At 69.0% G+C, this 112,778-nt stretch carries 103 protein-coding genes and 6 tRNA genes (2 of these 109 only partly in view); 53 read left to right on the top strand and 56 right to left on the bottom strand.

All coding sequences use genetic code 11. From position 1 onward, the window contains the following. The 6 genes from AC07OZ_RS02355 to nusB form a co-directional block, all read left to right on the top strand. Positions 1-236: the end of a hypothetical protein gene (locus tag AC07OZ_RS02355; protein ID WP_495465552.1), read on the top strand. Its footprint begins 859 nt before the window's first position; the window shows 236 of its 1,095 coding nt (coding positions 860-1,095); its start codon lies beyond the left edge, outside the window; it ends in the stop codon at positions 234-236. Beyond that, positions 233-802: a type IV pilus modification PilV family protein gene (locus tag AC07OZ_RS02350; RefSeq protein ID WP_495465551.1), complete on the top strand. Its 570-nt coding sequence runs from the start codon at positions 233-235 to the stop codon at positions 800-802. The genes AC07OZ_RS02355 and AC07OZ_RS02350 overlap by 4 nt, the downstream gene beginning before the upstream one ends. Positions 803-812: 10 nt before the next feature. Next, complete coding sequence (ribD, locus tag AC07OZ_RS02345) at positions 813-2,057, top strand: bifunctional diaminohydroxyphosphoribosylaminopyrimidine deaminase/5-amino-6-(5-phosphoribosylamino)uracil reductase RibD (RefSeq protein ID WP_495465550.1); 1,245 nt, start codon at positions 813-815, stop codon at positions 2,055-2,057. A gap of 139 nt (positions 2,058-2,196) precedes the next feature. Further along, positions 2,197-3,318 (top strand): bifunctional 3,4-dihydroxy-2-butanone-4-phosphate synthase/GTP cyclohydrolase II, encoded by a 1,122-nt coding sequence (ribBA, locus tag AC07OZ_RS02340; RefSeq protein WP_495465549.1) that lies wholly within the window; start codon positions 2,197-2,199, stop codon positions 3,316-3,318. Positions 3,319-3,340: 22 nt separating this feature from the next. Then, positions 3,341-3,805: a 6,7-dimethyl-8-ribityllumazine synthase gene (gene ribH, locus AC07OZ_RS02335; protein ID WP_495465548.1), complete on the top strand. Its 465-nt coding sequence runs from the start codon at positions 3,341-3,343 to the stop codon at positions 3,803-3,805. After that, positions 3,802-4,326, top strand: coding sequence for a transcription antitermination factor NusB (gene nusB / locus AC07OZ_RS02330; protein WP_495465547.1), 525 nt, complete (start codon positions 3,802-3,804; stop codon positions 4,324-4,326). Before ribH ends, nusB begins: the two co-directional genes overlap by 4 nt. A 126-nt stretch (positions 4,327-4,452) precedes the next feature. Here the strand turns inward: nusB and AC07OZ_RS02325 are convergent, their stop codons facing one another. Then, positions 4,453-5,805, bottom strand: coding sequence for an MFS transporter (locus AC07OZ_RS02325; RefSeq protein WP_495465546.1), 1,353 nt, complete (start codon positions 5,803-5,805; stop codon positions 4,453-4,455). Positions 5,806-6,004: 199 nt separating this feature from the next. Between AC07OZ_RS02325 and AC07OZ_RS02320 the strand changes: the two genes are divergently transcribed. From AC07OZ_RS02320 to tolA, 8 genes are all read left to right on the top strand, one after another. Next, positions 6,005-6,919 (top strand): LysR family transcriptional regulator, encoded by a 915-nt coding sequence (locus AC07OZ_RS02320; protein ID WP_495465545.1) that lies wholly within the window; start codon positions 6,005-6,007, stop codon positions 6,917-6,919. 78 nt (positions 6,920-6,997) lie between these two features. After that, complete coding sequence (locus AC07OZ_RS02315) at positions 6,998-8,035, top strand: homoserine dehydrogenase (RefSeq protein WP_495465544.1); 1,038 nt, start codon at positions 6,998-7,000, stop codon at positions 8,033-8,035. A 261-nt stretch (positions 8,036-8,296) separates the two neighbouring features. Beyond that, positions 8,297-9,379: an ABC transporter substrate-binding protein gene (locus AC07OZ_RS02310; protein WP_495465543.1), complete on the top strand. Its 1,083-nt coding sequence runs from the start codon at positions 8,297-8,299 to the stop codon at positions 9,377-9,379. 101 nt (positions 9,380-9,480) lie between these two features. Beyond that, positions 9,481-10,683: a pyridoxal phosphate-dependent aminotransferase gene (locus AC07OZ_RS02305; RefSeq protein ID WP_495465542.1), complete on the top strand. Its 1,203-nt coding sequence runs from the start codon at positions 9,481-9,483 to the stop codon at positions 10,681-10,683. Further along, positions 10,680-11,213, top strand: a complete 534-nt coding sequence (gene ybgC, locus AC07OZ_RS02300; RefSeq protein WP_495465541.1) for a tol-pal system-associated acyl-CoA thioesterase — start codon at positions 10,680-10,682, stop codon at positions 11,211-11,213. The genes AC07OZ_RS02305 and ybgC overlap by 4 nt, the downstream gene beginning before the upstream one ends. 127 nt (positions 11,214-11,340) lie before the next feature. Further along, positions 11,341-12,033: a protein TolQ gene (gene tolQ / locus AC07OZ_RS02295; protein WP_495465540.1), complete on the top strand. Its 693-nt coding sequence runs from the start codon at positions 11,341-11,343 to the stop codon at positions 12,031-12,033. A 15-nt stretch (positions 12,034-12,048) separates the two neighbouring features. Next, positions 12,049-12,489: a protein TolR gene (gene tolR / locus AC07OZ_RS02290; protein ID WP_431257738.1), complete on the top strand. Its 441-nt coding sequence runs from the start codon at positions 12,049-12,051 to the stop codon at positions 12,487-12,489. A 22-nt stretch (positions 12,490-12,511) separates the two neighbouring features. Next, positions 12,512-13,420: a cell envelope integrity protein TolA gene (tolA, locus tag AC07OZ_RS02285; protein ID WP_495465539.1), complete on the top strand. Its 909-nt coding sequence runs from the start codon at positions 12,512-12,514 to the stop codon at positions 13,418-13,420. Here the strand turns inward: tolA and AC07OZ_RS02280 are convergent. The 3 genes from AC07OZ_RS02280 to pcp all read right to left on the bottom strand — a co-directional run bounded on the left by AC07OZ_RS02280 (position 13,398) and on the right by pcp (position 16,264). Then, positions 13,398-15,254, bottom strand: a complete 1,857-nt coding sequence (locus tag AC07OZ_RS02280) for an MbnB/TglH/ChrH family RiPP precursor modification enzyme (RefSeq protein ID WP_495465538.1) — start codon at positions 15,252-15,254, stop codon at positions 13,398-13,400. The genes tolA and AC07OZ_RS02280 overlap by 23 nt on opposite strands. Beyond that, the gene (gene bufA1, locus AC07OZ_RS02275) at positions 15,251-15,448 is read right to left on the bottom strand and encodes a BufA1 family periplasmic bufferin-type metallophore (RefSeq protein ID WP_495465537.1); all 198 of its coding nucleotides are present in this window, start codon (positions 15,446-15,448) and stop codon (positions 15,251-15,253) included. The genes AC07OZ_RS02280 and bufA1 overlap by 4 nt, the downstream gene beginning before the upstream one ends. 177 nt (positions 15,449-15,625) lie before the next feature. After that, positions 15,626-16,264 carry a pyroglutamyl-peptidase I gene (gene pcp, locus AC07OZ_RS02270; protein WP_495465536.1) on the bottom strand — a complete coding sequence of 213 codons (639 nt, stop codon included), beginning with the start codon at positions 16,262-16,264 and terminating at the stop codon, positions 15,626-15,628. A gap of 168 nt (positions 16,265-16,432) precedes the next feature. On the opposite strand from pcp, the gene AC07OZ_RS02265 reads away from it, so the two are divergent. Continuing rightward, positions 16,433-18,970 carry a GspE/PulE family protein gene (locus AC07OZ_RS02265; RefSeq protein WP_495465535.1) on the top strand — a complete coding sequence of 846 codons (2,538 nt, stop codon included), beginning with the start codon at positions 16,433-16,435 and terminating at the stop codon, positions 18,968-18,970. Between the two features lie 7 nt (positions 18,971-18,977). Here the strand turns inward: AC07OZ_RS02265 and AC07OZ_RS02260 are convergent, their stop codons facing one another. The 3 genes from AC07OZ_RS02260 to AC07OZ_RS02250 all read right to left on the bottom strand — a co-directional run bounded on the left by AC07OZ_RS02260 (position 18,978) and on the right by AC07OZ_RS02250 (position 22,069). After that, entirely contained in the window at positions 18,978-19,232 is a 255-nt protein-coding gene (locus tag AC07OZ_RS02260) for a DUF1488 family protein (protein ID WP_495465534.1), read from the bottom strand. A 127-nt stretch (positions 19,233-19,359) separates the two neighbouring features. Then, the gene (locus AC07OZ_RS02255; protein WP_495465533.1) at positions 19,360-20,673 is read right to left on the bottom strand and encodes a 3-deoxy-D-manno-octulosonic acid transferase; all 1,314 of its coding nucleotides are present in this window, start codon (positions 20,671-20,673) and stop codon (positions 19,360-19,362) included. A 7-nt stretch (positions 20,674-20,680) separates the two neighbouring features. Further along, the gene (locus AC07OZ_RS02250) at positions 20,681-22,069 is read right to left on the bottom strand and encodes a phosphomannomutase/phosphoglucomutase (RefSeq protein ID WP_495465532.1); all 1,389 of its coding nucleotides are present in this window, start codon (positions 22,067-22,069) and stop codon (positions 20,681-20,683) included. A 370-nt stretch (positions 22,070-22,439) separates the two neighbouring features. On the opposite strand from AC07OZ_RS02250, the gene AC07OZ_RS02245 reads away from it, so the two are divergent. From AC07OZ_RS02245 to AC07OZ_RS02235, 3 genes are read left to right on the top strand one after another with little or no spacing between them, the layout of a single operon-like run. Beyond that, positions 22,440-24,011, top strand: a complete 1,572-nt coding sequence (locus AC07OZ_RS02245; protein WP_495465531.1) for a DNA-3-methyladenine glycosylase 2 family protein — start codon at positions 22,440-22,442, stop codon at positions 24,009-24,011. After that, positions 24,008-24,589 carry a methylated-DNA--[protein]-cysteine S-methyltransferase gene (locus AC07OZ_RS02240; RefSeq protein ID WP_495465530.1) on the top strand — a complete coding sequence of 194 codons (582 nt, stop codon included), beginning with the start codon at positions 24,008-24,010 and terminating at the stop codon, positions 24,587-24,589. The genes AC07OZ_RS02245 and AC07OZ_RS02240 overlap by 4 nt, the downstream gene beginning before the upstream one ends. Next, the gene (locus AC07OZ_RS02235) at positions 24,586-25,476 is read left to right on the top strand and encodes a DMT family transporter (RefSeq protein ID WP_495465529.1); all 891 of its coding nucleotides are present in this window, start codon (positions 24,586-24,588) and stop codon (positions 25,474-25,476) included. The genes AC07OZ_RS02240 and AC07OZ_RS02235 overlap by 4 nt, the downstream gene beginning before the upstream one ends. On the opposite strand, the gene AC07OZ_RS02230 is transcribed toward AC07OZ_RS02235, so the two are convergent. Next, a complete protein-coding gene (locus AC07OZ_RS02230) occupies positions 25,439-26,029 on the bottom strand; it encodes a TetR/AcrR family transcriptional regulator (RefSeq protein ID WP_495465528.1) in 591 nt (196 codons plus the stop codon). The genes AC07OZ_RS02235 and AC07OZ_RS02230 overlap by 38 nt on opposite strands. A gap of 156 nt (positions 26,030-26,185) precedes the next feature. Between AC07OZ_RS02230 and AC07OZ_RS02225 the strand changes: the two genes are divergently transcribed. Then, on the top strand, positions 26,186-27,466 hold the full coding sequence (locus AC07OZ_RS02225; RefSeq protein WP_495465527.1) for an MFS transporter: 1,281 nt from the start codon (positions 26,186-26,188) through the stop codon (positions 27,464-27,466). 72 nt (positions 27,467-27,538) lie between these two features. Here the strand turns inward: AC07OZ_RS02225 and ligA are convergent, their stop codons facing one another. Next, a complete protein-coding gene (gene ligA, locus AC07OZ_RS02220; RefSeq protein ID WP_495465526.1) occupies positions 27,539-29,638 on the bottom strand; it encodes an NAD-dependent DNA ligase LigA in 2,100 nt (699 codons plus the stop codon). Between the two features lie 91 nt (positions 29,639-29,729). Between ligA and AC07OZ_RS02215 the strand changes: the two genes are divergently transcribed. From AC07OZ_RS02215 to AC07OZ_RS02180, 8 genes are all read left to right on the top strand, one after another. Beyond that, a complete protein-coding gene (locus tag AC07OZ_RS02215; protein WP_495465525.1) occupies positions 29,730-30,380 on the top strand; it encodes a hypothetical protein in 651 nt (216 codons plus the stop codon). 12 nt (positions 30,381-30,392) lie between these two features. Continuing rightward, a complete protein-coding gene (locus tag AC07OZ_RS02210) occupies positions 30,393-30,854 on the top strand; it encodes a toxin co-regulated pilus biosynthesis Q family protein (RefSeq protein ID WP_495465524.1) in 462 nt (153 codons plus the stop codon). Positions 30,855-31,066: 212 nt separating this feature from the next. Beyond that, positions 31,067-32,644, top strand: a complete 1,578-nt coding sequence (locus tag AC07OZ_RS02205) for a hypothetical protein (protein ID WP_495465523.1) — start codon at positions 31,067-31,069, stop codon at positions 32,642-32,644. After that, positions 32,644-34,128, top strand: coding sequence for a type IV pilus inner membrane component PilO (locus AC07OZ_RS02200; RefSeq protein WP_495465522.1), 1,485 nt, complete (start codon positions 32,644-32,646; stop codon positions 34,126-34,128). The genes AC07OZ_RS02205 and AC07OZ_RS02200 overlap by 1 nt, the downstream gene beginning before the upstream one ends. After that, positions 34,112-34,906, top strand: coding sequence for a hypothetical protein (locus AC07OZ_RS02195; RefSeq protein WP_495465521.1), 795 nt, complete (start codon positions 34,112-34,114; stop codon positions 34,904-34,906). The genes AC07OZ_RS02200 and AC07OZ_RS02195 overlap by 17 nt, the downstream gene beginning before the upstream one ends. An 8-nt stretch (positions 34,907-34,914) precedes the next feature. Further along, the gene (locus AC07OZ_RS02190) at positions 34,915-36,798 is read left to right on the top strand and encodes a GspE/PulE family protein (protein ID WP_495465520.1); all 1,884 of its coding nucleotides are present in this window, start codon (positions 34,915-34,917) and stop codon (positions 36,796-36,798) included. Between the two features lie 69 nt (positions 36,799-36,867). After that, on the top strand, positions 36,868-37,947 hold the full coding sequence (locus tag AC07OZ_RS02185; RefSeq protein ID WP_495465519.1) for a type II secretion system F family protein: 1,080 nt from the start codon (positions 36,868-36,870) through the stop codon (positions 37,945-37,947). A gap of 182 nt (positions 37,948-38,129) precedes the next feature. After that, positions 38,130-38,651: a lytic transglycosylase domain-containing protein gene (locus tag AC07OZ_RS02180; protein WP_495465518.1), complete on the top strand. Its 522-nt coding sequence runs from the start codon at positions 38,130-38,132 to the stop codon at positions 38,649-38,651. Here AC07OZ_RS02180 and paeA read toward each other — a convergent pair. Beyond that, the gene (gene paeA, locus AC07OZ_RS02175) at positions 38,578-39,915 is read right to left on the bottom strand and encodes a polyamine export protein PaeA (protein ID WP_495465517.1); all 1,338 of its coding nucleotides are present in this window, start codon (positions 39,913-39,915) and stop codon (positions 38,578-38,580) included. The two genes, AC07OZ_RS02180 and paeA, sit on opposite strands and share 74 nt — an antisense overlap. Positions 39,916-40,107: 192 nt before the next feature. Here paeA and AC07OZ_RS02170 point away from each other — a divergent pair, with 192 nt between their 5' ends. Continuing rightward, positions 40,108-43,821, top strand: a complete 3,714-nt coding sequence (locus tag AC07OZ_RS02170; protein ID WP_495465516.1) for an ATP-binding protein — start codon at positions 40,108-40,110, stop codon at positions 43,819-43,821. Here the strand turns inward: AC07OZ_RS02170 and ligD are convergent. Together ligD and ku are read right to left on the bottom strand one after the other, a co-directional pair. Then, complete coding sequence (ligD, locus tag AC07OZ_RS02165) at positions 43,799-46,489, bottom strand: DNA ligase D (protein ID WP_495465515.1); 2,691 nt, start codon at positions 46,487-46,489, stop codon at positions 43,799-43,801. The two genes, AC07OZ_RS02170 and ligD, sit on opposite strands and share 23 nt — an antisense overlap. A 28-nt stretch (positions 46,490-46,517) precedes the next feature. Then, positions 46,518-47,525 carry a non-homologous end joining protein Ku gene (ku, locus tag AC07OZ_RS02160; protein WP_495465514.1) on the bottom strand — a complete coding sequence of 336 codons (1,008 nt, stop codon included), beginning with the start codon at positions 47,523-47,525 and terminating at the stop codon, positions 46,518-46,520. Between the two features lie 215 nt (positions 47,526-47,740). Between ku and AC07OZ_RS02155 the strand changes: the two genes are divergently transcribed. Next, positions 47,741-48,412, top strand: coding sequence for a phosphoribosyltransferase (locus AC07OZ_RS02155; protein WP_495466474.1), 672 nt, complete (start codon positions 47,741-47,743; stop codon positions 48,410-48,412). Here AC07OZ_RS02155 and AC07OZ_RS02150 read toward each other — a convergent pair. From AC07OZ_RS02150 to smc, 4 genes are all read right to left on the bottom strand, one after another. Continuing rightward, positions 48,409-49,092, bottom strand: coding sequence for an RES domain-containing protein (locus AC07OZ_RS02150; RefSeq protein ID WP_495465513.1), 684 nt, complete (start codon positions 49,090-49,092; stop codon positions 48,409-48,411). The two genes, AC07OZ_RS02155 and AC07OZ_RS02150, sit on opposite strands and share 4 nt — an antisense overlap. Next, positions 49,089-49,535 (bottom strand): hypothetical protein, encoded by a 447-nt coding sequence (locus tag AC07OZ_RS02145; protein WP_495465512.1) that lies wholly within the window; start codon positions 49,533-49,535, stop codon positions 49,089-49,091. Before AC07OZ_RS02145 ends, AC07OZ_RS02150 begins: the two co-directional genes overlap by 4 nt. Positions 49,536-49,902: 367 nt before the next feature. Further along, positions 49,903-51,018, bottom strand: a complete 1,116-nt coding sequence (locus AC07OZ_RS02140; RefSeq protein ID WP_495465511.1) for a cell division protein FtsZ — start codon at positions 51,016-51,018, stop codon at positions 49,903-49,905. A gap of 58 nt (positions 51,019-51,076) precedes the next feature. Next, on the bottom strand, positions 51,077-54,589 hold the full coding sequence (gene smc / locus AC07OZ_RS02135) for a chromosome segregation protein SMC (protein ID WP_495465510.1): 3,513 nt from the start codon (positions 54,587-54,589) through the stop codon (positions 51,077-51,079). A gap of 338 nt (positions 54,590-54,927) precedes the next feature. Here smc and queF point away from each other — a divergent pair, with 338 nt between their 5' ends. From queF to AC07OZ_RS02085, 10 genes are all read left to right on the top strand, one after another. After that, complete coding sequence (queF, locus tag AC07OZ_RS02130) at positions 54,928-55,359, top strand: preQ(1) synthase (RefSeq protein ID WP_067281975.1); 432 nt, start codon at positions 54,928-54,930, stop codon at positions 55,357-55,359. Positions 55,360-55,383: 24 nt separating this feature from the next. After that, the gene (locus tag AC07OZ_RS02125) at positions 55,384-55,809 is read left to right on the top strand and encodes an SET domain-containing protein (protein ID WP_495465509.1); all 426 of its coding nucleotides are present in this window, start codon (positions 55,384-55,386) and stop codon (positions 55,807-55,809) included. A 65-nt stretch (positions 55,810-55,874) separates the two neighbouring features. Continuing rightward, positions 55,875-57,125 carry a succinyldiaminopimelate transaminase gene (gene dapC / locus AC07OZ_RS02120; RefSeq protein WP_495465508.1) on the top strand — a complete coding sequence of 417 codons (1,251 nt, stop codon included), beginning with the start codon at positions 55,875-55,877 and terminating at the stop codon, positions 57,123-57,125. Between the two features lie 92 nt (positions 57,126-57,217). Next, entirely contained in the window at positions 57,218-58,036 is an 819-nt protein-coding gene (gene dapD, locus AC07OZ_RS02115; RefSeq protein ID WP_331613953.1) for a 2,3,4,5-tetrahydropyridine-2,6-dicarboxylate N-succinyltransferase, read from the top strand. Positions 58,037-58,092: 56 nt separating this feature from the next. Further along, positions 58,093-59,259 (top strand): PilT/PilU family type 4a pilus ATPase, encoded by a 1,167-nt coding sequence (locus AC07OZ_RS02110; RefSeq protein WP_495465507.1) that lies wholly within the window; start codon positions 58,093-58,095, stop codon positions 59,257-59,259. 41 nt (positions 59,260-59,300) lie between these two features. Further along, positions 59,301-60,452 (top strand): succinyl-diaminopimelate desuccinylase, encoded by a 1,152-nt coding sequence (dapE, locus tag AC07OZ_RS02105; protein WP_495465506.1) that lies wholly within the window; start codon positions 59,301-59,303, stop codon positions 60,450-60,452. Next, positions 60,449-61,351, top strand: a complete 903-nt coding sequence (gene prmB, locus AC07OZ_RS02100) for a 50S ribosomal protein L3 N(5)-glutamine methyltransferase (RefSeq protein ID WP_495465505.1) — start codon at positions 60,449-60,451, stop codon at positions 61,349-61,351. The genes dapE and prmB overlap by 4 nt, the downstream gene beginning before the upstream one ends. Then, positions 61,348-63,354 (top strand): ATP-binding cassette domain-containing protein, encoded by a 2,007-nt coding sequence (locus AC07OZ_RS02095; RefSeq protein WP_495465504.1) that lies wholly within the window; start codon positions 61,348-61,350, stop codon positions 63,352-63,354. The genes prmB and AC07OZ_RS02095 overlap by 4 nt, the downstream gene beginning before the upstream one ends. Positions 63,355-63,526: 172 nt before the next feature. Beyond that, positions 63,527-64,075 (top strand): MarR family winged helix-turn-helix transcriptional regulator, encoded by a 549-nt coding sequence (locus AC07OZ_RS02090; protein WP_495465503.1) that lies wholly within the window; start codon positions 63,527-63,529, stop codon positions 64,073-64,075. A 50-nt stretch (positions 64,076-64,125) separates the two neighbouring features. Next, positions 64,126-64,560 (top strand): organic hydroperoxide resistance protein, encoded by a 435-nt coding sequence (locus tag AC07OZ_RS02085; protein ID WP_495465502.1) that lies wholly within the window; start codon positions 64,126-64,128, stop codon positions 64,558-64,560. 95 nt (positions 64,561-64,655) lie between these two features. Here AC07OZ_RS02085 and AC07OZ_RS02080 read toward each other — a convergent pair whose 3' ends face one another. Next, positions 64,656-65,591 (bottom strand): asparaginase, encoded by a 936-nt coding sequence (locus AC07OZ_RS02080; protein WP_495465501.1) that lies wholly within the window; start codon positions 65,589-65,591, stop codon positions 64,656-64,658. A gap of 114 nt (positions 65,592-65,705) precedes the next feature. Here AC07OZ_RS02080 and lexA point away from each other — a divergent pair, with 114 nt between their 5' ends. Continuing rightward, positions 65,706-66,383, top strand: a complete 678-nt coding sequence (lexA, locus tag AC07OZ_RS02075) for a transcriptional repressor LexA (protein WP_495465500.1) — start codon at positions 65,706-65,708, stop codon at positions 66,381-66,383. A 17-nt stretch (positions 66,384-66,400) separates the two neighbouring features. Then, entirely contained in the window at positions 66,401-66,706 is a 306-nt protein-coding gene (locus AC07OZ_RS02070; protein ID WP_495465499.1) for a helix-hairpin-helix domain-containing protein, read from the top strand. A gap of 66 nt (positions 66,707-66,772) precedes the next feature. Here AC07OZ_RS02070 and AC07OZ_RS02065 read toward each other — a convergent pair. The 23 genes from AC07OZ_RS02065 to AC07OZ_RS01955 form a co-directional block, all read right to left on the bottom strand. Then, positions 66,773-66,849, bottom strand: a tRNA-Asp gene (locus tag AC07OZ_RS02065). 102 nt (positions 66,850-66,951) lie between these two features. Next, positions 66,952-67,027 (bottom strand) — tRNA-Glu (locus AC07OZ_RS02060). Between the two features lie 61 nt (positions 67,028-67,088). Next, positions 67,089-67,164 (bottom strand) — tRNA-Ala (locus AC07OZ_RS02055). Positions 67,165-67,211: 47 nt separating this feature from the next. Next, positions 67,212-67,288 (bottom strand) — tRNA-Asp (locus AC07OZ_RS02050). Between the two features lie 182 nt (positions 67,289-67,470). After that, positions 67,471-67,546 (bottom strand) — tRNA-Glu (locus AC07OZ_RS02045). A 43-nt stretch (positions 67,547-67,589) separates the two neighbouring features. Further along, a tRNA-Ala gene (locus tag AC07OZ_RS02040) sits at positions 67,590-67,665 on the bottom strand. A gap of 142 nt (positions 67,666-67,807) precedes the next feature. After that, positions 67,808-69,208 (bottom strand): glutamate--tRNA ligase, encoded by a 1,401-nt coding sequence (gene gltX, locus AC07OZ_RS02035; protein ID WP_495465498.1) that lies wholly within the window; start codon positions 69,206-69,208, stop codon positions 67,808-67,810. Beyond that, complete coding sequence (locus tag AC07OZ_RS02030) at positions 69,205-70,440, bottom strand: O-succinylhomoserine sulfhydrylase (RefSeq protein ID WP_495465497.1); 1,236 nt, start codon at positions 70,438-70,440, stop codon at positions 69,205-69,207. Before AC07OZ_RS02030 ends, gltX begins: the two co-directional genes overlap by 4 nt. Further along, positions 70,440-71,951: an amidophosphoribosyltransferase gene (gene purF / locus AC07OZ_RS02025; RefSeq protein ID WP_088407344.1), complete on the bottom strand. Its 1,512-nt coding sequence runs from the start codon at positions 71,949-71,951 to the stop codon at positions 70,440-70,442. Before purF ends, AC07OZ_RS02030 begins: the two co-directional genes overlap by 1 nt. A 72-nt stretch (positions 71,952-72,023) precedes the next feature. Next, positions 72,024-72,512 carry a CvpA family protein gene (locus tag AC07OZ_RS02020; protein ID WP_495465496.1) on the bottom strand — a complete coding sequence of 163 codons (489 nt, stop codon included), beginning with the start codon at positions 72,510-72,512 and terminating at the stop codon, positions 72,024-72,026. Positions 72,513-72,580: 68 nt separating this feature from the next. Continuing rightward, positions 72,581-73,552, bottom strand: a complete 972-nt coding sequence (locus AC07OZ_RS02015) for an SPOR domain-containing protein (RefSeq protein ID WP_495465495.1) — start codon at positions 73,550-73,552, stop codon at positions 72,581-72,583. Between the two features lie 164 nt (positions 73,553-73,716). Continuing rightward, positions 73,717-75,114, bottom strand: coding sequence for a bifunctional tetrahydrofolate synthase/dihydrofolate synthase (folC, locus tag AC07OZ_RS02010; protein WP_495465494.1), 1,398 nt, complete (start codon positions 75,112-75,114; stop codon positions 73,717-73,719). Between the two features lie 98 nt (positions 75,115-75,212). Beyond that, on the bottom strand, positions 75,213-76,085 hold the full coding sequence (gene accD, locus AC07OZ_RS02005; protein WP_297530625.1) for an acetyl-CoA carboxylase, carboxyltransferase subunit beta: 873 nt from the start codon (positions 76,083-76,085) through the stop codon (positions 75,213-75,215). Positions 76,086-76,145: 60 nt separating this feature from the next. Continuing rightward, positions 76,146-76,943, bottom strand: coding sequence for a tryptophan synthase subunit alpha (gene trpA / locus AC07OZ_RS02000; RefSeq protein ID WP_495465493.1), 798 nt, complete (start codon positions 76,941-76,943; stop codon positions 76,146-76,148). Further along, positions 76,940-78,262, bottom strand: coding sequence for a tryptophan synthase subunit beta (gene trpB / locus AC07OZ_RS01995; RefSeq protein WP_495465492.1), 1,323 nt, complete (start codon positions 78,260-78,262; stop codon positions 76,940-76,942). The genes trpA and trpB overlap by 4 nt, the downstream gene beginning before the upstream one ends. 57 nt (positions 78,263-78,319) lie before the next feature. Beyond that, positions 78,320-78,955 (bottom strand): phosphoribosylanthranilate isomerase, encoded by a 636-nt coding sequence (locus AC07OZ_RS01990; protein ID WP_495465491.1) that lies wholly within the window; start codon positions 78,953-78,955, stop codon positions 78,320-78,322. Between the two features lie 7 nt (positions 78,956-78,962). Then, positions 78,963-79,745: a tRNA pseudouridine(38-40) synthase TruA gene (gene truA, locus AC07OZ_RS01985; protein WP_495465490.1), complete on the bottom strand. Its 783-nt coding sequence runs from the start codon at positions 79,743-79,745 to the stop codon at positions 78,963-78,965. Positions 79,746-79,834: 89 nt separating this feature from the next. Then, a complete protein-coding gene (locus tag AC07OZ_RS01980; protein ID WP_495465489.1) occupies positions 79,835-82,501 on the bottom strand; it encodes a motility hub landmark protein FimV in 2,667 nt (888 codons plus the stop codon). A gap of 382 nt (positions 82,502-82,883) precedes the next feature. Beyond that, complete coding sequence (gene asd, locus AC07OZ_RS01975) at positions 82,884-84,014, bottom strand: aspartate-semialdehyde dehydrogenase (RefSeq protein WP_495465488.1); 1,131 nt, start codon at positions 84,012-84,014, stop codon at positions 82,884-82,886. Between the two features lie 132 nt (positions 84,015-84,146). Further along, positions 84,147-85,256, bottom strand: a complete 1,110-nt coding sequence (gene leuB, locus AC07OZ_RS01970) for a 3-isopropylmalate dehydrogenase (RefSeq protein WP_495465487.1) — start codon at positions 85,254-85,256, stop codon at positions 84,147-84,149. A 7-nt stretch (positions 85,257-85,263) separates the two neighbouring features. Then, positions 85,264-85,914, bottom strand: a complete 651-nt coding sequence (leuD, locus tag AC07OZ_RS01965; RefSeq protein WP_495465486.1) for a 3-isopropylmalate dehydratase small subunit — start codon at positions 85,912-85,914, stop codon at positions 85,264-85,266. Between the two features lie 36 nt (positions 85,915-85,950). Beyond that, positions 85,951-87,387 (bottom strand): 3-isopropylmalate dehydratase large subunit, encoded by a 1,437-nt coding sequence (gene leuC / locus AC07OZ_RS01960; protein ID WP_495465485.1) that lies wholly within the window; start codon positions 87,385-87,387, stop codon positions 85,951-85,953. Between the two features lie 46 nt (positions 87,388-87,433). Beyond that, complete coding sequence (locus tag AC07OZ_RS01955; protein ID WP_495465484.1) at positions 87,434-88,405, bottom strand: LysR family transcriptional regulator; 972 nt, start codon at positions 88,403-88,405, stop codon at positions 87,434-87,436. A 229-nt stretch (positions 88,406-88,634) separates the two neighbouring features. On the opposite strand from AC07OZ_RS01955, the gene AC07OZ_RS01950 reads away from it, so the two are divergent. Continuing rightward, on the top strand, positions 88,635-89,792 hold the full coding sequence (locus AC07OZ_RS01950; RefSeq protein ID WP_495465483.1) for a lytic polysaccharide monooxygenase: 1,158 nt from the start codon (positions 88,635-88,637) through the stop codon (positions 89,790-89,792). A gap of 171 nt (positions 89,793-89,963) precedes the next feature. Here the strand turns inward: AC07OZ_RS01950 and AC07OZ_RS01945 are convergent, their stop codons facing one another. After that, the gene (locus tag AC07OZ_RS01945) at positions 89,964-91,682 is read right to left on the bottom strand and encodes an NAD(P)/FAD-dependent oxidoreductase (RefSeq protein ID WP_495465482.1); all 1,719 of its coding nucleotides are present in this window, start codon (positions 91,680-91,682) and stop codon (positions 89,964-89,966) included. 131 nt (positions 91,683-91,813) lie between these two features. Further along, positions 91,814-91,978 (bottom strand): hypothetical protein, encoded by a 165-nt coding sequence (locus AC07OZ_RS01940; protein ID WP_297530647.1) that lies wholly within the window; start codon positions 91,976-91,978, stop codon positions 91,814-91,816. A 287-nt stretch (positions 91,979-92,265) separates the two neighbouring features. Between AC07OZ_RS01940 and AC07OZ_RS01935 the strand changes: the two genes are divergently transcribed. Beyond that, complete coding sequence (locus tag AC07OZ_RS01935; protein ID WP_495465481.1) at positions 92,266-94,026, top strand: vWA domain-containing protein; 1,761 nt, start codon at positions 92,266-92,268, stop codon at positions 94,024-94,026. Between the two features lie 3 nt (positions 94,027-94,029). Here AC07OZ_RS01935 and AC07OZ_RS01930 read toward each other — a convergent pair whose 3' ends face one another. From AC07OZ_RS01930 to AC07OZ_RS01920, 3 genes are all read right to left on the bottom strand, one after another. Further along, positions 94,030-94,248: a hypothetical protein gene (locus tag AC07OZ_RS01930; RefSeq protein WP_495465480.1), complete on the bottom strand. Its 219-nt coding sequence runs from the start codon at positions 94,246-94,248 to the stop codon at positions 94,030-94,032. Between the two features lie 60 nt (positions 94,249-94,308). Next, a complete protein-coding gene (locus AC07OZ_RS01925) occupies positions 94,309-94,863 on the bottom strand; it encodes a 2OG-Fe(II) oxygenase (RefSeq protein ID WP_495465479.1) in 555 nt (184 codons plus the stop codon). 120 nt (positions 94,864-94,983) lie between these two features. Beyond that, a complete protein-coding gene (locus tag AC07OZ_RS01920; protein ID WP_495465478.1) occupies positions 94,984-95,232 on the bottom strand; it encodes a hypothetical protein in 249 nt (82 codons plus the stop codon). A 169-nt stretch (positions 95,233-95,401) separates the two neighbouring features. Here AC07OZ_RS01920 and AC07OZ_RS01915 point away from each other — a divergent pair, with 169 nt between their 5' ends. Further along, complete coding sequence (locus AC07OZ_RS01915) at positions 95,402-95,842, top strand: hypothetical protein (protein ID WP_495466473.1); 441 nt, start codon at positions 95,402-95,404, stop codon at positions 95,840-95,842. Positions 95,843-95,983: 141 nt separating this feature from the next. On the opposite strand, the gene AC07OZ_RS01910 is transcribed toward AC07OZ_RS01915, so the two are convergent. The 5 genes from AC07OZ_RS01910 to AC07OZ_RS01890 all read right to left on the bottom strand — a co-directional run bounded on the left by AC07OZ_RS01910 (position 95,984) and on the right by AC07OZ_RS01890 (position 101,306). Continuing rightward, complete coding sequence (locus AC07OZ_RS01910; protein WP_495465477.1) at positions 95,984-96,619, bottom strand: DVUA0089 family protein; 636 nt, start codon at positions 96,617-96,619, stop codon at positions 95,984-95,986. A gap of 249 nt (positions 96,620-96,868) precedes the next feature. Next, entirely contained in the window at positions 96,869-97,411 is a 543-nt protein-coding gene (locus AC07OZ_RS01905; RefSeq protein ID WP_495465476.1) for a GAF domain-containing protein, read from the bottom strand. A gap of 121 nt (positions 97,412-97,532) precedes the next feature. Then, a complete protein-coding gene (locus AC07OZ_RS01900; protein WP_495465475.1) occupies positions 97,533-98,900 on the bottom strand; it encodes a class I SAM-dependent methyltransferase in 1,368 nt (455 codons plus the stop codon). Continuing rightward, on the bottom strand, positions 98,893-99,915 hold the full coding sequence (locus AC07OZ_RS01895) for a DUF1365 domain-containing protein (protein WP_495465474.1): 1,023 nt from the start codon (positions 99,913-99,915) through the stop codon (positions 98,893-98,895). The genes AC07OZ_RS01900 and AC07OZ_RS01895 overlap by 8 nt, the downstream gene beginning before the upstream one ends. Then, the gene (locus AC07OZ_RS01890; protein ID WP_495465473.1) at positions 99,912-101,306 is read right to left on the bottom strand and encodes an NAD(P)/FAD-dependent oxidoreductase; all 1,395 of its coding nucleotides are present in this window, start codon (positions 101,304-101,306) and stop codon (positions 99,912-99,914) included. The genes AC07OZ_RS01895 and AC07OZ_RS01890 overlap by 4 nt, the downstream gene beginning before the upstream one ends. Before the next feature lie 293 nt (positions 101,307-101,599). On the opposite strand from AC07OZ_RS01890, the gene AC07OZ_RS01885 reads away from it, so the two are divergent. Continuing rightward, positions 101,600-102,217, top strand: coding sequence for a sigma-70 family RNA polymerase sigma factor (locus tag AC07OZ_RS01885; RefSeq protein ID WP_495465472.1), 618 nt, complete (start codon positions 101,600-101,602; stop codon positions 102,215-102,217). Continuing rightward, positions 102,217-102,942: a ChrR family anti-sigma-E factor gene (locus AC07OZ_RS01880; protein WP_495465471.1), complete on the top strand. Its 726-nt coding sequence runs from the start codon at positions 102,217-102,219 to the stop codon at positions 102,940-102,942. The genes AC07OZ_RS01885 and AC07OZ_RS01880 overlap by 1 nt, the downstream gene beginning before the upstream one ends. Here AC07OZ_RS01880 and AC07OZ_RS01875 read toward each other — a convergent pair. Genes AC07OZ_RS01875 through AC07OZ_RS01860 form a run of 4 tightly spaced genes read right to left on the bottom strand, consistent with a single transcriptional unit; the run spans position 102,905 to position 105,998 of the window. Beyond that, a complete protein-coding gene (locus AC07OZ_RS01875) occupies positions 102,905-103,372 on the bottom strand; it encodes a DUF2177 family protein (RefSeq protein ID WP_495465470.1) in 468 nt (155 codons plus the stop codon). The two genes, AC07OZ_RS01880 and AC07OZ_RS01875, sit on opposite strands and share 38 nt — an antisense overlap. Positions 103,373-103,385: 13 nt before the next feature. Then, the gene (locus tag AC07OZ_RS01870) at positions 103,386-104,129 is read right to left on the bottom strand and encodes a DUF6134 family protein (RefSeq protein ID WP_495465469.1); all 744 of its coding nucleotides are present in this window, start codon (positions 104,127-104,129) and stop codon (positions 103,386-103,388) included. Next, a complete protein-coding gene (locus tag AC07OZ_RS01865; RefSeq protein ID WP_495465468.1) occupies positions 104,099-104,926 on the bottom strand; it encodes a DUF1295 domain-containing protein in 828 nt (275 codons plus the stop codon). Before AC07OZ_RS01865 ends, AC07OZ_RS01870 begins: the two co-directional genes overlap by 31 nt. A gap of 10 nt (positions 104,927-104,936) precedes the next feature. Next, complete coding sequence (locus AC07OZ_RS01860) at positions 104,937-105,998, bottom strand: cyclopropane-fatty-acyl-phospholipid synthase family protein (protein WP_495465467.1); 1,062 nt, start codon at positions 105,996-105,998, stop codon at positions 104,937-104,939. Between the two features lie 211 nt (positions 105,999-106,209). Between AC07OZ_RS01860 and AC07OZ_RS01855 the strand changes: the two genes are divergently transcribed. The 4 genes from AC07OZ_RS01855 (at position 106,210) to AC07OZ_RS01840 (ending at position 109,392) form a co-directional block, all read left to right on the top strand. Beyond that, the gene (locus tag AC07OZ_RS01855) at positions 106,210-107,010 is read left to right on the top strand and encodes a hypothetical protein (RefSeq protein WP_495465466.1); all 801 of its coding nucleotides are present in this window, start codon (positions 106,210-106,212) and stop codon (positions 107,008-107,010) included. Positions 107,011-107,215: 205 nt separating this feature from the next. Continuing rightward, a complete protein-coding gene (locus AC07OZ_RS01850; protein WP_495465465.1) occupies positions 107,216-107,614 on the top strand; it encodes a RidA family protein in 399 nt (132 codons plus the stop codon). Between the two features lie 49 nt (positions 107,615-107,663). Then, the gene (locus AC07OZ_RS01845; RefSeq protein ID WP_495465464.1) at positions 107,664-108,158 is read left to right on the top strand and encodes a GNAT family N-acetyltransferase; all 495 of its coding nucleotides are present in this window, start codon (positions 107,664-107,666) and stop codon (positions 108,156-108,158) included. Between the two features lie 52 nt (positions 108,159-108,210). Beyond that, positions 108,211-109,392 carry a serine hydrolase domain-containing protein gene (locus tag AC07OZ_RS01840; protein ID WP_495465463.1) on the top strand — a complete coding sequence of 394 codons (1,182 nt, stop codon included), beginning with the start codon at positions 108,211-108,213 and terminating at the stop codon, positions 109,390-109,392. Positions 109,393-109,407: 15 nt separating this feature from the next. Here the strand turns inward: AC07OZ_RS01840 and AC07OZ_RS01835 are convergent, their stop codons facing one another. Next, entirely contained in the window at positions 109,408-109,770 is a 363-nt protein-coding gene (locus AC07OZ_RS01835) for a 5-carboxymethyl-2-hydroxymuconate Delta-isomerase (RefSeq protein WP_495465462.1), read from the bottom strand. A 326-nt stretch (positions 109,771-110,096) separates the two neighbouring features. Between AC07OZ_RS01835 and AC07OZ_RS01830 the strand changes: the two genes are divergently transcribed. The 3 genes from AC07OZ_RS01830 to AC07OZ_RS01820 all read left to right on the top strand — a co-directional run bounded on the left by AC07OZ_RS01830 (position 110,097) and on the right by AC07OZ_RS01820 (position 111,940). Beyond that, a complete protein-coding gene (locus AC07OZ_RS01830) occupies positions 110,097-110,762 on the top strand; it encodes a PEP-CTERM sorting domain-containing protein (protein ID WP_495465461.1) in 666 nt (221 codons plus the stop codon). A gap of 123 nt (positions 110,763-110,885) precedes the next feature. Continuing rightward, positions 110,886-111,557 (top strand): PAQR family membrane homeostasis protein TrhA, encoded by a 672-nt coding sequence (gene trhA, locus AC07OZ_RS01825; RefSeq protein WP_495465460.1) that lies wholly within the window; start codon positions 110,886-110,888, stop codon positions 111,555-111,557. Continuing rightward, positions 111,554-111,940 (top strand): hypothetical protein, encoded by a 387-nt coding sequence (locus AC07OZ_RS01820; RefSeq protein ID WP_495465459.1) that lies wholly within the window; start codon positions 111,554-111,556, stop codon positions 111,938-111,940. Before trhA ends, AC07OZ_RS01820 begins: the two co-directional genes overlap by 4 nt. Before the next feature lie 2 nt (positions 111,941-111,942). On the opposite strand, the gene AC07OZ_RS01815 is transcribed toward AC07OZ_RS01820, so the two are convergent. Beyond that, positions 111,943-112,778, bottom strand: the 3' portion of a protein-coding gene (locus tag AC07OZ_RS01815; protein WP_495465458.1) for a CapA family protein. Its footprint extends 454 nt past the window's final position; the window shows 836 of its 1,290 coding nt (coding positions 455-1,290); its start codon lies beyond the right edge, outside the window; its stop codon occupies positions 111,943-111,945.

The raw sequence follows: 112,778 nt of genomic DNA, 5'->3' as shown, positions 1-112,778 counted from the left end.
GGCTGGACCTGGCCGCCCCCGGCCAACCGCAAGGGCTGCTCTATGCACGGGACGGCGTCGACTGGCATCCGCCTGCCGGCATGCCGACCTCGCTGCGCGGGGCCGTGGTCAGCGATGCCCGCGTCGACAAGGCCGCTTCGGTCGAACTGATCCATGACGCCGCCGTCCTCTACCGCATCCATCGACAGATGGGCAGCTTCGTGCCGGTCCCTGGCGGCTGGACGCCGACACGATGAAACGCCTGCCCCCACCCCGTCGGGATCTCCGATCCGACCACGCCCGACGCCATACCCTGAGCCATACCCGGCGCCAGCTCCACGGCCTCGTCCGCCGCCCCACCCGCCGCTGGGTCGGCAGCGGATTCACGATCGTCGAGGCCCTGGTGGTGCTGGTGCTGCTGTCCATCGGCGCCATCGCCCTCATGACGCTGCAGGTGAAGCTGCGCGTGGTCGCGGACGAGGTTCGCCACCACGATCAGGCCCTGCGTCTTGCCCACAATGAACTCGAGCGCTGGCGCTGGCAGCCGGACGGTCCCACCCCCTCGCTGTCATGGGAGGGACCGGACATCGAATACGCCGTCGCGGGCAGCGCGGTGCTCGCGTCCGACGCCTTGGGTCGCGGTGCCGACGAAAGCGTGCCCGAGGCAGGAGCCACCGTGCCGCCGCTGCGCCCGGTGCAGGTGCGCGTGCAGTGGACGGATCGCACCGGACGGCCCCAGACCGTCACCCTCGAGAGTCTGCTTCCCCTCACCGACCCGGCCTTCTCCGGCCTGCTGCAGCTCCCGCCGGGATCGCGCCGCTAGACTCCGCGCCATGCAAGACGTCCCATCGCCCGCCCAGCCGCCTGCCCTGCCGTCGGAATCTCCTGGCGGCCTGCCGTCGGCCACGGTCTCCGGCGCCGCCAGTGCCCCCAGTTCCTCTGTGCCGACCCGCGACGACCGCTGGATGGCCCTGGCCGTGCGCCTGGCCAACGACGCCGTCGGCCTCACCGATCCGAACCCCCGTGTGGGCTGCGTCATCGTCGGCAGCGACGACCGCGTGCTCGGCCAGGGACACACGCAGGCCGCCGGTCAGGCGCATGCCGAGGTCATGGCCCTGCGCGACGCCCAGGCCCGGGGTCAGGACGTGCGCGGCGCGACCGTCTACGTGACCCTCGAACCCTGCGCCCACCATGGCCGCACGCCCCCCTGCTGCGACGCGCTGATCGCGGCCGGCGTCGGACGGGTCGTGGTCGCGCTCGGCGATCCCAATCCGCAGGTCGCCGGCCAGGGACTCGCCCGGATGCGCGCCGCCGGCATCACGATCGAGGTCCTGCCGATCGAGCATCCGTCGGCCGTGGAGGCCCGCGAGCTCAACATCGGTTTCCTGACCCGGATGCAGCACGGGCGCCCGTTCGTGCGGATGAAGATCGCTGCGTCCCTCGACGGGCGGACTGCGCTCTCGAACGGTGTCAGCCAATGGATCACCGGCCCCGAAGCGCGCCGCGACGGCCACTCCTGGCGCCGTCGTGCGGGCGCGGTGCTGACCGGCATCGGCACCGCGCGCGAGGACGATCCGCGCCTGGATGTGCGGGACGTCGACACCGTGCTGCAACCGCAGCGTGTGCTGATCGACTCGCGCCTGGAGCTGTCCCCGGCCGCGCGCCTCCTGGCGCCGCCCGGGCAACTGCTGATCTACCACGCACTGGCTGAGCCGGGCGAGCGCGGCGCGGCGCTGGCGGCTCACGGCGCGGAACTGGTGTCCGTCGCCGACCCGGCCAGAGGCAAGGTCGACCTGGGCGCGGCGATCCGCGACCTGGGCCGACGCCAGGTCAACGAACTCCACATCGAGGCCGGCTACAAGCTCAATGGCTCGCTGCTGCGCGCCGGACTCATCGACGAACTGCTGATCTACGTCGCACCGATGCTGCTGGGCGAGGGCCGCGGCATGGTCGACCTGGGCGGACTGACGGCGCTGGCCGGAGCGCCGCGTTTCCGGATGGTCGACTGCCAGAGCGTCGGGGGCGATCTGCGACTCCGTTTGCGGCCAGTCGCCGCGCCGGACTCGCCCACGGCGTAGAGCCCGTCACGAAAAGCTCATCGCATGAAGCCCGCGCCGCAGGGCCCGCCACGCTGAGCTCGGGTCGCCCCAGCTTCCCGAGCCTTCCGACGAACCCCACGACCCGGACCACCGGGCCGCGCCGCCTACAATCGCACCCATGCCTATTTCACCGATTCCCGAGCTGGTCGCCGAGCTGGCGGCCGGCCGCATGGTCATCCTCGTCGACGAAGAGGACCGCGAGAACGAGGGTGACCTCGTCCTCGCCGCCGACCACGTCACGCCGGAGGCGATCAACTTCATGGCCAAGCATGGCCGCGGGCTGATCTGCCTGACCTTGACCCGCGAGCGCTGCGAGCAGCTCCAGCTCCCGCCGATGGCCACCCGCAACGGCACCAAGCACGGCACGGCCTTCACCGTGTCGATCGAGGCGGCCACCGGCGTCACCACCGGCATCTCCGCCGCCGACCGCGCGCGCACCGTGCAGGCGGCGGTCGCCAAGGGCGCGGTCGCGTCGGACCTGGTGCAGCCGGGCCACATCTTCCCGCTGCAGGCGCAGGATGGCGGCGTGCTCATGCGCGCCGGCCACACGGAGGCCGGTTGCGACCTGTCGCGCATGGCCGGCTTGACGCCCGCCGGCGTGATCTGCGAGATCATGAACGACGACGGCACGATGGCCCGACTGCCGGACCTGGAGATCTTCGCCAAGGAACACGGCCTGAAGATCGGTACCATCGCCGACCTGATCGAGTACCGCAGCCGCAACGAGTCCATCGTGCAGCGCATCGCGCAGCGTCCGCTGGACACGCGTGAAGGCCGCTTCGACTGCCACGTCTTCCGCGACCGCTCGAACAACGTCCACATGGCGCTGGCGCTGGGCCAATGGCAGCCCGACCAGGAGGTCCTGGTGCGGGTGCATGAACCGTTCTCGGCGATGGACCTGCTCGACGCTGGCCGTTGCGGCCACAGCTGGCCGCTGCCGCAGGCACTGGCCGCGATCCAGCGCGAAGGCGCCGGCGTCGCGGTGCTGCTGAACTGCGGCGAGGACGCGGACGCGCTGCTGGCGCGCCTGCAGCCGACCGCATCGGAAGACACCCGCCAGACCATGGACCTGCGCACCTACGGCGTCGGCGCGCAGATCCTGCGCGAACTCGGCGTGCAGCGGATGAAGCTGCTGGGCAGCCCGCGCCGCATGCCGAGCATGACCGGCTACGGGCTGGAGGTGACCGGCTTCCAGGCCGCCCAGGAAGGTGCCGCTGGCGCCGCCGACAAGAACTGCTGAAGAACTGTGAGCTGAGGACCGCATGCAAGGATCTGACAAGGGTCAATCGACCCGACTGGACGGACGTGGCCTGCGCATCGGCATCGTCCAGGCGCGCTTCAACGACGAACTGACGACCGCGCTGGCCAAGGCCTGCCTGGGTGAACTGGCCCGGCTGGGTGTCCAGGACGCCGACATCCGTCACGTGACCGTGCCCGGCGCGCTGGAAGTGCCGCTGGCGCTGCAGGCGATGGCCGTCAGCGGGAAGTTCGACGCGCTCGTCGCGCTGGGCTGCATCATCCGCGGCGAGACCTACCACTTCGAACTGGTCGCCAACGAGAGCGGCGCCGGCGTGACGCGCCTGACGCTCGACCACCGCCTGCCGATCGCCAACGCGATCCTGACGGTCGAGAACGAGGAACAGGCCTGGGCGCGGGCCGAAGACAAGGGCCGCGATGCCGGGACCGTGGCCGTCGAAATGGCACAGCTGCTGAAAGAACTCAAGTGAACACGAACGACAACTCCCCCGCCGGCAAGCCTGCCCCCAAGAACGGCGGCAACGCGGGCGGCAAGCCGGCCGCGAAGAAGGCCCCGGCCAAGTCGGCCCGCCGCCGCTCGCGCGAGCACGCGCTGCAAGGCATCTACCAGTGGCTGGTGACCGGCGACGACCTGGGCGTGATCGATGCGCACACGCGTGAGCAGGAAGGCTTCGAGAAGGCCGACCGCGGCCACTACGACAAGCTGTTCAACGGCGCGATCGAGGAAGCGGCCGATCTGGACGCGGTGCTGGCCCGTCACGCGGACCGCAAGACGACCGAACTCTCGCCGATCGAGCACGCGATCCTGATGATCGGCGCGTACGAGCTGAAGAACTGCATCGACATCCCGTACAAGGTCGCGATCAACGAGGCCGTCGAACTGGCCAAGTCCTTCGGCGGCACTGACGGCCACAAGTACGTCAACGGCGTGCTGGACCGCGCCGCGATCGATCTGCGTCCCGTCGAGGTCAAGTCCGTTCGCGGCAACTGATCTCCACCCGCCTCGAGGCCGGCGCCACCCCTTGCAGGGAGGCGCCGGCTTTTTTCATGGGTTCGAGCGCCACTCCGGGCCGGGGGGCAGCCTGATCCGAATCGATCCGGAGAAGGACACGCCCCGTCAGGTGGCCCGCCCTCGCCACACGCTCACCAAGCCGGCGACCAGCGCAAATCCCGCCGCCATGCCCAGCCCCGCATGCGAAGCCCGTGACGCCGGCAGCCACGTGAAGAGCAGCCCCATCAGCAGGCTGCCCAGCGTCTGACCGGTCAGGCGTGCCACGCCTTGCGCGCCGCCGGCCGCGCCGCTGCGCTCCTTCGGCGCGGACAGCAGCATGTTGCGGTTGTTGGGCGTCTGGAAGAAGCCGAAACCCAGTCCCGCCAGCGCGGTGAAGACCACCAGCGTGGGCCGTGGGTCGGCCTGCACCGGCCATACCGCGCAGAGCGCGAGCCCCGCGGCGAGACCGCCCGCACCCGCCGCGCAAAGCCAGGCCGTCGGCAAGCGGTCGGCCAGCCGACCGGACAATGGCGCGGCCAGCATCACCGCCAACGGCCAGGGCGTCATCAACAGGCCGGTCTCGAGCACGCTCAGCCCCAGCACGTGATGCATGTAGAACGGCAGCGCGACGTAGCTCGCCATCTGCCCGGTGAAGCAGCACACCGACGCGATGATCGACATCCGGAATGACGGGGACCGCAGCAGATCGAGCGGGATCAGCGGCGCCGCCCGCGGCAATTCGCGACGGACCAGCAGCGTGCCGCAGACGACCGCCGCGGCGAGCAGCGCGCCCCCTTCCAGCGGATTCGCCAGCACCTGGTCGCCGCCGAGCACGAAGGTCGCGAACATCGCCGCGTTGAGGGCGACGCTCACGAGGTCGAGCGGCCGCCGCGTGCCCGGTGTGTCCGGCAATCCACGGGCGGCGATCAGCACCAGCAGCCCGACCGGCAGGTTCACCGCGAACAGCCATGGCCAGCCGGCCACGGACAAGATCGCCGCGCCGATGGCGGGTCCGGCCGCCGATGCGCCCGCGACGGCCAGCGCGTTGTACGCGATGGCCTGTCCGAGCAGCCGCTTCGGATAAGTGAAGCGCAGCAGCGCCAGGCCCAACGGCATGACCGCCGCGCTGCCCAGCCCCTGCAGGCAGCGTCCCGCTACGAGCCATCCGAGCGAGGGCGCCAGCGCGCACAGCGCCGACGCCGCGGTGAACAACGAGACACCAGCGAAGAAGACACGCCGATAGCCGAGCCGCTCACCGAGCGCCGACGCCGGCAGCAGGAACATCACCACGGCCAATTGATAGGCCGTCGCCACCCAGATGGCATCGGCCGGTGAGCTGTTCAAGGTCTGCGCGATGTTGGGCAGCGCGACGTTGGCGATCGCGCCGTCCAGCACGACCAGCGCGATCGCGCCGAGCAACGCGGCCACGGCGGCGTGACGGCGCGGCGGCGGCACGCCGTCGGTATCGGTTTCAGGCACGCCGGACGCAGTTCCAGTTGAGGCGGAGGAAGCGGAGGACACAGGCGAAGCGGACGGCGTGGCGGACATCGGGACGGCAGCTCGAAAGGAGGTGCGTCCAGCATAGGAGCCGACCGGCGACGCGACCAGAGCGCCGGGCGCAGGGAGTCCCTGCATGCGACGCCATCCGCACTGCTCGCGCGCATGCTAGCGTGCCGCGATGGCCGACGACATCGATCTCAACCTGCTCACCGCCCTGGACGCGCTGCTCGCCGAGGGCAGCGTGGCGCGCGCGGCCGAGCGCCTGCGGCTCAGCGAATCCGCGATGAGCCGCACGCTCGCGCGGCTGCGCGAGGCCACCGGCGATCCGCTGCTCGTGCGCGCGGGTCGCACCATGGTGCCGACACCGCACGCGCTGGCCCTGCGCGACCAGGTCCGCGAGCTCGCCCAAGGCGCGCGCGCCGTGCTGCAGCCTGCTGGCGCGGGCTGGGACCTGCGCGCGCTTCAGCGGACCTTCACGCTGCGCGCGAATGACGGCTTCATCGAGGCCTTCGCACCGGCGCTGGTCGCGCGCGCGGCGGAGGAAGCGCCGGGCGTTTGCCTGCGTTTCGCGCCCAAGCCGGACAAGGACGTCCGCCCCTTGCGCGAGGGCCTGATCGACCTCGACATCGGCGTTCTGGGTGAGTCAGGCCCCGAAGTCCGGATCCAGGCGCTCTATCGCGACCATTTCGTCGCCGCGGTGCGCGTCGGCCACGCGCTGCTGGACGAGCGTGAACTCGATGCCGCGCGTTATGCGGCCTGCGCCCACGTGGTCACCTCGCGGCGAGGCCGTCGCGCCGGCCCGGTGGACGAGGCACTGGCCGCGCGCGGGTTGACGCGCCGCATCGCCGTGGTGGTGCCGAGCTTCCGCGCGGCACTGTCGATCGCGGCCGCGACGGACCTCGTGGCGCTGGTGCCGTCGAGCTTCTTCCGTCCCGACCTCGCCCAGGGCACGCTGCGCGCCATCCCCTTGCCGGTGCCGACCGAGCCCATCACCGTCTCCCAGATGTGGCACCCGCGCCTGGACAAGGATCCGGCGCATCAGTGGCTGCGCGGGATGGTGTTCGAGCTGTGCAGATCGATGGCCGGGCCTTGAGCCCCGTCCAGCCCATCACAAGCATCACGCAGAATCCACGCGTTCCTCTCACCCTCCCTCCCGCGCAGCGCATCCCTCATGTCCCGACTCAACATCGCGATCTCCGGTTTCGGCGGCATCGGCCGCAAGGTGGCTGAACTGCTTTGGGCCCGCTCGGCTCGCTACCAGCAGCAATACGATCGCGACGTCCGGATCGTCGGCGTCTGCGGCGCCTCGGCGGGGCTCATTGACGAGGGCGGCCTCAGCCTGGAGTCCCTGGCGGACCGCGCCGGCTACACGCCGGGCCTGACCGGCGAGGCCTTCATCGAGCACGTCCCCGCCGACATCCTGATCGAGGCGAGCCCGACGGACTTCCGCACCGGCGGCGCGGCGCTCGGCTACATCCGGACGGCCTTCCGCCGGCGGATGCATGTGATCGCGATCTCCAAGGGCGCGCTGGTCCACGACTTCCCCGGCCTGCACGCGGAGGCCTCCCGGCAAGGCCTGGCCCTCAAGGTCAGCGGCGCGGCGGGCTCGGCGATGCCGACGGTCGACCTCGTCCAGTACAACCTCGCGGGCTGCGAGGTGAAGTCCCTCTCCGCCATCGTGACCGGCACGACCAACATCATCCTGTCCGAGATGATGGACAGGGAATGCGACTTCGCCGACGCGCTCGCCGAGGCGCAGCGCCTGGGCATCGCGGAATCCGATCCGACCCTCGACACCCACGGCTGGGACACCGCCTGCAAGATCGCGATCCTGTGCAGCGCGGCCTTCGGTGACGTCATCGATGTGCAGACCATGAAGCGCCAGGGCATCGATCACGTGACGCTGGCCGACGTGCGCCGCTGGAAGGCGCAAGGCGTCGTGCCACGCCTCGTGGGCCGCGTCGACCGCGCCACCGGGGTCTGCGAGGCGTCCGTCGGCATCGAACTCTGCGGTCCGGATCATCCCTTCGCAAAGGCCCACGGCCGGATGAAGGCGGTGCACGTTGTCACGGACCTGATGGGAGACCTGACCCTCGTGGGCGGCGGCTCCAGTCCGTACGGCACGGCGGCCGCCGCGCTGAAGGACCTCGAGCACATCCTCCGGGACCTGCAGCGCCCATCCCAGCCCCGGCAACCCCTGACCCCGTGACGGAACACCATTTCGGGGTAACTCATGCAACGCCTGGTGTCCAAACCAGGGAAGGCCCTGCAATCGCCGCTCTTGTGCCGCCGTACATTCCGCAGCTTGAAGCACCTTGATGCGGCGCTTCGCACCTCGTGACAGCGCTTCGCACCGGTGATCGCCCTCGCGCACCGGCGTGGCGCGCCGACGACGGTCCCCTCCGCAATGCGCCCGATCATGGCGCCCTAACTTTTTGCCGGGAATGCTGTGAGAACTCTCTGCGGGCTGATGCTCTCCCTCCTGTTCGCGACGACCTGCCAGGCCGACGTGCTCATCGGCCAGACCTCCGGGTTCAGCGGATCCGTCGCCGCCAGCGTCAAGGAAACGACCGACGGCGCCAAGCTCTACCTCGACGCCGTGAACAAGGCCGGCGGCGTGCACGGCGAAAAGATCAAGCTGATCTCGCTGGACGACAAGTTCGACCCCAAGCTGGCCGCGGAGAACGCGCGCACGCTGATCGTCGACAACAACGTGCTGGCGCTGTTCCTCACGCGCGGCACGCCGCACAACCAGGCCATCATGCCGCTGCTCACCGAGCACCGCGTGCCCCTGATCGCCCCGTCCACCGGCGCGATGGCGCTGCACAAGCCGGTCCATCCGTGGCTCTTCAACGTGCGGGCGACCTACCAGCGCGAAGCGGAACGCGCCGTCAAACACCTGAGCCTGATCGGCATCGAGAAGATCGGCGTGGTCCAGGTCGACGACTCGTTCGGCGCGGACGCGGTGGTCGGCGTCATGGCGGGATTCGCCGCGGTCGGCAAGACCGCCGCCTTCCTGGAGAAGTTCGACCGCGCCCATCCGGACTTCAAGGCCTCGGTCGCGAAGGCCCAGTCGACGTCGGCGCAGGCCGTCATCTTCCTGGGCTCGGGACAGGCCGTGGTCGACGGCGTGGCGGCGCTGCGCGACGGCGGCTCGCGCGTGCAGATCGTGACCCTGTCCAACAACGCCTCGTCGGGCTTCGTCGCCTCGCTCGGCAAGAACGCGCGCGGCATCATCGTCGGGCAGGTGTTCCCTTATGAGCGCTCCCGCAACGCCGCCATCGTGACCGAGGCGCAAGGCCTCGCGACCGCCCAGGGTCTCGGCGACATCACGCCGGCCATGATCGAAGGCTTCGCCGGCGCCAAGGTGCTGGTGGAAGGCCTGCGCCGCGCGGGCCCGCACCCGACGCGCCAGAAGCTCCGCGACACGCTGGAGGCCATGCAGAAGGTCAACATCGGCGGGCTGGAGATCAGCTACAGCCCGAGCGACCACTCCGGCCTGGACTTCGCGGATCTCTCCATCGTGGGCGAGGGCAACCGCTTCGTCCGCTGACTCGCGAATGTGGCCGACCCGGGAGACCGCGCGCCGGTCCCCTGGGCGTTTTCGTGCGAGCCCTATGATCGGCGGCAGAGCCATCATGGAATGCCGCCGGAATGAGACTTTCGAATCGCGTCGGGAACATCGACCCGTTCTACGTCATGGAATGCGCCAAGCGGGCCGACGAGATCGCCCGCTCGGCGATCTGCGATCCGGCCCGGGGCGGCCGGCGCATGATCTACCTGAACATCGGCGAACCTGACTTCGGCGCCAGCCCGGCCGTCCGCGACGCCGCCGCGCGTTTCACCGCCGAGGGCCGCATTCCCTACACGCAGGCCAACGGCCTGCGCGCGCTGCGCCAGCGCGTCGCCGACTGGTACGGCCAGACGCAACAGCTGACCCTGGATCCCGATCGCATCGTCATCACCGCGGGCGCGTCCGCCGCGCTGCAGCTGGCCTGCCTCGCGCTGTTCCAGGCCGGCGACGAGGTGCTGATGCCGGACCCGAGCTATCCCTGCAACCGGCACTTCGTCGCCGCCGTCGACGCGACGCCGGTGCTGATCCCGTCGACCGCCGAAGAGCGCTTCCAGCTCAGCCTGGCCCGGCTGCGCGCGCACTGGAACGAGCGCAGCCGCGGCGTGCTGCTCGCGTCGCCGAGCAACCCCACGGGCACCTCGATCCCACCCGAGGAACTCGCCGCCATCCACGCCTTCGTGCGCGAGCGCGGCGGCGTCACCATCGTCGACGAAATCTACCAGCCGCTCGGTTATGACGACCGCTATGCGCGCAGCGCGCTGACGCTGGGCGACGACGTCGTCTCGATCAACAGCTTCTCGAAGTACTTCGGCATGACCGGCTGGCGGCTCGGCTGGCTGGTGCTGCCGCCAGCGATGGTGGGCGCGGTCGAGAAGCTCGCCCAGAACCTCTACATCTGCCCGTCGACCATCGCGCAGCACGCCGCGCTGGCCTGCTTCGAGCCCGGATCGATCACCGAGTACGAACGCCGCCGCGAAGAACTGCGCCGCCGCCGCGACGCGGTCGTGCCCGCGCTCGAGGCCATGGGCCTGCCGGTGCCCGTCGTGCCCGACGGCGCCTTCTACGCCTGGGCCGATGCCTCCGGCACGGGCCTGTCCAGCTGGGACCTGTGCATGGACCTGATGGAACACGCGCAGGTCGCACTGACGCCGGGCCGGGACTTCGGCCCGGCCTTCGGCGAGCGGTTCCTGCGCCTGTCCTTCGCCAGCAGCATGGACGATCTCCACGAGGCGCTCGCCCGCGTCCGCGTCCGCCTCGACCAACTGAAAGCCCGCGCCGCATGACCGCGCCTGAATCCTCCGGCGCCACGTCTGGCCCCGCTACCGTCCCCGCGCTGCTCGGCGGTCCGCTGGCCGTCGCCGGCGCCTCGCCCGCCCTGCCCGTCCACCAGCATGAACTGCGCGTGTACTGGGAGGACACCGATGCCGGCGGCGTCGTCTTCTACGCCAACTACCTGAAGTTCATGGAACGCGCCCGCACCGAATGGCTGCGCGGCCTGGGTTTCGAGCAGGAGACGATGCGCCGCGACGAGGGCCTGATGTTCGTCGTCAGCGACACCGCGCTGCGCTACCTCGCGCCGGCGCGGCTGGACGACTGGCTGCGCGTCAGCGTCGTGCCGGCCGAAGTCGGGCGTGCCAGCCTGGTCATCGACCAGCAGGTCTGGCGCGGCGAGCAACTCCTGACCCAGGGCCGCATCCGCATCGGTTGCGTCGACGCAATCAGCTTGAAACCCGCGCGAATCCCGGCACGCATCCTGCAGGCGCTGCAGCCGTCGCCGGGCACCGTCTCGCCGGCATCGCCCGCGCCGCGCTGACGCCCCGGCGCCCGCCGACACGCTTCTTTGCATGTGGCTGGTCCGCCGATTGCCGAAGAGCCCGCCAGTCTTGTCACAATTCCGTCCTTGATCCGCCCCTGATCCGCGACCACCGCCCGCCGACCCCATGAACCAAGACCTCTCCATCGTTTCCCTGATCGCCCATGCCAGCTTCACGGTGCAACTGGTGATCGCCGCGCTGCTGCTGGTCTCGCTGGCCAGTTGGAGCGTGATCTTCAGCAAGCTCATCTCGCTGGGCCGCATCCGCACCCGCAACGAGGGCTTCGAGCAGGAGTTCTGGTCGGGCAAGAACCTCAACGACCTCTACAACAGCGTTTCCAACCGCCCGGACGGCGCCCCGCTGGAGCGCATCTTCGCGTCCGGCATGCGCGAGTTCCTGAAGCTGCGCGAGAAGCGCGTGGTCGACTCCGGCCAACTGCTGGACGGCGCCCGCCGCGCCATGCGCGCGAGCTTCCAGCGCGAACTCGACGCGATGGAATCGCACCTCTCCTTCCTCGCGTCGGTGGGTTCGGTGTCGCCGTACGTGGGCCTGTTCGGCACCATCTGGGGGATCATGCATGCCTTCGTCGGCCTGTCCAACCTGACCCAGGTGACGCTGGCCACCGTCGCGCCCGGCATCGCCGAGGCCCTGGTGGCAACCGCGATCGGGCTGTTCGCCGCGATCCCGGCGGTGCTGGCCTTCAACCGCTTCGCGCGCCAGATCGACCGCAACGCCATCACGCTGGAGACCTTCATCGAGGAGTTCTCCAACATCCTGCAGCGCAACGCCGGCCAGCCCGCGCCGGCCGCGCAGCGCTGATCCGGAGCGTCGGTCATGCCCGGAATGTCCTCCCGCAGCGGTTCGCGCCGCCGCACGATGAACGAGATCAACATGGTCCCGTTCATCGACGTCATGCTGGTGCTGCTGATCATCTTCATGGTCAGCGCGCCCCTCATCACCACCGGCGTCGTCGACCTGCCCAGCGTCGGCTCCAGCCGCACGCAGCCGCAGCATGTGATCCAGGTCATCGTCGGCACCGACGAGCAGCTCAAGATCAAGCTCGACGGCGACCAGGACCCGTCGCCCGTGCCGCTCAAGGCATTGGCCGCGCGCGTCAAGGACGCGCAGAAGGGCGACGCGGCCACGCCGGTCGTGATCTCCGCCGACCGCAACGTCAAGTACGAGGCGGTCGTCAAGACGATGGACGTGCTGCAGCGCGCGGGCATCCAGCGCGTGGGCCTGTCCGTGAAGAACGGCGCCGCGGCGGACCGCTGAGACCGGGAAACGATCGCACGCGATGAGCACCCTGGTCTCCCGATTCCACCCGGACCGCGATCCCCTGCGGCCGCCGCCCGCGCCCGGACTGGGCCGCGGCTTCAGTTTCGCGATCGTCGCGCACATCCTGCTGGTGGCGGCCTTGAGCTTCGGCGTGAGCTGGCGTTCGGCGCCGGTGCCGGCGATGGATGCGGAGCTGTGGTCCGCCATCCCGCAGGCCGCCGCGCCCAAGGAGCAGTTGCCGACCGAGCAGCAGCCCGAACCGCCGAAACCCCAGCCCGAGCCCCCGAAGCCGCAACAACCGACCCCGCAGGAAGTCCAGGCGCAGCGCGACGCGGACATCGCGATCGCGAAGGCCAAGGAGCGCAAGCTCAAGGAAGAGCAGGAACAGCGCGAGGCCGAGGACAAGCGCAAGCAGGAGCAGCGCAAGAAGGACGAGGCGGACCAGAAGGAACGCGACCGCAAGGCCAAGGAAGAGCAGGCGAAGAAGGACGAGGCCAAGGACAAGGCCGCCGACAAGGCGAAGGCCGAGAAGGCCCGCAAGGACGCCGAAGCGAAGGCCGAGGCGCAGCGCCAGGAGAACCTGCGCCGCATCCAGGGCATGGCCGGTGGCACGGGCGCGCCGACCTCGACCGGCACGGCGGCGAGGAGCTCCGGGCCGTCGGCGAACTATGCGGGCCGGATCAAGGCGCGCGTGCGTCCGAACATCATCTACAACGATCCGGGCGGCGCCGCCAATCCCGAGGCGGAAGTCGAGGTGCGCGCCGGTCCGGACGGCACGATCATCGCGCGCAAGATCGTCCAGTCCAGCGGCCTGCCGGACTTCGACGCCGCCGTGCTGCGCGCGCTCGACAAGACGGAGAAGCTGCCGACCGACACGGACGGCACCGTGCCGCGGGTGATGATCATCACCTTCCGCCCCAGGGAGTGAGGGCCGTCTCGAAGGTATCGGCGGGCTCGACGCGTGCCAGCCAGCCGCGCCTGACGGCCGTCGACAGCCAGTCGCTGAAGTCGAAGGCCGCGCCGGCCTCCAGCAAGGCCCGCTCCAGGTCGAGCCCGGCGCGCAGCGATTCGAACCAGCGCGCGGTCACGCCGTCCAGCGCGACCCACTGACCGCCCCAGCCGTCCCGCCACACCATCAGCGCGGTGCGCGGTCCCTGGCCGAAGGATTCGCTCGCGAGGTCGAGCAAGGCCTTCGCGCCGGGTCCGTCGCAACCGTGCAGCGCGACATGGTCCGCGAGCACGAGCCGCACCGCGCCAGCCGGCAGACGCCCCAGCAGCGCGAGCGAGTCCAGGTCGACCTGCGGATCCGCGAGGCGTTCGATGCCGTGCAGTTCCCATTCGATCCGGGCCAACGCCGTCCAGAGCGGCGGCAGGCCGTCGGACTCGGCGCCGGCCAGCAGGCCGATGAGCGCATCTCCCCAGTCGCCCAGATCGCCCTGCACGGGCGGATGGCGGCGCCAGCAGGCCCAGGCCAGCGAGGCGAAGCTCCCGGGCCGATCGGCCTCCATGTGCTCGCGCAGACGCGGATAGACCACCGCCAGGGCGCGCTCCGCCTGGGTGCTGACCTGCGCCTGGCACGCGCGCAGCGCCCGGGGCAAGCCGCCTGAGATGCCCGCCAGCACGCGCAATCCGGCGGGCGCCAGGAGCGCCATGTCGGCGCCCGGCGCGGCCAGCAGCGCCGCCGCCAGGGCGGCCTGCTGGCCTGGCAGGTCCTGCTGGCCCGGCAGCAAGGGCGGCAGAGCCTGCTGGGGCTGCCGGCCCTGCCCCTCGCGGGGCGGCGACTGCGACGCCTCCGCCAGCGGCGCCGGCCCCGTGCCGTGATCTGCAGTGCGCGAGGTCGGCCGCGAACGCTCCTGACGCGAGGACGGCCGCGGCGGCGGCGGCGCGATCAGTTCCCTATCCAGCGCGGCCTGCACGCGGCGGGCCTGGGCCACCTGCCCGCACAGCGCGGGCAGCGGCGGCAACGCGTGGTCCCACTCGATCACGGTCGGCCGGGCGCCGATGCGTGTCAGCGCATGGCGGTACAGCGACCAGACGGATTCGCCGACCGGGCCGCCGTGGTCGGCCAGGACCATGCCCGCCGTTCGCGAATGGCCCGACAGGTGGTACTGGCCGACGGCGGCGGGCTCCACGCCGTTGAGCCAGGCCTGCCCGGCCCGCAGCGCGGCCTCGTCGTCGAGTCCGCGATTGAGCGCCCGGACGAAGACGCTGTTCAGGTCCAGCAGCAGTCCGCACCCGGTGCGGTCCGCCAGTGCGTTGAGGAAATCGGGCTCGCTCATCACGTCCTCCTCCCACGCCAGGCAGGTATCGAGGTTCTCGATCAGCATCTGCCGCCCCAGGCCCTGCTGCGCCGCATCGACGTGCGAGGCCAGCAGCGACAGGCCGCGTGGGCTGAGCGGCACCGGCAGTGGCTGGTGCGCATGCGCGATGCCGTGGTGATGCCGCGCGCGCGTGAAGCCGGCGTGTTCCGACACCACCGCGGGCTGGACCGCGTCCACCAGCGCCCGCACGCGCTGGAGGTGCCGGTAGTCGACCCCGATCGCCGATCCCAGGCCCAGTCCCACGCCATGCAGGCTGAGCGGAAAGCGGCGCGCGGCGTCCAGCAGGAGTTGCCGGGGGACGCCGCCGGGTGCCAGGAAGTTCTCCGTGTGCACCTCGAGGAAATCGAGATCGAGAGCGCCGGGCGCCATCACCTCCCGGTAGTGGGGCTGGCGCCAGCCGATGCCGACCGCGACCGGCCACAAGGGGGCGCCGCGCTTCACCGGGCGCCCTTGCCGCGGTCGGCGCCGTACGACCATTCCTCCGGCGTGCGGTCGACGATCGAGGGGCCGGCGCACACGTGCTGGCCCGCCTTGGCCAGGTCGTGGCACTTGCGTCCGGCGGCTTGAGCGCCCCCCGAGGAGCCGGCGGACAGCGCGGCCGTCAGCGCGGTGAGGACGATCTGGCGAATGGACATGGAGGACTCCGATGAGCGGGGCGATCCCCGCGAAGGTGACCGGCGATGGCGGCGGTCATCGATCGGATCGATCGTCCCGCCACGCCTGCCCCCTCAGTTGGGCCATCCTGTCCCCTCGCCCTGCGCCCGGGTCCCGTTCATTGACATCGGTCAAGCGCGTGACCGCGCCGAGACGCGTCAGTCGAGTTGTCCGCCGCCGGCCCGGATCTCGTCGGCCGTCACGGCCAGTTCCATCGCGAGCCGGGTCGCCGCCACCAGCGTCGGCAACGGCAGGCTGGGGGCGCCGGGATGACGCGCGGCCTGTTCCGGCAGATAGGGGATGTGCATGAACCCGCTGCGCACGCCGAGGCCGTCCAGCCGGTGCTGCAGGCCGTAGAACAGGTGATTGCAGACGAAGGTGCCCGCCGTCTGCGACACGGACGCCGGATACCCCGCCTCGCGCAGCCCGGCGACGATCGCCTTGATCGGCAGCGTCGAGAAGTAGGCCGCCGGGCCGTCCGCCACGATGGGCTCGTCCACCGGCTGCGCACCGGCGTTGTCCGGGATCCGCGCGTCGTCCACGTTGATGGCGACCCGCTCCAGCGACAGGTCGCAGCGCCCGCCGGCCTGGCCGATCGCCAGCACCATCGCGGGCCGCACGCGCTGCAGGGCCTCGTCCAGGCGCTGCAGCGCTTCCCCGAACACGCAAGGCAACTGCACGGCCACGACGCGCGCGCCGGCGATCACCTCGCCATTCAGTGATCGCGCCAGTTCCCAGGACGGATTGACGACTTCGCCGCCGAACGGGTCGAAGCCCGTGACCAGGAGGTTCTTCATGGGGGACGAGTCTAGACGCGACACCTGGCCCCGTTGCCGCCCCGGCCGTTCCACCCATCGCCACGGTCGGGCATGCCACCTGCTTATCTGGGTAGTGAGCACTCTTCAAACGGGTTAATCTCCCGCCTCAAGAATGCCGAGACAACTCTTCCCCGCGGAGACCGCCAGATGACCGACCCGTCCGTGCCGCTTCAATGGCCCACAGCCCAGCCAGGCGGCGCGCCGACCGAAGCGGTACCGCCGTTCGAGTGGCCCACCCCGCCCTTCGCCGCCTACCCGCGGCCGCGCCCGCAACGCGAGCCTCAGGCCTGCGAGATCCTCGGCCTGAACGGCAGTCGCACGGTCGGCAAGGTCATCCTGATGGTGCCGGCGGAGCGTCTGGCGCAGGTGGTCGTGCCGCCGGCGCGCAACGCGATGCCGTTGAAGTTCTCGCAGTTCAAGGCGCTCAAGCTGCTGCACGCGATCGAGGTCCCGCCGCGCGACCCGGCCACCGCGAACGACGCGACCTCGCTGGACCAGCGCCCGCGCACCGACTTCAAGCTGGTCTACCAGGGCGGCGAGGAACAGAAGGGCACGACCATCGGCCACCACGAGACCGACCTGGGCCTGTTCCTGTTCCCGCCGGTCAGCGAGACCAGCGACTGGGTGCGCTGCATGTTCGTGCCGCGCGAGGTCCTGGTCAGTTACGAGGTCGGCGAGCGCATCGGCGACCTGCTGGTGCGCCAGGAGGTGGCGACGCAGGCCCAGGTCGACGACGCCGCCGCCGAGCAGCGTGAATTGCGCGACCGCCGTGTCGGCGACATCCTGGTGGCGACGCACATCGTCAGCGCCGAGCAGCTGATGCAGGCGATCGAGCAGCAGGCCAAGATGCCGATGGTGCGCATCGGCGAGGCGCTGCTCGCGCTGGACCTGATCACGCAGGCTCAACTGGACGAGGCGCTGGCGCAGCAGAAGCAGGACCGCTCGGTCCCGCTGGGCGAGCTGCTCGTGCGCAAGGGCATCGTCACGCGCGCGCAGCTGCAATCGGCGCTGGCCCGCAAGATGGGTTATCCGCTGGTCGACGCGGACAACTTCGCGATCGAGCCGGACTCGGTGCGCAAGCTGCCCTTCTCCGTCGCCAAGCGGCTGGAGGTGCTGCCGCTGGTGCTGCGCGACGGCCGCCTGATCGTGGCGATGGAAGATCCCACGCGGCGCGACTGCATCGACGAGGTCGAATTCATCACCCAGCTCAAGGTCGTGCCGGCGCTGGCGCGCCTGGGCTCGCTGACCTTCGCGATCCCCGGCGCCTATGAGCGCTTCGGCAACCAGCCGGTCTCCGCCATCGGCGGCGCGCTGCCCGCGCTGACGATGGACTTCGAGCTCGACAGTTCCGACAAGCTCATCGAGACGCTCGAGCGCGAAGGCCAGGAGCAGTCCGCTCGCGAGACCGCGCGCGAGGAGGAGAAGGACCGGCAGATCGAGCAGAGCGACAACTCGCTCGTGCGCCTGATCAACACGATGATCATCGACGCGCACAACCAGAACGTGTCGGACATCCACATCGAGACCTATCCCGGCAAGGAGAAGGTCAAGATCCGCTTCCGCAAGGACGGCGTGCTGCAGCCTCACCTGGAGCTGCCGCACACCTACCGCAGCGCGATGATCGCGCGCATCAAGATCATGTGCGACCTCGACATCTCCGAGCGCCGCAAGCCGCAGGACGGCAAGATCAACTTCGCGAAGTTCTCGGAACGCCACAAGATCGAGCTGCGGGTCGCGACCATCCCGACCAACAACGGCCTCGAGGACGTGGTGATGCGGATCCTGGCGTCGGCCAAGCCGATCCCGATGGAGAAGCTGGGGTTCTCGGAACGCAACCTGCGCGAGCTGAAGGCGGCGTCGGAGCGGCCGTACGGCATGGTGCTGTGCGTGGGCCCGACGGGCTCGGGCAAGACGACGACACTGCACTCGGTGCTGGCCAACATCAACCAGCCGGAACGCAAGATCTGGACGGCGGAGGATCCGGTCGAAATCACGCAGACCGGACTGCGCCAGGTGCAGGTCAATCCGAAGATCGACTGGACCTTCGCCAAGGCGCTGCGCGCCTTCCTGCGCGCGGACCCGGACGTGATCATGGTCGGCGAAATCCGCGACGAGGAAACCGCGGAGATCGCCGTCGAGGCTTCGCTGACGGGTCACCTGGTGCTCTCCACGCTGCACACCAACAGCGCGCCGGAGACGGTCACGCGGCTGCTGGACATGGGCATGGACCCGTTCAACTTCGCGGACTCGCTGCTGGCGGTGCTGGCGCAGCGGCTGGTGCGCCGCATCTGCTCGTCATGCCGCAAGTCGGAGCCGATGTCCGACGCGACGCTCAACGAACTGCTCGACGACTACCTGCATGTGTTCTCGGCCGAGAACCGGCCGGAGCGCGAGAAGGTCCTCGCGGAGTGGAAGGGCCTCTACGGCCAGCCCAACCTGCTGCAGTACCACTCGCCCGGCTGCGAGAAGTGCGACCACACCGGCTTCAAGGGCCGTGCGGGCCTGCATGAACTGCTGATCGTGACCCGGCCCATCCGACGGCTCATCCAGACCGGCGGGCGCGCGGAGGAACTCATGCACCTGGCGATGTCCGAAGGCATGACGACGCTGCGGCAGGACGGGATCGCGAAGGTGCTGCAGGGGGTGACGACGCTGGGTGAGGTCCGGTCGACCAGCAACCAGTAGCGCCGTCCTATCCGGCCATCAGGTCGTGATCGCGCAGCATCACCGGTTCGCGAGATCCGCCGGCGACGCGGCGCCGGACCATCCCTTCGAGTTCATCCGTGTGGGCTTGAAAGGTCTGCAGGGGATCGTCGTTCGTGTTGTGGGGGCTGTAGCGATAGTGCAGCGACTCGCGCCGGACGGTGGCGCCGACGAATTGCTCACCCACGAGCACCCAGAAGCGGATGGTGCCCGAACTCAGGTCGTAGAACGCGGCTGGTTTCACAAGGCCTCCTCGCGCCGGTGCGGCGCCGTGGAGGGTCAGGCTGAGCGCATTCACCGACGCCGTCTGTGCACTGGCCCACACAAGCCGAGCCGCTCGGTCGCGAGCGCCCGAGGGTCTCGCGGGTGGCCTAGCGATCCAGAAGCGCCAGGATGGGCGCCGCCATCCGTGCTGCCGCGCCGCGGTGCGCCGCCGCAAAGGCCGTGGCAGCCGCCGCCATCGCGTCGCGCTCGTCGGCCTTCGTGAGCAACGCCAGTGCTTCAATCAGCCCTTGCGACAGCGTCTCGACACGACACGCGGCGCCCGCCTGCAGCGATAGCTCCGCCGCTTCGGCGAAGTTGAAGGTGTGCGGTCCCATGAAGAGCGGCACGCCGCAGGCGGCCGTCTCGATCAGGTTCTGGCCGCCGAGCTTCTCGAAGCTTCCACCGAGCAGCGCGACATCGGCCAGCCCGTAGTACAGCGCCATCTCGCGCATCGAGTCGCCCAGCCACACGTCCGCCACACCCGCGCTCAACGGCGGCGTGGCGATGTCGCTGGTACCGAAGGCGCTGCGTCGCGCAAGCGTGAGGCCAGCCTCGGTCACCATCGCCGCGATCTCGTCGAAGCGCTGCGGGTGACGCGGCACGATCAGCAGCAGCGGTGAACCCGCGGCCGCCCTCGCCTGCGCCGCCGCCTTCCACGCGGTCAACATCGCAGCCTCCTCGCCTTCGCGGGAGACCGCCAGCATCACCACAGGCCGGTTCAGCCCGGCGCGCCAGGCGCGGCCTCGCGCGAGCAGTGCTTCATCAGGCTGCAAATCGAACTTCAGATTGCCACAGACGCGCACGTCCTCGACCCCGGCCTGCCGCAGCCGATCAGCATCCGCGGCCGTCTGCGCAAGCGCGAGCTTCAGGCTGCGCGCCGCCGGCGCCAGCAGCGCCTTGAACTTCTCGCCGCGACGCAGACTGCGCGCGGACAGCCGCGCGTTCGCGAGCACCATCGGCACGCCGGCCTTCAACGATTCATGCTGAACGTTGGGCCAGATCTCCGTCTCCATCAGCACGCCGACCGCCGGTCGCGTGCGCTTCAGGAATCGGCGCACCGCGCCCGGTGTGTCGAAGGGCAGCCAGCGCTGCGTGTCGCCGTCGCGCAGCAGCGCGCGGCCGGCCTCCCGGCCGGTCGCCGTCGTGTGCGTGAGCAGCAGCCGCATGCCGGGACGCTCCTGGCGCAGGCGCTCGATCAGCGCCGCGGCGGCGCGCGTCTCGCCGAGCGAGACCGCATGCACCCAGACCGCGCCCGGTGTGATCGCCTCGCCGAAGCCGAAGCGCTCGCCCGGATGCACCGCGTACAGCGGCTCCTGACGCCCGCGCAGGAACAGCCGCAGGAAGTACGCCGGCGAGGCGAGCCTCAGCACCGTGCTGAAGACGCCGCGCGCCAGGCGCTCCTTGAACGAATCGGCAGGCAAGGGACGATCAGTGGCCGGACGTGAACGTGATGTCCGGCTTCACGCGCTTGAGCTGGGCCAGCACTTCCTTCTGGATGCGCTCCAGCGCTTCCTGCGTGTGGCCTTCGAAGCGCAGCACCAGCACCGGCGTCGTGTTGGACGCGCGCACCAGGCCGAAGCCGTCGTCGTATTCCACGCGGATGCCGTCGATCGTGATGATGTCCTTGGCATTCGGGAACTCGGCGATCTCCTTGAGCTTGGCGACGACCTCGTGATGCTCGCCTTCCTTGCAGGGGACGTTCAGTTCCGGCGTGTTGACGCTGTTGGGCAGGTCGTTCAGGACCTTGCTCGGGTCGTCGCTGCGCGAGAGGATCTCCAGCATGCGTGCGGCCGTGTACATCGCGTCGTCGAAGCCGTACCAGCGCTCGGCGAAGAAGATGTGGCCCGACAGCTCGCCGGCCAGCGGCGCGCCGGTTTCCTTCAGCTTGGCCTTGGCCAGCGAGTGGCCCGTCATCCACATCAGCGGCTTGCCGCCGTGCTCGACGATCCACGGGGCCAGGCGTTGCGTGCACTTGACGTCGAAGATGATCTCCGAGCCCGGCAGGCGCGTCAGGATGTCCGCGGCGATCAGCATGATCTGGCGGTCCGGCATGATCATCGTGCCGTCCTTGGTGACGATTCCCAGGCGGTCGCCGTCGCCGTCGAAGGCCAGGCCCAGCTCGGCGTCGGTGGCGTGCACGATGCGCTTGAGGTCCTCGAGGTTCTCGGGACGCGACGGATCCGGATGGTGGTTGGGGAAGTCGCCATCCACCTTCGAGAAGATGTCGATCACCTCGCAGCCGAGCGCGCGCAGGATCGCCGGGGCGGTCGCGCCCGGGATGCCGTTGCCGCTGTCGACCACGACCTTCATCGGACGCGACAGCTTGGCATCCTTGACGATGCGCTGGGTGTATTCGGCGATGACGTCCATCTGGCCGACGCGGCCGTTGCCGGTGGCGTAGTCCTCGGACTCGATGCGGCGCTTCAGGCCCTGGATCTGCTCGCCGTAGACGGCGGCACCCTTCAGGACCATCTTGAAGCCGTTGTAGTCCTTCGGGTTGTGGCTGCCCGTGACCATGATGCCGGAGTTGCAGCCGTGCTTGCCGCGCGTCGCGGCGACGTAGTACAGCATCGGCGTGGTCACGGCGCCGATGTCGACGACGTCCAGGCCGGTCGACTTCAGACCGCGGATCAGCGCGTCCACCAGCGACGGGCCCGACAGGCGACCATCGCGGCCGACGGCAACGGCCTTCTCACCGGCGTTGATCGCCTCGGTGCCGAAGGACTTGCCGAGATGCTCGGCCAGTGCCTCGTCCAGCGTCGTGCCCACGACCCCGCGGATGTCATAGGCCTTGAAGATGGATGCGTGAACTTGCATGTGCTTCCTTGCAGGAATGGTGGTGATTCGAAACTGGGGCGCATTGTAGGCAGCGCCTATGAGGGGTCCGTGTAACCCGGTGCACGGAGGCCCAGAGAGGGCAATTCCTGGGCCAGGGGCTTCGTGGAACCGGGCGCTCGGGGGGCGGTTGGGGCCTCTTGGGACCGAGCAATCGGGAACCGGCCAGGGCCCCCTTTTCTCCATGTCCCTCCTTTGTCGGCCGCCCCGGCCGACAAATTCCCTCCTTGACTTCCGAAAAGGGGGCCCTGGCCGGTTCCCTCCGGACGTCTCGTGGTGGGCCCTCAGAGGCCGAAGGGACATGTCCGAAAACGGCGAGAACTGCCCGGCCCCGGCTCCTATGATTCTCTCCATGGACTTCCTCCTCGACCCCGACCACTGCTACCCCGCCCTGCTGGCGCGGGACGCCCGCTTCGACGGTCAATGGTTCGTCGGCGTGACCTCGACCGGCGTCTATTGCCGACCGATCTGCCGGGTCCGCCCACCACGACGCGAGAACTGCCGCTTCTTCCCCAGCGCCACGCTGGCCGAGGCCGCCCGCTTCCGCCCCTGCCTCAAGTGCCGCCCCGAACTGGCGCCGGCCGCACGCCCGTGGAGCACGATGGACGCCGCCGAGGTGCTGGCCCGCGAAGCGGCCCGCTGGCTCGACGAATGCGCGCCGGAAGAAGCCTCGCTGCCAGCCCTCGCCGCGCATCTGGGCGTCAGCGAGCGCCACGTGCGCCGCGTCTTCACCGCCGTGCACGGCGTGGCGCCGCTGCAATACCTGCAGACGCGCCGGCTGCTGCTCGCCAAGCAGTTGCTGACCGACACGCGTCTGCCGATCGGCGAGGTCGCGCTGGCCGCAGGCTTCTCCAGCCTGCGCCGTTTCAACGCCGCGTTCCAGGAGCAGTACCGCCTGAGCCCGTCGGCGCTGCGCAAGGGCGGTGCGCAAGCAGAAACGACCGCGCATGGGACCGCGCATGGGACCGCGCATGGCACCGCGTTCGAGACCGCCGAGCTGCGTCTGGACCTGCGCCCGCCACTGTTGAGTTCCGCGCTGCTGAGCTTCCTCGCGGCCCGCGCGGTGCCAGGTGTTGAGCAGGTCGACGTCGAGCGCCTGTCGCTCTCGCGCAGCGTGCGTCTGGTGCGCCCGGGCCAGCCGGATGTGCTCGGCTGGCTGTCGCTGCGTCTTCCCCCGGACGGCGACGAGCGGCCGCGCGTGCGCCTGTCGCTGAGCGCTTCGTTGTGGCCCGTGATCGCGCCGCTGATGCCACGCCTGCGCCGCTGGCTCGACCTCGACGCCGATCCTCAGGCCATCGCCGCGGCGCTCGGCGAGACGCTGGGGCCCGCCGCCACGGGATTGCGGCTGCCCGGATCGCTCGACCGCTTCGAACTGGCAATCCGCGCCGTGCTCGGCCAGCAGATCACCGTCGCCGCGGCCCGCACGCTGGCCACGCGCCTGATCACCAAGTTCGGTGAGCCGCTGCCCGACGCCGTGGGCGCGCCGCCCGGCGTTACGCATGTGTTCCCGACGCCGGCCACGCTGGCCGCCGCGACCGTCGACGACATCGCCCCGATCGGCATGCCCGGCCGCCGCGCCGAGGCGCTGATCCACCTCGCCCGCCAATGGCCGACGCTGGCTTTCGCCCATGGTCGCGGCACGGTGGAGGACGCGATCGCGGAGCTCGCCGCCCTGCCCGGCCTCGGCCCCTGGACGGCGCACTACATGCTGATGCGCGGCTGGAGCTGGCCCGACGCCTACCTGCCGGGCGACGTCGTGCTGAAGCAATGCCTCGAAGAACGCGCCGGCCAGCCGCTGCGCCCCCGCGAGCTGATCGCTGCCGCCGAGCATTTCGCTCCTTACCGCAGCTACGCCGTGTTGCAACTATGGCGGGATGCCGCGCTCAAACCCAAGGTCAAGACCGTCAAAGGAACCTCGTCATGAAGCCGATGCACACCGCCTGGACCGAGACCGACACCCCGCTCGGCCGCCTGCTGATCGCGCGCAATGCCGAGGGCTTGTCGGGTCTGTGGTTCGAGGACCAGAAGTACCACCCGGGCGAGCTCACCGCGCCTCGGGACGATGACGACGCGCTGCTGCGCGACACCGTCGCGGCGATGAAGGACTACTTCGCCGGCCGCGCCGCGACATTGCCGCCGATGTCCCCGACGGGCACCGCGTTCCAGCAAGCCGTGTGGCAGGCCTTGCTCGACATCCCGGCCGGCGAGACCCTCACCTACGGCCAACTCGCCGCGCGTTTGGGTCGGCCCGAAGCGGTGCGCGCGGTCGCGGCGGCGGTGGGCCGCAACCCGGTTTCCGTGCTGATCCCGTGCCACCGCGTCCTCGGCGCCGACGGCAGCCTGACCGGTTATGCCGGCGGCCTCCACCGCAAGGAAGCCCTACTGACAATCGAAGGAGGCCTGCCCGCTAAGCTGCGCTCCTCGCCGACAGAGACTCCTCCCGGGACCCTGGCCCCTCGCCGTCCCGGCAAGCACGACAACAACCAAGAGGCCCCCGCGTGAAGCGAAGCGATCTGATCGAACTGCTCGTCCTGGCCGCCATCTGGGGCGCCTCCTTCCTGTTCATGCGGGTCGCCGCGCCGGAGTTCGGCGCGGTGGCGACGGCCGCCGTGCGCGTGGCCGGCGCGTCCCTGTTCCTGATCCCGTTGCTGGGCCTGCGCGAAGGCCTCGGCGACCTGCGCACCCATTGGAAGGGCCTGCTGCTGGTCGGTCTGCTCAACAGCGCCTTCCCGTTCGCGCTGTTCAGCTTCGCCGCGCTGTCGATCAACGCCGGCCTGTCGAGCATCCTCAACGCCACCACGCCGATGTGGGGCGCGCTGGTCGCCTGGGCCTGGTTCGGGCAACGCCTGGACGGGTCGCGGATGCTGGGCCTGGCGCTGGGATTCGCCGGCGTGGTGTTGCTGGCCTGGGACAAGGCCTCCTTCAAGCCCGGCGGCAGCGGCTTCGCGATCGTCGCCTGCCTGATCGCGGCGCTGAGCTACGGCATCGCCGCCAGCGTCACCAAGCGCTACCTCACCGGTGCGAGCCCGCTGGCCGTCGCCACCGGCAGCCAGTTCGCCGCCGCGTTGCTGCTGGCCGCGCCGGCCTGGACGCTGCGGCCGGCCGAGCTGCCCAGCGGTCACGCGTGGGGCGCGGTCGCCCTGCTCGCGCTGCTGTGCACCGGCATCGCCTACATCCTGTTCTTCCGGCTGATGAAGCGCGTCGGCCCGACCAACACGATCTCGGTGACCTTCCTGATCCCGGTCTTCGGCCTGCTGTGGGGCTGGATCTTCCTCGGCGAGACGCTGAGCGCCAGCATGGCCGCGGGTTGCCTCGTGGTGCTGCTCGGGACCGCGCTGGCGGTGGGCGTGCTCAAGCTGCCTTCGACGTCGCCTCCAGCGACGTCCTGAGGATCCTGTCCGACAGGCCCGGCGCGGCGCCCGCGCAGGCCCGGGCCAGGATCATCCCGCCGACCATCGTCGACAGCACGCCGATCGCGCGGACCTCGTCCTCCGCGGTCGGCTCGTCGACGACGGTCCCGTCGGGCCGGTGCACGGCCAGTTCGCGAAGGTAGGCGGCGATGCCGCCGCTCATCGATTCGCGCAGCAGGCCGCCTTCGCGCGCCGCGTCGACCGCCAACGCCGCCATCGGGCACCCTGGACCGGGCGCGTCGCGGTGCGCCGCGCCGAAGTAGCGTTTGAGGAAGGGCTGGTAGTCGCCGTCGTGTTTCTCGAGCTGCGACACCAGCCGCGCCAGCGAGACCTCGAAGGCGACGTCGCAGGCTTCCGCCGCGAGTTCCTCCTTCGACGCGAAGCGCCCGTAGAAGCCGCCGTGCGTGAAGCCGGCCTCGCGGGAGATCTCCGCCAATCCGACGCCGGACACGCCGCGCTCGCGGTACAGCTTGGACGCCGCGTCGACCAGCGCCTTGCGGTTGGCGGCCGATTGCTCTTTGGTGACTTTCATGATGAGCACCATTGTAGGAAGCCCGCCTGCAACTTCCGTCGGAGGCGCGATGCCACGATTTTGAGTAGGGGAATCATCAAATCTGCGGCGGGCGTCGGAAATCTCGATACGATGGCGACCATCATTAAAACAAGCACCCCTGGAAGGATCTCCCGCATGCTTGCCGCCGCCATGTCCCGACGCATGACCCATCGGGGTCTCCACTTCAGCTGGGTGATCGCCGGGCTGACCTTCCTGACGATGCTGTTCATGTCGGCGGCGCTGGGCCTGCCCGGCGCGATGCTGCAGCCGCTGGCGCAGGAGTTCGGCTGGTCCACCAGCCAGATCTCGTCGGCGCTGGCGCTGCGCTTCGCGCTGTTCGGCCTGATGGGGCCGTTCGCGGCGGTGTTGATGGAACGCTTCGGCGTGCGCGCCGTCGTCAGCGTGGCGCTGGGGCTGGTCGGCGGCGGCATGCTGCTGGCCGGGCTGGTCACGCAGTTGTGGCACCTGGTCGTGCTGTGGGGCGTGGTGCTGGGCCTGGGCAGCGGCATGACGGCGCTGGTGCTCGGCGCGATCGTGTCAAACCGCTGGTTCGCGACGCGCAAGGGCCTGATCATGGGCATCCTGACCGCGAGCGCCGCCACCGGTCAGTTGATCTGCCTGCCAATCGCCGCCTGGATGATCGAGCGTTGGGGCTGGCGCGCCCCGCTGCTGCCGCTGGCCGTGCTGTGCCTGGCGGTGATGAGCCTGGTGCTGCTGTTCATGCGCGACCGGCCGTCCGACGTGGGCCTGGCCCCGTACGGTGCCGACCCCGCCGCTGCTGCCGCGCCGGCCGCGCCCGCCGCCAAGGTGACCTGGCTCACGCCGTTCACCGCGCTGCGCGAGGCCTCGACCCAGCCGACCTTCTGGCTGCTCTTCGGCACCTTCTTCATCTGCGGGCTGTCGACCAACGGGCTGGTGCAGACCCATTTCATCTCGCTGTGCGGCGACTACGGCCTGGCGGCGGTGCCCGCGGCCTCGGTGCTGGCGATGATGGGGATCTTCGACTTCATCGGCACGATCCTGTCGGGTTGGCTCAGCGATCGGTACGACACCCGCAAGCTGCTGTGCTGGTACTACGCGTTGCGCGGGCTGTCGCTGATGTGGCTGCCGAATGCGGAGTTCACGCTCTACGGGCTGTCGCTGTTCGCGGTGTTCTACGGCCTGGACTGGATCGCGACGGTGCCGCCGACGGTGCGCCTGACGGCGGAGCGCTTCGGCGCGGCGAAGGTCGGCATGGTGTTCGGATGGATCTTCGCGGGCCACCAGATCGGCGCGGCGGTGGCGGCGTACGGCGCGGGACTGAGCCGCAGCCTGCTGCTGAGCTATGCGCCGGCGTTGTACGTCGCTGGCGCCGCGTGCCTGCTGGCAGCGGTCATGGCGATGATGGTTCGACGCAAGACGGCCGCTGCGAGTTGAGCCTGCAATGACATCGGAGCCCGAAGGCCCCGATATCGCGTGCATCGAAGGGACGGTTCGCCGTCCCTTTGTTCATTCCGCCGCGATCGCGTCCGGCGGCGCCGCCAGCAGCGCCTGAAGCCCTTCTTCATCGAGGACGGTGACGCCCAGCTCGCGCGCCTTGTCGAGCTTCGAGCCCGCCTCCTCACCGGCGATGACGTAGCTGGTCTTCTTCGACACCGAGCCGCTGACCTTGCCGCCGGCGGCCTCGATCAGTTCCTTGGCCTCGTCGCGCGACAGCGTCGGCAACGTGCCCGTCAGCACCAGCGTCTTGCCGGCCAACGGCTGAGGCCCGGCGGGTGCCGCGGCCGCGCCTTCCGATTGCGGGAACTCGACGCCCGCGGCGAACAGCTGCTCGACGACCTCGCGGTTGTGCGCCTCGGCAAAGAAGGCGGCAATGCTCTTCGCGACGATCGGACCGACATCCTTGACCGCGAGCAGTTGCTCCTCGGTCGCGCTCATCAACCCGTCCATGTTGCCGAAGTGCTTGGCGAGATCCTTCGCCGTCGTCTCGCCGACCTGCCGGATGCTGAGCGCGAAGAGGAACCTCGCCATCGTCGTGCGCTTGCTCTTCTCCAGCGCGTCGATCAGGTTCAGCGCGCTCCGGTCCCCCATGCGCTCCAGCGCGGTGAGCTTGGCCAGGCCGAGCTTGTAGAGCCCCGGCAGGCTGGTGACGATGCCGCCGTCGACGAGCTGGTCGACGAGCTTGTCGCCCAGGCCCTCGATGTCCATCGCGCGCCGGCCTGCGAAGTGCAGCATCGCCTGCTTGCGCTGCGCCGGGCAGAAGATGCCGCCGCTGCAGCGGTGGTCGATGCCCCCCTTCTCGCGCACGACATCGCTGCCGCAGATCGGGCAATGCCTGGGCATGCGGAAGTTGGGCACATAGCTCGCGCGCTTCGCGTCGACCTTGCCGACGACCTCGGGGATCACGTCGCCGGCGCGGCGGATGATGACCTGGTCACCCACGCGGATGCCCTTGCGGCGCATCTCGAAGAGGTTGTGCAGCGTCGCGTTGCTCACCGTCGTGCCGCCGACGAAGACCGGCTCCAGCTTGGCCACCGGGGTCAGCTTGCCGGTGCGGCCGACCTGGATGTCGATGCGGTCGAGCTTCGTGACCTGCTCCTGCGCCGGGTACTTGTGCGCCACTGCCCAGCGCGGCTCGCGCGAGACGAAGCCCAGGCGCCGCTGCAGTTCGCGGCTGTTGACCTTGTAGACCACGCCGTCGATGTCGAAGGGCAAGGCGTCGCGCTTCTCGCCGATCGTGCGGTGGAACGCCACCAGGCCTTCGGCGCCGCGCACCACCGCGCGGTCGGCGTTGACCGGCAGGCCGTAGCCCTGTAGCGCGTCCAGCATCGCGCTGTGCGTGGCCGGGATCTCCCAGCCCTGCGTCTCGCCGATGCCGTAGGCGAAGAAGCTCAGCGGCCGCTGCCGCACCAGCGCCGGATCCAGCTGCCGGATCGCGCCCGCAGCCGTGTTGCGCGGATTGACGAAGGTCTTCTCGTTCGCGGCGCGCTGGCGCTCGTTGAGCGCCTCGAAATCGTCGCGGCGCATGTAGGCCTCGCCGCGCACTTCCAGCACCGCGGCCTTCGCGCCCTCGCCCGCGAGCTTCAACGGGATCTGCTTGATCGTGCGCACGTTCTGGGTCACGTCCTCGCCGGTCTCGCCGTTGCCGCGCGTGGCGGCCTGCACCAGCACGCCGTGCTCGTAGCGCAGGCTGATCGCCAGCCCGTCGAATTTCAGCTCGGCTGCGTATTCGACCGGCGCGGCGTGCTCGCCCAGATCCAGTTCGCGGCGCACGCGCGCATCGAAGTTCTCGGCGCCGCTGGCCTCGGTGTCGGTCTCGGTGCGGATCGACAGCATGGGCACCACGTGCTTCACCGTCTCGAAGCCGTCCAGCACCTGCCCGCCCACGCGCTGCGTCGGCGAGTCCGGCGTCAGCAGCGCCGGGAACGCGGCCTCGATCGCCTGCAGCTCCTGGAAGAGCTTGTCGTACTCGGCGTCGGGCAAGGACGGCGTGTCGAGCACGTAGTAGAGATGGGCGTGGTGATGGAGGGTCGCGCGGAGTTCGGCGGCGCGCGCGGCAGCCTGTTGAGCGGAAAGCGAAGACACGGAAGCGGGCCTCGAGGGAGTCATGCGCGCATTGTGGCGCACCCCCACTGAGCCGCCGCTGGTCACGGCCGGCACCACTGTGTTTCCGAACTCTCTCGAAAGGAAGTCCGTTTCCATGACCTTCGACGTCGTCCCCGCATCCGCCTCCCTTGCCCGTCCGACGCATCGCCGTGCCGGCGCCCGCCCCCAACGCGGCGTCACGCTGCTGGAACTCCTGATCGGGGTCGGCGTGATCATCGTTGTCATGGTCATCGTCCTGATGGGGCTGCGCAGCCTGAACGCGCAGATGGACCGGTCGGCGCTGCTGCGCCAGGCGCCGCAGATCAAGGCCAACCTGGCGGGCTACGGCAGCGCGGGCGCGCTGGACTTCGCCACCTTGACCACCGTGCAGGCGCACGCCCTGGGCGCCTTCCGGCCCGAGACCGTCAGCGGGTCGGGAACCACGCTCACCGTGCAGCACGAATTCGGCGGCAGGATCTTCGCGGTGGGGTTCAACGAGGCGTTCGGGACCGCGAAGAAGGGCAAGGCATTCACGCTGAGCTACACCGGCATTCCGCAGGCGCAATGCGCGGGCATCGCGCGGGGTCTGGCGCTCGTGGCCGACGGCATCTGGGTCGGCGAGGAGACGGACGAGGCCCCGCTCAAGGCGCCCTCGACCAAGATCGTGAAGAAGCCCGGCTCCGTCGCGCCGATCAGCGTCAAGGACCTCGCCGCCGCGTGCACGACCGACCAGGGCGTGGTCACGATCCACGCGCTGATGAGCTGAGCGCGCCGATCGATGGCCTCGTCACGACTCCTCGGCGCCTGCGCGCTGATGTCCGGCGCCGCGATGGCGGCGTCGGGCCCGCCGCCACTCTCCGGTCCACGGCCGGATGCCGCCGCCGCACCGACCGCCACATCGACCGTCGGACCAACCGCAGGACCGACCGCCGCACCGGCGGCGATGACGCCGTCCCGTCACGCTGGCGGCGCGACCGCGTGGACCTTCGCGCGCGCCGACGGCACCGTCCACCAGGCGATGCAGCGCTGGGCACGCGAGGCGGGCTGGCAACTGGTCTGGGAGGTCGATCGCGACTTCCCCATCGATGCCGACGTCACGCTGCGCGGCGACTTCCTGGGCGCGCTGACCCAGGCGATGGCCGTGCTGCGCGACACCGACTTTCCGCTGCAGGCCCGCGTCCAGGCCGAGACCCGCGTCGTGCGTGTCGTCCGTTATCTGCCTGAAGGCGCCCGCCAGTGAGGACCCTCCCCGTGCCGCCATTTCCACCGTCCTCTCCACCATTCTTTCCGCCGCCCCGGTCCCGATTGCCGCAGTCTCTTTCGCGGTGCTTCTCGCGGTGCTTCTCGCGGTACCTTTCGCGGCCCTTCCCGTGCCTTGCGTGCCGCCCTCCTCCCCGCCGCCTCGTCCTCGCCGGCTGGGTGACGGCCTGCCTCGCCCTCGGCGGATGCGCGGTGCCGGCCGCGCGCCAGACCGAGCGCGCCCACCAGGACGTGCTCGATCGCGCCGGCGCATTGCAGGCGCGCTTGCGCGAGGCAGCCGCACCGCCGCCGCTGGTCGTGGCTGATCCGACCCCGCGCTTCGCGAGCCGGTCCGTCCCGCTGCGCCGCGACGAGCGGCTGCCGGACCACCTCGGCCCCGTCCGCCTGCACGCGCCGGGCCGGCTGCCGCTGGCGGCGGTGGCCGAGATGCTCTCGCGCGCCGTCGGCCTGCCGGTGATCATGACGCCGGACGCGCTGCACAGCGCCGCCGACTACGCCCCCGGTCCCGCGTCGCGACCCGCCTTCGACGCGTCGGCCGCCGCGCCCGAGGAGACGGCCGCGCTGCGCCAGGCCGCACGGGCGGGCGCCCTCCGGCTCGACATCTCCGCCCCGGAACACCAGAACACCGTGGAGATCGACCACGCCGGCCCCTTGCGCCCGCTGCTGGACCGCATCGCGGCGCAGGCCGGACTGCACTGGCGCCACACCGGGGGACGCATCGTGTTCTCCCGCGTGGTCACGCGCGCGATGCCCGTCAAGGCGCTGCCCGGCGGACTGGACGCGAACGCGGCGTTCGACGTGCTCGGCGGCGCGGAAGGCTCCGGCGGCGGATCCGCCAAGATCGACGGCAGCACGCAGAGCGATTACTGGGCCGGCCTGCCCGACGCGCTCAAGCCGATGCTCTCCCCGGCCGCGGGCCTGCAGGTGGATCCGCGCGCGGGACTGGTGACCGTCACGGATGCGCTCGCCAACGTCGAGCGCGTGCAGAGCTACCTCGACGCGCTCAACGTCAACCTGCTGCGCCAGGTCGTGCTCGAGATCGAGGTGCTGCAGGTGAGCTTCACCGACGAGTTCAGCAACGGCATCGACTGGCGCGTCATGCTGGGACGGCTCGGCCAGGGCAACCGGCTGGACCTGGTCGCGCCGGCGGCGCTCGGCCCGCTGGGCGCCGGCGCGCCCGCGGCCCTGAGCTTCGTGCTGGGCCCGTCGGGCTCGCGCGGATCGCCCAGCGAGTGGGTCGCCAAGGCGTTGCAGGAGTACGGGCGCGTGTCGACAACCTATTCCAGCGTCGTCACGACCACGAACCGGATGCCCGTGCCGGTCGGCGCGCTGCAGACGCGCTCGTATGTGCAGCGCGCGACGGCGCCGACGGTGAGCCCGGCGACCGGCCTGACCACTGCCGGCGCGCTCGAACCCGGCAAGCTCACCACCGGCCTCGGCCTGACGGTGCTGCCGGTGATCCTGGATTCGCACCTCGTGCTGCTGCAGACCGCGCTGCAGATCAGCGAGCTGCGGCAGCTGCGCGCCTTCACCAGCGGCAGCGGCCAGTTGGCGCGATCGGTGCAACTGCCGGAGACGATGAGCTTCAGCACTCTGCAGCGCATCAGCGTGCCGGCCGGCCGCACGCTGGTGCTGGCCGGCTTCGAGCGCCAGCAGACCCAGCTCGACGAGGCGGACCTCGTGCGCGGGCTGGTGCCGCTGGCGCGGCGCGGCGTGCAGACGCGGCAGGGCACGGTCGTGCTGATCACGCCGCGCCTGGTGGAGCCATGATGGGCGCGCGATCGACACCGCCGGCCGGCGCGGACGAGACCGGCGTGGCCCGGGTGATCGTCGTCGCCAGCGTGCGGTTGGCCTTCGGGCTGGAGTGGCACCCGGTGGCGCGGCCCGATGCGCCGGACGCCGACCTGCGCCATGCACGCACGGCCGGCTTCCGCTTCGTCGCGCGACTGCCGGACGGCGCCCTGCTGGGACTGGCGCGGCGGATCGACACCGGTCGCCGCGCCCGTCACCGGATGTTTGCCGGGATGCTGGACTGGATGCGGGAGCGAATGCGTCGCCGCGCCCATTCGGCCGTGGCGTTGCTGGTGGCGCGTTTCGCGGAGCGCGGCGCGGAGGCCTGTCTGATCGCCGGCGGCGCTGTCGCCACCAACGACGTGGCGGGCGGTCCGGCGGCGCGCGTGGCCTTCGTGGGCCTGATGGACAGGCGGCCGGTCCCGGGCTTCGACCGCGTGCTGCCCGATCTCGACGCCGCGATGGCGGTGCTGCAGGAGTTCCGCGACATGCATCCGGACCAGGAGGTCCGCGTCGCCAGCCACCTGCCCGGACAGGATCGCATCGGCGAAGCGCTCGCGCCGGACCTGCTGTTCGGACAACCCGACGGCGACACGCGCCTGCGGCCGTTGCTGCCGGCGCGCTGGCCGGCCGCGGTCGCCGCGGGCGTGGCCGTGTTGGGCCTGGGAGCCGGCTTCGCGATGTGGATGCGGCACGAGCGCGGGATGGAGCGCGCGGCGATGGACGCGGCGCGCCATCTCGCGGTGACGGCGGCGTCCCGCGCGCAGGCGTCCGGCCTGCGCGCCCGCCGGCTGACCCACCTGCTCGAGCAGGCGGGCCGTCCGGGCAACGCCCCGTTGGACCGCTGGCGTGCCGCCATCGCCGCACTGCCGGTGAGCCGCGCCGGGTGGACGCTTCAACAGGTCGACTGCGATCGCTCGGACGGCTGCGTCGCCACCTGGGCGCGGCATCACGGCAGCCTCGAGATGCTGGACGGATTGCCAGCCGGCAACATCGGCGCGCCGTCGATGCGGCCCGAGCTGTCCGCCGGCGAGGACGTCCTCGCGGCCTCGATGCGGACCTCGCTGGCGGACACCGCCGAGCCGCCGCTGAAGGCGGGTGAAGCGCTCGTCGCCGCCCGGCTCCCGCCCTTGCGCCTGGCCCTGAACGTCTGGGGCAGCCACCTGCAGGAACTGGCGACCGTCGGCGGCGCCGACGCGTCGCTCAAGGCGGGACCTCCGCTCGACGGCGAGGCCGGCGCGGCCAGCGCGGCGGGTCGGCCGGTGGCGGATGGGGACCGCGCGGACACCGCCGCGCAACCGGTCATCCGGATGGTCTGGCGACTGAAGGACGAGGTCTGGTCGCTGCCGCTGGTCCAGGTGCCGCCGTACGTCGTCGTGGAGACCCTCACCTTGAATTTCGCCGCGTCACAGATCAGCTATGAGCTTTCAGGATCCCTCTTCGCCCATGGCACGCATTACTGACATCCGCATGCCTGACGTCCGTGCACCTGGCGTCCGCGCGGTCCGACGCCTCCCGGCGCCCCGCGCGACAGTGCTGGCGGCCGGTCTGCTCGCGGCCTTGTCGACGGCCTGCGCCGGCGGCGACGAGCGCCCCGCGCCCGAGACCGCGCCGGACGTGACCCTGCGCCATCTGGTCGACGTGGCGCGACGCAACAAGGCGGCGGAACTGGCTGTGGCCACGGCGCGGCTGGCGGGCGGACCCGGTCCGTCCGGTGATCCGGCGCTGCCGGCGCCGCCACGGACGCCTGGAGCCGCGCCCGCTGGCGGACCCCGGCTCTGGTCGCTCGTGGCCGCCGGCGATCGCTGGCGGGCGGAGGTGCTGCTGGGCGGGCGCCTGCATGCGGTCGACGACGCCTCCGGGCCGGAAACCCGCATCGGACCGTGGCGCGTCCTCGGCCTGGCGCCGGAGGGACTGCGCGTCGAACAGGTCGCCGCAGGGGGACGGCCATCCCGTCGTCTGGTGCTGGTGCTGGCGCCGCCCGCACGAGGGTCCGCGCTGACGGGCTATCGCTTCGACCGCGTCGTGTCGCGCGCCGGAGGCAGGTCCGGGCACGTCGGCGCGGGACGGCTCGGCGATGACGCGGGTGACGACACAGGTGACGACGCAGATGACGACGGCGACGCCGCCGTCCATCGTGCCGCCGCGTTGCCCCTTTCCGCGACCCCGGCGTCCCCGGCGACCTCGGAGATCGCGTCCGTCCCGGAGCCCATCGCTCCCTCCCGCGCCTCCTCCCCTTGAGCCATTCCTTGAGCCGCCCCTTGAGCCGCCACATCGACGACCCGGCACGCCTGCCTCCGTTCGAGCGCGTGCTGTCCGCCGCCGCGGAAGCGCTGCTCGCCGCACCGTCGGCCGACGTGCTGCCGGTCGCCAGCCACAAGCAGGACCGTCTGGCGGCGCTGGCGCTGGAAGGGGGACGATTCCTCGTCGTGTCGGCGGCGGACGAGGTCCATCGGCCCGACTGGTATCGCCTCGTCCAGGCCGGGAAGGCCAGAGGCCTGACCTATGCCGGCCACCTGACGGCGTCGCCCGCGGTCTTCGCCGCGTTGCTCGCCGGCGCGGCCACACAGGCGGGCGCCCCGCTCCCTCCGGCGCCTTCCGCGCCGCTGGAGACACGCCCCGACGCCACCGCCGACGAACGACACGCGGCCGAGGCGGCCCGCGACATCGACGCCATGGTGGCGGGCTCCTCGCCGCTCGAATGGTTCCGCGCCATCGTGCAGCGCTGCCGCCTGGCCGGCGCGAGCGACCTGCACATCGAGCTGCGCGGACCGGTCGCGCTGGCCCGGGTACGCCTGGACGGCCGCATGCGGGTGCTGGACCGCCATCCGGCGCGCACCGCCCTCGACGGACTGTCGGCGGCCTACACGATGCTGGCCGAGGAGCGCTCCCGCACCGAGGTCGCCTTCAACGGCTCGGTGCCGCAGGCCGCGATGATCCCGCTGGAGTTGCCCGGGCTGCGGCTGACGCTGCGTTACCAGAGCCATCCCGCGGTGGGCGGCATGGACGTGGTGATCCGCCTGTTGCGCGCGTCAGGCAGCGGCCGCGACGACGTCGCCGGGCAACGGAACGCCGGGCACCAGGAAGCCGGACGGCCCGACGCCGGACCCCGCAGGGACGGTCGCCCGCGCCTGGCCGCGCTGGAGCCGCTGGGATTCACGCCGTGGCAGGCCGGCCAGTTGCGGGAGGCGCTGGCCTCCGCCTGGGGCGGCGTGTTCATCGCCGGCGTCACCGGCTCGGGCAAGACCACGACGCTCAACGCGATGATGACGATGCTGGCCCGGGACGGTTCGCGCAAACTCTTCACCATCGAGGACCCGGTCGAGTACGAGACCCCCGGCGTCAGCCATCTCTCCATCCAGCGCGGCACGGCCGGCGGCGCCGATCCGTTCCACGGCGCGATGCTGGCCTTCCTGCGGATGGATCCCGATGTCGGCCTGTTCGGGGAGATCCGCGACGGGCTCTCCGCCGCCATGGCCCAGGCGGCCATCCAGACCGGCCACAAGATCCTGTCGACGGTCCACGCGACCTCCGCGCTGGGCATCGTCGGCCGGCTCTCGTCACGCCTGCTGGGACTGGCGCGCGAAGACCTGTGCGATCCGGAGTTCCTCTCCGCGATGGTCTACCAGGTGCTGATGCCGATCAATTGCGAGCATTGCAAGCGCCCCGCCGCCGCCGTCATGGGCGCGGACGCGCTGCAGACCTTCCAGGCGGGATTCGGCCTCGATCCGGACAGGATTTACTGCGCCAGCGCGCACGGCTGCACGCACTGCCGGCGGCCCGGCATCGACTACGGGGACAGCATGCCCCTCGCCCATTCCACCGACACCGCCGGCCCCCAGCACGCTACCGACGCCCACGACGGCACCGCCGGCGTCAAGGTCGGCGCCGAAGTGATCGTGCCGGACCTGCGTCTGCTGGACCTGCTGCGGCAGGGCCGGGACGCCGAGGCCCGGCGCCACTGGCGCTGCCGCCGGACGGCGCCGTTCACCGATCCGGACATGGACGGCAAGGACGCCTGGGGGCATGTGCTGTACGACGTGGCCCACGGGCGCGTCGACCCCTATCACTTCGAGCGGACCTTCGGCAGCGCGGCGCTGCTGGCCCAGACGCTCGCCGCTGACGACACCTGACCCCGCCGCGGACATCGACACCGACACGAACATCGCCCCGCCATCGACCTCCGACACGGACCCGCCCCGATGACCTCTCCCCTCGACTGGCTGCTGCTGCGCGCGGCGGTCCGGCGCCTGCGCCGCCGGCGCGGCGACTTCTACTACGACCTGGCCTCCGCGCTGGAGGACCGCGTCCCGCTGTACACGATCCTGCGCAAGCTCGAGGCCCGCGCCCGTCGGCGCTCGCGCGGCGACCAGTTGCTGTACCGCCGGATGCTGCGCGCGGCGATGGGCGGCTCGCTGGCCCGCGCGCTGCATGGCATCGTGCCGCCCACCGAGCTGCTGATGATCGACGCCCTGCAGGGCGGCGGCGACGAGCGCCTGTCCCAGGGCCTGCATTTCCTGTCCGGCACTGTCGAGAAGGTCGACGGCATGTTCCGCGCGGTGCGCAAGGCGGTGGCCTATCCGTTGCTGCTGCTGGTCGCGATGACCGGCATCCTCGTGGCCTTCTCGCTGCACGCGGTGCCCGTGCTGGCCGACCTGATCGCGCCGGACCGCTGGCCGCCGCTGGGACGCGCGCTGTATGCGGTCGCCTGGACGATCCGCCACCACGGCCTGATGCTGGGCGCGGCGGCGCTGGTCGCGGGCGGCCTGTTCGTGTGGTGCCTGCCGCGCTGGCAGGGCCGCGTGCGGCGCCGGCTGGACCGGCATCCGCCGTTCAGTCTCTACCGCGACTTCTCCGGGGCGATGCTGGTCATCTCGCTGTCCTCGCTGATGCGCGCCGGCGTGTCGCTGCGGGCGTCGCTGGAACGCGCCGGCCGCTTCAGCACCCCGTGGATGCGCTGGCACCTGCGGCAGATCCTGTCGCGGCTGTCCGGGCACGAGTCGGCGCAGTTCGGCCGCGCCTTCGCCACCGGCGTGCTCAATCCCGGCATGGAGGCGCGCGTGGAGGATGCCGCCGAGCGTCGCGACCCCGTCGCCGCCTTCGTGCGGATCGGCGTCGGCTCGATCGACCGCCTGCAACTGGTCATCGCCGACTCCGCCGCGCGCCTGAACGGCGGGCTGCTGGTCGCCGCGGCCATGCTGCTGCTGTTCCTGCTCGGCGGCTTCCTGGCCACCGTCATGGAGGCGCAGAGCAGCCTCCAATCCGAGATGGGTGGGCTGTGACCACGCGGACCGTGAGGCGCGCGATCGCGGCTCCGATGCTGGCGCTTGCGGCAGCGTTGCCGGCGCTGGGCCAGAGCGTCCCTCTGGCAGGAGACCAGGCAGGAAACCGGTCAGGAAACCAGGCGGAAACCCAGACGGGACATCAGGCCGGAACCCAGCCCGGGACGAAGGTCGACAGGCAGGTGGGAAAACAGCTTGGAAAGGCCGCGGCCACCGACCGCGCCGGGCGCGCCGACGACCACCGCTTCGACCGCTGCTTCCTCTTCGCGGGCGAGCGCTACAGCGTCTCGCCGATGCTGCTGAAGGCCGTCGCGCGACAGGAGTCGGGTCTGAACCCGGCGGCGTTCAACCGCAATGCCAACGGCTCGACCGACCTCGGCCTGATGCAGATCAACTCCTCCTGGCTGCCGGCGCTGGCGCGGCATGGCGTCAAGGAAGACGACCTGCGCGTGCCCTGCGCCAACATCCTGGTCGGGGCCTGGATCCTGGGCAGCAACTTCCGTTCGATGGGACAGACGGTGGACGCGCTGGGCGCCTACAACGCCCGCGACCCGGTCAAGCGGCAGGCGTATGCGCGTCAGGTGTTGCGGCACTACGTGGCCCTCCACGAGAGGGCCGGCCGCATCCGGCTCAGTCCGCCAGGTCCGGTGACCCCGGCGCCGGCGCGTCCCCCGACGGCGGACCGCCCACGCGGGCGATCATGACCTGGTCGACGCGGTGGCTGTCGACGTCGACGACCTCGAAGCGCCACCCGTGCCATTCGACGACGTCCGTGCGCTTGGGGATGCGGCGCAGCATCACCATCAGGAACCCGGCCAGCGTGTCGTACTGGCCGTGGTGCGGGAAGTCGTCCACGCCCAGTGCGCGCTGCACGTCGGGGATGGGCGTGATGCCGTCGGCCAGGAAGCTGCCGTCGTCGCGCCGGATGATCTGCTGCTCCTCCTCGGCGGTGGAGACCAGCGAGCCCATCACCGTGCTCATCACGTCGTTCAGCGTGATGACGCCGACGACCAGCGAGTACTCGTTGACGATGACGGCGAAGTCCTCGTGCGCGTTCCTGAAATGCGTCAGCACCTCGGCCAGCGTCAGGCGGTCGGGCACGATCAGCACCTTCTTGACCAGCGCCGGCTCGGCGCGCAGCGAGATCACCTCGCCGCGCAGCACGCGCTGGAACAGGTCGGTCGCGTCGACGTAACCGACGACCTGGTCGATCTCCCCCGCGCAGACGAGGTAGGTCGAATGCGGCGAGTCCGCGATCCGCGTGCGGATCAGCGCCTCGTCGTCGTCGAGCGAGAAGTACACGACGCGCTCGCGCGAGGTCATCGAGGACTCGACGGTGCGGGTCTCGAGCTCGAAGACGTTCTCGATCACCTGCTGGTCCGCCGCCGAGACGACGCCGGCGCGCTGGCCCGCCGCGGCCAGCGCGAGGATGTCGTCATGCGTGATCGTGTTGTCCGGGCTCATGGGCCGGCCGAGCAGCCGCAGCAGGCCGTCGGCGACCAGGTTGAGCCCCCAGGCCAGCGGCCGCAGCACGATGGTGAGGAAGAGCATCGGCCGGATCAGCGCCATCGCGACGCGCTCGGGCTCGTTCATCGACAGCCGCTTGGGCAGCAGGTCCGCCAGCACGACGAAGAGGATGGTGACACAGGTGAAGGACAGCGCGAAGGCGGCCCGCTGCGCCGTGTCGATGTCGATCAGCGGCCGCAGCAGCGATTCGAAATGCGGCGTCAGCGCGCCCTCCCCGACCACGCCGGCCAGGATCGCCAGCGTGTTGACGCCGATCTGCACGACGGTGAAGTAGTAGCCGGGCTGCTCCTGGACCTTCAGCACCTGCGCGGCGCGGGGGTCGCCCTCGTCCGCCAGCTGGCGCAGCTTCAGCCGCCGCGACGCGGCCAGCGACAGCTCCGCCATCGAGAAGAACGCGCTGGCGCAGATCAGCAGGAGGATGAGCAGCAGGCTGGAACTCAAGGCGGCTTTCGGAATGGGGGAGCCGCCAGTGTACCGGGGGCCTCCTGCCGTTCCGGACCCTCATCCGGGCCGGAACGGCACGGCGCGCTGACCCATGAAGGCCAGCCGCCCACCGGGCTGATGCGGGTGCGCGGCTTGCTTGCTCCGCTCTAGACTTGTCCGATTCCGGCCTTCACAAGGGAATTTCTGCCGATGCACGCCTTGCCTGCCGGCTCCGCCGGCCAGCCCCCCGAGCCGCGCGCCGGCCATTCCGCCGACGAGACGCTCCCGGCGGTCTCCTCAGCCCCTCGCCGCCGCCATTTCCTCGACGGCGGCGGCGGGATGGGCGAGCGCATGCGCGCGCTGGACTGGCGCGCCACGCCGCTCGGCCCGCCGGACGGCTGGCCGTCCTCGCTGAAGACGGTCGTCCGGATGATGCTGGACTCGCGCTACGCGATGTGGATGGCGTGGGGGTCCGAGATGACCTTCTTCTGCAATGACGCCTACCTGCCCACGCTGGGCCTGAAGCGCGAATGGGCGCTGGGGGCGCGCTCGCAGCAGGTCTGGGCCGAGATCTGGGACGCCGTCTCCAGCCGCATCCATCATGTGCAGACGACGGGCGAAGCGACCTGGGACGAGGAGCTGCTGCTGTTCCTGGAGCGCAGCGGCTTCGCCGAGGAGACGTATCACACCTTCTCGTACAGCCCGGTCTACGACGACGAACTGCGCGTGAACGGCATGCTGTGCGTGGTCACCGAGGCCACGGACCGCGTGATCGGCGAGCGTCGTCTGCGCGTGTTGCGTGATCTCGCGGCGCGCGCCGTCGGCGCGGACGATCCCGACGAATGCGCGCGGCGCGTCTGCCACGTGGTGTCCGACTACCCGTTGGACCTGCCCTTCGCGGCGCTCTACCTGAACGATGCGGGCGGGCACAACGCGCGCCGGATCTGCTTCAGCCTGCCGGCGGTTCCGGGTGCGGCGGCGGACGACAGCGTCGCGCCCTTCCCCGAGGCGCTCAGCCTGGCCCATCCCCCGGACGGCTGGCCGCTGCGGGACCTCGGCGCCGGCGGTGCGGCCCGGGATCTGCCGGACATGCCGGCGCTGGGCGTGTCGCTCACGCTGCCGCCCTGGCCCGAGACGCTGACGCGCGCCGTGCTGCTGCCGCTGCGGAGCGCCGGCAAGGACCTCGCCGGGTTCCTGGTGCTGGGCGTCAGCCCGCGCCGGCCGCTGGACGAGGACTACCGCGACTTCCTGAACCTGGTCGCGGGCCAGGTGTCGGCGGCGCTCGCCGACGCGTCCGCGTACGAGGCCGAGCGCCGTCGCGCCGAGTCGCTCGCCGAACTGGACCGGGCGAAGACGGCCTTCTTCTCCAACATCAGCCACGAGTTCCGCACGCCGCTGACGCTGATGCTGGGCCCGCTCGAGGAACTGGTGACGGGGGCGCACCTGAACGGTCCGGCGCGGGACCGGCTGGCGCTGGTGCTGCGCAATGCCACGCGGCTGCAGCGGCTGGTGAACACGCTGCTGGACTTCTCGCGCATCGAGGCGGGCCGCTCGCAGGCGCGCTACCAGGCGACCGACCTGGCGGCGCTGACGCGCGATCTCGCGAGCACCTTCCGGTCCGCGATGGAGCGGGCCGGACTGGCCTTCGACGTCGACTGCGCGCCGCTGTCCGCGCACGCCTACGTCGACCGCGAGATGTGGGAAAAGATCGTCCTGAACCTGCTGTCCAACGCCTTCAAGTTCACGATGCGCGGCCAGGTCACGGTGCGCCTGCGCGAAGCCGGCCGCGATCCCGCGCAGGCCGTGCTGGAGGTCGCGGACACGGGCACCGGGATCCCGGCGGACGAACTGCCCAAGGTCTTCGAGCGTTTCCACCGCGTCGCGGGCGCCGAGGGCCGCACGCACGAGGGCTCGGGCATCGGGCTGGCGCTGGTGCAGGAACTGGTGCGCCTGCATGGTGGCCGGATCGAGGCGTCCAGCGTGCATGGCGAGGGGACGCTGTTCCGCGTCCTGCTCCCGCTGGGGCGCGACCATCTGCCGCAGGACCGCGTCGAACGGCTCGGGGATCGAGCGGATCCGCGCGTGAATGAACGCGTGAATGAACGGGTGGACGAGCGCGTGGATGACCGCGTGGATGAACGCGCGGACGACCCTGTGGAAGAGCGTCGCGGACGCGTCGTCGCTCCGTCGGCGAGACCGGCCAGCACGACCGGCGCGCGGGCCTATGTCGAGGAGGCGCTGCGCTGGCTGCCCGAGCCGGAGCCGCTGCGGGAGGCCGCGCAGGGACGCGCCGGCACGGACGGCATCGGCAACGACGGCGTGCACGGCGAAGGCCTGCGCGGCGACGGCTGGCCCGCGGTGGACCAGCGCTTCGCCGCGACCTTCGGCTCGCGGGTCATCGTCGCCGACGACAACGCGGACATGCGCGCCTACCTGCGCGACCTGCTGTCGCCGTACTACGCGGTCGAGCTGGCCGCAGACGGTCTGCAGGCGCTGGAGGCCGCGCGGCGCGAGCCGCCGGACCTGCTGCTGAGCGACGTCATGATGCCGAGGCTGGACGGCCTGGCGCTGCTGGCGGCCATCCGCGCGGATGCGCGGCTCGGGGGCGTGCCGGTGGTGCTGCTGTCGGCCCGGGCCGGCGAGGAGGCCCGCATCGAGGGCCTGGACACCGGCGCGGACGACTACATGATCAAGCCGTTCTCGTCGCGGGAACTACTCGCGCGGCTGGGGGCGCTGCTGGAGCTGCGGCGCCTGCGGCAATCGGCGGAAGCGGCCTTCCGGCACCGCACCGAGCAATTCGAGACCCTGCTCAACGAAGCGCCGATGGGCGTGTTCCTGGTCGAGCACGACGGCGCGGCCCTGCGCCTGCGCGAGGCCAATCCGACGGCCCGCGCGAGCTTCGGCGATCCGCCGGACCTGATCGGCGCGCGCTTCGACGCGCTGGTGGCGCGGCAATGGGGCCATCCGCTGTCGGACCAGATCGTCTCGCTGTTCCAGCGCACGCTGGAGACCGGCGACCCGTACCACACGCCCGAGTTCATCCAGGAGCGCAGCGACCTCGGCATCACCGAGGCCTATGAGTGGCAGATCAGCCGCATCCCGCTGGCGGACGGCTCGCCGGGGGTGGTGTGCTACTTCCGCGAGATCTCCGCGCACCTGAAGGCGAGGCGGCGGCTGGAGGCGGCGGACCGCCAGAAGGACCAGTTCCTGGCGATGCTGGCGCACGAGCTGCGCAATCCGATCGCGCCGATCCGCAGCGCGGGCGACGTGCTGTCACGGCTCGGCCTGCCGGACGAACGCTCGAAGCAGATGGTGGCCATCATCCGCCGGCAGGTCGAGACGCTGACGCGCCTGGTGGACGACCTGCTGGACGTCTCGCGGATCACGCAAGGCCGGGTGGAGTTGCAGCTCGGGCCGGTGCTGCTGTCGGAGGTCGTCGCGCAGGCGGTGGAAACGGCCGAGCCCCTGATGAGGGAGCGGCGTCACCACTTCTCGGTGACCACCGGCGGGCAGCCGCTGCGCGTGCACGGCGATCTGGCGCGGCTGGTGCAGTGCGTGGCCAACGTGCTCACGAACGCCGCGAAGTACACCGATCCGGAAGGCCGCATCGAACTGGCGATGGGCGAGGAGCCCTCGCCGTCCGGCGGTGCCGGCACCGCGTTGATCCGCATCAGCGACGACGGCATCGGCGTGCCGCCGGCGCTGCAGGCGACGATGTTCGACCTGTTCGTGCAGGGCGACCGCGCGCTGGACCGCTCGCAAGGCGGCCTGGGCATCGGCCTGTCGCTGGTGAAGCAGCTGATCGGCATGCACGGCGGCAGCGTCTCGGTGCACAGCGAGGGCTCCAGCTGCGGCGCACGCTTCGAGCTCAGGATCCCGTTGCTCGCGACCGCCTCGCCGCTCACTTCAAGCCGAGCAGCTTGAGCCCCGCGGTCAGGGTCTGACTCGTCGACCAGTAGTCCTTCCACGGATCGGCCTTCTGGAAACTGAGCCGGTCGCGCGCGTTGGCGAGGGTCCACTGGTCGCCGCGCTTCAGGTCGCCGAGTTCGTCCCAGGCGATCGGCATCGAGACGCCCAGCCCGGGCCGCGCGCGGACGGAGAAGGCACAGGCGGTGGTCTGCCCTTCGCCGTTGCGGAGGTAGTCCGGGAAGATCTTCCCGACGCGGTTCTTCGGCCCGCTCTTCGCCGAGAACTTCTTCGGAAAGGTCTCGGCCAGATGCTGCACGAGGGCCTGGCTGAAGGCCTTCGCCGTCGCATGGTCGTGGCGCCGCGCCAGCGGGACCACCACGTGCAGCCCCTTGCCGCCGCTGGTCTTCAGCCAGGCCCGCAGGCCGAGCTCCTTGAGCAGCGCCTGCGTGATGCGCGCGGCTTCCACGACCGCGGGGAATGCGACACCTTCGCCCGGGTCCAGGTCGATGATGAAGCGGTCCGCGCGGGCCAGCTTGTCGTCCTGCGCATTCCAGGTGTGGAACTCGATTGCATTCATCTGCGTCAGTTGCATCAGCGCGGCGGGATCGCGAAGCACGATGAGCTCGTCGCCCTCGACGTGTTTCTGGAAGAACAGCTCGCCCTCGATGCCGTCGGGCGCGCGCACGATCGCCACGGGCCGCCGGCCCAGGTGGGGCTGCATCCACGCGATCACGCTCTCGTAGTAGCGGACCAGCTCGATCTTCGTGTGGCCCGTGGAGCGGTCGATGACGCGCTCCGGATGCGTGATGCGCAGTTGCCCCGCCGCGGTCGAGGTCGATGCGTCCTCCTCGCTCGAGCGCCTGGCCGCACGCTTGATGGGCGGCTTCGGCCGTTCGGCAAGGGGCGTCGACGATGTCGACGATGTCGACGACTTGGGGGACTTCAGGGACTTCGGCATCTTGACCTCGTCGGCCGACTTGGCCGATTCACGTCCGACGTCGGTCGGCGTCTTGTCTTCGCGCTCACCCTGGAACGACGCATGGCGCACATGGCCGTCCGGCGTCCACTCCGCGAAGGCGACCTCCACGACAACCTTCGGCTTGACCCAGCGCGCGGCGCCACCGGCGCGGCCGCTGATGCGGGCCCAATGACTGCGGGCGATGGTCTGGTCGTCGAAGTGCGGCGTCTTCACCTCGAGGCGAGTGAGCTGCCGGTGCATCTCGCCGGCCTGCTTCAGTGACCAGCCGGTGCCGACACGTCCGGCGTAGCGCAGCGCGCCGTCCTCGTAATAACCAAGCAGCAGGCTGCCCAGGGCTTTCGCGCCGTCCGATCGATCCGTGAAACCGACGACGACGAACTCCTGCCGCGACTGGCACTTCAGCTTCACCCAGGCGTCGCTGCGGGCGGACACGTAGCCGCTGTCGGGCCGCTTCAGGATCAGGCCCTCGAGCCGCATCTGGCACGCGGCGGCGAGCATCTCCTCGGGCGGCACCGCGAAGTCCTCGCTGAAGCGCAGGCGCCCGCCCTCGCGGCCATCCTCGTGGCCCTCCTCGTGGCCCTCCATCAGCGCGCGCAGCACCGCGCGGCGGTGGACCAGCGGCACCTCGCGCAGGTCGTGGCCGTTGAGGAACGGCAGGTCGAACAGGAAGTAGGTGATGTCCTCGTGCCGCGTGCGCGTCGGATGGCCGATCGCGTTCTGCAGCAGGTTGAAGTCGGGCGCCCCGTCGTCGCGCAGCACGACGATCTCGCCGTCCAGCCAGCCGTTGTCGATGTCGAGGGCCGCGATCGCCTCGGCGAGCGACGGCAGCCGCGCCGTCCAGTCGTTGCCCCCGCGCGTGATCAGCCGGACCTTCCCCTTGTCGATGCGCGCCATCAGCCGGTAGCCGTCGAACTTCGCCTCGGCGATCCAGTCGCCGGGCGGGGTCGCGCTGACCAGGGTCGCGAGCTGCGGCGTGAGTTCGGCGGGCAGGCGCGCCTTCTTCGCGCGGCTCAGGTCGGGTTCAGTGGCACCTGCCGAGCCGACTTCCACCTTGGCCTTGGCCTGCCCCAGCGGATGCTGGATCACGCTGTCGGGCAGTTCGGCGGTGACGTCGTAATCCGCATGGGGGCGCTCCAGACCGTCGTGCTTCTTGATCAGCAGCCACTGCTCGCGCTTGGACGCATCGCGTGAGGTGCGGATCAGTTGCCACAGTCCGGCAAGCTTCTGTCCGTGCAGGCGGAATACAAGCTTGCCGTCGCGCAGGCCGTCGTGGGGATCGCCTTCGGGCGTCCAGGTGCCGTTGTCCCAGACGATCACCTCGCCGGCGCCGTACTGTTTCGGTGGAATCGTGCCCTCGAAGCTGCCGTAGGACAGCGGATGGTCCTCGACGTGGATCGCCATGCGGCGCTCCTTCGTGTCGTACGACGGCCCCTTGGGAACGGCCCAGCTCAGCAGCACGCCGTCGAGTTCCAGGCGGAAGTCGTAGTGCAGATGGCTGGCCCAGTGCTTCTGGATGACGAAGGACAGCGCCTGCGCCGACGACGTCGCCGAGGTCCCGGCGGCGCGGGTCGAGCCTGTCGTCCCCCCAGTCTGCTTGCGAGCGCGGCCGGGTGGATGCCCAGCGTCGTCCGGCTCGGGCGTGATCCGGAAGTCCCGCTTCTGCCGATAGCGGGACAGCGGATCCTGGCGCGGCGCGGTCGGCATCGAGCGGTTCCTCGCGTTGGCGCGGCGCTCAGGCCGCCTTCTTTTTCGACTTGCCGCCAAGGCTGCGGCGCAGCAGCTCGGTGAGGTCGACGACGTTGCCGCCCTCGCCCGCCGCCTCGGGCGCGGCTTCGAGCGGCGTGACCGTCTCGGTCTCGCCCTCGTCGACCTTGCGCGCGATCAGCCCGCGGATCGCAGCCGTGAACTCGTCGTGGTAGTCCTCCGGGTGCCAGTCGTTGCTCATCTCGTCGATCAGCTGGCGGGCCATCTGCAGCTCGGCGGCCTTGAAGCCGTGTGCGGACTTGCCCTCGGCGGGCAGGTTCAGGTCGTCGCAGGGGCGGATCTCGTTGGCCCAGCGCAGCATGCCGATCATCAGCGCCGGCCCCGCGGGCAGCAGCGCGGCGAGGTGTTCCTTGCTGTGGATCACGAGCCGCGCGATCGCGATGAGCCCGGCATCGGCCATCGCCTCGCGCAGCAGCGCATAGACCTTGCCGGACTTGCCGATCGGCTCCAGGTAGTACGGCTTCTCGAGGTAGACGAAGGACACCTGCGTGGCGGGGACGAAGGTCTCGATCTCGATGGTCTGGGTGGTGGTGGGATAGGCCTTGCGGATCTCGTCGTCGGAGACCAGGACGTAGTCGCCGTTCTCCTGCTTCACGCCCTTGACGATCTGCGTCTTGTCGATGTCCTTGCCGGTGCGCTTGTTGATGCGCTTGTAGCCGACCGGGTCCATGCTGCGCTTGTCCAGCCAGTCGAAGTCGACGCGCTGGTCCCGCGACGCGGGATACAGCGAGACCGGCACGTGCAGCAGGCCGAAGCTGATGGCGCCCTTCCAGATCGCGCGGCGGGCGGCCGGGGCGTCGTCGCTGTCGCCGCGGGTCGACGCCTTGTCAGCGGATTTGCCATGCGGCTTGCCGCGCGACGTGCCGGGCGATGCCCGGTCGGCGTTGGAGGCGCGCTTGCCGCTGGCCCTGGGGGCGGCACGCGGCGGCGCCTTGCGGAGGCTCCTGGAAGACGTGGAGGCGGTTCTGCTGGGCATGGAAACCTCGACGCGGATGCGATGGGAAACGACTCATCGGCAAATCGCGCGCCCGTGGGCCGAGGCCGGCCATTCCGGCGGGCATCCGGCTTGCTCCGTCCTGGGGATAGAAACGCCGTCGTTGCGAGGCCATCATGTCCCCGGAAGCTCACGCCATGCTGCTCATCGACCCGCCCTCCGACATCCCTGATCCCGCATCTCGCGCCCGGCAGTCGATGGCTGCTGAGCGGCGGTTCGTGGATCGTCGCGACGCGGGCCGGCAACTGGCGAATCGTCTGACGGCCTACGCTCGTCGCGACGACGTGACGGTGCTGGCGCTGCCGCGCGGCGGCGTGCCGGTGGCGGCGGAGATCGCCCAGGCGCTTGAAGCGCCGCTGGACATCCTGGTCGTGCGCAAGCTGGGCCTGCCAGGCCAGCCCGAATACGCGATGGGCGCCATCGCCTCGGGCGACGTCCGGGTGCTCAACACGCAGGTGTTGCAACAGTTGGCGATCAGCTATTCGGCGATCGACCTCGTGACCCGCGCGGAGACGCGCGAACTGCACCGGCGCGAGAAGCTCTATCGCGGCGACCGACCGATGCCGGCGGTCGAAGGCCGGCAGGTGATCCTCGTGGACGATGGCATGGCCACGGGCGCATCGATGCGCGCGGGCGTGCAGGCGCTGCGCGAGATGCGACCGGCGAGGATCGTCGTGGCGGTGCCCGTGTCGGCGGCGGAGACCTGCCACCTGATCGCGCAGGACGCGGACGAGGTCATCTGCGCGCGGACGCCGGAGCGATTCCGTTCGGTCGGGCAGTGGTATGAGCGGTTCGAGCAGACGACGGACGAGGAGGTGCGGCGGTTGTTGGCGGCCGCACCGGATTTGTCGACCACGGCAAGGGCTTAGGCTTCGACCAGTGCCGGATGTTGCCCACGATCCAGCGGGCCCTCCGCGCCCAAAGGTTGGATGAATGGGTGTGCATCCAGGAAAGCCTGAAACTCGACGTCATCCCGAAGCTGGGGACGCTCCGGACTTGCCTGCAGCTGCATGTGCTCCTTGCGCGAATGCCAGATCGCATAGACGCGACCCGGCTGGAAGCGGTGGAAGGACTCATAGCTGAGACCATGAACGAGTTGGCCATATCGGCGGAAGAGCTCACGTGCAATCCGACGTGACGATTCATACCCCGGCTCAAGTTTTCCTTCGAGACCCAGAACATGGCGGTTCAGCCCATCGATGGGAATGAAGAGCCCAGGCCGACCCATGTTGAATCGAACCACACGAAGTTGCGCTGCCGCAGAGGGTTTCCAGAAGACTTGATTGGTCCAGCAGTCCCAGAACAACGCGCGGACCTCCGTGGCGCACGACTGGATGTTGGATGCCGTGTACAGCACCGCAAACTCATCGTCGTGCCCAACAGGCGGGTCGACATGATTGTTTCGGAATCGCGCCGGCGGTGGGTTCCAGTCGGCCTCGGGATGGTCGTAGGCACGAATCAGACTCACCGTACCAGGGTCAATGAGTTCGAGGTCCAACTCCCGGCCGTTGAACAGAGGCACGCTGATCAACTTCTGGGTCAGTGTCATCGTGCCGCCCTCCGATGCTGCAGTTCATCTTTGGCAGCGCCGAGCACCGCCCCGAGCCGGAACTCGGGCGATTGCAGGAAGAGCCAACTGGCCTCGCGCTCCGGCACGGCATCGTACAAACGATGTCCCAGCAGCACCTCCAGCGGGGTCGCCCAGACGAGCATGCGCGTTGGCACGCGGAAGAAGGATCCGATATCCCGCGCGTCCATCCATGCATCGCCGGTGTCGATCGTCTCGAAGAATCGGCCGAGGATCGCGCTCAGGGGTGCTCCAGCCACGCCAGGCAATGCCTGGAAGAGACCAAAAAGCGGGTAGGGCTGGGATGCAGCCGCGAAGCTGATGAGCTGCCTGGCAGTTTCCAGTTCCTTGACGACATCGGGAGACACCTTCAGCAGCGTGGCGAGTTGTTCCCTGGAGCCAAAGCTCGTGGCAAGGAGGAACACGTTCCGATCGACTTCGGGAGCGGGTTCGGTCGGAAGGGCAAGCGCCGCACACGTAGCAGGCGCCATCAACCACGGACGCGGCCTGCTCGCTGCGGGTTCAAGAAATTCCATCATTTCAACACCGTGCCCCGTTGCCGAGTCACGTCCATCAACACAGAAGCCCTCACTGTGCCGATGCATCGCTTGTCACGCGATAGCCGAAATTTCTGCGAACCGGCCTGCGACCTAGATGAACACGGAGCCGTGATGACACGAACTTGCGCCTGCCCGTCAGAACAGACCGGTCGTCAGCGCGGAAACCGCCTGCCGGAATGAGCAACGGGCACCTTGCAGGTGCCCGTTGCTCAGTCGAAGACGCAGCCGGCGATCAGCTGAACAGGCGCCTCGCGACCGCGCTGCCCGCGGCGAGATCGCGTGCGGCCAGGGACTTGTAGAGCTCCGACAACTCCTGCCCGATCGACTGGAACGCGTGCAGGTTCAGGATCTGGTTGCGGTCGTCGCAGACATCGGCCTCGAAGTCGCGGGCCAGGTTGCGCGCCGACTCCTGCCAGGTCGCGAACGGCTCCAGCGCCTCGGGCGTCTGCAGCACGTCCAGCGACAGCGTCAGTTCCCGCAGCGATGAGGCCTGCGGATCTTCCGCCAGAGCCGCCTGCGCATCGAAGTTCAGCGTCAGCAGCGGCGGCGCGCCCTCCTCGGCTGCCGGCATCACAAGGCGGCCGGGAATCGATCCCGGCACGAAGCCGTGCCGCAGCGCCCCCTGCTGCACGAAGCCCAGCGTCCACGCCGCGCCGCGCGCCTTCAGCACGATCGCCAGCTGCGCGTCGTGGCCGGCCGCGAACTGGTCGAGCTCGCGCGCCCGGCCGACGACGTCCAGCATGTCCGGAAACTCCGGCATCGCACCGATGCCGTCCGCGAAGCCCTGGATCTTCTGCACGAACTCCGAGTACTCGATCTCGTTGAGCGCCCCGCTCCGGTTGGCCATCTGCAGCCCCGCCTGGAACTCGCCGTAGCGCTGGCCCGGATGCGGCAGCTCCCATTCACCGCTGTCCGCGTTCAGGCCTTCGATGTGGAACGGCTTGGTGCCCGCGCGCCGGCTGCCCGGCAGGTGCGACAGCGCCATCTCGCCGCTGACCGGCGACTCCGGCGTCATCGTCGCGATCGCATCGATCAGCGCGTCGATCCGCGTCGACGCCTTGCGCACGCGCGCCATCGCCGGCACGGACTCGTCGAGCGTGCGCAGGTCCATTGTGCGCGAGTCCACCGCCTCGCCGTCGGCCGTGCCGTCCAGCGTGACCGGCGGCTGGCCCGCAGCGGCGCCGCCAGCGCCCAGGCTAGGCTCCTGACGGTCGCCCGCCGGCGCCATCGGCTCGGCGCGCCGCGGGCCCGCCTTGCGCGCGCTCCACCAGCCCTGCGCCAGCAGCCCCACCAGCACCACGCCGCCCAGCGCGGCCAACAGCGTCGTCAGGTTCCAGTCCGTCGTCATCGCGTCTTCGCTCCTGCGGCCCCGCGCGCGTCACACGTCGCGATCACCGTCGTCATTCTCATTGTTCGGCCATCGCCAGCGCGGATTCCATGTCCACCGCCACGATGCGCGACACGCCCTGCTCCTGCATCGTCACGCCGATCAGCTGACGGGCCATCTCCATCGCGATCTTGTTGTGCGAGATGAACAGGAACTGCGTGATCTTGCTCATCTCCTGCACCAGCCGCGCGTAGCGCTCGGTGTTGGCGTCGTCCAGCGGCGCGTCCACCTCGTCGAGCAGGCAGAACGGCGCCGGATTCAGCTGGAAGATCGCGAACACCAGCGCGATCGCCGTCAGCGCCTTCTCGCCGCCCGACAGCAGGTGGATGGTCGAGTTCTTCTTGCCCGGCGGCTGCGCCATCACCTGCACGCCGGCGTCGAGGATCTCGTCGCCAGTCATGACCAGCTTCGCCTGTCCGCCGCCGAACAGGCTCGGGAACATGCGCCCGAAGTGTTCGTTGACCTGCGTGAAGGTGGAGCCCAGCAGGTCGCGCGTCTCCAGGTCGATCTTGTGGATCGCGTCCTCCAGCGTCGTGATCGCGCTGGTGAGGTCAGCCATCTGCGAGTCGAGGAAGGTCTTGCGCTCGCGCGCGGCGCCCAGCTCGTCGAGCGCGGCGAGGTTCACCGCGCCCAGCGCCGCGATCTCGCGGTTGATGCGGTCGATCTCGCCCTGCAGGCCGTAGAGCTTGACGGCGCCCTCCTCGATGCTCTTGGCCAGCGCCTCCAGATCGACGTTCTGCGCCACCAGCTGTTCCATGAACTGCTGACCGCCGAGGGCCGCCGCCTGCTCGTCGAGCTGCAGCTTGGTGATGCGCTCGCGCAGCGGCTCGAGCGCGCGCTCGATCGTCATCCGCTGCTCTTCGCTGCGCTTGAGGCGCTGGCTGAGGTCGTCGTAGTGGGCGCGGACGACGGCCAGCGCCTGCTCTCGCTCCATCTTCAGCGCCAGCGCGTCCTGCAGGCCGGCCTGCGCGGCGGCGTCGTCGAGCTCGGCGCGCTCCTGCGCCATGCTCTGCACCGTCTGCTCGTTGACCTGCACCTGCTGGCGCGAGGTTTCGATGCCGCGCTGCAGCTCGCCGCGCTTGGCCGCCAGCGCGCGGGCGCTGAAGACCGCCTCCTGCGCGCGCCGCTCCAGCACGCGCTGGTGCTCGCGGGCCTCGGTCAGCTTGCGTTCGGCGTTGATCACCGACTCGTCGAGCTCGGCGTGCTTCTCCTGCGTCGTCGCGAGCTGCTGGTCCAGTTCCTCGAAGCGCGCCTCGCCTTCCATGCGGCGCTCCATCAGCGCCTCGTTCTGCGCGTCGATCTCGCCGAGTTCGTCGTCGAGCTGCGTGCGGCGCGCGACGGCGGCTTCGGTCTGCTGCGCCAGGCGCAGCAACTCGACCTGCAGCTGATGCGCGCGGGCCTGCGTGTCCGATGCCTCACGGCGCACCACGGCCAGCCGCTGCGACACATCCGTGTAGACCGCCTCGGCCCGCACGGACTGGGCGCGCGACTCGTCGGCGATCAGGGTCTGCGCGCGCTGCTCGCGCTCGAGGTTCTCGATCTCCTGCGCGCGGGCCAGCAGGCCGGCGGTCTCGCTGTCCGGCGCGTAGAAGCTCACCGCGAACTGGCTCACCGCGTGGCCCTCGCGGGTCATGATCAGTTCGCCGTGAGTCAGCTTCGGGCGCTGCGCCAGCGCGTCGCCGATGGACTCCGCCGTGTAGATGCCCTCCAGCCAGTCGTTCAGCAGCGCCTTCAGGCCGTTGGACTCCAGCTTGAGCAGGTCGCTCAGCGGCGACAGCGCGCGGTGCGTGTTGACGATCTCGCCGCTGGGCAGCGAATAGAAGGCCAGCCGCGCCGGCGGCGGATCGGAGGCGAAGGCCTGCACCGTCTCCAGCCGGCCGACCGACAGCGCGCCCATGCGCTCGCGCATCGCGGCTTCGAGGGCGTTCTCCCAGCCCGGCGTGATGTGCAGCTGCGTCCACAGGCCCTTGATGTCCTGCAGGCCGTGCTTGGCCAGCCAGGGCTTGAGCTTGCCTTCGGTCTGCACCTTCTCCTGCAGCGCGCGCAGCGCGGTCAGGCGGGCGACGATGTCCGTCAGCTTCGCGGCCTGCTGCTGCGATTCGCGCTGCGCCTGCTGACGGGCCTCGTCGGCGGCGGGCGCGGCTTCGGCGAGCTCCGCCAGACGCGCGTCGGCGACGGCCTGCTGCTCGTCGGCGGCGACCGACAGGCGCTTCACCTCGTCGAGCTTGTCGTGCTGCGGCGCGGCCAGGCCCTGGCGTTCCTGCGCGAGGCGCTCGCGGCGGCCGCGCAGGCCCTTGAGCTGTTCGTCGACGCTGCGGCTCTCCGCGGCCAGCACCTGGATCTGCTGCTGGACCTGCGTCACCTGGGTGCGCTGCTCGTTGGCGCGGCCTTGCGCGGCGCGCACCTGGTCCTCGACGTCGGGCAGCTTCATCGCCTGTTCCTCGGCCTGGGCGGCGAGGATCTCGCTCTGCTCCTCGGCCTGGGCGATCTGGGTGGCGACGTCCTCGAGTTCGACCTGCGCCTGCTCCGCGCGGTCCTGCCACTGCTGGTTCTGCGCCTGCAGTTCGAGCAGCCGCTGCTCCAGCCGCTGGCGGCCTTCGACGACGTAGCGGATGCGTTCCTCGAGCCGGCTGACCTCCATCTGCGCCTCGGCCATGCGGCCCTGCGCGGCGTGCAGATCGTCGCCGGCGCCGTAGTGGGCCTGGCGGATGGTCTCCAGCTCGGCCTCGAGCTGGCGCAGCTCGGCCATCTTGGCCTCGAGCGCGTTCACGGCCTCCGAGTGCTCGGTCTTCACCCGCGTGGCCTCGCCGGCCGCGTCGCGATGCTTCAGGAACCACAGCTGGTGCAGCTTCAGCGTGCCCTGCTCCTGCAGGTTGCGGTAGTTCGCGGCGACCTCGGCCTGGCGCTCCAGCTTCTCGAGGTTGTTGTTGAGCTCGCGGAGGATGTCCTCGACGCGGGTCAGGTTCTCGCGCGTGTCGCGCAGCCGGAGTTCCGTCTCGCGTCTGCGTTCCTTGTACTTGGAGACGCCGGCGGCCTCCTCGAGGAACATGCGCAGTTCCTCAGGCTTGGATTCGATGATCCGGCTGATCGTGCCCTGGCCGATGATGGCGTAGGCGCGCGGTCCCAGGCCGGTGCCGAGGAACACGTCCTGCACGTCGCGGCGGCGCACTGGCTGGTTGTTGATGAAGTAGCTGCTGGTGCCGTCGCGGGTCAGGACGCGCTTGACGGCGATCTCGGTGAACTGGTTCCACTGACCGCCGGCGCGGGCGCTGGTGTTGTCGAACACCAGTTCCACGCTGGAGCGGCTCGCCGGCTTGCGGTTGCCCGAGCCGTTGAAGATCACGTCCTGCATGGACTCGCCGCGCAGTTCGCTGGCCTTGCTTTCGCCCAGCACCCAGCGCACCGCGTCCATGATGTTGGACTTGCCGCAGCCGTTGGGGCCGACCACGCCGACCAGCTGCCCGGGCAGCTGGAAGGTCGTCGGATCGGCAAAGGACTTGAAGCCCGAGAGCTTGATCGAGTTCAGTCGCATCGGGTGGGATCACCGGACATCACAGCCCTCACGTGATCTAAGCCTTTGATTTGATTGTGGAAACGCCCCTTGACGGGGCGCTCGATTCGCGGCGGATGATACCATCGCGCCCTTCGCATTCCGGCCGCCGCCGCCCTCTGAAGCAGCGACCGCCCCACTCTCGATTCCACATGGCCAAGACCTCCTCCGCCAAGCCGGCCGCACCGGCTGCCGTTTCCTCTTCCAACGCCAAGGCGTCGAAGGCTCCCAAGGCCTCCAAGGCCCTGAAGTTCGTCGAGCCGATCAAGGCCGCCAAACACGTCAAGCCGGACACCGCCGTCCCGCCCAAGATGCGCGACATGCCGCCCAATCCGCCGAGCCGTCCGAGCAAGGAGATCCACGTCTTCCCCAACCCGGCCCCGGAACGCGACTACGTCATCCAGTTCCAGATCCCCGAGTTCACCTGCCACTGCCCGCTGACCGGCCAGCCGGACTTCGCTCACTTCACGATCGACATGATCGCGGACCAGTACTGCGTCGAGCTCAAGAGCCTGAAGATGTACTTCTGGAGCTACCGCGACGAAGGCGCGTTCCACGAGAAGGTGACCAACACCATCCTCGAGGACATCGTGAAGGTCACGAACCCGCGCTTCATCCGCATCACCGCCAAGTGGTACGTGCGCGGCGGCATCTACACGAACGTCGTGACCGAGCACCGCAAGAAGGGCTGGAAGCCGCTGCCCGCGGTGGACCTGCCGGCGCACGGCTTCGAGACCGGCCTGCTGCGCTGAGCCGACCTCGCCGGACATCACCGGATGGCCCTCGCCTATGACGCGGACACCCAGTTCGTCGCGGTGACGCTCAGGCGCAGCCGCATCGACGGCTACGGCGTGTTCGCGGCCGAGGCCATCCCCGCCGGCACGCGGCTCGGGCTGCTGACCGGCGAGTCGATCACCGTCGCCGAAGCGCGCCGCCGCGCGCAGGAAAGCCAGCGGCTGATGCTGGTGGAACTGTCGCCGGCGCGGGCGATCGACGCGAGCCGCTCGCAGGATGCGATGCGGTTCACCAACCACAGTTGCTCGCCGAACGCCCGCATCCAGGTCGAGGACGGCGAGATCAGCTTCTTCGCGCTGCGCGATCTGCATGCCGGCGACGAGATCACCGTCGACTACGGCCTCACGCATCACGAGGGTCGCCTGACGTGCCGCTGTGGCGCGCCCGGATGCCGCGGTTCACTCTGATCGGCAAGTCTGCGTTGTCGACGTAAGTACCAGGGGCGGCGTCCCGTCGCCCTATGATTCCGCGCATGAGCTCCACCCCTGCTTCGCAGCCGGTCAACCCGCCGGTCAATCCCCGCCTGGCGCTGCTGAACCCCTACCCGTTCGAGCGGCTGAGCGCCCTGACCAAGGGCATCGTTCCCAACCCCGAATTCCGGCCGATCTCGCTCGGCATCGGCGAGCCGAAACACCCGGCGCCCAAGCTGGTCGAAGACGCGCTGATGGCCAACCTCAAGGGGCTGTCGGGCTATCCCGCCACCGCCGGTCAACTGCCGCTGCGCGAGGCCATCGCCGGCTGGCTGCAGCGGCGTTATGCGTTGAGCCTGGATCCCGCCACGCAGATCCTGCCGGTCAACGGTTCGCGGGAGGCGCTGTTCGCCCTCGCGCAGGTGGTGATCGATCCGTCCCGCCCCGGCGCGACCGTCGTCTGCCCCAATCCGTTCTATCAGATCTATGAAGGCGCCGCGCTGCTCGCCGGCGCGACACCCGCCTTCGCGAACTCCGACCCCGCCCGCAACTTCGCCCCCGACTGGTCGCAGATCGACGAGGCGACCTGGTCGCGCACGCAGCTGCTGTACGTCTGCTCGCCGGGCAACCCGACCGGCGCCGTCATGCCGCTGTCCGAATGGCAGACGCTGTTCGAGCTCAGCGACCGCTACGGCTTCGTGATCGCCTCCGACGAGTGCTACTCCGAGATCTACTTCCGCGACGGCCCCGACGCCGCCCCGCTGTCGGGCCTGCAGGCCGCCGCGCAGCTGGGCCGTCCGGACTTCCGCAACCTGATCGCGTTCACCAGCCTGTCCAAGCGCTCCAACGTGCCCGGCATGCGCTCGGGCTTCGTCGCCGGCGACGCCGCATGGATCAAGCGCTTCCTGCTGTACCGGACCTATCACGGCTCGGCGATGAACCCGATGATCCAGGCCGCCAGCATCGCCGCCTGGAACGACGAGGACCACGTCATCGCCAACCGCGCGCAGTACCGCGCCAAGTTCGCCGCCGTCACGCCGCTATTGGCCGAGGTGCTGGACGTCGCCCTGCCCGACGCGGGTTTCTACCTGTGGGCGGCCGTGCCAGACGGTAACGATATTGGCTTCGCCCAGGGGCTGCTCGCTCAATACAATGTCGGCGTTCTGCCCGGCAGCCTGCTGGCCCGCGACGCCCATGGGATCAACCCCGGCGCCGGCCGCATCCGCCTGGCGCTGGTGGCCGAGCAGGCCGAATGCCTGGAAGCCGCCCGCCGCATCGTCTCCTTCGTGAAGCCACTCAAGACGTCCGCCTGATCCGGCCCCGCCGGTCCGCCCCACGATCCGCTTCACGCTACCGCTTCAAGCATCCGCCTCGAATCCACCCTCCTTCCGAACCCCTCCGCACCATGACGCAAGACCTGCAATCCATCATCGACCTCGCCTGGGAAGGCCGCGCCAACCTGACCTCCGCCAACAGCCCCGAAGTGCGGGCCGCGGTGGACGAAGTGATCGCCGGCCTGGACGCCGGCACGCTGCGCGTGGCCGAGCGCAAGGCCGTCGGTGAATGGACCGTGCACCAGTGGGTCAAGAAGGCCGTGCTGCTGTCCTTCCGCCTGAACGACAACCGCCAGATGGGCGCCGGCGACATGACCTTCTTCGACAAGGTCCCGACCAAGTTCGGCGGCCAATCCGATGAACAGCTGCGCGCCGCCGGCGTGCGCGTCGTGCCTCCGGCCGTCGCCCGCCGCGGCAGCTTCATGGCGAAGAACGTCGTGCTGATGCCGTCCTACGTCAACATCGGCGCCTACGTCGACGAAGGCACGATGGTCGACACCTGGGCCACCGTCGGCTCCTGCGCGCAGATCGGCAAGCACGTCCACCTGTCCGGCGGCGTCGGCATCGGCGGCGTGCTGGAGCCGCTGCAGGCCAACCCGACCATCATCGAGGACAACTGCTTCATCGGCGCCCGCTCGGAGATCGTCGAGGGCGTGATCGTCGAGGAGAACTCGGTCATCTCGATGGGCGTCTACATCGGCCAGAGCACCCCGATCTACGACCGCGAGACGGACACCGTCTCGTACGGCCGCGTCCCGGCCGGTTCCGTCGTCATCAGCGGCAGCCTGCCGAAGAACGACAAGTACAGCCTGTACGCCGCGATCATCGTGAAGAAGGTCGACGCGGGCACGCGCGCGAAGACATCCATCAACGAACTGCTGCGCGCCTGAGGCCACGAGCCTCACGACGCCACGCCGAAGAAGATCATCCGTCTGGAGGAGACCGCATGAGCACGGGAAACATGGAGCGCATCCTGCGCCTGATGGCCGAGAAAGGCGCATCCGACACCTACCTGTCGGCCAACATGCCGGTGCTGATCCGGATCAACGGGCAGATGCTGCAGCTGTCGGATCAACTCCTGACCCCGGCCCAGCCGCGCGCGCTGATCTCCGAGGTCGTGGACGCGCAGCACATGTCCGAGCTGGACACCAACGGCGAGCTGAACCTGGCGGTCTCCATCCCCAAGGTCGGCAGCTTCCGGCTGTCGGGCTTCCGCCAGCGCGGCTCGATCGCGGCGGTGTTCCGGCACATCCCGCACGTCATCCCGACGCTGGACAGCCTGGGCCTGCCGCCCATCCTGGCCAAGCTGATCACCGAGAAGCGCGGCCTGATCCTGATGGTGGGCGCGACCGGCACCGGCAAGAGCACCACGCTCGCGTCGATGCTGGAGCACCGCAACCAGACGATGACCGGCCACATCCTCACGATCGAGGATCCGCTGGAATACCTGTTCACCAACAAGCGCTCGCTGGTCAACCAGCGCGAGGTCGGCCGCGACACCGCGTCGCTGCAGATCGCGCTGAAGAACGCGCTGCGCCAGGCGCCGGACTGCATCCTGATCGGCGAGATCCGCGATCGCGAGACGATGACGGCCGCGATCTCGTACGCGCTGTCCGGTCACCTGGTCGTCGCCACGCTGCACGGCAACAACAGCTACCACGCGCTGAACCGGATCATGTCCTTCTACACGCCGGAATCGCGTCCGGCGATGCTGAACGACCTGGGCGCCGGCCTGAAGGCGGTGGTCTCTCAGCGCCTGGTGCGCGCCGCCGCGGGCGGCCGCGTCCCGGTCACGGAGATCCTGCTGAACACCAAGCTGGTCGCCGAACTGATCGAGCAAGGGGACTTCGCCGGCGTCAAGGAGGCGATGGAGAAGTCGATGGCCGAGGGCTCGCAAAGCTTCGAGGAGCACTTCGCCCGCCTCATCACCGAGGGCACGATCACGCGCGAGGAAGGCCTGGCCTTCGCCGACTCGCCGACCAACCTGCTCTGGCGTCTGCAGAACGACGGTCCCGGCGTCAAGCCCGGCGGTCCCGGCGCGCCGAAGAAGGAAGAGCCGGCCGAGGACACCGCCAACTTCACGTCCATCACGCTGGACGTGCAGCCGGGCTGAAGCCCTGATGCGCTGACCGCGCCGCCGACCCCCACCGACTGATGGACGACCTGACCCTCGCGCTGCTGGAGCAGCTGATCGCCCGCCCGTCGGTGACGCCGGCCGATGCCGGTTGCCTGGAACTGATCGGCGCGCGGCTGGCCGCGGCCGGTTTCACCCTGGAACGCATGGACAGCGGGCCGGACGATTTCCGCGTCGGCAACCTGTGGGCCGTGCGCCGCGGACAGTCGGCGGATGGCCCGCTGCTGGTCTTCGCCGGCCATACCGACGTGGTGCCCACCGGCGATCTCGCGAAGTGGACCAGCGATCCGTTTGTTCCCACCGTGCGCGGCGACCGCCTGTACGGACGTGGCGCGGCGGACATGAAGACTTCGCTGGCGGCGATGGTCGTCGCCGCGGAAGACTTCGCGGCGATGCATCCGGATCATCGCGGCAGCGTCGCCTTCCTGCTCACCAGCGACGAGGAAGGTCCGGCGCGTGACGGCACCGTCGTCTGCGTCGAGCGCCTGCGCGCGCGCGGCGAACGGCTCGACTACTGCATCGTCGGCGAACCGACCTCGGTCGAGCGCCTCGGCGACACCGTCAAGAACGGCCGCCGCGGCTCGCTGTCCGGCAAGCTGCGCGTGATCGGCGTGCAGGGCCACGTCGCCTACCCGCACCTGGCGCGCAACCCCGTCCATCAGGCCGCGCCGGCGCTGGCCGAGCTGGCCGTGAGCGAATGGGATAATGGCAACGCCTACTTCCCGCCGACGACCTTCCAGATCTCCAACATCGCCGCCGGCACCGGTGCCGGCAACGTGATCCCCGGAGAGATGGTGGTGGACTTCAACTTCCGCTTCTCGACCGAATCGACGCCGGGCGCGCTGCGCCAACGGGTGCATGCGCTGCTGGACCGCCACGGGCTCGAGTACGTGTTGGACTGGTCACTGTCCGGCGAACCCTTCCTGACACCGGTGGGCGAGTTGTCGGCGGCGATCAGCGCGGCGATCGCGGCGGAGACGGGCGTGACGGCCGAGTTGTCCACGACCGGGGGCACTTCGGACGGGCGCTTCATCGCCAAGCTCTGCCCGCAGGTGGTGGAATTCGGACCGCTCAATGCGAGCATCCACAAGATCGACGAATTCGTGCCGTTGGATCAGATCGCGCCCCTGACGCGCATCTACCGACGCACCCTGGAGAATCTGCTGCTGTGACGCTGTTGGAATTGATCGAGGCCCAGGCCGCCCGCCTCCGTGAGGCGGGCGTTTCGTTTGGGCACGGCACGACGAACGCCTTCGACGAGGCCGCCTGGCTGAGCCTGTGGGCGCTGGACCTGCCGCTGGATGCGCTCGACGCGCACGAAGCCGATGCCGTCGACGACGCGGGTCGCGCGAAGGTCGAGGCGCTGGTCGCCGAACGCATCGCGACGCGCAAACCCGCCGCCTACCTGACGCGCGAAGCGTGGCTGCAGGGCGTGCCCTTCTACGTCGACGAGCGTGCCATCGTGCCGCGCAGCTTCATCGCCGAGCTGCTCGCCGACGCGACCATCGACGCATGGCTGTCGGACCAGACAAGCCGCGTGCTGGACCTGTGCACCGGCAACGGCAGCCTGGCCGTGCTGGCCGCGATGGCCTGGCCGGACGTGGCGGTCGACGCCATCGACCTGAGCGCCGAGGCGCTCGCGGTCGCGGCGATCAACGTCGAACGTCATCAGCTCGGCGAGCGCATCCGGCTGCTGCTGGGCGACGGCCTCGCGCCGGCGCAGGGACCGTACGACCTGATTCTCTGCAATCCGCCGTACGTGAACAGCACGTCGATGGCGGCGCTGCCGCACGAGTACCGCGCCGAACCCGAGCTCGCCCTCGCGGGCGGCACGGACGGCATGGACTTCATCCGCACGCTGCTGTCCGCAGCACCCGGCCAGATGAAGCCGCACGCGGTGCTGGTCCTCGAGATCGGCAACGAGCGCGAGTTTTTCGAAGCCGCTTTCCCACAGCTTGAATCCGCCTGGCTGGAGACCTCCGCCGGCGAAGACCAGGTCCTGCTGCTGACCCGCGAGGCGCTGGTCGCCGCGGGCTTCGGCCATGACGACGAACAAGGAGTTTCCCCATGATCACGCTGCGCAACATCGTGCTGCGCCGCGGCACCAAGGTCGTTCTCGATGACGCGAGCGTCGTGCTGCAACCCGGCGAGAAGGTCGGCCTGGTGGGCCGCAACGGCGCGGGCAAGTCCAGCCTGTTCTCGCTGCTGACCGACCGCCTGCACAGCGACAAGGGCGACGTGGAGATCCCGCGCCACTGGGCGCTCGCCGAAGTGGCGCAGCACATGCCCGAGACCGACATGCCGGCCACCGAGTTCGTGCTGGAAGGCGACGTCCGCCTGATGGCCGCGCGGCAGGCGCTGGCCGAGGCCGAAGCCGCCGACGACGGCCACGCCATCGCCGATGCCTACGCGCAACTGATGGACGCCGGCAGCCTCGACGCCCCCGCCCGCGCGCAGGCGCTGATGATGGGCCTGGGCTTCAAGGGCGCGCAGGTCGATGCGCCGGTCAACAGTTTCTCCGGCGGCTGGCGCATGCGGCTGCAGCTGGCGCGCGCGCTGATGTGCCCGTCCGACCTGATGCTGCTGGACGAGCCCACCAACCACTTGGACCTGGACGCCCTGGTCTGGCTGGAAGCGTGGCTGCAGCGTTATGAAGGCACGATGATCATCATCAGCCATGACCGCGAATTCCTGGACGCGATCACCAAGGTCACGCTGCATCTGGACGAGGCCAAGCTGCACCGCTACGGCGGCAACTACACGGCCTTCGAGTCGATGCGCGCCGAGCGCATGCTCCAGCAGCAGCAGGCCTTCAGCAAACAGCAGGAGCGCATGGCGCATCTGCAGAAGTTCATCGACCGCTTCAAGGCCAAGGCCAGCAAGGCCAAGCAGGCACAGAGCCGCGTGAAGGCACTGGAACGCATGGAACGCCTCGCGCCGGTGCTGACGGCGTCGGACTTCAGCTTCGAGTTCCGCGAGCCGCTGAACCTGCCCAATCCGATGCTGATGTTCGATACCGTCTCCGTCGGTTACGACACCGACGAAGGCGAGAAGGTCATCGTGCGCGGCATCGACCGCTCGGTGCTGGCCGGCCAGCGCTTCGGCATCCTGGGCGCCAACGGCCAGGGCAAGTCGACCTTCGTGAAGACGGTGGCGCGCATGCAGCGCGCGATGGGCGGCACGATCACCGAGGGCAAGGGCCTGTCGATCGGCTACTTCGCGCAGCAGGAGATGGACGTGCTGCGGCCTGATGAAGGCCCGCTGATGCACATGATCCGCCTGGCCAAGGAAGTCAGCCCGAACGCCCGCGAGCAGGAGCTGCGCGACTTCCTCGGCCAGTTCCGCTTCGTCGGCGACATGGTAAACCAGGAAGTGGGCAGCCTGTCCGGCGGCGAGAAGGCCCGGCTGGTGCTGGCGATGCTGGTCTGGCAACGCCCCAACCTGCTGCTGCTGGACGAGCCGACCAACCATCTGGACCTGCAGACCCGCGAGGCGCTGTCGATGGCGCTCAACGAGTTCGAAGGCACCGTCATGCTCGTCAGCCATGACCGCGCGCTGCTGCGCGAGGTCTGCGACGAGTTCTGGCTGGTGGCCGACGGCAAGCTCGCGCCCTTCGACGGCGACCTGGACGACTACCAGCGCTGGCTGCTGGACCGTTCCAAGGAAGCCGCGAAGATCGCGAAGGAAGAGGCCAAGCTGGCGCTGCGCAGCGCGCGCGCCAGCAGCGCAACACCTGCCCCTGCGCCGGTGGTTGCGGCGCCCGTGGCGGCCGCGCCGGTGCCGCCCGCCCCCGTCAAGCGCGACGACCGCAAGCTCAGCGGCCAGGCCCGGCAGAAGCTGTCCGAGCAGACCCGGCCCCTGCGCAAGGAGATGGAGCAGATCGACGCCCGCATGAAGGCCTGGGCAGACGAGCGCGCCGCGCTGGAAGCCCAGCTGTCCGGCGCCGGTCGGACGCCCGCGCAGATTGCGGACGCTGGCAAGCGACTGAAGGCCATCGGCGACGAGGTCGAAGCCGCCGAACTGCGTTGGCTGGAGCTCAGCGAGCAGGTGGACGCGATCCAGGCGACGGGCTGAGCCCCACAAGCTCCTTCCCGACCCCTCCAGTTCAACAACGCCCCGGCGACACCTGTCCCCGGGGCGTTGTTCCTTCTGGAACTTCCAGCCCTGGCCGCCGATAGTTCCCGTCAACCGCGCTCAAAGACCATTTCAATTGTGCGCAATTGAATTGCTCGCTATAGTTCATCCCATGCCGAACACGAAGCCCTTCAACCCGCCGGTCGCCGCCACCACGGCACGCCTGCACGACCAGCCGGCGCCTGCGGGCACGGACTGGCTGAAGCTCGATGTTCAACTGTGCTTCGCGCTCTATTCGACATCGCTGGCGATGACGAAGCTCTACAAGCCGCTGCTGGCTCCGCTGGGCCTGACCTATCCGCAGTACCTGGTGATGCTGGTGCTGTGGGAGACGGATGGGCCGAGCGTCTCCGATCTGGGGCAACGCCTGAACCTGGACTCCGGCACGCTCACCCCGCTGCTGAAACGGCTTGAATCGAGCGGCCTCATCGAGCGCCGCCGTGCAACGGCCGATGAGCGCCGCGTGGAAATCCACCTGACGTCCGCCGGCCGCGCCTTGCGTGAGCAGGCGGTCGCCATCCCAGAACACCTGGCATGCGCCAGCGCCTGCGGTCCCACCGAACTGGAGTCGCTGACAAGACGCCTGCATGAATTGCGTGGCAACGTACTGACCCACCTGGCACGCGATAACGCCGCCTCCAACGGGGATGGCAAGACCTGACCCCGAGCATCCGTTTTCACCCCCAACCCATCACCACCAAGGAGCCTCACATGGCCATCGAAAAAGCCCTCTACACCGCCACCGCCACCGCCACCGGCGGCCGTCAAGGCACCGCGCAATCGTCGGACGACCGCCTGAAGGTCCAGCTGTCCACGCCCAAGGCGCTGGGCGGCGACGACGGCGCCGGCACCAACCCCGAGCAGCTGTTCGCCGCGGGCTACTCGGCCTGCTTCATCGGCGCGATGAAGGCCGTCTCCGGCCGCAACAAGGTCGCCCTGCCGGCTGAAGTCTCGATCACCAGCGAAGTCGGCATCGGCCCCCACGCCAACAAGCCGGGCGCCTTCGGCATCGCCGTGTCGATGAAGATCTCGGTGCCGGGCATGGACCGCGCCGCGCTGGAAAAGCTGGTCGCCGACGCGCACGAAGTCTGCCCGTACTCGAACGCCACGCGCGGCAACATCGACGTCACGCTGACGATCGTCTGATCGTCCGGGTCCGGCCCGCTCCGGATTCACGATGAAAAAAAGCGCCGGCAATGCCGGCGCTTTGTCGTTGATGAGCGCCGCGGCGCGCGACGAGCTCAGCGGGACCGCAGCAGTGCGAGCAGCAATTCGATGCGCGCAGCCCACGGGGACAGTGCTGCCGCGGGCTCGTCGTTTGCGCCGACGATGCGTCCCTGCGCGCAACGCGTCGTGCGCCAGACCGGGACGCCCGCATCCTTCAGCGCCTGCACCGGCGCCTCCAGCGCCCGGTTCAGCGTGCCGTTCCCTGTACAGGCCAACACCAGGCCTTGGAGTCCGGCTGCGCGCCACGCGTCGAGCGAACGCGCATCGGCGCCCGCATGACTGGCGAGCACCTCGACCCACGGCCACCGCGACGCGTCTTCGGGCAGCACGCTCGCGCCCAAAGCCTCGCCTTCCGGCCAATCGCGGAAGCGGCGCACGATGCCCTCCTCCACCACAGCCAGCGGGCCGGCGTCAGGCCCGGCCTCGAAGGCATCGAGGCGGTAGGTGTGCGTCTTGCGCAGTTCCAACCCCGACCGGACCTGACCCGCGACCACCGCAACGACGCCGCGGACGCCAGCGGTCTCCGCCACGGCCACCGCATCGAGCAGGTTCTGCGGTCCGTCCGCTTGAATGGCCGTCGCCGGGCGCATCGCGGCCGTCAGGACGACCGGCTTCTCCGGCGCGAGCACGCGTTGCAGCAGGTAGGCCGTCTCCTCGAGCGTGTCCGTCCCGTGCGTGATCACGACGCCGCGGACCTCGGGGCGATCCAGATGCTCCCGCACCCGACGCGCGAGACGCGCCCAGGTCGCGTGATCCATGTCCTTGCTGTCGAGCTGCGCCAGTTGCTCAGCCTCGAGCGCCTTCGAGGCCAACGCGGGCACCGCGCCCACCAACGACTCGACCGACAGCGAGCCGGCCTTGTAGCCGACGTTGTCCGTCGCGCTGCCGGAGGCGCCGGCGATGGTCCCGCCGGTCCCGATGATCACGAGGGTCTGGGCCGCACTTTGCAATTTGTCGTCTCCTGTATAAAAATCCAGATGCTGGATGAATTCTCAGGCGGCTTTTGAACCCTCAAGGTCGCCTCGTCTTCGACATCCGCCCCTCAATGGAATAAAGGCTTGCTCGTGGACACACCGCCCAAACTCACTGCCCGACAACAGCAGATCTTCGATCTGGTCCGCGACAGCATCGAGAGCACCGGCTCGCCGCCCACCCGCGCGGAGATCGCGCAGCAGTTGGGATTCAAGTCCGCCAATGCCGCCGAGGAACACCTGCAGGCCTTGGCGCGCAAGGGCGTCATCGAACTGGTGGGCGGTACCGCCCGCGGGATCCGGCTGCCGTCGACGGCCCTGCGCCAGGTCAATCGCGCCCGGGAGCACAGCCAGTTCGCGTTGCCGCTGGCCAGCCTCGCGCAGTTGACGCTGCCGCTCGTGGGCCGCGTGGCCGCCGGCGCGCCTATCCTCGCCGAGGAACATGTCGAGCAGCACTATAGCGTCGACCCCTCGATGTTCTCGAAGGCGCCCGACTACCTGCTGCGCGTCAAAGGCATGAGCATGAAGGACATCGGCATCATGGACGGCGACCTGCTTGCCGTTCAGAAGATCAGCGAAGCGCGCAATGGTCAGGTGGTCGTGGCGCGCATCGGTGAAGAGGTCACCGTCAAGCGCTTCCAGCGTCATGCCGATGGGATCCGCCTGCTGCCCGAGAACCCGGACTTCGAGCCGATCGAAGTCACTTCCGATGAGGAGTTTTCGATCGAAGGGCTGGCGGTCGGTCTGATCCGCTCCGGCGGCTTCCACTGAATCCCGGCAGCGGCGTCGTGAGCGCGCGAAAGACGCACACCAAGGCGGCCTCGGCCGCCGAGTGTGCGACTTTGCGGCAGATTCCCAACATCGGGCCCGCGATGGTTCGGGATTTTGAACTGATGGGAATTCGCCAACCTGCGGATCTCGTGGGCGCCGACGCCTTCGCCCTGTATCAGCGAATTTGCAAGCTCACAGGCCAACGACACGATCCCTGCGTGCTGGATACTTATATGGCCGCCGTCGATTTCATGAACGGCAACGCTCCCCGAGATTGGTGGAGTTATACGGCGCAGCGAAAGCGCGAGTATCCAGATCTCTGATCACGGGACAAATCAAACGCACCAAAGAAAAAACCCTGCCGATTTGCATCGACAGGGTTTTAATGTTGGCGGAGTGGACGGGGCTCGAACCCGCGACCCCCGGCGTGACAGGCCGGTATTCTAACCAACTGAACTACCACTCCAGATACGACGCTATTGAGTGCGTCGATATCATTTGCGAACAAGTTTCGCTGCAAACCATCGATACCTTTCGGAACCGCGATGCAGCCAAGCCTTGTCGAACTTGGCGTCCCCTAGGGGATTCGAACCCCTGTAGCCACCGTGAAAGGGTGGTGTCCTAGGCCTCTAGACGAAGGGGACTGGACTTGCTTGTCTTGACTCGAACTGCGCGTACTCTGCAACCTCACACCCGAAGGTGCTCTGGTGGAGGTAAGCGGGATCGAACCGCTGACCTCTTGCATGCCATGCAAGCGCTCTCCCAGCTGAGCTATACCCCCGAATGCTTTCGCATCGAATCGGTACGCCGCCCGAGTCTCAACTGTGTTGGCGGAGTGGACGGGGCTCGAACCCGCGACCCCCGGCGTGACAGGCCGGTATTCTAACCAACTGAACTACCACTCCAGATACTCAAGATCTTTCGATCTATCGCATCAAACTTTTCCTGCTTTGATTCGATCAATTGCTTGATGTCATCGCTGCGTCGATTTCGTTACTGTACCTGATTTTGACAACGATCAAATCGATTTCCGAAGAATTTTTCGATTTTCTCGTTCAATCTCTGGTCAATAACCAAGTTCGAAACTTGGCGTCCCCTAGGGGATTCGAACCCCTGTAGCCACCGTGAAAGGGTGGTGTCCTAGGCCTCTAGACGAAGGGGACTGAACCTTCTTCTCTTGAACCGCGCGCCACGCAAACTGAAGTTTGGTGGAGGTAAGCGGGATCGAACCGCTGACCTCTTGCATGCCATGCAAGCGCTCTCCCAGCTGAGCTATACCCCCTTCGGGGATTCGATCCGGCTTCTTTTCAGCTTTTGAATTTCATCGGGGAGCTTGCGCTCCCCGTTTTGATTCATCGTTGCCGCTTCGAAGTTCGTTTCGAACGTCGCGCTGTTCAAGCGAGAACGAGAGTATAGATCGAGTTTTAAACGGAACGCAAGCGGTTCAACAAAATTTCTTTGTCGAAAAGTTCCAGCACCGCATCCACCGACGGCGTCTGCGAACGGCCACAGGCCAGCACTCGCACGGGAATCGCCAGTTGCGGCATCTTCAGACCGTGTGTGGCTATGGTTTCCTTGATGGCCCCACTGATGGCGGCCTTGTCCCACACCGCCAGCGCTTCGAGTTTGTCCGCGAAGGCCAGCACGGCCGGCTTGATCGCGTCGGTCAGGTGTTGGGCGCGATCAGTCTCGCTCGGGGTCACTGGCGACACATACATCGCCAGCCAGTCAGTCAGCGCCACCGTCGTGCTGCAGCGGTCCTTGAACAGGCCGCACATCGCTTCCAGGCGCTCCGGCGCGGCCAAGCCCCGCTTGGTCAGCTGCGCCGCGACCAGCGAGGCCAGCCGCGCATCGTCGGCCTGCTTGATGTAGTGCGAGTTGACCCATTCCAGCTTGGCCGGATCCCATTGCGCGGGGCTCTTCGAGATGTGGCTGCCGTCGAACCACGACACCAGTTGCGCCACGCTGTAGAGCTCGTCGTCGCCGTGGCTCCAGCCCAGTCGCGATAGATAGTTCAGCATCGCCTCGGGCAGATAGCCGTTCTCCTCGTACGCGGTGACGCTGACCGCGCCACGGCGCTTGGACAGCTTCAGGCCGTCGTCGCCCAGGATCACGGGAATGTGGCCGAACGCCGGCAGCGCCGCGCCCAGTGCGTTGAAGAGGTTGATCTGCCAGGGCGTGTTGTTGATGTGCTCGTCGCCACGGAAGACGTGCGTGATCTTCATGTCCCAGTCGTCGATCACGACCGCGAAGTTGTAGGTCGGCACGCCGTCGGGACGCAGCAGGATGAGGTCGTCGATCTCGCGGTTGTTGATCGTGATCGGCCCCTTGACCAGGTCATCCCAGGTCACGTCGCCATCGATCGGATTCTTGAAGCGCACCACCGGTTCGATGTCGGCGGGGATCGCCGGCAAGGTCTTGCCCGGCTCCGGACGCCAGGTGCCGTCATAACGACGCTTCTCGCCGCGGGCCTCCTGACCTGCCTTCATCGCGGTGAGCTCCTCGGGCGAGCAGTAGCAGCGGTAGGCGGTGCCGGCCGCGATCATCTGCTCGATGACCGCGTGATAGCGTTCCAGGCGCTGCATCTGGTAGATCGGACCTTCGTCGTACTCGAGGCCCAGCCACTTCATCGAGGCCAGGATCTGGTCGACCGAATCCTGCGTCGACCGCGCGACGTCGGTGTCCTCGATGCGCAGCACGAATTCGCCGCCATGATGGCGCGCGTACGCCCAAGAGAACAGCGCCGTGCGCGCCGTGCCGAGGTGCAGGAAGCCCGTCGGCGACGGGGCGATGCGGGTGCGGACCGGGGTGGAGGGAGTCGTCATAGGGAATTCAAACCGCGGGCCAGGTCGGCCTTGATGTCTTCGATGTCTTCCAGGCCGACCGCGACGCGGATCAGACCCTGCGTGATGCCGGCCGCCTGGCGCTGCGGCTCGGTGAGCCGGCCGTGCGAGGTGCTGGCCGGATGCGTGATGGTGGTCTTGGTGTCGCCGAGGTTGGCGGTGATCGAGCAGATCTTCGTCCGGTCGATCACGTGGAAGGCGACGGCACGGCCGTTGTCGTCCGCACTGCTCTTGACGATGAACGACACCACCGCCCCGCCCTGCCCGCCTTGCTGGCGCATCGCGAGCTCATGCTGCGGATGCGACTTCAGGCCCGGGTAGTAGACGCGCTCGATGGCGGGATGCGCCTCCAGCCATTCGGCCAGCACCGCGGCACTGGCGGTCTGCGCCTTCATGCGCACCGACAAGGTCTCCATGCCCTTGAGCACGACCCAGGCGTTGAACGGCGACAGCGACATGCCGACCGAGCGCATCACCGGCGTGAACACCTCATCGACGTACTTCGCCGAGGCGCAGATCGCGCCCGCGATCACGCGCCCCTGGCCATCGAGGTACTTCGTGCCGGAATGGATGATGAAGTCCGCGCCCATCTTCGTCGGCTGCTGCAGCGCGGGCGAGGCGAAACAGTTGTCGACGGCCAGCAGCGCGCCGTGCGCGTGCGCGATCTCCGCCAGCGCGGCCACGTCGCAGACTTCCGTCAGAGGATTGGTCGGCGTCTCGGCGAACAGCAGCCTGGTGTTGGGCTGCAGCGCGTTCTTCCACTCGGCCAGGTCGGTCTGCGACACGAAGGTCGTCTGGACGCCGAACTTGCCGAACTCGCCCTGCAGCAGCTTGATGGTCGAGCCGAACACCGAGCGCGAGCACACCACATGGTCGCCGGACTTCAGCAGGCCCATGACCAGCAGCATGATCGCGGACATGCCGGACGAGGTCGCGATGCAGGCCTCAGTGCCTTCGAGTGCCGCGAGCCGGCGCTCCATCATCATGACCGTCGGATTCGAGAAGCGGCTGTAGACGAAGGCCTCCTCCTCGTTGGCGAAACGGCGCGCGGCGGTGGCCGCGTCCGGATGCACGAAGGAGCTGGTCAGGTACAGCGCTTCCGAGTTCTCGCCCCAGGGCGACGGCGGCAGGCCCTCGCGGACGGCGAGCGTGTCCAGCCGCACGTCGGCCGGCAGGTCCACGCGCGGGATGCCGCCCTTCTTCTCATTGCTCATCACTGGTCTCCGCCGCTTTGCAGCGCCAAGCGGCTGCGCGCCGGCAGGTCCTCTTCCTCGGGCTGCGACTTGCGCTGCGCCTGCATGGTCGCGAAGTCCTCGACCGAGACGTCGCCGGTGATGTAGGTGCCGTCGAAGCACGAAGCCTCGAAGCCGTTCAGACCCGGACGGAGCTGGCCGACCACGCGCTTCATCGCATCGACGTCCTGGTAGATCAGCGCGTCGGCGCCGATGAACTGCCGGATCTCCTCGATCGAACGGCCGTGGGCGATCAGTTCTTCCTTGGTCGGCATGTCGATGCCGTAGACGTTGGGGAAGCGCACCGGCGGCGCGGCCGAGGCCAGGTAGACCTTGTTCGCGCCGGCCTCGCGGGCCATCTGGACGATTTCCTTGGAGGTCGTGCCGCGCACGATGGAGTCGTCGACCAGCAGCACGTTGCGGCCCTTGAATTCGAGGCCGATCGCGTTGAGCTTCTGGCGCACCGACTTCTTGCGCGTGGACTGGCCCGGCATGATGAAGGTCCGGCCGACATAGCGGTTCTTGACGAAGCCTTCGCGGTACGGCTTGCCGATGCGATGCGCGAGCTGCATTGCCGACGGGCGGCTCGATTCCGGGATCGGGATGACGACGTCGATCTCGCTGGGCGGGATCGTCGAGATCAGGCGCTGGGCCAGCGTCTCGCCCATGTTCAGGCGGGCCTGGTAGACCGAGATGCCGTCCATCACCGAGTCCGGGCGCGCCAGGTAGACGAACTCGAACATGCAGGGATTCAGCGTCGGGTTCTCGGCGCACTGCTGCGTGTGGACCGTGCCCGCGGTGTCGATGAACAGGGCCTCGCCGGGCGCGAGGTCGCGCGTCAGCACGTGGCCGGTGCCTTCCAGCGCCACGCTTTCGCTGGCGACCATGACCTCGCCGTCGGCGGCCTGGCCGAAGCACAACGGCCGGATGCCGTAGGGATCGCGGAACGCGAGCAGCCCGTGTCCGGCGATGAGCGCGATCACGGCGTAGGAGCCCTTGATGCGCTTGTGCACCGTGCCCACGGCCTTGAAGATCTGCGCCGGCGTCAGCGGCAGGTCGCGGCCGGCCATCTCCAGCTCGTGCGCGAGCACATTGATCAGGACTTCGGTGTCGCTCTCGGTGTTGATGTGGCGGCGGTCGACGTCGAACAGCTCATCCTTCAACGCATGCGCGTTGGTCAGGTTGCCGTTGTGGACCAGCACGATGCCATAGGGCGCGTTGACGTAGAACGGTTGCGCCTCTTCCTCGGAGTAGGCGTTGCCCGCCGTCGGATAGCGGACCTGGCCGAGGCCGACGTTGCCGGGCAGTCCGCGCATGTTGCGGGTGCGGAAGACGTCGCGCACCATGCCGCGTGCCTTGTGCATGAAGCACTTCTGACCCTGCATCGTGACGATGCCGGCCGCGTCCTGGCCGCGATGCTGCAACAGCAGCAGCGCGTCATAGATCAGCTGGTTGACCGGCGCCTTGGAAATCACACCGACGATGCCGCACATGGGGAGGTCCTTAATGCTTCTGGAACGGGAAGAAAACGACGAGGAAAGCGACGGCCAGGGCGCTCGTGACGCTCAGGCCGGAATGTAGTCTTGCAGGGCCGCGGGCAACAGCGGCTTCACCTGCGTGAGGGTTGCCTGCAGCCAGGGCGCGATCTGCGATTCGGTCCACGGCTGCGACCGCACGGCCGGCGTCATGTCCACGATGACGGTCGCCAGCAGTGCCAGCAACACCGCGCGCAGCACGCCGAAGGCCGCGCCGCCGAGCCGGTCCAGCACGCCCAGCGGCGTCGCGTGGATCAGCGCCCGGATCAGCTTCGCGCCAAGACCCCAGATCAGCAGCACCAGGATGAACGCCAGCACCAGTCCGACGGCATGGATCAGCGACGGGCCGATCTTCTCGGCCGGCAGCAGGCCCTCGATGAACGGCGCCACGAAGGGCGAGGCCGCATACGCGACCAGCCAGCCGGCGATGGTCATCAGCTCGAAGACCAGGCCGCGCCACGCGCCCAGCAGCACCGAGACGAGGAGCAGGCCCAGCAGCGCGAGGTCGACCCAGTTCATCGCGATGATCGGACGTGCGCTGGGAAAAGGTCATGGTCGTGCATCGTGGCGTGCTCCGTGCCGGCCCGTCAGAGCGTCAGCACGGCCGACGAAAGGCCACCGCCGCGGACCTTGGCCGCGACCTTGTCCGCCTCGTCGCGCGAGTTGAACGGTCCCACCCGGACGCGGATGCGCTTGCCGTCCGCCGTGTCGACCGCTTGCGTGTAGGTCTTGAGGCCCATGCGCTCGACCTTGGACCGCACGTCCTGGGCGGCCTTGCCGTCGGCGTAGGCGCCGACCTGCACGATGAAGCGCGCGCCGGAGACCGCCGCGGCGTCGGGCTTCTTGTCGGCCGAACGGCCGTCCAGCAACGCCTGGGCACGGGCGGCATCGGCCGACCGGGTGTCTGGCTTCGGGTCGGGCTTGCGCTCCGGCTTGGCTTCGACCTTGGGCTCGGGTTTGCGCTCCGGCTTGTTCTCCGGTCTGGTCTCGGCCCGGGCCTCGGGCTTGTGTTCAGGCTTGGTCTCGACACGCGCCGGGCGCGCCGGTTCGGCGATCGTCGCGCGCTCGTCGGGCTTGGTCTCCATGCGCGTGGGCGGCATGGCCTGGGCCACTTGGTCGGCGACCGGATCCCGCGGCGCTTCCGGCGGCGGGACCGGGCGGTCGGCGGCGGCCTGCTCGGCGGACTCCGTGATGATGCCGCGGCCGGCGTCACTGCCGGTGGCCTGGCCGCGCGAGGTCTGGGCGGTCGGCGCGGGGATCGTCAACGGCGTGGCGCCGTCCTTGCGCGGGATGTCGATCGGCAGGTCGACGGGGATCGGACGCGGCTGGGTCTCGAAAAGCAGCGGGAACACGATCACCGCGACGCCCACCAATACGGCGGCGCCGATCAGGCGCCGGCGCGCCCGCAGACGCAGTTGCTGGACATCGTCGACCGCCTCGGCGCCGCCACGGGCGCGACCGCGCCCACCGTCTCCGGAACGGCCCCGCTCGGCCCGTTCACCGCCTCGGTCGCCGGAGTCGTTCGTTTCGCCGCGCTTCAGGAAGGACAGAAGACCCATGTACTCGGAGGACCTGGTTGATGCCGCGCCGTCGCCGCGGGAGTGCCTCCGGGACCCACGGCCCCGGAGCGGAAAGCGGCCCCTCCGTAGTTACGGACGGGGCCGCCGACTTCAACTGCGAGAGATTCGAATGCAGCGTTGCGAAGCGCTCAATGCCACCCGCTTCAAGACTCGGATTCCGGCTGGACGCCGCCGCCCAGTCTCGGGATGCCGTTCTTGAGCACGCCGCCCACGGTGAAGAACGAACCGAAGACCAAAATTCTATCAGCGGGGTCCGCCTCGGCCGCCGCCGCGGCCAGGGCCGATGCGGGGTCCGGATGCAGCGACGCGCCGACGTCCTTCGGCGTTTGCAGCGTGCCGGCCGCGCGAGCCTCGTCGAAACGCGCCTGCAGCGCCTGGGCGCTCGCCGCACGCGCGATCGGCAGGTCGCAGAAATGCCAGTGGTCGATCAGCGGCGAGATGCGCGCCAGGATGTTGGCGAGGTCCTTGTCTGCCATCGCGCCGAACACGGCCCGGGTGCGCGGATAGAAGCCCATCTGGTCGAGGTTCTGCGCCAGCGCTGCCACCGCATGCGGGTTGTGCGCGACGTCCAGCACCAGCATCGGCGAACCCGGGATGACCTGAAAGCGTCCCGGCAGTTCGACGAGGGCCAGCCCTGCGCGCACCGCCTGCGCGGAGATCGGAAGCCGCTCATACAGCGCCTCGAACACCGCGAGCACGCCCGAGGCGTTCAGCAGCTGGTTCACGCCGCGCAGCGCCGGGTAGGACATGCCGCTGTAGCGCCGCGCGCGTCCGGCCCACTGCCACTGCTGGCGGTCGCCGGAATAGCTGAAATCGCGTCCGAGTTGGCGCACTTCCGCGCCGATCGACTCGGCATACGCCGCGATCGAGGCCGGCGGCATCGGATCGGACACGATCGCCGGCTTGCCCGGCCGCATGATGTGCGCCTTTTCGCGGCCGACGGACTCGCGGTCCGGGCCGAGGTACTCGGTGTGATCCAGGTCGATGCTGGTGATGACACTGCAGTCGGCGTCGATGACGTTCACCGCATCCAGGCGCCCGCCCAGGCCGACTTCCAGGATCACCAGGTCCAGCGGTTCCGACGCGAGCTTGTGCAGGATCGCCAGCGTCGTGAACTCGAAATAGGTCAGCGCCAGTTCACCGCGGGCCTTTTCCACCGCTTCGAAATGCGGCAGCAGCGCTGCGGCGTCGACCGGCTGGCCGCCGACGCGGCAGCGCTCCTGGAAGTGCACCAGGTGCGGCTTGATGTAGAGACCGACACGGTACCCCGCCTGCAGCGCGACGCTTTCCAGCATGGCGCAGGTGGAGCCCTTGCCGTTCGTGCCGGCGACCATCACGACCGGCGTATCCGGGCCGAAGTTCAGGTTCAGGCGTTGGCGCATCTCGGCGACGCGCGCCAGCGTCATGTCGATCTCCTTCGGATGCAGCCGCTCGCAACGGGCCAGCCAGGCGTCGAGCACCTGCTGCGCGTTGCCGCCGGGGGTCAGCACGGGAATGGAAAGATCGTTCGAGACGGCTGAGGGGGACGAAGTGGAGGACATCGGAAATTCCAAGGCTCAAATGAAGACGGCCAGACCGGGAGTGGTCTGGCCGTGCTGAGTACCGTCACCACCCCGGGGGTGGTTCGCAGCCGCGAACGTCAGGCGACCGCGTCGGAGCTCTGCCGCTGCAGGATGGCCAGGTTGCGGGCGATGACCTCGCGCAGCTTGCGGCGGTCGACGATCATGTCGATCGCGCCCTTCTCCATCAGGAACTCGGCGCGCTGGAAACCCGGGGGCAGCTTCTCGCGCACGGTGTTCTCGATGACGCGCGGGCCGGCGAAGCCGATCAGCGCCTTGGGTTCTGCGATCACGATGTCACCCACGAACGCGAAGCTCGCCGAGACGCCGCCCATCGTCGGATCGGTCAGCACGCTGACATAGGGCAGCTTCGCCTTGGCCAGGCGCGTGAGCGCGGCGTTGGACTTGGCCATCTGCATCAGCGAAAGCAGGCCCTCCTGCATCCGCGCGCCGCCGGTAGCGGTGAAGCAGATGAAAGGGGTCTTCTGCTCCAGCGCGGTCTCGACGCCGCGCGCGAAGCGCTCGCCGACCACGGAGCCCATCGAGCCGCCCATGAAGTCGAACTCGAAGCAGGCCGCCACGACCGGGATGCTCATCACCGCGCCGCCCATGACGACCAGCGCGTCGGTCTCGCCGGTCGATTCCAGCGCTTCCTTGAGCCGGTCCGGATACTTCTTGCTGTCCTTGAACTTCAGCGCGTCCACGGGCAGCACTTCCTGGCCGACCTCGTAGCGGCCTTCGCCGTCCAGGAACGCGTCCAGGCGGGCCCGGGCGCCGATGCGGTGATGGTGACCGCACTTCGGGCAGACGTTGACGTTCTGCTCGAGGTCGGTCTTGTACAGCACCGTTTCGCAGGACGGGCACTTGATCCACAGGCCTTCCGGCACCGTGCGGCGCTGGTCGGGGTCGGTCTGCTGGATCTTCGGGGGAAGCAGTTTCTCAAGCCAACTCATGGCGGGCTCCTATAGCTAAGGCCGGACGGCCGAGCGGGGTATCGACACCGTCGACCCTGTTCAGGCGTCCAGCGCGGCGCGGATGTCTCGGATGAAGGCCGCCGCCTGGATCGCGACATTATCCCTTGTCTGGGACTCGATCAGCTGGACGAGGGCCGAACCGATCACCACCGCGTCCGCATGGCGCGCCACGGCGGCCGCCGTGGCGCCGTCGCGGATGCCGAATCCGACGCCCAGCGGGATGCTCACGTGCTTGCGCAGACGCGGCATCGCCTCGGCGACGGCGCCGGTGTCCAGGTGGCCGGCGCCGGTCACGCCCTTGAGGGAGACGTAGTAGACGTAGCCGCTGGCGAGCTGCCCGATGCGGGCGACGCGCTCGTCGGTCGACGTCGGGGCGAGCAGGAAGATCGGATCCAGCCCCTGCGCCTTCAGCGCGGCGGCGAAGGCCTCGGATTCCTCCGGCGGGTAATCGACGATCAGCACGCCGTCGACCCCGGCGGCCTTGGCCTCGGTGACGAAGCGCTCCAGGCCGAAACGCTCGACCGGGTTGGCGTAACCCATCAGCACGACCGGCGTCGCGTCATCCTGCCGACGGAAGTCGCGGACGATCGCCAGCACATGCGTCAGCGTGATGCCCTTGGCCAGCGCGCGTTCGCTGGCCTTCTGGATCACCGGGCCGTCGGCCATCGGATCGGAGAACGGCACGCCGAGCTCGATCACGTCGGCGCCGGCCTTCGCCATCGCCAGCATCAGCTCGACGGTCACGTCCGCGTAAGGATCGCCCGCGGTAACGTAGGGGATCAGCGCCTTGCGGCCCTCGGCGCCCAGGCGGGCGAAGGTGGCTTGGATGCGGCTCATTGCGCGCCTCCCTTCACGGCGTGGCCGGCCATCGAGGGCCGGTCGAAGTACTCGGCGCCCGACAGGTCGGCCACGGTGCCGATGTCCTTGTCGCCGCGACCGGAGAGGTTGACCAGCAGGTGCTGGTCCGGCCGCATCGTCGGCGCGAGCTTGAGCGCATGCGCCAGCGCATGGCTCGATTCGAGCGCGGGGATGATGCCCTCGGTGCGGCACAGCCGGTGGAAGGCGGCGAGCGCCTCGGTATCGGTGGCACCGACATATTCGGCGCGGCCGATGTCCTTCAGGTAGGCATGCTCGGGGCCGACGCCCGGGTAGTCCAGGCCGGCGGAGATCGAATGCGTCTCGATGATCTGCCCCGCGTCGTCCTGCAGCAGGTAGGTGCGGTTGCCGTGCAGCACGCCGGGCGAGCCGGCGGTCAACGTGGCCGCGTGCTTGGGCGTGTCGACGCCCTGCCCCGCCGCCTCGACGCCGATCAGGCGCACATCCGCATGCGGGATGTACGGGTAGAAGATCCCGATCGCGTTGCTGCCGCCGCCCACGCAGGCGATGACGGCATCGGGCTGTCTGCCGGTCATCTCGGGCATCTGCACGAGGCACTCGTCGCCGATGACGCGCTGGAAGTCGCGGACCATCATCGGATACGGATGCGGGCCGGCCACGGTGCCGATGATGTAGAAGGTCGACTCGATGTGGGTGACCCAGTCGCGCATCGCTTCGTTGAGCGCATCCTTCAGCGTCTTCGAGCCGGACTCCACCGGCACGACACGCGCGCCCAGCAGGTTCATCCGGTAGACGTTGGGCGACTGGCGCTTCACGTCCTCGGAGCCCATGTACACGACGCACTCCATGCCGTAGCGGGCGCAGATCGTCGCGGTGGCGACGCCGTGCTGGCCGGCGCCGGTCTCGGCGATGACGCGCTTCTTGCCCATGCGTCTCGCGAGCAGCGCCTGGCCGATGGTGTTGTTGACCTTGTGCGCGCCGGTGTGGTTCAGGTCCTCGCGCTTGAGGAAGATCTGCGCGCCGCCGAGCTCGCTGCTCAGCCGCCTGGCGTGATAGATCGGGCTCGGCCGGCCGACGAAGTGCGCCAGCTCGTACTGGAACTCGCGGATGAATTCCGGGTCCTGGCTGTAGCGGGCGTACGCCTCGTTGAGTTCGTCGAGCGCGTGGATCAGCGTCTCGGCGACGAAGCGGCCGCCGTAGTAGCCGTGGGAGTTGGCGGTGGACACGGGGCCGAAACGGCCTTGCGCATCGGGCTGCTCGTAACCCGCGAGCGGGCCCGTGACGAACGGGGTCGCGGATGGATTCAAAGTCTTGGACATGAGGGGTCCTCGGTGAGGATGCCCGTCTGCGAACCTGCGGGGATCAAAGGCAGGAGTTCAAGCCGACTTCAGGCGGTCGGCCTCGCGCACGGCATCGCAGAACTGGCGGATCTTGCCGGCGTCCTTGAGGCCCTTGGAGGCCTCCACGCCGGAGCTGACGTCAACGGCCCAGGGCCGCACCTTCAGCACGCCATCGATCACGTTGGCTGCACTCAACCCACCAGACAAAACGACCGGAGAGGGAACGCTTGGAGGCAGCAGTGACCAATCGAAGACCTTTCCGCCTCCACCGTAACCGTCGACGAAGGCGTCGACCAGCACGGCCTGGGCGCGGGAGAACCGAGAGACGAAGTCTAGCAAATCGAAGCCCGGCGCCATCCGTGCCGCGCGCAGATAGGGGCGCGCCCAGCGATCGCAGTCCTCGGGCGTCTCATCGCCATGGAACTGAAGCGTCAGCGTCGGGATCGCCGCCAGCGCCGCCTGGATCGCCTCGGGCGACGCATTGACGAACAGGCCCACGGGCGTCACGAACGGCGGCAGGCGCCGCGCCAATGCCGCGGCGCGTTCGACACTGACGGCGCGCGGGCTCTTCTCGTAGAAGACCAGCCCGATCGCGTCGGCGCCAGCGTCGACAGCGACGTCGACATCGGCTTCGCGGGTCAGGCCGCAGATCTTGATTCGGGTGCGGGTCATAGGGGATTCAAGGCAACCAGTCCATCGCCGCCGTGTGCCGCGGCAGATTCAGGTGATCGTCGTAGGTCGGGCCGACGAAGTACAGCCCGTCCGGCGGGAAGGTCGGCGCCGCGGCATCGCGGGACCGCGCCGCCAGCACCTCGTCCAGCCACGACGGCGGCTTCTGCCCCGCGCCCACGGCGATCAGGCAGCCCATGATGTTGCGGATCATGTGATGCAGGAAGGCGATGCCGTCGAACTCGAAGCGCCAGTACGGGCCGCGGCGGTGGATCTCGATGCCGCGCAGGATCTTCACCGGTGAGGCCGCCTGGCACTCCGCGGAACGGAACGAACTGAAGTCATGTTCGCCGACCAGCCGCGAAGCCGCGTCGCGCATCGCGTCGCCGTCCAGCGGCCGGAAGATCCAGCCGACGCTGCCGGCCTGGATGGAGGGCCGCACGTTCGACTCCAGCAGCAGGTACCAGTAGCGCCGGCCGCGCGCCAGGTTGCGCGCGTGGAAGTCATCGCCGGGGAACGCGGCCCACTGGACCGCGACGTCGCGCGGCAGGTAGCGGTTGACGCCGCGGACCCAAGAGAACTCCTCGCGCGCCACCGGCGAGTCGAAGTGGACTACCTGGTTCAACCCGTGGACGCCGGTGTCGGTGCGGCCGGCGCAGATCGTGCGGACCGGCTGCGCGATGAACTGGGCAAGCGCCGCCTCCAGCGCGTCCTGGACGGTGCCGCCGCCCGGCTGGCTCTGCCAGCCCTTGTAGGCCTCGCCGCGGTAACTCACGCCCAGCGCCACGCGCATGCGGATCTCCGGATCTCAGGAAAAAAGTGAACGCCAAAAAGAAAAGGCGCCCGGCCAGGCCGAGCGCCTTGTCGTGAACCGCTCGCAGTTTAGCGAAGCTGGTCCAGCATCTGTTGAGCGCGGGCGCGCATCGGACCGTCGGCCTTGCCGACCAGCTCCTGCAGCACGTCGCGCGCGCCTTCGGTGTCGCCGATCTGACGGAACTCTTCAGCCAGCTCGATCTGACGCTGAAGGGCCTCGTCGTCGTTCGGGTCGATGCTGTCGAGGTCGACGCCCAGGTCGTCCAGGCTCATCGTGTCCCGGGTCGACGGCTTGGCATCGGGCAGCGCGTCCAGATCGGGCAGATCGACGGACGCGATGTCCTCGATGTCGTTCACCTTGCCGATCGTGCGCTCGTCCCGGCTGGCCGGTGCGTCGGTCGGCAGGTCCAGGTCGATGCTCGACAGGTCGAAGTCCAGCGACGACGGATCCTGCGCGGGCGCCGAGGCCGGCGTGCTGCCGCCCAGATCGTCCAGGTCACCGAGGTCGAACTCGAGTTCGCGGGCGCTGGCGGCGGTGGGAGCCGGCGGTGTGCTCAGGTCCAGGTCCATGTTCATCGGCGCCTGGCTGGCGGACGAGGGCAACGCCTGCGTGGCGGCCATGGCCGGCGCCGGTGCCGGCGGCGAACCCAGGTCCAGGTCCAGATCGAGGTCCATCAGGCTGGACGGGCCGCTGTCACGCGGCGCGGCCGCAGCCGCCGCCGCGGCGGTCGCCGCCGCGCGGGCCAGCGCGCCGCCGCCCGGATGGGCCATGCCGGTCGCGGGCAAGGTGCTCGCGTTCATCGGCTCGGGGCGCTCGTCGTCGTTCTCGAACATCGTCGGCGCGCCGCCGGGCTGGTACAGCGGATTCTCCGGATCAGCCTGGCGGCCGAGTTCCTGGACCTTCGCCCAATCCTCGCCCTGACCCTTGGTCTCGGCGTACAGCTGGACGGCCAGTTGCTCGAAGCCCTTGATGTCGCGGCGCTTGCCATAGACCTCCAGCAGCTTCAGGCGGATGGCCAGACGCTCCGGATTGGCGCGCAGCGCCTCCTTCAGGATTTCCTCGGCCTGCAGGTCGCGGCCGTAGGCCAGGTAGACGTCGGCTTCGGCGACCGGATCGACGTCGCCGATCGCATCGAGCTGGCTCAGCGAATAGCTCATCGACGACTGACCGGTCGTCGAAGCGTCGCGCGTGTCGACGCGCTGACCGCCGCTGTGACCAAAGAACGAGTCCGGCGCCAGGCGGCTTTCCGCGAACGCGGTCTCGGAACGCGAGGCCGCATCGCGGCGCGCGCGCCAGCGGTTGTAGCCGATGCCACCGGCGATCACGGCCAGGGCGGCCACGAGCGCGGGCAGGTAGTCGCCCAGCGAATCGAGGAAGCCGGGCTCCTCCGGCTCTGGCTTGGGTGCCGGCACGGCGCGCGGTGCCGAAGCGGCGACCGGGCGCGAAGCGGGAACTTCAGCCACCGCGGCCGAGGCCGGGGCGGCAGGCGCTTCCGATGCGGCCGCGGGCACGTTCGCGGCGACGGTCACCGGCGGCACCACGGCCGGCGCGGGAGCCGGTGCAGGCGCGGGGGCCGGCGTCGGCGCGGGGGCCGGCGCTGCCGCGGTCGTCGCCGCAGCCGGCTTCGACGCGGCGCTCGACAGCTTCTTCAGCTCTTCGACGTTGCGGGTCAGTTCGGCGACTCTGGCCGCCGAATCCTTCTTCTCGGTGTCCTTCGACACCTTGGACTCCGCGCCGGCAACGCCGCTGGGCTTGCTCAGCGTCAGCTTGTCCGGGGCGGTAGACGTCGCGGGCTTGCGGTCCTCGACGGAGGCCTGCACGGAACCCTTGGCCTGACGGCTGTTCTCTTCCGCCTTCAGCGCCGGCGCGGCTTCGGCCAGACGCTGGCGATATCCGCCGAAGTCGCTGCTCTGCGCCTGGATGACGCGGCGCGCTTCCTGCGGCGTGATCGACTGGACGGCCTCGCTGCCGGGCACGGACAGCACGGCACCCGACTTCAGCCGGTTCATGTTCTGGCTGATGAACGCGTCCGGGTTGCTGCGGTACAGACCGACCAGCATCTGGTCCAGCGACACGCCGGACGGCTGGGTGCGGCCCGCGATGCGAGACAGCGTGTCGCCGGGCTGGACCGTGTACTCGGAGCCGGGCGTGGCCGGTGCGGCCGCCGCGGGCGACGGGGCCGGACGCGGTGCGCGCGCCGTGGCGGGCGCGGGCGGCTGACTCACCGGCGTGGCAGGCGCGGAGGACACCGGCGCCTGCGTGCGTGCGACCGGGGGCGGTGCGACAACCGACGGCGTCGACGCGGGCGCCGAGATCACCGGGGAAGTGGTCGGCTCGTTGGAACGCGCGACATTGGTGTTGCTCGGCGGATCGAACAGCAGCGTGAATTCGCGGGTCAGGCGGCCGCTCGACCAGTTCACCTCGAGGATGACGTCGACGAACGGTTCCTGGACCGCGCGGTCGCTGCTCAGGCGCAGGAAGGGCCGGCCATCGGCGCGGCGGGCCAGTTGCACCTGCGTGCTGGCCAGCACCGCGTTGTAGTCCAGACCCGAAGCCCGGTAGGACTCAGGCGGCGCGACGCGCAGCTTGAGCGAGCCGGCTTCCTCGGGACTGAGGCTGCTGACGTCGATCTCCGCGCGCAGCGTTTCGCCAAGCGCCGATTGCACCGTCAGTTTCCCAAGCCCCAGGCCGTAGGCGGAACCCGCCGCCAGTCCCAACGCGGTGACCGCGGCCACCTGGCTCAGCGCAAATCGCGCATATGCGCTCGCATGTTTTTTCAAGGCGTCCCCCAAAGCAACAAGGCGGCCCATCCAAAGGACCGCCTGTCTGACGTATTGTTGTTGTGCGACTGATGCGCCCGGGCAGGCTCCCAGCCATTCCCGCGGTAGAAAATCACAACGGTGGCAAGCATATACGCATCGTTGCTGAGGTAGCTCATGAATAACAACGATGAGCTAGCGCAGATACACAGGTGGTTACCGCCTTGTCGCTAGAAGGCAACGCGAACGCCCTCTGGCAATCCCTAATCGGGATGAAAAAAAGCGGTGGCATGGCCACCGCTTTCAGAGCGCTACGCGCCAGCCGGCGTCGTGTCGACGACGACCGGCAAAGTGCCGATCAACGATCCAGCAGGATGCGCAGCATCCGGCGCAGCGGTTCCGCCGCGCCCCACAGCAACTGGTCACCGACGGTGAACGCGCCGACGTATTCCGGCCCCATGGCCAGCTTGCGGATGCGGCCGACCGGAATCGTCATCGTGCCGGTGACGGCAACCGGGGTCAGGTCCTTGATCGTGGCTTCGCGCGTGTTGGGCACGACCTTCACCCACTCGTTGTCCGCGGCGATCATGGCTTCGATCTCGTCCAGCGGCACGTCCTTGCGCAGCTTGAGGGTCAGCGCCTGCGAGTGGCAGCGCATCGCGCCCACGCGCACGCAGAAACCGTCGACCGGGATGGCGGCGGTGCCGAAGCCCTCGCCCTGGCCGAGGATCTTGTTGGTCTCGGCCATGCCCTTCCACTCTTCCTTGGACATGCCGTTGCCGAGGTCCTTGTCGATCCACGGGATCAGCGAGCCGCCCAGCGGCACGCCGAAGTTGGCGATCTCGTCGGCGGACAGCGCGCGCTGCTTGGCGATGACCTTGCGATCGATCTCGAGGATGGCGCTCTTGGGGTCGTCCAGCAGCGCCTTCACTTCCGCGTTCAGCGTGCCGTACTGGGTCAGCAGCTCGCGCATGTGCTGCGCGCCGCCGCCGGACGCGGCCTGGTAGGTCTGCGTGGACATCCACTCAACCAGCCCGGCCTTGTACAGCGCGCCCACGCCCATCAGCATGCAGCTGACGGTGCAGTTGCCGCCGATCCAGTCGCGGCCGCCCTTGGACAGCGCGTTCTTGATCACCGGCATGTTGACCGGGTCCAGCACGATCACGGCGTTGTCGGCCATGCGCAGTGTGGACGCGGCGTCGATCCAGTGGCCGTTCCACCCCGCGGCGCGCAGCTTGGGATAGACCTCGGCGGTGTAGTCGCCACCCTGGCAGGTGATGATGATCTCGCAGCGCTTGAGCTGATCGATGTCGAAGGCGTTCTGCAGCGCCGTCTCGTTCTTCGCGAACGCCGGGGCGGTGCCGCCCGCGTTCGACGTGCTGAAGAACAGCGGCTCGATCAGATCGAAATCGCGCTCCTGCGCCATGCGGTCCATCAGCACCGAGCCGACCATGCCGCGCCACCCCACCAAACCAACCAATGTCGTCATTTGCGTACCTTCGTTCATTGAAAGGCCCGGCACTGCTGGCCGGGCATCGCCCAAACACCGTCACACACCCTGGGAGCCTGCCCGGCTCGCTTCGCCGGGTGTGTGAGGTGGGGCGAGACGAACCGGAGCGGACTAGCTCTTGATGGTTTTGGTCGTGGTAATGCCTTTGGCCGCGACGATCGCGGTCACGACGGCATCACCCATCTCGCGGGTGCTCACCTTCTGGGTGCCCTCGCTCCAGATGTCCGCGGTACGCAGACCCTGGGCCAGCACGGCTTGAACCGCCGACTCGATACGAGCGGCGGCTTCGGGCTGGTGGAGGGAGAACTTGAGCATCATGGCAGCGGAAAGGATTGTAGCCAGCGGATTGGCGATCCCCTTGCCCGCGATGTCCGGCGCGCTGCCGTGGCTGGGTTCGTAGAGGCCCTTGTTGTTCTTGTCCAACGAGGCGCTGGGCAGCATGCCGATCGAGCCGGTCAGCATCGCCGCCTCGTCCGACAGGATGTCGCCGAACATGTTGCCGGTGACGACGACGTCGAACTTCTTGGGCGCCTTGACCAGTTGCATCGCGGCGTTGTCGACGTACATGTGGTCCAGCTCGACGTCGGGGTAGTCCTTGTGGACCTCGGTGACGACGTCCTTCCAGAACTGGAAGGTCTCCAGCACGTTGGCCTTGTCGACCGAGGTCACCTTCCTGTTGCGCTTGCGCGCGGCCTGGAAGGCGACGTGGGCGATGCGCTCGATCTCCGGGCGTGAGTAGCGCATCGTGTCGAAGGCTTCCTCGCTGCCGGGGAAGTGACCGTCGACGGCCGTGCGGCGGCCCCGCGGCTGGCCGAAATAGATGTCGCCGGTGAGCTCGCGGATGATCAGGATGTCCAGGCCGGCGACCAGTTCGGGCTTGAGGCTCGACGCATGGGTGAGCTGCTCGTAGCAGATCGCGGGGCGGAAGTTGGCGAACAGGCCGAGGGCCTTGCGCAGACCCAGGATGGCCTGCTCCGGGCGCAGCGCGCGCTCCAGCTTGTCGTACTTCCAGTCGCCGACGGCGCCGAACAGCACCGCGTCCGCTTCCTGCGCGAGCTTGAGCGTCGCCTCGGGCAGCGGATGGCCGGAGGCCTCGTAGGCGGCGCCGCCGACGGGCGCGGTCTCGAGCTCGAACGGGAGATCGAGCACGTTCAGGACCTTGACGGCCTCCGCGACGATTTCGGTGCCGATGCCGTCACCGGGCAGGACTGCGATCTTCATAGGGTCCTCAGCGAGAAATTCGATTGTTGAGCCACGGCTTGGTGGCGATGCGTTCGGCTTCGAAGGCCTTGATCTTGTCGGCATGACGCAGCGTCAGCGCGATGTCGTCGAAGCCGTTGAGCAGACAGTACTTGCGGAACGGCTGGACGTCGAAGGGCAATTCCTCGCCATCGGCCTTGACGACGACCTGGCGCTCCAGGTCCACCGTCAGCTGATAGCCGGGGAACGCGAAGACCTCGTCGAACAGGCGCGCGACCTGGCTCTCCGGCAACACGATCGGCAGCACGCCGTTCTTGAAGGTGTTGTTGAAGAAGATGTCGGCGAAGCTCGGCGCGATCAGCGCGCGGAAGCCGTACTGCTGCAGTGCCCAGGGCGCGTGCTCGCGGCTGGAACCGCAGCCGAAGTTGCTGCGCGCGATCAGCACCGAGGCGCCTTGATAACGCGGCTGGTTCAGCACGAAGTCCGGATTGGGCTTGCGGCTGGCCGGATCCTGGCCCGGCTCGCCGTGATCGAGATAGCGCCACTCGTCAAAGAGATTCGGGCCGAAGCCGCTGCGCTTGATCGATTTCAGGAATTGCTTGGGGATGATCGCGTCGGTGTCGACGTTCTCGCGATCCATCGGGGCCACGAGGCCCTTGTGCACGGTGAACTTGTCCATGGCGGGTGTCCTGTCGGTACTGTCGATCCTGGGGGCTCAGGCGATGCGACGCACGTCGACGAAGTGGCCTTCCATCGCGGCGGCGGCGGCCATCGCGGGGCTCACCAGGTGGGTGCGGCCGCCGGCGCCCTGCCGGCCTTCGAAATTGCGGTTGCTGGTGGAGGCACAGCGCTCGCCCGGCTCCAGCCGATCGGCGTTCATCGCCAGGCACATCGAGCAGCCCGGCTCGCGCCATTCGAAGCCCGCGGCCTTGAAGATCTGGTCCAGCCCCTCGGCCTCGGCCTGCGCCTTCACCAGACCCGAGCCCGGCACCACCATCGCCAGCTTGACGTTGCCGGCCACGCGGCCGCCCAGGCGCTTCACGACAGCCGCGGCCTCGCGCATGTCCTCGATGCGGCTGTTGGTGCAGCTGCCGATGAAGACCTTGTCGATGCGGATGTCGTTGATCGCCTTGTTCGGCTCCAGCGCCATGTACTGCAGCGCGCGCTCGATGGCACCGCGCTTGACGGCGTCCTTCTCCTTGTCGGGATCGGGCACGCGGTCGTCGATGGACAGGACCATCTCGGGCGAGGTGCCCCAGGTGACCTGCGGACGGATCTGCGCGGCATCGAGCTCGACGACCGCGTCGAACTTCGCGCCGGCGTCCGAATGCAGCGTGCGCCAGTACTGGACGGCCTGGTCCCATTCGACACCGGTCGGCGTGAACGGGCGGCCCTTGACGTACTGCAGCGTCGTCTCGTCGACGGCGATCAGGCCGGCGCGCGCGCCCGCCTCGATCGCCATGTTGCACACGGTCATGCGGCCTTCCATCGACAGCGCGCGGATGGCGCTGCCGGAGAACTCGATCGTGTAGCCGGTGCCGCCCGCGGTGCCGATGCGGCCGATGATCGCCAGCACGATGTCCTTGGCGCCGACGCCGGGCATGACCTGACCCTCGACCTTGATCAGCAGGTTCTTGGCCTTCTTCGCCAGCAGCGTCTGCGTGGCCAGCACGTGCTCGACCTCGGAGGTGCCGATGCCGTGCGCCAGCGCACCGAAGGCGCCGTGCGTGGACGTGTGGCTGTCGCCGCAGACAACGGTCATGCCGGGCAGCGTGGCGCCCTGCTCCGGCCCGATCACGTGCACGATGCCCTGGCGCTTGTCGTTCATCTTGAACTGCGTGATGCCGAAGCGGTCGCAGTTCTTGTCGAGCGTGTCGACCTGCAGGCGAGACACTGGATCGGCGATGCCCTGGCTGCGGTCGGTGGTCGGCACGTTATGGTCGCTGACGGCCAGGTTGGCCGACAGGCGCCAGACCTTGCGGCCGGCCAGGTCCAGTCCTTCGAAGGCCTGCGGGCTGGTGACCTCGTGGACAAGGTGGCGGTCGATGTAGAGGACGGACGTGCCGTCCTCCTCGGTGTGCACCACGTGTTCGTCCCAGAGCTTGTCGTAGAGGGTGCGCGGCGAGCCGGCGTGGGAGATGTTGGCGGTCATGGGATGGCTCTCCATCACTTCAGGGAAAGATGGCTGTCTTTGCGGCTCACTTCGAGCCGGCCTTGGCAACTTGATTTGCGGAATTACTGGGATTCGCGGGCGTGGCGGACGCGCCCGCCGCGGCGGCCTCCTTGGCGGCCGGGCACAGCGCGTCGACGAAACGCTGGACGACGGTCGGCAGGCGCTCCTGACGGGCCACACCCAGAACATAGTCGCGTTGGGCCCAGGCTTCATCCAGCGTCAGGCGCTTCACGTCGAAGACCTGCGCGAAACGGCGCGACGGCGCGTCGGGCAGCACCGCGACGCCCAGGCCGGCCTCGACCAACTGCGCGATCGCGTCGAAGCCGCGCACCTGCAGCCGCGCCTTGAGCGTGCGGCCGCGGGTCATGGCTTCCTGCATCATCAGTTCCTGCGCCGCGGCGCCGCCGTGCAGGCCGACGAGGTCGTGATCGAGCAGGTCGTCGAAGCTGACCGACTCGCGCCCGGCGAGCTCGTGCCCCGCCGGCACCAGGACGGCCAGTCGACCGGTGCGGTAGGACCAGGTCTGCAGCCGGTTGTCCAGCAGCGGCGTGGTGAAGACGCCGACGTCGGCGCGGCCTTCGGCGACGGCGGCCTGCACCTCGGCGCTGGTCTGGTCCTCGAGGCTGATGCGGATCTGCGGATGAGCCTGCGAGAACGCCGCCAGGTCGGGGGGCAGCGCCTCGGCGATCGCGCCGGCGTTGGCGGCGATGCGCAGGTGGCCCTTGATGCCGCGCGCGAACTCGACGACCTCGCTCTCCAGCGCATGCAGCGAGGCATGCAGCGAGCGGATGTGACGGACCAGCGCACGGCAGGCTTCAGTGGGCTCGACGCCGCGGGCGCGACGCTCGAACAGCTGCACCCCGAGGCGCGTCTCCAGGTCGGAAATCCGTTTGCTGGCCGCGGCCAGCGCCAGATGCTCGCGCTCGGCCCCGCGGGTGATGGATCGAGTCTGTTCGATCGCCAACACGAGATTCAAGGTGGTGAGGTCGAGGCGCATGGTTCGGCGGCGGCTGGGTTGAACTGTAGCCTTCGCTCAGAGAGCAAGACTGCGGTCGTTCATGATAATCCCTTCGCCTGAAACGAAAGCTGGAAAATCTTCAGCGACCGTCGTTACCGTTGTTTCGCTTGTTTTGGTATTTATCAGGTCCTATGGTGGTACTTCTTTGGTGCGATGTCGGGCCCGTCGCACTGAGGGCGTTCATCCCTACACCTTTCAGGAGACCTGAATGAACCTTCGAGCCCGATCCGCTGGCGCTGCCGCGCTGGCCACCTTGTCGACCGTCGTGACCACCCTGCTGTCCCCCAGCACTGTGTTCGCCCACGGCGCGCCGGAGTTCCCGATCTCGCGCCAGTACAACTGCTACAAGAACCCGTCGCTGCCGGCCTGCCAGGCCGCGATCGCGTTCGGCGGCGAGCAGGCCATCTACGACTGGAACGGCGTCAACCAGGCCGCCGCCAACGGCAACCACAAGGCGGTGGTGCCCGACCTCAAGATCTGCGCCGGCGGACAGGAGAAGTTCAAGGGCTTCGACCTGGCGCGCGCGGACTGGCCCAGCACGGCCTACTCGCCGGGCGCCGACGGCAAGTACGAGTACCGCTACAACGCGACCGCGCCGCACCGCTCATTGAACTGGACCTTCTTCCTGACGCGCGACGGCTGGAATCCGACGACCTCGCCCCTGCGCTGGTCGGACCTGGAGCAGGTCCAGCAGCTCGGCCCGGACCAAATCGTCACCGCAGCGTCGGGCAAGACCTACACGATGAAGCTGAGCCTGCCGCGGCGCACCGGCAAGCATGTGCTGTTCTCGGCCTGGCAGCGGGCGGACAGCACCGAAGCCTTTTATGCCTGCTCGGACGTGGACTTCGGCGGCGGCACGACGCCGCCCGGCACGCCCTCAGGGCTGAAGCAGATCGGCCAAGTCTCGGCGGCGCAGGACCTGCTGTCGGGCAGCCAGGTGAAGATGCGCGTGTTCAACGGCGCGGGCAATGACCTGGAGACGATCTCGGTGACGCTGACCGCCGCGGCGACCAAGGCCGTGTGGCTCGGACAGATCGCGACCAAGGTCAACCAGACCTCGGGCTACGTGAAGGTCGGCACCCTGCAAGGCGGCAGCGTCGTCGTGCCGGGCGGCGCGACAGTGATGGACGTCTACCTGCAGAACGCCAACTCGGGCGCGAGCTACGCGCTGGACGTCATCCTGCCGACGGTGCCTCCGACGAACCCGCCGGGCGGCGCGCCCGCGTGGTCGGAAGGATCGAGCTACGCCACCGGGCAGATCGTGAGCTACCAGGGCAAGCAATACCGCTGCCTGCAGGCGCACACGGCCTGGGCCGGCGCGGGCTGGAATCCGGCGGCGTCGCCCACGCTCTGGCAGGCGGTCTGAACTGCCACCACCGAGCGCCGGCAGAGGGTGCCGGGGGCACCGTGTCGTCAATCGCGTCGCAGGCTCCGCATTCCTCCCCGGCGCCCCCGGCACCCTCTGCCGCGATGCGGCATGGTGCGCGGGTGATGTCGTGGCTCGCGGCGCGGTGGATGGCGCGACAGGAAGTCGGGGTCAGTCCTTGATACCCAGGAGGCTGCGGCCCACGGCCTCAGCCACCTCGATGCCGTCGACGCCGGCGGACATGATGCCGCCGGCGTAGCCGGCGCCCTCGCCCGCCGGATACAGGCCGCGGACGTTCAGGCTCTGGTAGTCCTTGCCGCGCGTGATGCGCAGTGGCGAGGACGTCCGCGTCTCGACACCGGTCAGCACCGCGTCGTTCATCGCGAAGCCGCGGATCTGGCGCTCGAAGGCCGGCAGCGCCTCGCGGATCGCGTCGAGCGCGTATTTCGGCAGGCTGCCGTTACCCTTCTGCTGCAGGTCGGTCATCGTGACGCCGGGCTTGTAGCTCGGCTCGACACTGCCCAGCGCGGTGCTGCGCTGGCGCTTGACGAAGTCGCCCACCAGCGCGGCCGGCGCCAGGTAGTTGCCCTCGCCGAGCTCATAGGCGCGCGATTCCCAGAAGCGCTGGAACGCGAAGCCGTCCAGCGGATTGACGGCGCTGCCGTCCTTCTTGCCGTCCTGGCGGTAGTCCTCAGGCGTGATGCCGACGACGATGCCCGCATTCGCGTTGCGCTCGTTGCGGGAGTACTGGCTCATGCCGTTGGTGACGACGCGGTGGGGCTCGGACGTCGCCGCGACCACGGTGCCGCCGGGGCACATGCAGAAGCTGTAGACCGAGCGGCCGTTGCCCGCGTGGTGGACCAGCTTGTAGTCGGCCGCGCCGAGGATCGGATGCCCCGCATTCGGGCCGAAGCGGGCCTTGTCGATGATCGACTGCGGATGCTCGATGCGGTAGCCGATGGAGAACGGCTTGGCCTCCATGTGGACGCCGCGCTCGTGCAGCATCGTGAAGGTGTCGCGCGCGCTGTGGCCGAGCGCGATGACGACGTGGTCGGCGCGGAGCTGCTCGCCGGACGCGAGCGTCACGCCGCGCACATGCTGCTGGCCGTCGGCGCCGGGTTCGATGAGCAGGTCGGTGACCTTCTGCTGGAAGCGGATCTCGCCGCCGAGGCTTTCGATCTCGGCACGCATCTTGATGATCATGCTCACCAGGCGGAAGGTCCCAATGTGCGGCTTGCTGACGAAGAGGATCTCCTCGGGCGCGCCGGCCTTGACGAACTCGGTCAGCACCTTGCGCGTGAGGAAGCGCGGATCGGAGATCTGGCTGTAGAGCTTGCCGTCGGAGAAGGTGCCCGCGCCGCCTTCGCCGAACTGGACGTTCGATTCGGGATCGAGCACGCTTTCGCGCCACAGGCCCCAGGTGTCCTTGGTGCGCTCGCGGACCTGCTTGCCGCGTTCGAGCACGATGGGCCGCAGGCCCATCTGCGCCAGGATCAGTGCGGCGAAGAGACCGCAGGGGCCGAAGCCGATGACGATGGGACGCGGGCGTTCGCCGGCCTCCCCTGCGCCACCGGCGGCCGGCGCAAAGAAGCCGGCCGGCGCATGACCGGCGAATTTGTAGTCGGTATCGGGAGAAGGCTTGATGTGCGTGTCGCCGGCGTGGCGCTGGAGCAGCGCGGCTTCAGCGGCGGCGTCGCCCCCACCGTTGATTTCGCAATCGACGGAATAGATCAGCACCATCGCGGTCTTCTTGCGGGCGTCGTAGCTGCGCTTGAAGACGGTGAAGGCGGTGAGCTGCGCGTCGGGGATGCCGAGCCGTTCGACGACGGCAGGGCGCAGCGCCTCCTCGGGGTGATGGAGGGGCAGGCGGAGTTCGTTGATGCGGATCATGGCGATTGATCGGGCAGCGGCGCGAGGGTCAGGTCATGTGCTCAAGCCATGAGCCTCGCTGAAAACAAAACAGGCCCCGCCGGAGGGCATGGGCCTGTTGTCGGATCGATGGGGAGGAACTCCCCGCGACCTCAACCCGAGTGCGGACGCTTGCCCGGGTTCTTCTTCGAGCGGGTGTGCGAACCGCGCTCGAGGCTGCTCTTCTGACCGCGATGCGAAGTCACGGTCACGCCCTTGGGCGCGACGGGACGGGGTGCCGCCTTGCGATCGGCTTCGGTGATGATCTTGTTGCCCATGTTGGCTCCGGTAATGAACTGAGAAACACCTGCCCGAAGTCACAGACTCGCCGGCCTCGGACCCGAATGGGCGACCGGTTGCCTGGAGCAGCGTCGGAAATACGGTGAAGGGCGGGAGTTTACACGCGCCGGCGGGGTCTCCGCTCTCCCCCGCTGCGGGGACGGCGCCCTGTCAACCATCCCCCCTCGGGTCCGTTGACCGTCGATCGGGTCGTCGCGACGATGACTCGCATCCGGCCAGGACGGCACCCGAGGCGCCGCCCGGCCGCACCACAGAGGGAGAACCCATGCCATTCCCGTCCCGTTCCGCCACCGCGCAGGCCGTCCTGCTGGCGGTCTCGCTGGCCACGCTGGCCGCTTGCACCACCTCGCCGGCGCCGGACCAGCGCGCCGCGGACCCACCCGCGCAGGAGGCCGCCCGCGCTGCCGAAGCCAAGGCGGCACCCACCGAGCCGCAGCCGCAGCCGCCGCGCCCCTCGCCGGCGCCCCTTATGCCGATCACCGCCGCAGCCCCGGTCGCGCCTGCCGCAGTCGCGGACTACCGGGCGGGCTTGACGGTCCATGCCACGGCTTATGCACCCCAATGGACGCCGCCGCCGCCGGCCTCGACGGCCAAGTACACGGCCTTCTCCGACAACCCTTGGCAGCGCACCACCGAACAGCCGGTTTCCACCTTCAGTGCCAGCGTCGACACCGGCAGCTACGCCAATGTCCGCCGCTTCATCAATCGCGGCCAGATGCCGCCGCAGGACGCGGTGCGGGTCGAGGAACTGGTCAACTACTTCGGCTTCGACGCGCCCGGCCCCGAGGCCGGCGAGCGCGATCCATTCAAGGTCCGCGCGCAGGTGCTGGCCTCGCCCTGGAATGCCGAGCGCGGCCTGATCCGCATCGCGATCAAGGGCAAGGACATCGCCAAGGCAAGCCTGCCGCCGGCGAACCTGGTGTTCCTGGTCGACGTGTCCGGCTCGATGGGTCCCGAGGACCGGCTGCCGCTGGTGAAGTCGGCACTGAAGCTGCTGACCGCGCAACTGCGTCCGGTGGACCGGGTCAGCGTCGTCACCTACGCCAACGGCACGCGCATCGCGCTGCCGCCGACGCCCGGCGACCAGAAGTCGACCATCAACAGCGCGATCGACCAGCTCCAGGCCGGCGGCGGCACTTACGGCGAAGGCGGCCTCAAGCTCGCCTACGCGCAGGCCCGCGAGTCCTTCATCCCGGAAGGCATCAACCGCGTGCTGCTCGCCACCGACGGCGACCTGAACGTCGGCGAGACCAACCAGGACGCGCTCAAGAAAATGATCGAAGGCGAGCGCAAGAGCGGCGTGACGCTGACGGCGCTGGGCGTGGGCCAGTCCAACTTCAACGAAGCGCTGATGAAGAAGCTGGCCGACACCGGCAACGGCAGCTACCACTACCTGGATTCGCTGCAGGAAGCGCACAAGGTGCTGGTCAACGAGATGACCTCGACGCTGGCGACCATCGCGCAGGACCTCAAGCTGCAGGTCGAGTTCAATCCGGCGACGGTGCAGGAGTACCGGCTGATCGGCTACGAGCTGCATGCGCTCAAGCGCGAGGACTTCAACAACGACAAGGTCGACGCGGGCGACATCGGCGCCGGGCACCAGGTCACCGCGCTGTACGAATTCGTGCCGGCCGGCGCGAAGGGCAACGTCGATCCGCTGCGCTACGGCAACGAGGGCAAGGCGGACAAGGCGTCGACCAAGGAATCGCCACGCGTCGGCAAGCGCGGCGAACTGGCATGGATCAAGCTGCGCTACAAGGCGCCGGGCCAGTCGACGAGCCAGCTGGTCGAACTGCCGGTCGCGAAACCGGCAACGATGCCGGCGCTGGCCGCGCAGGACGCCGACACGCGTTTCGCGGTGGCGGTGGCCGCGTGGGGTCAGTGGTTGCGGGGCAGCGCGCTGATCGGCGACTACGGCCCGGAGCAGTTCGTGCCGCTCGCCCGCAGCGCGCGCGGTGAAGACCGGTACGGCCACCGCGCCGAGTTCGCCAGACTGGCCGAGCTCTCGGCCAGCCTGAAGCGCTGAGGTCTATTCGACCGCGTGACCGCCGGCGTCCAGCGCCGGCGGGCGCAGCAGGTCCACGTCGACGCCCATCGCCTCGCTGGCGCGCTCGACGGCCAACCAGAGTTCGGCCGGCATCTGCAGGATCTCCTCCGGCGAGCTGGCACGCGCGATCCACGCATCGATCTCCTGGTGCTGGGCCACCGTGATCAGGTCCAGGTTCAACATTTCGTCGATCGTTTTCACTGCACTTCCTTGATGTCCCGGCGAGTCCCCGAAGCGGTGACCGCCTGCCCCTCCAGGGTATCAGTCCGAACCGGCTTTTCTGTACATGACGTCCGATCTGAGCACGTACTTGTGCCCGGAGGTCACGGCCGCCCCCCGGTGACGGCGATGATGCGGGAAGACGAGGGCCAGGCCGCGCACGGGCGCGATGGATTCCCAGCCGAACTCGGTCCGCCCACCGGCGAAATCGTCATTGAGATAGACCATAAAGGTCAGCAGGCTCTCCTGCCCGTCGGGCAGCACGACGGAGCCATCGAAGTGCCAGTCGAAACGCTGTGTCTGCGCGTATCGGTAGTAGCGGAACCGGTCGTTCAGACCGGTCAGCCGATGGCCGTCGACGTCGGCGGGCAGCAGCGGACGCGCACGCTCGAACAGGGAAGCCGCCAGCGGCGGATCGTCCCAAATGACGCGGTCGTTGTTCCTGACGTCCTTGAGCATCTGCTCCTCGCCGTCGATCTGGATGCCTGCCGCTACGAAGCCGCGGCTCTCGCTGCGCGAGATGAAACCATCGCACTCCTGGGGCGAGAGAAAGTCGCTGATCGTGAAGATGCCGGCGCCATGTCGTTGAACTTGCATGGTCGAGTTCCTGAGGCCGAGTCGGCCAATTGGGGGTTGAACGGGTGAAACGGATCCCGCGACGCGCGGACGACCTCCCGGTCGCTCTGCGTCATCGCGAAAGGGGCTCAACCCTCCCCGTCAGCGCCCGTGCAGCAGGCGCTTCAAAACCTCCGGCCGGAGCCACTGGCGCACCGTCCAGGCGTGCGAGTTCTTCATCTTGTTCACTTGTTTCATTCCCTGGGTGCCGATGACCCGCCTGCTGGCAAAAAGTCTTGAACCTTGATTCCTGATGCGCTGTGCAGCGGTGCGTCTACCGTCAATCGACGTCGGCGTGCGAATGGTACCCGGGGCGATCCGTCCCGAGTCGTCCCCGTCCGTCAGCGGCACGGCAGCCCTTCCTACAGACTTCAAGGCCTGCGTCGCCTACTGTGACTGGATGAAGCCAGCCGCCCCCTCTCCCGATCGCGAGCCGACGTCCTCCGACGAGGACACCGTCCCGCTCCTGCTGCGAGGATTCTCCGTGGTGCACGGCGCCTTGGCGCTGCTCTTCACGGCCATGGCGCTGCTGCTCCTGGCCATCGCGGCGAAGGAAGCCTGGATGGCGCTCCACCTCGACTGGAACGACGAGGCGGCGCAACTGGTCATCGAGGCGATGGGCGTGCTCGCCGCCGCCGTCGTGGCGCTGCAGATCGCACAGACGATCACCGAGGAGGAAGTCATCCGCACCGCCCACATCAGCGCACCGACGCGGGTGCGGCGCTTCCTCTCGAGGTTCATGGTCGTCATCGTCGTCGCGCTCGCCATCGAGGCCCTCGTGGCGACCTTCCGCGCCGCACATGCCGATTCGACGCTGCTGCTCCATGCCGCGGCGATGGTCTTCGCCGTGGGCGCGCTGCTCACCGGCTGGGGCCTCTTCATCCACCTGAACCGCTCCGCCGAGGAACTCGAACCCGAGGCCATGCAGGAGGCCAAGGGCGAGGATCACAAACTGAAGTGAGGCGGCGCGCCGCACGTCCTGACCCTCGACCCGTCACGGCAGGGCTTCCGCCAGGGGCGCCAAATGAAAAAGGGAGGCCATGGGCCTCCCTTTGCGCTGCACTCGCGGGCGACCCGACGGTCGCGCGGCGCAGGTGGCCGATCAGGCCTTGCGGGCCTGCCGGCGACGCGCCACACCCAGGCCAGCCAGCGCCAGGCCGGCCAGCGCCAGCGATGCCGGTTCGGGAACGCTCTGGCCGTCCACCGACAGCACGTTCAGCGTGCCGTTGGTCGCCGTCATCGTCAGTTGCCAGGCGCCGAAGGCATTGCTCGGGCCGTCGTAGTTGGCGAAGAAGTTGTTCAGCTGATATCCCGCCCATGCGTCCTGGGCACCGTAGCTCAGCTGACCCAGCGTGATCATGTAGGTGCCGGCTTGCGAGAACGTGTAGCCGTAAGCCGAGTCGTAGTAGTGGACCGAGCCGTCGCCATAGGTCTCACCCGAATCGTCCTGCGCGAACAGCGCGTTACCGCCCTGCAGCAACATCATGTAGTTGTCGAAGCCGGTGATGACGCCATCGCCGTTCAGGTCGACCCCGGTGGACTCGCGCACCAGCGAGTCGAAGAACACCTGCGTCCCTGCCGACACACTGAACGTCACCTGCGAGATCTTCCGGCCATCCAACTGCCCATCGCCGTTGCTATCGATGTTGTAGATGGAGCCCTTGACCACCACTGGCGCCGCCGCGGCGACGCCTGCCATCACGGTCATGGCCAGCGCCATCAACGTCTTCTTGAACATTCCTCTTCCCTCTGTTGTCGTATGAACCGACACAACAAAAGCAAGGGATGTGCCAAACGCGTAAGTGATTGATTCGTTTGGACGCCATCATGACCATGTGACGGTCATGTAAAGATCTCCGACGCTTTTCGCGTCCCTTTTCTGGACTACGACAACGTCGCTGGTTCGGATGACATCACCAATCCATGGACGATTGAAAGTTGGCAGCACACGGACTATGGGAGGCCCGTACAACGCTTGGTGGCGCCTTCAATCGTTGTCGAACGGCAGCGTGTCCAGGAAATCCTGCGCCTCGACCTTGCGCGCCACCAGACGCGCGCAGCCCTTCAGCCGCGACAAGTCCTCGGAGCGCAAGCCCGGATTTGGCTGAAGGCTGAAGCAGCACACCGTGCCGAAGACGCGGCCGTCGGACAGCACGACCGGCGCGCTCAGGTGCGCGCCGATGGGCACCGGTGTTGGCGGAAGCTGGAGCTCCGCCGCCACCGCGGCGGCGTTGGTCATCAACTCCGGCGCGCGGCCCTCGACGATGCGCTGGCAGTAGCTCTGCTCCAGCGGCGCCGAATCGCCGACCTGCACGTTGATGGCCGACTCGCCGTCCACGAAGCGGAACACCCGTTCCCCGTCCTGGAACTCGGAGACGAACACGACGTCCATGTCGAGCTGCTCCCGCAGCCCCTTCAGCACGCCGGTGATCCGGGCGTCGAGTTCCGGGTCGTATCCATCCGAGGTGGCGGCGAGCAGTTCGGAAATGGCGACTTCGAGGGATTGGGCAGTGAACGGACGGTCGTACATCGGCGCAGGTGGAAAACGGGTTGAACCGGAAGGGACATGCTACCCAAGCAGCGGCAGGTCGCGACGGGTGCCGCCCGCAGGGATTCGTCCGGGCGCCCAGGCGCTCGGGCGGCGCGACAGCTCAGCCCGCATGGGCCAGCCGGTACAGCCCCACGTCCACCCGCCCGGAGCGGAAGCCCGCTTCGCAGTAGCAGAGGTAGTACTCCCACAGCCGCTTGAACGGCAGATCGAATCCCTGGGCCTCGATCGCCGGCCATTCGGCCAGGAACCGCCGGCGCCAGTCGACCAGGGTGGCGGCATAGCCGCGCCCGAAACGCGCCTGCGTCGAGAAGCTGAGGCTCGCCTTGCGGGCCTCCTCGGCCATGCGCTCCGGCGTCGGCAGCATGCCGCCGGGGAAGATGCAGCGCTGGATGAAATCCGGGTTCGCGCGATAGCGCTCGAAATGCTGTTCGTCGATCGTGATCGCCTGCAGCACGGCCACGCCGCCGGGCATGAGCCGGTCCCGCAGCGTCGCGAAGTAGACCGGCCAGTACGCCTCGCCCACCGCCTCGATCATCTCGATCGAGACGATGCGGTCGAAGCGGCCCTCGACGTCGCGATAGTCCTGCAGGCGCAGGTCGACCTGGTCGGCCACGCCCCACTGTTCGGCACGCGCCTGCGCGAAGCGCAGCTGCTCGGTCGACAGCGTGAGGCCGACAACCTGCACGCCGCAGCGCCTGGCCAGCGTCGCCGCCAGCGTGCCCCAGCCGCAGCCGATCTCCAGCACGCGCTGGCCGGCGCGCAGGTCCAGCAGTTCGATGATGCGATCCAGTCGCCGCGCCTGGGCGCGCTCCAGCGTGTCGGCGGAAGCGGAAGCGGAAGCGGAGGCGGAACCTCCCACGGAATTGCATATAGACGCAGATCTGCCGGCGGATCCCGCTGCGGAGTCGGCCGAACTTGCCACGTGAGGCGTCAGGTCGATCGGTTCCTCGTACAGCGCGCTGGAGTACAGCATGCTGTCATCCAGCCAGCGCTCGTAAAAGCGGTTGCCGAGGTCGTAGTGGGCGGCGATGTTGTGCCGGCTGCCGCGGCGCGTGTTCGCGTTCGCGCGATGCAGCAGGCGCGAGAACCAGCGCGCCGGGCCGCGCGTCTCGGCGACCGCGCCGAACGCCGCCTCGTTGGCGATCCCGAACGACAGCAGCGCCGTGAGGTCAGGCGAACTCCAGTCGCCGTCGCGGTACGAGAACGCCAGGCCCAGATCGCCCTGCAGCAGCAGCCGCAGCGCCGGTCTCCAGCGATGCAGGTGCAGCGCCGCCGCCGGACCGGGATACGGGCCGACGGCCTCGACGCGACGCCCATCGGGCAGCGTCAGCGCGAGGCGTCCCAGCTGGATACGGGACAGCACGCGACGCAACGATTCATGGCGCGCGCCGAGCCGATCGCCGCTCAACGCCGCGGAGGTGATCTCGAGGACCGCGGGCGCGGTCATGAACGAGCTCTCTTCATGCATGCCAGGTCGCCTCGGAGGAATCAGGGTGTTCGGGTCGAGTCGTTTCGGGTCCAGTCGCTTCGGGCCGGATCGGTGCGGATCGGGCCGGCCCGCCGGAGCGGACGATGGTCATCGGATGGTCCGGCGCAGCGGGCCGCACTTGCAGCCGCGCGCCCTTGAGCCACAGGCGCAGCGCTTCCCAATGGATGCCGGCCACGACCTTCAGCGTCAGCAGCGGATGCGTCACCAGCAGCCGCAACAGCGCGGTGTCGGTGAGTGGCGTGCGGGTGGCGTCCAGCCGGGCGTTCAGCACCGCCACGCCGTCGGTGTCGGTGTCGGTGTCGGTGTCGCGGTCACCGCGTCCGGCGCCAATGCGCTTTCCGGCGCCCCTTCCGACACCCTTTCTGAGGTCTTCGCCGACGCCTTCGCTGATGCCTTCGCCGCGCTCATGCACGCTGACGCCGATGGAGAGCCGCTCGCGCGGCGGCTCGATCCGGAACCGGTACTGCAGGGCCATGCCGAGGAACGGCGACACGTACAGCCGCTTGCTACTGCGCTGCTCGATGAGCGGCGCGGCGCGCTGCGACTCGTCGACTTCGATCAGGTAGCTGTGCCGCTCACCGAAGGTGTTGTTGACCTCGTAGACGATGGCGCGCAACGAACCGTCCGGCGCGTCGCAGAACCAGACGCTCAGCGGATTGAACACATGGCCGAGGATGCGCGGCATCGCGAGCAGCCGGACCGCGCCGCCGATCGGGAGCCCGGCCAACGCCAGCCGCGCATCGATCTGCGCGCGCAGGCCCGGCACATCCGTGGCCGTGCCGTCGCCGTGGTCCGAAGGCCGGAAGCTGAAGACGTTGAAACGCCCGACCGAGAACCAGCGCAGCCGGGCGTGCAGCGCCGGCAGCTCGTCGAGGTCGAGCAGCAGCATGAACATCCGGTACTGCAGCCGGTGGCGCAGCGGCTTCAGCCGCTGATGCATCACCTGCCCGCGATAGATCGCCGAGTGCCGGTCCGTGTCCGGTCGCGTGCTCATGCGGACACCCCCTGCGGCGTTTGCGGCAGGTGGATGCGGTCGGACTCGCCGGCGACGGTCCACGGCCGGCGCACGCCGCCGAGGGCTTCAGCAACCGCGAGCCCGGCCTGCAGTCCATCCTCATGGAATCCGGAGCCGAAGTACGCGCCGCAGAACCAGGTGCGCTGCCGGCCCTGCAGCGACCAGAGCTCGCGCTGGGCCGCGATCGCGGCGATGTCGAAGCGGGGATGCTCGTAGACGTCCGTGCGGATCAGGTGCTCGGGACGCGGCGCCACCGACGGATTCAGCGACACGAACAGCGGCACCGCACTGCGGCCTTGCGGCAGGTGCGGCTGCAGCCGGTTCATCCAGTACGTGACCGTCGGCGGCAGCTGGAACGGCTCGTCGCCCCGTCCCGCGAGGTAGTTCCAGCTCGACCACACGGCCCGGCGGCGCGGCATCAGCGCAGGATCGCGGTGCAGCACCGCGAGGTTGCGCGTGTAGGGAAACGCGCCGAGCAGCCGGCGCTCTTCCGCCGTCGGCGTGGTCAGCATCCGCAGCGACTGGTCCGCGTGCGTCGCCAGCACGACGTGGTCGAAGACCGGCGTCCACGCGCCGCGCCGCGTGCGCAGGCGCACGCCGCCAGGCTCGCGGGCGACGGCGATGACCGGCTCATCGCGATGCAGCCGATCCTCGAATCCCCGCGTCAGGCGCCGCACGTACTCGCGGCTGCCGCCGTCGACGGTGCGCCAGACCGGGCGATCGGTCAGCTTCAGCAGCCCGTGGTTCTCGCAGAAGCGCACGAACGCGGCCACCGGATAACGCCCGATGTCCGCCGCCGCGGAGGACCAGATCGCCGCGCCCATCGGGTACAGGTGATCGTCGCGGAAGGCGCGGCCGTAGCCGCGCACGTCGAGGTAGTCGTCGAGTGCCAGGTCGCCACACGCGGCGGCGTCGCGGGGCGCTTCGCGGTAGAAGCGCAGCAGGTCGCGCAGCATCCCCCAGAAGCGCGGCCGGACCAGGTTGCCGCGCTGCGCGAACAGCCCGTTGAGGTCGGTGCCCGCGTACTCCAGCCCGCCGTCGTCGAGGCTCACCGCGAAGGACATGTCCGACGCCCGCGTCGGCACGTCCAGATGGCGGAACAGCGCGCTCAGGTTGGGATAGGCGGGCTCGTTGTAGACGATGAAGCCGGTATCGACCGGCACCTGCAGCAGGCCGCACGGGGCGTCCACGGTGTGGCTGTGGCCGCCGATGCGGCCGTCGGCCTCGAAGACCTGCACCTCGTGCCGCTGCGACAGCAGCCAGGCGCAGGACAGCCCGGAGATCCCCGCGCCGACGACGGCCACCCGCAAGCGGCGGCCTTCTTCGAGGAGCGGCATCGGCAGGCTGGAGCGTGGGTCGGGGCGGTCCATGGGCGCGTCCTGGTTCGTTCTGGTTTTGCGCTTCTACGCGGGCGGCCACGTTTTGGATTCCTGCCTCGGGAAGGCGCGCCCCACCGCCCGGGCGAGGGTCGCCCGCATGGCGGTGCGCTCCGAGTCGGGCGATGATCCGGAACACCGTTCGCCGCGTAAGAGCGCCCATGGACCCCGTGAGACGCGACGACCCCTCCTCGGCCCCGGCCCGCCAGCCGGGGGCCGCGTCCGTTTCCTCGATCTCCGCGCCGACCGCCGGGGCGACCCGTGCATCAGCGCCGAAAGCCCGTCACTTGAAGATCGTCCCGATCGATCCCGACCGCGATCCCGACCGCAGCGCGTCTCCGTCATCGTCCGCTTCCGCGGCCGGGGACGACTGGCCGGCGCTGATGTGCCGCGTGGCCGAGCTGCGGGACCGGGATGCCTTCGGCCGCCTGTTCTCGCATTACGCGCCGCGGGTGAAGAGCTACCTGATCCGCACCGGCAGCACCGACGGCGCCGCCGAGGACCTGGCGCAGGACGCGCTGGTGATGGTCTGGCGCAAGGCGGCGCTCTACGATCCGGCGCAGGCGGCGGTATCGACTTGGATCTTCACGATCGCGCGCCGCCTGCGCATCGACGCCGCGCGGCGCCACCTGCTGGACGGCGCCGGCGACGAATGTTTTGAATTCGACCGGCTCGAGGCGGACCAGCCCGGCGTCGCCGAACATGCCGACGCGACGCGTCTGTCCCGCCGTGTGCGCGAGGCGCTCAACCGGCTCCCGCCCGAGCAGGCCCAGGTCTTGCGCCTGTCCTTCTACGACGACGAACCGCATGCCCGCATCGCGGCGGAACTCGGCCTGCCGCTGGGCACCGTCAAGTCGCGGATCCGGCTGGCCGTGGCGCACCTGCGCCGGCTGATCGATCTCTGATGTCCCGAATCCTGTTGCCCTCCCCGACCATGCTGCCGCCCCTCGCCATCCGCTACCACCCCGCCGACGAGCTGCTGCTGTCGCTCGTCAGCGGCGCGCTGCCGATCGGCCTGCGGCTGGTGACGGAAACCCACCTGGAGCTGTGCCCGGCCTGCCGGGAGCGCGTGGCGATGCTGCGCGCGCTCGGCGGCGCGGTGCTTGAAGAACAGCCCGAGGCGCCCATGCGCGAAGACGCCCTGGCGAGAGCCTTCGATCGCATCGATCGGCTGGAGCATGCCGACCGCGCCTCCCCGACGCAGATGCCGACACCGACGCCGCGCAAGGTACCGGCCCCGCCGCCCCTGCCCGCGGGCGCGCTCTGGCCGAAGGCCCTGGAAGGCTGCAGCGCCACGCGCTGGCGCTGGATCGGCCCGGGCATGCGCTGGAGCCGCGTGACGGTACCGGGCGCGCCCGAGGCCAACGTCTTCCTGCTGCGCATCGGCGCCGGCAAGTACCTGCCGCAGCACACGCACCGCGGCACCGAGTTGACACAGATCATCTACGGCCGTTTCCACGATGGCCGGGCGCTGTTCGGGCCGGGCGACTTCGACCTCGCCGACGGTGACGTCCACCATCAACCGGTGGTGCAGGACGGCAGCGAGTGCATCTGCGTGGCTGCCGTCGAAGGCCGGCTGCACTTCGACGGGCTCATCGCCCGGTGGTTCGGATCGCTCGTCGGCATGTAGCCGCGGTGATGGCTGCGCCGGTGCCTGAGGCCACGCCGCTGACGATCGCGCCCCAGGCCAGGTCGATGACGGTCACGTGCCAGGGCCAGTCGCGCAGCGTGGCCTGGTTGGTGAAGTCATAGGTCGCGTAGGCGAGGAAGCCGAACAGCGCGCCGCGCCAGAGCGCCACCACCGGATGGCCTTCGTCCAGAGCGGGCGCCACGGCGAAGAACGCCAGCCCGCCGACGTACAGCGGATAGAACACCGCCACGGCGCGCCAGTCGACCGCGGGCGCCATCAGGTGGCCGATGGCCGGCTGATAGAGCGCACTGGAAGTGGCGCTCAGCCAGACCGCATCCATCGCCAGAAAGACGATGAGCGTCAGCACATAGGCCAGCGGCCAACGCCAGGCCGGCGTGCGCGTGGGGATCGGATCGTCGCGAAAGCTCATGAGGATCTCCGGTTCAAGGCAGGCGGTACGTCAGCACGCGATCGCCCTTCACCTGCGCGTCGAGGCCGATCCATCGGCCCTCCGCGCGATCACGCCACAGCGTGAGCACCTGTCGGGGCGGCACGGACTTGCCCAATGAAGGCGCCGTCGACGTGATCCGCCATCGCGATGCGTCGACATCGCGGCCGCCGACGGGAAGCGGCGCATCGGGCAGCCGTTCGATGCGCACCTCGTCCACCTCGCCGGTCTGCGGATTCAGCAGGCGTTGCTGACGGATCAAGGCGGGATTCCAGTACGCGTAGCTCATGAGGCAGGTCACGTCTCCAGTCACGCCACTGGCGCTGCTTTCGCCGCTTGCGCCAGTGGCTCCGGTCGAGGCCAGTCGCCGATCAACTTCCACAGGTTTTCCGTCATCGTCGGTGCGGCTGCGGATCTCCTGCAGGCAATCGCCGCGCCAGCGCTCGCGGGCCTCGTGGCGATACCGGAAGACGGTGATGCCGAGCAGTCGGACATCGAAGGCAGCGTTGCTCGTGACCTCCCGCGCCTCGGCGGGGCCGTCGACGGTGAATCGGTGCGTGCCGATCGGCTTGCCGTCCAGCCGTACTTCGAAGTTCCAACTCTCTGCGAGAGCCGGTGCCGCGCATCCGACGGCTCCGACGACACCAACGGCGACGAAGGCCGCAACGACGGCGGCCTTGGCGCATGCGCGCGGCGATGAAGCTGCGGTCATCGCACGGCGCCGCGTTTCGGCGGCCAAGGGATGAAGGCGCTCGTGCGCGCGATGTAGTCGCGATAGGCGGGGCGTCGCTCGCCGATGTCCTGCTCCAGCAGCGTGACGCCGGAGACTTTCAGCAGCAGGAAGGTCATCAGCAGCGGCGAGACCAGCACCCACGCGCCCGCCCAGCCGCCGGCGACCAGGCCCATGACGCCGAGCCCCCACCAGACGCAGGTCTCTCCGAAATAGTTGGGGTGGCGCGAATAGCGCCACAGGCCGCTGTCCATCACCTGACCGTGATGGGCCGGATCGCGGCGGAAGCGCGCGAGCTGCGCATCGGCGATCGTCTCGACCAGCAGACCGCCCGCCGCCAGCGCGGCGCCCAGGCTGTCCCACACGCCCCACGGCGCCCTGCCCGCCTCGCCAGCAACCGCGCTGGCCGCCAGCATCGGCCAGCCGACGATCCATCCCAGCGCCGCCTGCAGCAGGAACACGAGCCACAGGCTCTTGATCGCGAAGTGGGGTTGGTTGCGTTCGCGGATGGCCTGATAGCGGCGGTCCTCGCCATGGCCCCAGTTGCGCACCGTGACGTACACGCCGAGACGCAACGCCCACGCGAGCGTGATCGCGAGCATGACGTTCACGCGCGCATCGCCGCCCGTCTTCCAGGCGTAGAACACGACGGGCACCGCGATGAACGCGGACCACACGCGGTCGGCGAGGCTCGCATCGCGCAGCGGGAGGCTCGCGAGCCAGGTCGGCACCGCGATGGCGACGGCGATCAGCAGGCCGGTGAATGCGAGCGCCGGCAGGGCCGGCAGCGAGTCAAGGAATGCCATCGCGACGGCCTCAGCGCCTCGGCGCAAAGAGGTAGTGGCTGACCCACCACTGCTGCCCATGGTCGTAGCCGAACAGCTCCTCGACGGACAGCAGGAAGAGCCGCCAGCGCTGCCACCACATCGGCGCGTCGGCGGCGCCGTAAACCGATTCGAAGACCGGCCACAGGGCGGCGCGATGCGCGTCGAAGCGTTCCAGCCACGCGGCGGCCGTGCGCGCGTAGTGGCGCCCATCCCAACGCCAGCGTTCCTGCAGCGTGAGGTCGTCCTGGCACAGCAGCGCGAGGTCGTCGCTGGGCATCATCCCGCCGGAGAAGAAGTGCTGGCTCATCCAGTCCGTGGCATCGCGGACCTCGAAGGCGTACGGCGCCTCGCGATGCGCGAACACATGCATGAAGAAGCGGCCGTCGTCGCGCAGCCAGCCGGCGACCTTGCGGAAGGCGCGCGGCCAGTTGCGCAGGTGCTCGAACATCTCGACGGAAACGACGCGGTCGAAGCGGCCATGGAGGCTGCCGTCCTCGCCGAACGCATTGAAGTCGCAGGTCATCACGCGCAGGTTGCGCAGTCCGCGCGCTTCGGCCTGGCCCTCGATGAAGGCGCGCTGCGACGCGGAGTTCGACACCGCCAGGATCTCCGCCGCCGGGAACCGAGCCGCCATCCACAGGCTCAGCGAGCCCCAGCCGCAACCGAGTTCGAGGATGGACTGCCCATCGGCCAGCCCGGCACGCGCGACGGTCGCCTCGAGCGCGGCCTCCTCCGCCGCCTCGAGCGTATCCACACCTTCGGGCCACCAGCAGCAGCTGTACTTCCGCTGGGGACCGAGCATCGCCTCGAACAGCGTCGCGGGCAGCTCGTAGTGCTGCTCGTTGGCCTTTTCGGGCTGCACGGCCAGCGGCGCGGCGCGCAGCGAGGCCAGGAAGGTCTGCGTCAGCGCCGCGGCGGTCTCGTGGTCGTGATGATGCGATTCATCGAGCCGCTGCCGCAGCAGCCGCCGGATGCCCAGCCGCACGGCGGCCTCCGGCAGCAGGCCACGCTCGGCGAGCCGGACGGCAATCGAGGAGATATCGAGATCCATGGAGACGCCCAGAAGCGGAGGACGCTTGTTGTACGCAAGGAAGGGCGCCATGGATCTCTTGCGACGTCGGTTTTCTGCAGCGCCGGGACAGCACGGAGGCATGCAGAGTGCCCGTCGCATTGCTTGAACACGTTGCCGGCGATTCCGTCTACCTGCTCATCGGGGGGATAAAGTCGCCGCGGTCATCACGCTCTCCGATCGACGACGTTCCATGGACGACAAACACCCTCTTCAGCGTCTCGCCGATGAACTATCCCGGCCCAGCAAGGCATATCTTGACCCGACGCGTCATGCGCGCCTGTGCATCGTCGAGCAGGCGTCTGGCCTGAGCGTCGACTTCTACGGGTCGCCATTCGATGAACCCTATCTGAGGCTATGCCACGCACTCCGAAGCCCGGGCACGGCGGAGAACCTTGTGTCCATCGCCCTGCGCAGTCCGGACGAAGGAGCCAATGGCATCTGCAACTGGGACCTGAACGAGCTTCTGGATACCCCGTCCACCTTCCGCCACCTGAGGATCTTCTCGATCGCCCAGACCTCGCCCGGCGATCACAACCAGCGCATCGTGGCCTCCGGGTATGAAGAAGACGGCGTACTCGGCAGGCTGCTCCACAAGGCTCCCGCGCTCGATACGCTCATCTCACCGTCCGCCCCGAACGCAGAGTTCTTCCAACGCCCGATCCATCCCCTGCGCTATCTCAACGTCGACGCCGGCCTCGCGACTGAGAGCTTCATCGGGAACCTTGCGGACTCAGAGGCATTCCCCGGATTGACGATGCTCGAATTCGGAGAGTACAGCCAGACCCATCTCGAGGATTTCAACGAGCAATGCACGCCGCTGGAAGACTACAGGCGTCTCTTCTCCTCGAGCGCGTTCGCGCAGGTCCGCGGATTCACCTGGCGCAATCCGGCCTGTTCCGCCGCCGATATCACGGCGCTGCGCGGACTCCTGCCGCACAGATTCAGCTTCAAGGTGACCCGGGTCTCGTCAGAGTACGTCCGCCTGGATTGAGTCCATGACCGAACGTCTCCACCTCACCGCCGCGGCAAACACCTTGGCTCCCGCAGGCATGGAGGATCCAGGCGCCTGACCTGCTGGCCTGCCGACGCCACTGTTTGGTCAGAGCAAACACTGCTTGTGCGAACTGCCTGTTTATCGCGAGGGGCCGGATTCCTACAGTGACTGCATCCGCAATCACCTTGAAGGAATGCCTTTCATGACCACCCGCGACGTCGTCTTCCCGCCCAACCGCCACGCCCTGTACGAGCTGCACCGCTACTCCCCGGCCATCCGGTCCAACGGCCTGCTGTTCGTGTCGGGCCAGGTCGGCAGCCGGGCCGACGGCTCCCCCGAACCGGACCTCGACGACCAGGTGCGCCTCGCGTTCAAGAACCTCAACGCCATCCTCGCCGCGGCCGGCTGCAGCTTCAAGGACGTCATCGACGTGACGGTCTTCATGGTGGACCCGCACACCCGCTTCGAGCGCGCCTGGGAAGTCGCCGCGGAGTTCTGGGGTGATGCGCCCTACCCGACCGTCACCGCCCTCGGCGTCACCTGGCTGGCGGGCTTCCAGTTCGAGATCAAGGTCATCGCCAAGCTGCCAGAAGCGGCTTGAAGCTGAGGGACACTGGGGGCAACGACTGCCCCCCGACTGAGTCCCCACGATGACCACTTCCGCGCGACGCCTCGCCCGCCCCGAAGACCTCGAACCGGTCTTCGCGATCTACTCCCATCCCAAGGTCGTTCCCTACCTGACCTACGAGCCGATGGACCTCGCGTCCTTCGTGCCGATCTATGAGGAGCTCGTACGCAGCGGCGCCTTCTGGATCTGGGACGTGGATGGCGAGATCGCCGGCTTCTACCGGGCGACGCGGTATCCGGGCCGCGTGAGCCACGTGCTCCTGCTGGGCACGCTGGCCGTCGACCCGGAGCGGCATGGACAAGGCATCGGCCGGGCCATGATCGACGACGCCCTCCGCCACTTCCGCGCCGACGGCATCCGCCGCGTCGAGCTCTACGCCGAGACCGACAACGACCAGGCGCTGGCTTTCTACAAACGGCTTGGCTTCGTGGTCGAAGGGACGCTCCGGGACTTCTACAAGCGCGCCGATCAGGCGCACTACGTCGATGAGCATGTGCTGGGGTTGCTGCTGATCTGACCCTGCCCGCGGTGGCCCTTACAGTCCCCGCTTCACCGGCCGGGAAGACCAGATGACGGACACCTCCTTCGACGCCCTCCACGCCGCCTTGCGCGCGGAGGTCGACCAGCAGTTCCTGCCCAACGTGGCGATCGCGCTGCTGCGCGGACGGACCGTCGTGGATCGCTTCTGCTACGGCGCGGCCGACCGCGAGGCCGGCATCGCGCTGCGGGAGGACCACCTCTTCCGCATGTTCTCCAGCACCAAGCTGATCACGGCCTGCGCCGTGCTCCTGCTCGTGGAACAAGGGCGGCTCGGGTTGGGCGATCCCGTGGACATCCATCTCCCCGAGCTGGCGAACCGTCGCGTCCTGCGCCCCGGCGCGCGGGACCTGTCGGACACCGAGCCGGCCCGCACCCCGATCACCGCGCGCCATCTGCTGACGCACACGTCCGGCCTCACCTACGGCGTCTTCGATCCCGGCTCGCCGATGTTCGACGCGTACAACCGCGCTCGCGTCCTCGACCACCGCCGCGACCTGGCCGGAATGATGAAGGCGCTGGCGGACCTGCCGCTGCTGTTCCACCCGGGCACGCAGTGGGAGTACTCGGTGTCGATGGACGTGCTGGGGCGCCTGGTGGAGGTCGTGAGCGGCGAGCGCTTCGGCCAGTTCCTGGCCCGGCACATCTTCGAGCCGCTCGGCATGGTGGACACGGACTTCTGGGTGCCGCCTTCGAAACGCGACCGGTTGACGGTGCTCTACGAAGGCGCGGACTTCAACGACCCCGACAAGCCCGGGCTACCCCGCGTCGACGAGAAGCCCTATCCCGGCGCGTATCTCCAGCGCGTGCCGTTCGAGTCCGGCGGCGGCGGACTGGTGAGCACCCTGGACGATTCCATCCGCCTGATGCAAAGCCTGACCCCCGGCGGTCCGACGCTGCTCAAGCCTGCCACGCTGGCCATGATGTTCAGCAACCAGCTCGCGCCGGGACTACACGTGCGCTTCGACGACACGCCGCCGACACCGGGCCGGGTGTTCGGCCTGGGCTCGGCGGTGCGCGCGTTCGCCGATCCGGGGGAGCCGGCCGAGACGATCGGAGAAGTGGGCTGGGGCGGCCTGGCCGGCACGCTGTGGTGGATCAATCCGCGCCTGAACATCGCCGCGGTGCTGCTGACGCAACGCTATTTTGGATACGCCCATCCGTATGGATTGCGGTTCAAGCGGAAGGCGTATCAGGCGCTGCTGGGAACCTAGGGCAGATGCCCCGGATCAGCCGGCAATGACCGCCTTCGCGTAGGTCTCGCGCTGGATCTCGACGACCTCGACGGACACCTGGATGTGGAGTTCCGACGTGGCGCGGATGCTGGACACCAGCGCCTTCAGGGCGATCGCGCCCATCTCGCGCCGCGTGTCGTCGCTGCGCCCGGTCAGCACGGACAGCGTGCCGGCCACGAACGCGCGGCCGCGCGCTTCCACGCCGACGAGGAACTGCTCCGCCTGGAACGCCCGGCTCTTGATGTCGATCTCCTCGAAATGTCCCGACGCCGCGAGCGCGGCATTCACCGCCGTGAGGCAACGATCCACATCGAGGTCGTTCAGGTTGGCGCTGTGATGAAGGATGAAATGAGGCAAGACGGGACTCCAGGTTTTGCCCATGATAGGTCGACCTGCAACGCGACACCGTCGCGCGACGCGGAAGCCCTTTGGCCCTCTTCCCCCGTTGCCCCCCGTTGTTCCCCCGCGTTCATGGGGGAACTGCGCCCGGCTTGGCCAAGCGACCTGACTTATCCTCGCGCCGCTCATCAGCGGCAGCGCCGCGTCGTCTCGTTCTCCATCGATGACGGCCAGGCTGCCATTCAAGAAAACGACTTCATCCCTGGGGAGGGGCAATGATCCGGAAAATGGCGAATGTCTCGCGAGCAATGATCAAGTGCCTGGTAGTTGGCGCAATCGGGGCCATGACGCTGCCGGCCGCCGCAGCGATCGTGGTGCACACGTCGGACTTCATCGCGGACGGGAGCCGGACCGGCTTCAATGGATTCGAGGGGATTTCGGTCGGCATCTACAACTCGCCCTCCTACACCGAAGGCGGCATCACGATCGAACATGTGGGACCGTTTGGCGAAGTCGCGACCTTCATGCATACCAACGCCGATCGCCTTCATTTCGAGGGAGAGCGCACTTGGTACCCTGAGCCCACAGACAACCTGGGCCTGACGAACAACGGCTATCAGCGCATCCGCCTGGCTTCCGGCGCGTCGTTCGATGCCATCGGCTTCCTGGCAGGAAGCGGATACGACTATTACTGCGACTCGAACTGCGACGAGTTCCTGCCTCGGGCGAAGATGTATTACGAACTGTTCAACGAGGGTGTCAGCATCGCCTCCGGCACACTGGCTCACAAGTCCAATGCCCATTACGTCGGCTTCTCAGGGGGCGGCTTCGACGAAGTGCGCGTGTGGGACAGAGGGACTGGCTACTGGGCTGACCATAGCGCCATCATGTTGGATTCCATCGAGGTCGTCGCGGCGGCGGTGCCGGAACCTGCCACCGCGCTCCTGGCCCTGGCCGGACTCGGCGTGATGGCGCGGATGCGTCGTCAACGCCGGGCAGCGCAGCTGTGATGCGCTGAGGCCGATGCGAGCGACCCGTCGGCGCCTGCCGACGGCGAGCAGGCCTGTAGCGTGAGACCGCCGGACGCCGATGAGCGATCATCGGGCTGTCCGCCAGTTCACACGACCTGCTCCATGACGCACCGCTCCCTCCCCGCCGATCGCCCGCAGACCCTGGGCGAAGAGATCGCCAACGCCATCAGCCACGGGCTGGGCGCCCTGCTGGCCATCGCCGCCCTGCCCATCCTCGTGATCCGCGCGATGAATCACGGCGCGGTCGCTGACGTCGTGTCCGCGGCCATCTTCGCGTCGACCGGCATCCTGCTGTACGGCATCTCCACGCTGTACCACGCCCTGCCCGCCAAGCTGGCCAACGGCCGCCTGAAGGCCTGGCTGATGCGGCTGGACCACGCGGCGATCTATGTCTTCATCGCCGGCAGCTACACGCCTTTCACGTTGGGCGTCCTGCACTCGGGACCCGGCGTGACGCTGCTGATCGCGGTCTGGACCGCGGCGGCCTTCGGCGTGACGATCAAGCTGCTGAACCGGCTGCGCCATCCGCTGGTGTCGACGGCGCTCTACCTCGCCATGGGCTGGGTGGTGGTCTTCGCCATCGGACCGCTGGTCGAGCGCACCCCCGGGCCGGGTCTTGCGCTGCTGGTGGCGGGCGGCCTGAGCTACACGCTGGGCGCGATCGTCTTCCTGCTCGACAACAAGCTGCGCTACGCCCACTTCGTCTGGCACCTGTTCGTGCTGGGCGGCAGCGTCTGCCACTTCTTCGCGGCGCTGTTCTACGCCTACGCATGACGATGCCCCTTCATCGTTCCGAATCGGCTTTCCTCGCGCAACTCGTGAGTGCCAAGAACAACTGGCTCGCCGCCGCGCAACACGCCCTCGCCTCTGAGCAGAGCGCCGAGCCTTGGAGCGAAACTCCCGAGGCTTGGACGCTGTTGAGGTCCCGACTCCAGACCGCAGAAGATCAAGCCGCATTGGCAACCGTGATCGATGAATTGCTCCGCGGTCTTCTTCACTCCGCGCTGGTCACGCTCGATGGCGGCAGTGCTCTCGCCGAGACGACCCTGTTGTCCATCGAGGATTCCGACGGGCATCGGTTCAAGACCTACCTCCACGAATACTGGCCCGAAGCGCTGGATGCTGCCGACGAGCCAGGGCCTAGCAGGCCTGCCTGACCTCACGGCGCCGCCGCCACCCTTCCCGGATGGGGCCGCCCGGCCGCATCGATGCGCACCTCCTGCAGGTGCCAGTCCTTGACGCCCTCCGCGGTCACCGTCATCCACAGGATGGCCCCGGTGTTGTTGTCCGCGTCCTTGAAACCGTCGAAGACGAAATTGCCCAGGCTGTAGATCACCGGCTTGCCGTCGATGATCTCGGTGTCCTGCCGGACATGCGGATGCGTGCCGACGACGGCATCCGCGCCGGCCCGGATCATCACGCGGGCCAGCGCGCGCTGGCGGGCGTGCGAGGTCTCGCTGTGTTCTTCCCCCCAGTGCATGAAGGGGATGACCACGTCGGCCTGCGCCCTCGCCGCGTCGATGTCGGCGACGATCTGTTCTTCATCCGCCCAGGCGATGCCGGGGCTGTCCGGACCGGCCTCGAACTGGCGCGGGAACATCTCGTTGTAGCCCAGCAAGGCGATGCGCAAGCCCTGGCGCTCGATGATCACGGGGCGATGCGCCGAGCGCAGGTCGGTCCCGCCGCCGAAGTGCGGCAGGCCGGCGCGCTCCAGACGCGTCAGCATCTGCGCGAAGGCCTCCGGGCCGAAGTCGCCCGAGTGGTTGTTGGCCAGCGAGACCGCGTCGACGTGGCGTCGCAGCACGTCCAGCACGCGCGGATGGGCGCGGAAGGTCCAGGGCTTGTCGATCGGCCTGCCGCCGGTGGCGACGACGCATTCGAGGTTGGCGATGCGGAGGTCCGCCCCCTTCATCGCGCTCATGACAGCGGCGAATGGATCCTGGCCGCGAGCGATCACGCGCCCCGGACCATCGGCCAGCATGACATCGCCCATCC

It is taken from the genome of Roseateles sp. GW821-FHT09G03 (assembly GCF_059416045.1).
This window is presented reverse-complemented; position numbering and strand designations above follow the sequence as displayed.

What these genes read in the sequence shown, in the direction of transcription:
- AC07OZ_RS02305 (WP_495465542.1), top strand. Translation starts at nt 9,481, where the DNA reads ATGAGACTTTCGAATCGCGTCGGGAACATCGACCCGTTCTACGTCATG.
- AC07OZ_RS02195 (WP_495465521.1), top strand. Translation starts at nt 34,112, where the DNA reads ATGGCACGCATTACTGACATCCGCATGCCTGACGTCCGTGCACCTGGC.
- tolQ (WP_495465540.1), top strand. Translation starts at nt 11,341, where the DNA reads ATGAACCAAGACCTCTCCATCGTTTCCCTGATCGCCCATGCCAGCTTC.
- AC07OZ_RS02210 (WP_495465524.1), top strand. Translation starts at nt 30,393, where the DNA reads ATGGCCTCGTCACGACTCCTCGGCGCCTGCGCGCTGATGTCCGGCGCC.
- pcp (WP_495465536.1), bottom strand. Translation starts at nt 16,264, where the DNA reads ATGAAGAACCTCCTGGTCACGGGCTTCGACCCGTTCGGCGGCGAAGTC.
- AC07OZ_RS01950 (WP_495465483.1), top strand. Translation starts at nt 88,635, where the DNA reads ATGAACCTTCGAGCCCGATCCGCTGGCGCTGCCGCGCTGGCCACCTTG.
- purF (WP_088407344.1), bottom strand. Translation starts at nt 71,951, where the DNA reads ATGTGCGGCATCGTCGGTGTGATTTCCAAGGCGCCGGTCAACCAGCTG.
- AC07OZ_RS02085 (WP_495465502.1), top strand. Translation starts at nt 64,126, where the DNA reads ATGGCCATCGAAAAAGCCCTCTACACCGCCACCGCCACCGCCACCGGC.
- AC07OZ_RS01845 (WP_495465464.1), top strand. Translation starts at nt 107,664, where the DNA reads ATGACCACTTCCGCGCGACGCCTCGCCCGCCCCGAAGACCTCGAACCG.
- AC07OZ_RS01990 (WP_495465491.1), bottom strand. Translation starts at nt 78,955, where the DNA reads ATGACCCGCACCCGAATCAAGATCTGCGGCCTGACCCGCGAAGCCGAT.
- ku (WP_495465514.1), bottom strand. Translation starts at nt 47,525, where the DNA reads ATGCCCAGCAGAACCGCCTCCACGTCTTCCAGGAGCCTCCGCAAGGCG.
- AC07OZ_RS01940 (WP_297530647.1), bottom strand. Translation starts at nt 91,978, where the DNA reads ATGGGCAACAAGATCATCACCGAAGCCGATCGCAAGGCGGCACCCCGT.
- AC07OZ_RS02155 (WP_495466474.1), top strand. Translation starts at nt 47,741, where the DNA reads ATGGCTGCTGAGCGGCGGTTCGTGGATCGTCGCGACGCGGGCCGGCAA.
- ribH (WP_495465548.1), top strand. Translation starts at nt 3,341, where the DNA reads ATGCAAGGATCTGACAAGGGTCAATCGACCCGACTGGACGGACGTGGC.
- smc (WP_495465510.1), bottom strand. Translation starts at nt 54,589, where the DNA reads ATGCGACTGAACTCGATCAAGCTCTCGGGCTTCAAGTCCTTTGCCGAT.
- AC07OZ_RS01935 (WP_495465481.1), top strand. Translation starts at nt 92,266, where the DNA reads ATGCCATTCCCGTCCCGTTCCGCCACCGCGCAGGCCGTCCTGCTGGCG.
- leuD (WP_495465486.1), bottom strand. Translation starts at nt 85,914, where the DNA reads ATGGACAAGTTCACCGTGCACAAGGGCCTCGTGGCCCCGATGGATCGC.
- queF (WP_067281975.1), top strand. Translation starts at nt 54,928, where the DNA reads ATGCCGCCCAATCCGCCGAGCCGTCCGAGCAAGGAGATCCACGTCTTC.
- AC07OZ_RS01840 (WP_495465463.1), top strand. Translation starts at nt 108,211, where the DNA reads ATGACGGACACCTCCTTCGACGCCCTCCACGCCGCCTTGCGCGCGGAG.
- AC07OZ_RS02350 (WP_495465551.1), top strand. Translation starts at nt 233, where the DNA reads ATGAAACGCCTGCCCCCACCCCGTCGGGATCTCCGATCCGACCACGCC.
- dapD (WP_331613953.1), top strand. Translation starts at nt 57,218, where the DNA reads ATGACGCAAGACCTGCAATCCATCATCGACCTCGCCTGGGAAGGCCGC.
- AC07OZ_RS02250 (WP_495465532.1), bottom strand. Translation starts at nt 22,069, where the DNA reads ATGCAAGTTCACGCATCCATCTTCAAGGCCTATGACATCCGCGGGGTC.
- AC07OZ_RS02265 (WP_495465535.1), top strand. Translation starts at nt 16,433, where the DNA reads ATGACCGACCCGTCCGTGCCGCTTCAATGGCCCACAGCCCAGCCAGGC.
- AC07OZ_RS02150 (WP_495465513.1), bottom strand. Translation starts at nt 49,092, where the DNA reads ATGACACTGACCCAGAAGTTGATCAGCGTGCCTCTGTTCAACGGCCGG.
- AC07OZ_RS02200 (WP_495465522.1), top strand. Translation starts at nt 32,644, where the DNA reads ATGGGCGCGCGATCGACACCGCCGGCCGGCGCGGACGAGACCGGCGTG.
- AC07OZ_RS01895 (WP_495465474.1), bottom strand. Translation starts at nt 99,915, where the DNA reads ATGAGCACGCGACCGGACACGGACCGGCACTCGGCGATCTATCGCGGG.
- AC07OZ_RS01865 (WP_495465468.1), bottom strand. Translation starts at nt 104,926, where the DNA reads ATGGCATTCCTTGACTCGCTGCCGGCCCTGCCGGCGCTCGCATTCACC.
- AC07OZ_RS02320 (WP_495465545.1), top strand. Translation starts at nt 6,005, where the DNA reads ATGGCCGACGACATCGATCTCAACCTGCTCACCGCCCTGGACGCGCTG.
- ybgC (WP_495465541.1), top strand. Translation starts at nt 10,680, where the DNA reads ATGACCGCGCCTGAATCCTCCGGCGCCACGTCTGGCCCCGCTACCGTC.
- AC07OZ_RS02215 (WP_495465525.1), top strand. Translation starts at nt 29,730, where the DNA reads ATGACCTTCGACGTCGTCCCCGCATCCGCCTCCCTTGCCCGTCCGACG.
- AC07OZ_RS01900 (WP_495465475.1), bottom strand. Translation starts at nt 98,900, where the DNA reads ATGCATGAAGAGAGCTCGTTCATGACCGCGCCCGCGGTCCTCGAGATC.
- AC07OZ_RS01875 (WP_495465470.1), bottom strand. Translation starts at nt 103,372, where the DNA reads ATGAGCTTTCGCGACGATCCGATCCCCACGCGCACGCCGGCCTGGCGT.
- trpB (WP_495465492.1), bottom strand. Translation starts at nt 78,262, where the DNA reads ATGTCCAAGACTTTGAATCCATCCGCGACCCCGTTCGTCACGGGCCCG.
- tolA (WP_495465539.1), top strand. Translation starts at nt 12,512, where the DNA reads ATGAGCACCCTGGTCTCCCGATTCCACCCGGACCGCGATCCCCTGCGG.
- dapE (WP_495465506.1), top strand. Translation starts at nt 59,301, where the DNA reads ATGGACGACCTGACCCTCGCGCTGCTGGAGCAGCTGATCGCCCGCCCG.
- AC07OZ_RS02240 (WP_495465530.1), top strand. Translation starts at nt 24,008, where the DNA reads ATGAAGCCGATGCACACCGCCTGGACCGAGACCGACACCCCGCTCGGC.
- asd (WP_495465488.1), bottom strand. Translation starts at nt 84,014, where the DNA reads ATGACGACATTGGTTGGTTTGGTGGGGTGGCGCGGCATGGTCGGCTCG.
- AC07OZ_RS01955 (WP_495465484.1), bottom strand. Translation starts at nt 88,405, where the DNA reads ATGCGCCTCGACCTCACCACCTTGAATCTCGTGTTGGCGATCGAACAG.
- AC07OZ_RS01860 (WP_495465467.1), bottom strand. Translation starts at nt 105,998, where the DNA reads ATGGATCTCGATATCTCCTCGATTGCCGTCCGGCTCGCCGAGCGTGGC.
- AC07OZ_RS01855 (WP_495465466.1), top strand. Translation starts at nt 106,210, where the DNA reads ATGGACGACAAACACCCTCTTCAGCGTCTCGCCGATGAACTATCCCGG.
- AC07OZ_RS02230 (WP_495465528.1), bottom strand. Translation starts at nt 26,029, where the DNA reads ATGAAAGTCACCAAAGAGCAATCGGCCGCCAACCGCAAGGCGCTGGTC.
- ribD (WP_495465550.1), top strand. Translation starts at nt 813, where the DNA reads ATGCAAGACGTCCCATCGCCCGCCCAGCCGCCTGCCCTGCCGTCGGAA.
- AC07OZ_RS02110 (WP_495465507.1), top strand. Translation starts at nt 58,093, where the DNA reads ATGAGCACGGGAAACATGGAGCGCATCCTGCGCCTGATGGCCGAGAAA.
- tolR (WP_431257738.1), top strand. Translation starts at nt 12,049, where the DNA reads ATGCCCGGAATGTCCTCCCGCAGCGGTTCGCGCCGCCGCACGATGAAC.
- AC07OZ_RS02310 (WP_495465543.1), top strand. Translation starts at nt 8,297, where the DNA reads ATGCTCTCCCTCCTGTTCGCGACGACCTGCCAGGCCGACGTGCTCATC.
- AC07OZ_RS02140 (WP_495465511.1), bottom strand. Translation starts at nt 51,018, where the DNA reads ATGACGACGGACTGGAACCTGACGACGCTGTTGGCCGCGCTGGGCGGC.
- AC07OZ_RS01880 (WP_495465471.1), top strand. Translation starts at nt 102,217, where the DNA reads ATGTCCCGAATCCTGTTGCCCTCCCCGACCATGCTGCCGCCCCTCGCC.
- AC07OZ_RS02020 (WP_495465496.1), bottom strand. Translation starts at nt 72,512, where the DNA reads ATGAACTGGGTCGACCTCGCGCTGCTGGGCCTGCTCCTCGTCTCGGTG.
- AC07OZ_RS01915 (WP_495466473.1), top strand. Translation starts at nt 95,402, where the DNA reads ATGGCGCTGCTGCTCCTGGCCATCGCGGCGAAGGAAGCCTGGATGGCG.
- trhA (WP_495465460.1), top strand. Translation starts at nt 110,886, where the DNA reads ATGACGCACCGCTCCCTCCCCGCCGATCGCCCGCAGACCCTGGGCGAA.
- AC07OZ_RS02015 (WP_495465495.1), bottom strand. Translation starts at nt 73,552, where the DNA reads ATGGGTCTTCTGTCCTTCCTGAAGCGCGGCGAAACGAACGACTCCGGC.
- AC07OZ_RS01830 (WP_495465461.1), top strand. Translation starts at nt 110,097, where the DNA reads ATGACGCTGCCGGCCGCCGCAGCGATCGTGGTGCACACGTCGGACTTC.
- AC07OZ_RS02125 (WP_495465509.1), top strand. Translation starts at nt 55,384, where the DNA reads ATGGCCCTCGCCTATGACGCGGACACCCAGTTCGTCGCGGTGACGCTC.
- trpA (WP_495465493.1), bottom strand. Translation starts at nt 76,943, where the DNA reads ATGAGCCGCATCCAAGCCACCTTCGCCCGCCTGGGCGCCGAGGGCCGC.
- ligA (WP_495465526.1), bottom strand. Translation starts at nt 29,638, where the DNA reads ATGACTCCCTCGAGGCCCGCTTCCGTGTCTTCGCTTTCCGCTCAACAG.
- AC07OZ_RS02030 (WP_495465497.1), bottom strand. Translation starts at nt 70,440, where the DNA reads ATGAGCAATGAGAAGAAGGGCGGCATCCCGCGCGTGGACCTGCCGGCC.
- ligD (WP_495465515.1), bottom strand. Translation starts at nt 46,489, where the DNA reads ATGCCGACCGCGCCGCGCCAGGATCCGCTGTCCCGCTATCGGCAGAAG.
- AC07OZ_RS01890 (WP_495465473.1), bottom strand. Translation starts at nt 101,306, where the DNA reads ATGGACCGCCCCGACCCACGCTCCAGCCTGCCGATGCCGCTCCTCGAA.
- AC07OZ_RS01820 (WP_495465459.1), top strand. Translation starts at nt 111,554, where the DNA reads ATGACGATGCCCCTTCATCGTTCCGAATCGGCTTTCCTCGCGCAACTC.
- AC07OZ_RS01945 (WP_495465482.1), bottom strand. Translation starts at nt 91,682, where the DNA reads ATGATCCGCATCAACGAACTCCGCCTGCCCCTCCATCACCCCGAGGAG.
- truA (WP_495465490.1), bottom strand. Translation starts at nt 79,745, where the DNA reads ATGCGCGTGGCGCTGGGCGTGAGTTACCGCGGCGAGGCCTACAAGGGC.
- leuB (WP_495465487.1), bottom strand. Translation starts at nt 85,256, where the DNA reads ATGAAGATCGCAGTCCTGCCCGGTGACGGCATCGGCACCGAAATCGTC.
- AC07OZ_RS02185 (WP_495465519.1), top strand. Translation starts at nt 36,868, where the DNA reads ATGACCTCTCCCCTCGACTGGCTGCTGCTGCGCGCGGCGGTCCGGCGC.
- accD (WP_297530625.1), bottom strand. Translation starts at nt 76,085, where the DNA reads ATGAGTTGGCTTGAGAAACTGCTTCCCCCGAAGATCCAGCAGACCGAC.
- AC07OZ_RS02095 (WP_495465504.1), top strand. Translation starts at nt 61,348, where the DNA reads ATGATCACGCTGCGCAACATCGTGCTGCGCCGCGGCACCAAGGTCGTT.
- AC07OZ_RS02090 (WP_495465503.1), top strand. Translation starts at nt 63,527, where the DNA reads ATGCCGAACACGAAGCCCTTCAACCCGCCGGTCGCCGCCACCACGGCA.
- leuC (WP_495465485.1), bottom strand. Translation starts at nt 87,387, where the DNA reads ATGACCGCCAACATCTCCCACGCCGGCTCGCCGCGCACCCTCTACGAC.
- AC07OZ_RS02170 (WP_495465516.1), top strand. Translation starts at nt 40,108, where the DNA reads ATGCACGCCTTGCCTGCCGGCTCCGCCGGCCAGCCCCCCGAGCCGCGC.
- dapC (WP_495465508.1), top strand. Translation starts at nt 55,875, where the DNA reads ATGAGCTCCACCCCTGCTTCGCAGCCGGTCAACCCGCCGGTCAATCCC.
- folC (WP_495465494.1), bottom strand. Translation starts at nt 75,114, where the DNA reads ATGTCCTCCACTTCGTCCCCCTCAGCCGTCTCGAACGATCTTTCCATT.
- AC07OZ_RS02245 (WP_495465531.1), top strand. Translation starts at nt 22,440, where the DNA reads ATGGACTTCCTCCTCGACCCCGACCACTGCTACCCCGCCCTGCTGGCG.
- AC07OZ_RS01905 (WP_495465476.1), bottom strand. Translation starts at nt 97,411, where the DNA reads ATGTACGACCGTCCGTTCACTGCCCAATCCCTCGAAGTCGCCATTTCC.
- AC07OZ_RS01850 (WP_495465465.1), top strand. Translation starts at nt 107,216, where the DNA reads ATGACCACCCGCGACGTCGTCTTCCCGCCCAACCGCCACGCCCTGTAC.
- AC07OZ_RS02315 (WP_495465544.1), top strand. Translation starts at nt 6,998, where the DNA reads ATGTCCCGACTCAACATCGCGATCTCCGGTTTCGGCGGCATCGGCCGC.
- AC07OZ_RS01925 (WP_495465479.1), bottom strand. Translation starts at nt 94,863, where the DNA reads ATGCAAGTTCAACGACATGGCGCCGGCATCTTCACGATCAGCGACTTT.
- AC07OZ_RS02225 (WP_495465527.1), top strand. Translation starts at nt 26,186, where the DNA reads ATGCTTGCCGCCGCCATGTCCCGACGCATGACCCATCGGGGTCTCCAC.
- bufA1 (WP_495465537.1), bottom strand. Translation starts at nt 15,448, where the DNA reads ATGTCCATTCGCCAGATCGTCCTCACCGCGCTGACGGCCGCGCTGTCC.
- gltX (WP_495465498.1), bottom strand. Translation starts at nt 69,208, where the DNA reads ATGACGACTCCCTCCACCCCGGTCCGCACCCGCATCGCCCCGTCGCCG.
- ribBA (WP_495465549.1), top strand. Translation starts at nt 2,197, where the DNA reads ATGCCTATTTCACCGATTCCCGAGCTGGTCGCCGAGCTGGCGGCCGGC.
- AC07OZ_RS01910 (WP_495465477.1), bottom strand. Translation starts at nt 96,619, where the DNA reads ATGTTCAAGAAGACGTTGATGGCGCTGGCCATGACCGTGATGGCAGGC.